Below are 112,074 nucleotides of genomic sequence, written 5' to 3'. Positions count from 1 at the left end.
ACAAGCTCGGCATCGGCCTGTACACCCAGTCGAAGATGCCGGGTGAGGTGGGCAACTTCTCGCTCGCCGGGCACCGCACGACGTGGGGAAAGCCGTTCAACAGGATCGACAAGCTCAAGCTGAACGACGCGATCGTCGTGGAGACCCCCGAGGGCTGGTACACCTACCGGTTCCGCACCCTCGAGTACGTCAAGCCCACCCAGGTCGACGTGCTGCTCGATGTGCCGCAGATGCCGGAGATGCGGACCGACGAGAGGTACATCACCCTCACCGCCTGCTCACCCCTGTATTCGCTGGCCGAGCGCATCGTCGCGTACGGGGTCTTCGAGGGGTTCCAGCCGAGGTCGGAAGGCCCTCCCGACTCCCTCGCCCCCGTCGACGTCGCCAGTCCCTCTCTCTAGGAGTCCCGCAATGTACGCAGCCCTGTGGCGTCTGCTGCCCGGCCCGTGGTGGGTGCGGGTGATCATCCTGCTCGCGCTCATCGCGGCGGTGCTGTACGCGCTGTTCTTCTACGTGTTCCCCTGGGTGAGCCCGCTCATCACGCCGGGCGAGGTCGACCTGGAATGAGCAGTCGCGTGCTCGTGGTCGACAACCACGACAGCTTCGTGCACACCCTGATCGCGTACCTGGACGAGCTCGGCGCCCGCGTGACGATGATCGAGGCGGATGCCATCGACGCGGCGTCCTTCGCCGAGGCGGCGTCGCACCACGATGCCGTGATGATCTCCCCCGGCCCCGGAGCCCCCGCCGACGCCGGAGCATCCGTCGCGGTCGTGAGGCTCGCGGCCCGACGACGGATGCCGCTGCTGGGCGTGTGCCTCGGTCACCAGGCGATCGGCGAGGCGTTCGGAGCGGTGGTCAGCACCGCGCCCGAGCTCATGCACGGCATGGTGTCACACGTGCAGCACGACGGCTCGGCGCTGTTCGACGGCATCCCCTCCCCCTTCGCGGCCGGCCGCTACCACTCGCTCGCGATCGACGATGCGACCGTTCCGTCGGAGCTGATCGTCACCGCGCGCGCCGAGCACGGCACGGTCATGGGCGTGGCGCATCGCGATCTGCCCATCCTCGGCGTGCAGTTCCACCCCGAGAGCGTGCTCACCGACAGCGGCCACCGTCTGCTGGCGAACTGGCTCGCCGGCGTGCGGCGTGCGGGCGCCGATCAGCCGGCGACGCAGTAGCGCAGCTCGACCGCCGAGCGGATCTTCACCTCGCCGGGTGCGACCGACATGGAGATCACCGCGTTGGGCACCTGACCCTCGGTGCAGGCTCCCAGCTCGACCGGCGTCGCCGTCAGCCCGAGATTCTCGAGCTCCTCTGTGGCGGCATCCAGCGCCCAGCCGTCCATGTTCCGCACAGTGACCCTGCCGTTCGCGACCACGAGGTTCACGACGGTCCCCGGTGCGACCTCGGTCTCGGCGTCCTCGCTGGCCTCGAGCACCGTCCCGGCCGCGGCGTCGGGATCGTTCTCCTGCCGCACGGTGCCCAGCTTGAGCCGGGCGTCTTCGATGGCCTTGGTCGCGGCATCCTGCGAGAGGCCCTCCAGCACGGGCACGCTGACCGTGTTCGCGCCGGTGGACACGTACACGATGACGGACTCGCCCTTCGAGACCTTGGCGCCGGTGCCCGGGGTCGAGCGGATCACGTGGTCCTCTGCGAAGTCGGCACTCGCCTCGTCGCGCAGGTCGACCGCGAGACCCAGGTCCTCGAGCTCTTCCTTGGCTGCGCTCTCCGTCATGTCCACCAGGTTGGGAACGGTGATCGACGTCGTGGGCGTGTCGGGCGGGCGCATCGCGATCGTCACCACCCAGAACAGCACCGAGACCAGCAGCACGGCGAGCAGGGCCACTCCCGCCCAGATCCACGCGACCGGCGGGCCGGACTGCGTGCGCGTCATCGTCGTGTCGGTGCTCAGCTGGCGCAGCGAGCGCGCGGTCTCCTGCGCGTGCCGCGGGTTCGGACCGTACAGCTCGCTGGTCAGCGCGCCGATCTGCTTCCTGCTGGGCGCGTGTCCGGCGGTCGCCCCGGTGAGCGCGCTGCGGAAGCTCGCCGCATCCGGGAAGCGCTGGTACGGGTCCTTCGCGAGTGCGCGCAGCACGATCGCGTCGAGGGAGCGGGGCAGCTGCTCCTCGACCTCCGTGGGCGGCACCGGCGTCTCGCTGACGTGCTGGTAGGCGACGGCCACGGGGGAGTCGCCGCGGAAGGGCGTGCGTCCGGTGAGCAGCTCGTACAGCACCACGCCGGTGGAGTACAGGTCGGTGCGCGCGTCGACGGACTCACCCTTCGCCTGCTCCGGCGAGAAGTACGCGGCCGTGCCGATGATCTGTGTCGTCTCGGCGACCGTCGATGACGAGTCCGACACCGCGCGCGCGATGCCGAAGTCCATCACCTTCACGGCGCCCTTCTCGGTGATCATCACGTTGCCGGGCTTGATGTCACGGTGCACGACGCCGGCGCGGTGCGAGTAGTCCAGCGCTTCGAGGATGCCGTCGGTGTAGCGCAGCGCGTCGTCGACCGGCACCGGGCCCTCGGCGATGATGTCCTTCAGAAGGGTGCCGTGCACGAGTTCCATGACGATGTACGGTTCGTCGCCCGCGCCGCTGGTGGATGCCGACGCGCCCGCGGCGGGGTCGCCCGCGTCGAAGACGCGCACGATCGAGGGATGCGACATGCGCGACGCCGCCTGCGCCTCGAGACGGAAACGCGTGCGGAACGTCGTGTCACGCGCGAGATCGGGATCGAGGATCTTGATCGCGACCTCGCGCCCGAGAGTCAGGTCGTAGCCGCGGTGCACCTTCGCCATGCCGCCCTGGCCGATGACCTCATCGACGCGGTACCGGCCCGCGAGAATGCGCGGCTCTGTCGACACGTTCTCTCCCCATGGATGCAGCTCAGTGATGGTCCTGCCAGGTTACCCGGCGGAACCTGACTACTCGCCGTCGGCGGGAGGCGGATCCACTCCTTCACCCGGGTCGGGAACGACCGCGGCCTCCTGGATCGTCGTCGAGGTGCCCGAGCCGGACATGCCGGATGCGCGCTCGCCGCAGAACGCACGGTAGGTCGCGGTCACGGTCTGACCGGCGGTGCCGTCCTTCACGGTGATGACGGCCGAGTTCTGGCCGGGTGAGAAGTTCATCTTCGTGGCTCCGTCGCTGAAGGTCGCGTTGGTCACGGTGACCTCGTAGGAGCTCAGCGAGTCGGCGCCCGACGGGCAGGTGTAGCCGTTCCAGTTGACGGTCGCCTCCTGGCCCTCCGTCACGGTGCCCGGGATGCCAGGGGCCGACTGAGGGGCGGGGATGGCGACCAGGTCGGCGTAGTAGACCACCTCGATGGTCGATCCGACGGTCTGATTGCCGGAGTTGGTCACCTGGTAGATCGTGCCCTGCTCGGCCTCGGTGCTCGCCGGGTCGCCCGCAACGCACTCCGCGGTGAGGCCTTCGGCGTCGAGAGCCGCGGTGGCCTCATCGCACGTCATACCGACGAGGTTGAGCGCATCGACGTTCACCGTCTCCGGCTCCTGCGGGGTGGGCGACTCGTCGGGGGTCTCGGGTGCGGTCTGCGCGGTGGTGCGCGTCTCCGTCGGCTCTCCGTCGCCGCCCTGATTGGCGAACATGGCCCAGAGCGTGCCGCCCAGCACGAGCAGCAGCAGCACGATGAGGGCGATCAGCGGCCACGTCCAGGGGCTGCGCTTCTTCTTCTGCGGTGCTTCCTCGGCGTCCGCCTCGGGGGCGGGAAGCTGGGCCGTGGTCGGCAGGATGCGCGTGCTGTCCTCGTTGCCGATGCCGGTCAGGATGCGGGTCGCGTCGTCGGCGTTCGCCACGCCCGCGCCGGCGATCGCGGGCACGGCGATGGCGGCGGAGTTCAGGTCGCCGCGGCGCAGCGCCTGCGCGGCTCGCGAGACGGTCGCCGCCGACGACGGCCGGTCGGCGGGCTTCTTGGCGATCATCGACATGACCAGGTTCTGCACCGGCACCGGAACGGTCGCGGGCAGCGGTGGCGGCTGCTCGTTGATCTGCGCCATGGCGATCGCCACCTGCGATTCGCCCGTGAAGGGGCGCTTGCCGGCGAGGCATTCGTACGCCACGATGCCGAGCGAGTACGTGTCGGTCGCCGGCGATGCCGAATGGCCTGAGGCCTGCTCGGGAGACAGGTACTGCACCGTGCCCATCACCTGGCCGGTCGCGGTGAGGGGCACCTGGTCGGCGATGCGCGCGATGCCGAAGTCGGTGATCTTCACCCGGCCGTCGGGCGTGATCAGCAGGTTGCCCGGCTTGATGTCCCGGTGCACCAGGCCCGCCGCGTGGGCGGCCTGCAGGGCCGACGCGGTCTGGGCGACGATGTCGAGCGTCTTGTCGGCGCTCAGGGCGCCGTCGCGTTCGAGGATGGTCGACAGCGCCTCACCGGGGACGAGCTCCATGACGAGGTAGGCCGAGCCGTTCTCCTCGCCGTAGTCGAACACGCTGGCGATGCCCTCGTGGTTGACGAGGGCGGCGTGGCGGGCCTCGGCGCGGAAGCGCTCCAGGAAGCCGGGGTCGCCCATGTACTCGTCCTTGAGGATCTTGATCGCGACGGTACGCCCGATGACGTGATCCGTCGCCTCCCACACCTCGCCCATGCCGCCGATCGCGATCCGCGACTGCAGCTCGTAGCGACCACCGAACGACACACCCTGCGTCGGCCTCATCTGCCCAGCACCGCCTCTATGACCTTCTTCGCAATCGGAGCGGCAATGCCATTGCCCGAACCCGATTGACCCTTTCCTCCGCCGTCTTCGACGACGACTGCCACTGCCACCTTCGGATCATCCGCGGGTGCGAAGCCTGTGAACCACAGCGTGTGCGGGCGGGACCCGTTCTGCGCGGTACCCGTCTTCCCGGCGACATCGACGCCGTCTATTCTTGCACCCGTCGCCGCTCCGGAATCGACGCCGGCGACGAGCGCCTCCGTGATGGCGGCCGCAGCATCCTCGTCGATCGCCTGATCGAACGCCTCGTCCTGGAACTCGTGGTGCACGGCGAAGTCGTCGCCGATCACCCGATCCACCATCCGGGGCTTCATCACCGCGCCCCCGTTGGCCACACCCGCCGCCACCATCGCCATCTGCAGAGGCGTCGAGGTCACCTGTCCCTGACCGAACCCTGTCAGCGCGGTCTGCGCGTCGTCGAGCGACGTCGGGTAGCTCGACGCGGTGCTCTTCAGCGGCATCTCGAACTCGCTGTTGAAACCGAACTTCTCCGCGGTCTCGCGGATCGCCTTGTCGCCGAGCTCGACCGCGAGCTCGGCCATCGGGATGTTGCAGCTGAGCTCGAGGGCCTGACCGATCGTGGTCGTCTCGCCGTCGCCACAGGTTCCGCCCCAGGCGTTCGAGATCTGCGTGGTCGAGCCGGGCAGCTTGTAGCGCGCCGGGTTGGGCAGCGTCGAATCGATCGTCCAATCTCCCGATGCGAGCGCGGCGGCCGCGACCACGACCTTGAACGTCGAGCCGGGCGGGTTCAGCCCGCCCGCGATGGCGCGATTGTAGAGCGGGTTCGCGGGGTCGTCGACGAGGCTGTCGTACTCGGCGTTCACCGCCGCGCTGTCGTGCTGGGCGAGCGTGTTGGTGTCGAAGCCGGGCGTCGAGACCATCGCGAGCACGCGGCCGGTCGCGGGCTCGATGGCGACCACCGCGCCCTGCAGACCCTTCATCGCCTCCCAGGCGGCGCGTTGCGCCTTCGCGTTCAGGGTGAGCTCGACGCTCAAGCCCTGCTGCGGCTGGCCAGACAGGATGCGCTCGATCTCGCCGAAGAACGCGTTCGAGCCGGTGCCGGACAGGTCGGCGTTCAAGGCCTTCTCGATGCCCGTCGCAGAGCCGAGCGCGGGGTTGTAGTACCCGGTCACGGGCGCCCACATGGCGGCATCCGTGTACACCCGCTGGTACTGGTAGCGGTCGTCGGTCGGCGTCGAGGTCGCGATGGCGCTGCCGTCGACGATGATCGAGCCGCGCTGGATCTCGTAGCTGTCCAGGCGGGTGCGGGTGTTCGCGGCGTTCTGCGCCAGCTCGTCGGCGCCGATCACCTGGATCCAGCTGGTCGCGACGAACAGCGACAAGAACATGGCGAGCACCACGAAGCTCAGCCGGCGCAGTTCCTTGGTCATGCGATCACCCCCCTGCTCGTTCGACGCCTCGTGCTCATCCGATCACGACCCTCGGCTGGCGGCGCACTCCGTCGCTGATGCGCAGCAGCAGCGCGACGATGAGCCAGTTCGCGACGAGGGACGAGCCGCCCGCCGCGAGGAACGGCGTGGTGAGGCCGGTGAGCGGGATGACCCGGGTCACGCCGCCGACCATGATGAACACCTGCAGCGCGATCGTGAACGACAGGCCGGTCGCGAACAGCTTCCCGAAGTCGTCCTGCCCGGCCATGCCGATGCGCAGGCCGCGGCTGATGAACACCATGTACAGGCAGAGGATCGCGAACAGTCCGACGATGCCCAGCTCCTCGCCGAGGCTCGGGATGATGTAGTCGCTGTGCGCGAGCGGCGTGATGTACGGACGCCCCTGGCCCCAGCCGGTGCCGATCATCCCGCCGTGGGCGAGCCCGAAGATGCCCTCGACGAGCTGATAGCTGCCGCCCTGCTTCTCGATGATGTCGGGGTTGAACGCGTCGAGCCAGTTCGTGAAGCGGCCGCGCACGTAGGCGAGGATGCGAGTGGCGAAGAAGGCGCCTGCGGCGACGCCGGCGAGGCCGATGAGCACCCAGCTGGTCTTGCCGGTGGCCACGTAGAGCATGGCGACGAACATGCCGAAGATGAGCACGCCGGTGCCCAGATCGCGCTGCGTGACGATGATCAGCAGCGACAGGATCCACACCACGAGCACCGGGCCGAGCTCGCGCATGCGCGGCCAGGTGATGCCGAGGAACTTCTTGCCCACCGAGCTCAGGCTCTCGCGGGTGCGCACCAGATAGCCGGCGAAGAAGATCGCGAGGCAGATCTTCGCCAGCTCACCCGGCTGGAACGAGAACAGCCCGGCGATCGACACCCAGACGTCGGCGTTGGAGCCTCTGGCCTTGAGGAAGGGGATGAACGGCAGGATCAGCAGCACGAGGCCGACCAGACCCGACAGGTAGGTGAATCGGTAGAGCACCCGGTAGTTGCGCAGTGCGATCACCAGGGCGATCGCGCCGGCCACCGAGATCGCCGTCCACGCGAGCTGCTTGGTCGAGAACGCCGCCCAGCCGGTGAGGTCCTTGGCGATGTCGATGCGGTAGATCATCGCGATGCCGAGGCCGGTGAGCAGGGTGGCGATCGGCAGCACGAAGGGATCGGCGTCGGATGCCACCACGCGCAACACTACGTGCAGCGCGAACACCAGTACGGCGAGCACTCCGCCGATCACGAGGATCATCGGGTCGATCGTGCCCAGCGCGCCCAGCTGCACCAGGGTGAGGGATGCGCCGGAGATCGCGCAGGCGAACAGAAGCAGCCAGAACTCCCGGTTGCGCTGCTTCTGCGGCGTCCGGATCTTCCTCAGCGCCTTCATGACGCTGGTGTCTGCGGTGACGGCGGTCATGGTGCGGGGGCTTCCGTCGTGGGCGCCGGGGTCGGCGTCTCGGAGGGGGTGGGCTCGGGATCGACGGGCGGCAGAACGCTGGCGCTCAGCCGCTCGGTGATCGCCTGGGCGTCGGCGAGAGAGCGGGCGTTGATCGTGCGCTCCACGGCGGAGCGCTGGTACGAGGGCAGGTCGGCCAGCAGGATGTCGGTGTCCTGCACCTCGGTCGACAGCGAGATCGGTCCAATGCTCTGCTGCACCCCGCGGTAGATCACCACGCTGTCCTCGTCCGCGCCGACGTAGTAGCGCGTCTGGGTCCAGTTGTAGGCCAGGACACCGCCGCCGGCGAGGGCGAGCAGCGCGATGACCAGCGCGGCCAGCCAGGTGACGCGGCGCCGCCGCGCGCGGCGGCGGTCCTCTTCGATGATCTCCTCGAAGTAGTCGGCATCCGGCTCGAAATGGGTCGGCTCGTTCGCGGCCTGGCGCACCGGATGCAGCCACCCGGTGAGCGACGGACGTGCGGTGGGCACGGGAAGGTCGGACGGGTTCGAGGCCGCGCCGACGATGGTCGCGGTGCCCGACGAGAGCGGATGCGCTCCGCCGACGTCGACCAGCACGACGGTGACGTTGTCGGGAGCGCCGCCGTCGAGCGCCTGCTTGAGCAGGTTGTCGGCCGTGCGCCCCGGGGCGAGGCCGAGCCGCATGGCGCGGGCGATGTGCAGTTCGTCGACCACGCCGGAGAGGCCGTCGGAGCACAGCAGCCAGCGGTCACCGGGCAGGGTGGGCATGACGAACATGTCCAGCTCGGGATCGATGTCCATGTCGCTGAGCACGCGCATGAGCACGGAGCGGCGCGGGTGGTACCGCGCCTCCTCGAGGGTGATCCGGCCGGAGTCCACCAGGCGCTGCACGAAGGTGTGATCCGCGGTGATCTGGGTGAGCGCGTCGTCGCGGAACAGATAGATGCGCGAGTCGCCGATGTGCCCGATGACGGCGTACTCGTCGACCATGACGATGGCGCTGAGCGTCGTGCCGAGGCCCGAGAGCTCGGGGCGCTCCTTCGACGCGCGCACGAGGTCGGATGCCGCAGTGGTGGCCGCCGCCTGCAGGGCGGCCTGCGCGTCGTCGGTGCTGGTGTACGGGTGATCGAGGGCCTGCATCCGATCGACCGCGAGCGTCGAGGCCACGTCTCCGCCGGCGTGCCCGCCCATGCCGTCCGCGACGACGAAGAGGTTCGCCCCGGCGTAGCCGGAGTCCTGGTTATTGGAGCGGACCTTCCCGGTGTGGGAGATCGCGGCGCTCGAGCCCTCGAAGACCATCTCGCGGCGACGCCCTTACGACCGGAGCTCGAACGTCGTGGCGCCGACCTTGATCGGAGTGCCGATGTGCACCTGCACCGGTTTCTCGCTGAGGCGCTCGCCGCCGAGGAACGTGCCGTTGGTCGAGCCGAGGTCTTGGATGAGCCACGTGTCGCCGCGCCTGCTGAGACGGGCGTGGTGGCTGGACGTGTAGTCGTCGCGGATCACGAGACCCGATTCGCTGGAGCGGCCGATGGACATCGGCTCGGCCCCCAGCGGCACCTCGAGACCGGTCTTCGGACCGGAGGTGATGACCAGACGTGTGGCGCCCTTGCCCGCACCGCCCGAGCCGGTGCCCGCCGACGGACGCGGTGCCTGCGGCGCCGGGGATGCGGCGGCTGCCGCCTCGGCGGACATCTTGCGCACGCGCACCCCGAACAGGTCGGCGCGCAGCGAGTACACGACGCCGAAGACGAAGAACCACAGCAGGATCAGGAAGCCGATCCGCAGCAGCAGAAGCACGAGTTCGCTCATCGGATGGACTCCTTGCCGCTGACCGGGATGACGCGGAACACCAGTTCCGTGCGTCCGATGGTGAAGGAGGTGTCGGGCGTCAGCGCCGCCTCGCGGACCTTCTGCCCGTCGACCTTGGTGCCGTTGGTGGAGCCCAGATCGCGCAGCATCCCGCGCTCGCCGTCCCAGAGGATCTCCGCGTGCCGGCGGCTGGAGCCGGCGTCGGAGATGGTGATGTCGGCGTCGCTGCCGCGGCCGATGACCGTGCGGGCGCTGGTGAGCGGATGCCGCCGGCCGTCGACCTCGATGACGCCCTGCCAGGAGACGCTGCTCTCCACCGAGCCGGAGCTGATGCGCACGACGCCGGTGGCGACGCGCTCGTCGGCCTCCATGGCGATGTGCAGCGGGCCCGAGAAGCTGTAGCCCTGCGTGCGGGCATGCGTGGTGAGCAGCGCGAACAGCTCTTCGTGCAGCGCGCGGCCGAGACCCTGCATCCGCTCGTGATCGTCGGGGCTGAGCCGAACCAGGTAGTCGCTGGGGGTGATGATGCGGTCGCGGCTGACGACAGCCGCCTTGGTGTCGGCCTCACGCCGCAGGGCGGAGGCGATCTCGACGGGCTGGATGCCGCTGCGGAAGGTCTTCGCGAACGCGCTGTTCACGGCGCGCTCGAGACCTTTCTCAAAGCTGTCAAGTAGTCCCACGAGGTTCCTCTGGCATGCCGACGGGTAGGGCCATCGTAGCCAGCCCGGCTGAATGTGCGCTTCTGCGGCCCTTCCCGGGTGTCGCGGACGGGGTCGTGGCGGCCCGAGAAACCACATTTCGCATCAGACTTCTGCGCGTGCATGATGTCTCATGCACGAAGGTACGTCTCGCGATTGCGGCCCCGTGACCGGTGCTCGCCGTGTTCGGAGCTCGCCTCATCCCGTGTTAGCCTTGGGAGGTTGAGTTCTTCGGAACGCGGCACTGCGCGAGTGGCGGAATAGGTAGACGCGCTGGCTTCAGGTGCCAGTGCCTGCAAGGGCGTGGGGGTTCAAGTCCCCCCTCGCGCACAGAATGTCGAAGGCCCCGGATCATCCGGGGCCTTCGACGTTTCCAGGCACGGCTCAGGCGCTCGTGCAGCATCCGTCCGTGCAGCCGTCGGGTTCGCGCTCCCCGGTGAGCTGCGACACCGGCGCGGCGCAGCACGCGTCGCCGCGCCACGCCTCGATGCCCTCGCGAACGGCGAAGCCCGCGATCACGAGCGCGGCCAGCGAGTCGGCCCAGGCCCAGCCGAGCAGGCTGTTCAGCACGAGCCCGACCAGCAGGGCGGCCGACAGGTAGCTGCAGATGAGCGTCTGCTTCGAGTCCGCGACAGCCGAGGCAGAACCGAGTTCACGCCCGGTGCGCCGCTCGAACCAGCTCAGGAACGGCATGACCAGCAGGCTCAGGGCGGCCAGCAGGATGCCGACGGGCGAGTGCTCGGGCTCCCGCAGACCGAGGAGCGACAGCACGGCGTCGACGGAGACATAGGCGGCCAGCGCGAAGAACGACAGCGCGATGACGCGCAGTGCCGTCCGCTCGCGGCGTTCGGGATCGGATGCCGAGAACTGCCAGGCTACCGCCGCGGCGGAGAGCACCTCGACGATCGAGTCGAGTCCGAAGCCGATCAGCGCCGCCGACGAGGCCGCCCCGCCCGCGGCGAGGGCCACGACCGCCTCGACGACGTTCCAGCTGATCGTGATGGCGACGACGATGCGGATGCGACGGCGCAGGATCGCGGTCCGCTCCGGTGAGCGCAGAGCGATGGTCATCGGGCGGCCTCCGCGTCGCAGCATCCGGCAACCGCACATGCGGGATCGATGCAGGGTTCGTCCGCGTCGACCGCGAGCGTGACGTCCAGCAGTGCGGTGAGGGCGGCGGCGAGATGCGGGTCGGCGATCTCGTACCGCGTCTGCCGACCCTCCGGCTCGGCGACGACGATGCCGCACCCGCGCAGGCAGGCGAGATGGTTCGACACGTTCGTGCGGGTGAGCCCGAGCTCCTGGGCGAGTCGGCCGGGGTATGCCGGACCCTCCAGCAGCGACAGCAGAATCCGGGAGCGCGTCGCGTCCGACATGGCACGGCCCAGCCGGTTCATCACGTCGACGCGGGTGGCAAGAGTCAGCATTCACTGACTATACAGCGACCGCTGACCTGTCTGAGCTGTGGTCGAGCGGCCACCACAAAGCAGGCCGGGCTTGCCCTCTGTACTACTGTCGTAATACAGTGAGACAACCCCGGATCGACCGGGCCGCGTTCAGAGAGGTTCCCGATGCGCATCGACGATTCCCGCCCGATCTGGGCGCAGCTGGTCGATGAGTTCCGGCGCCGGATCGCCGCCGGGGAATGGATGCCGGGATCGAAGGTCTCCTCGGTGCGCGACCTCGCACTCGAGATGGGCGTGAACCCCAACACCGTGCAGAAGGCCCTCGGCGAGGTCGACCGCCTGGGGCTCACCACCACCGAGCGCACCGCGGGACGCTTCGTCACCGAGGACAGCCGCGCCGTGGCCCGCGATCGCGCGGCGCTCGCCGAATCCACGGCGGACGGCTTCGTCGCCGCCGCCACCGGACTCGGCATGACGCTCGGGGAAGCACAGGACCTGCTCGCCCGGCGGTGGGCGGCACAGGACGCCGACACCACGACCACTCACAGCGAAAGAGAGGATGCCCGATGAGAACCCAGGCTCCGCCGGCCGTCGAGATCACCGGCCTGACCAAGGCCTATCGCGGACGCCCCGCCCTCGACGGACTCGACCTGAGTCTCGCCCCCGGCCAGATCGTCGGCCTGATGGGCGACAACGGATCGGGGAAGACCACGCTGCTGAAGATCCTCGCCGGACTGCTCGCCGACTGGTCGGGCACGGTGCGGGTCAACGGACGCGAACCAGGACCGGAGACGAAGGCGCAGGTGTCCTTCCTTCCCGACGCCTCCTTCCTTCCCGATGCTCACCGGCCCGCCGACTCCGTGGCGCTGTACGCCCGGTTCTTCGCCGACTTCGACGAGGCCAAGGCGCGACGGATGATCGACTTCTTCGGGCTTCCCTGGGACCGCACCCTGAAGGAGATGTCGAAGGGGATGCGCGAGAAGCTGCAGATCTCGCTCGCCATGTCGCGGCGCGCTCGGGTGTACCTGCTCGACGAGCCGATCTCGGGCGTGGATCCGGCATCGCGCGACGTCATCCTCCGCGGCATCCTGTCGAACTTCGAGGAGGACGCGCTCCTGCTCATCTCCACCCATCTCATCCAGGACGTGGAGCAGATCGTCGATTCCGTGCTGTTCCTGCGCGACGGCAGAGTCCTGCTGCACGGCGGCGCCGACGATCTTCGCGCCGAACACGGCGTCAGCCTCGACGCTCTCTTCAGAAAGGTCTACGCAGCATGATCGGCACACTGTTCGCGCAGGAGTATCGCGCGACCCGCAAGAACCTGTTCACCGGTGTCGGCATCGCACTGCTGGTCGCGGTGGGGTCCTTCGCGGTGGCCGCCCTGCGCGTGCCGGTGGTCGGCGACCTGGGGCTCGTCCTCGGCTTCGTCGTCACCGCCGCCATCACCCCGGCGGTACTCGGCATGCTCGTCGAGAACTACTGGCGCACGATGTACGGCCGCGAGGGCTACTTCACCATGACGATCCCGGTTCACGGGCGCACGCTGTTCACCGTCAAGGTGCTGTACGGAATCGTGGCGGCGCTCGTCGGCCTGGTGATCACCGGCCTCGGCCTACTGGGTGGCGTCGTCGCGTTCGCGCTCTCGCAGGGTCGTGCGCCCGGGCAGCTCCTGAGCGAGATCATGACGAGCGTGCAGCCGTGGATGGTGTGGTTCCTCGCCGCGGCCCTGGTGCTGCAGATCGCCTTCCTCGTGATCGTCGGAGCGGCGCTCCTGTCGATCGGTGCCGAGGCGCGCTTCAACCATCTCGGTTTCGGTGCGCCTGTGCTCGGCGCGATCCTCTTCTACGTCGTGATCCAGGTCGTCACTTTCGCGGCGATCCTGCTCATCCCCTTCGGCATCGTGTTCACCGGCCCCGACGCGGGACGCCTCGTTCTCGAGAGCATGCTCGCCGACTTCGTCGAGGCGCTCGGCGCCCCAGCGGGCACCTCCGCCCCGCATGTGCTCGGACTCGGATTCGTCTTCACGAGCATCGCGATCGCCGGACTCATGGCGTGGCGCGGCGGTCGCTCGGTGGAGCGGCACACCTCCCTGCGCTGAGTGAGCACCCCGGCGGATGCGCATCCGCCGGGGGCTCACCCCCCGGCGCGCATGAACTCCTCGGCCGCCCGCACCTGGTCGTCCGAAGGACGGATGCCGGTGTAGAGCACGAACTGCTCGAGCGCCTGCAGGGTCGCCACCTCGGCGCCGCTGATCACGGTCCGCCCCGCCGCGCGAGCGGCGGCGATCAGCGGCGTCTCGGCGGGCAGCGCGACGACGTCGAACACGACGGATGCCGCCTCGATCGCGGCGGCCGGGAAGGACAGCGCATGCTCCTCCGCTCCGCCGGCCATCCCGATCGGCGTCACGTTCACGATCACGTCGGCCGTCGCGTCGCCGAGCGACGCCCGCCAGCCGAAGTCGTACAGCTCGGCCAGCCCGCGTCCGGTCGCCTCGTTGCGCGCGACGAGCGTGACCTTGCGGAACCCCGCGTCGCGGAAGGCCGCGGCTGTCGCCTTCGCCATCCCGCCCGAGCCGCGCAGCAGCACGGTGCTCGCGGGATCGAGTGCGTTGCGCTCGATCAGCTGGGCGATCGCCGAGTAGTCGGTGTTGTACGCGGTCAGCACGCCGTCGTCGTTCACGATGGTGTTGACCGAGTCGATGGCGGATGCCGTGGCGTCCATGCGGTCGACGAGGGCGATGACGTCGTCTTTATAGGGCATCGAGACCGCGCACCCTCGGATGCCGAGACCCCGCACACCGGCGATCGCCTGGGCCAGGTCTCTCGGCGCGAACGCCTTGTAGATCCAGTTCAGCCCGAGTGCCTCGTAGAGGTGGTTGTGGAACCGCGTGCCGTTGTTGCTCGGCCGGGCCGACAGCGAGATGCACAGGGTCATGTCCTTGTTCAGCATGGTCACCGCATCAGGCTACCGAGGCGGCATGGCCGGGCTCACCAGTCGCGGAACAGTCCGGCCAGTGCCGGCACGCCTCCCGCGTCGTGGGCCCGCACCTGACGGTCGGCACCGGTTCCCTCGCTGCGCAGGCGGGCGAGCTGCTCATCGACGTATGCGGCGTCGCCGAGTTCGTCGAGCACCCCACGGATGCCGGCGAGCATCCGCTCCACCGCCCGCCATGCGGGCTCGGTGCTTCCGTCGGGGCGGAACAGGTGCGCCCGCATGCCGTGCCTGGCCGCGAGCCACATCGAGGCGTCGAGCTCCCCGTCCTGCGGGACGCTCTCCGGCAGGTCCGAGGCGCACACGATGGCGCGGGTCAGCGCGGTGATCAGCAGCGTGTCCTGCACTCGCAGTTGAGCGTCGGCGACACGGACCTCGACCGTCTCGTATCGCTCCGACAGTCGGACGGCCCACGACACCGAGGAGCGAGACGGAAGCAGTCCGATCCCCATCAGCCGATTGAGCGCGTCATGATAATCCTCGGCGTCGTGGAAGGCGGGTGGGCACCACGAGGCCGGAAGCCGGCGGATCATGATGCTGCGCCAGCTCGCGAACCCCGAGTGCCTGCCCTGGGCGAAGGGTGAGTTCACGCTGAGCGCCAGCAGCACGGGCAGCCATTCGCGCACCCGTCGCATCGCCCGGACGCGCTCCTCATCGCCCACGACGTGCACGTGGACGTGCAGTCCGTTCACGACGTGCTCCAGAGACAGCCGACCGAACAGCTCGGCGACCTCGTCGTAGTGCGGGGTCGCCATCACCTGCGCCGCGCCCGCGAGCGCGTACGGCGCGCCGGTTGAGGCGATGAGACCGCCCCCGGGTGCGCAGTCAGCCAGCATCCCGCGCATTCCGGAGAGCTGCTCTCCGGCTTCGGCGAGCGTTCCCAACGGCGCCGTGGCGCTCTCGATCTGACTGGTCAGGAACTCGGAGGTCAGCCGGCCACCGCCGGGGAACGCGCCGAGAACCTGCGAATGCAGTTCGGATGCCGAGACCGGGACGAGCGCGTGGGCGTCGACCAGCACGAACTCCTCTTCGATTCCGAAGCGCGTGGTGAGCGGCATCCGGGCTCCTTCCCGTCGCGCCGGCGGCGCGGGTGTCGCTGCTCTGACGAGAGCGCGCCGCCGGCCCGTGAAGGCCGGCGGCGTGCTCAGGGTGCGGCGAGATCATCCGTGGACGGTCAGCGCCGCGACGATCGTCACTTGTCGTCGTCGAAGGCGTCCTTCACGTCGTCGCCGAGCTTCTTGGTCTCGGCCTTGGCCTGGTCGAGCTTGCCCTCGGCCTGCAGGCTCTCGTTGTCGGTCGCATCGCCGACACCCTCTTTGGCCTTGCCGACCATCTTCTCGACGTTGTGCTTGGCGTCATCCATTGCGCCCATGTCACTCCCTTCGTCGGGGACGACCGCGGGGTCATCCGGGGAAGGCCAGCGTGGCATCCGCCGTGTTCGCGGGCCACGGGATTGACATCTCCGCCTGGAGCGCGCTAAGCCGTGGGAGGCGACCGTGGAGGGCTCAGCGCATTGCTCGCACCGGATACCACCGGCCGACAGCACGCGGTCGGAGGGGGACGTCGCCTCGCTGTGCTTTCGTCCCCGCTCCGACCTGCGTTTCCCCTGTGAACCTCTCCCCTGGAATCGCTGGTCCGTGGACTCGCTCATCCCCTCTTCTAGGGTGGAAGGTGCATGCATGGGGGATCGATCGTATGTGCTGACCCCCAGTCAGCGTGGGCCTCCCCAGTGGCCCGACGATCCACGCATGCGCATGGCCCTCTGTTTAGTTCAGTCCCCACTGCGTTTGACGAGAGGGCCGTTCTCATCATCGCACCGATTCGCCGATTTGTCCCCCAAATGGGGGACAAATTTTTCGAGACGCATGTATGCTGATCTCGACGCACCCTCCGGTCGTCTTCGGCCCTCACCGCTCCCCCCGCGGTGGGGGCCACCTTTTTGCCCGGCCGGCCGTGCCACGATCGGATGCGGAGCCGCAAGGCACTCATGCAACATTTGGGTCACCATCTGCACAGGCCTATTGCCCTCCGGCCGCTCTGGGATAGCGTTAGCGGCAGTCGGTGCGTCCTGCGTCGGCGTAGCAATCAGCAGAACGGCAGTAAATGAGCACCCAGGGCACGGTCAAGTGGTTCAACTCGGAGAAGGGCTTCGGCTTCATCTCCCCCGATGACGGAGGCGCCGACGTGTTCGCGCATTACTCCGCGATCCAGTCTTCCGGCTACCGCTCGCTCGACGAGAACCAGCGCGTCGAGTTCGATGTGGCGCAGGGCCCCAAGGGCCTGCAGGCTGAGAACATCCGCCCTCTCTGAGGCGGAAGGGAGAGCCCCGTCGGAGACTGCCAACGCAGAACCGGCGGGGTTCTCTGCACCCGGTCCGCGGCCGGCCTCGTGCCGGGCGCGCCCGGCGTGCGCCGTGCTGCCTGCAGAACGGCGGGACGGTGGAGCGGCACGACGGCGTGATCAGCCCAGCAGCAGCGATTGCAGCGCGGCGGCGTCGGCGGCCCGGAAGTCGGCTCCGGACGCTTCGTCCGGGTCGCCGAAACCCCACTCGGCGAAGATGACCGGGATGCCGTAGGCGGCGGCGCCGTCGATGTCGTGATGCCGGTCGCCGATCAGAACCGGCCGCGAGGTGTCGGCGCCGGCGGCGCCGAGGCGTTCGAGCGCGCGGCCGATGACGAACGCCTTGCCGTCGGTCATGCCGGCGGTTCCGGTGCGCGCCCCCGAGATGGCGGTGAAGCCGTCGATCAGACCGTAGTGCTCCAGGATCGCGCGCACCTGGTTCTCGGGTTTCGTGCTCGCCGTCGACTGCGGGATGCCGGCGGTCTGCACGGCGCGCAGCACCTCGGGCACGCCCGGGTAGATCGCGACGGAGGCGGCATAGCCGTCCGCGGCGGCGAGGGCGCGATAGCGGGCGACCGCATCCTCCGCCTGCGCGGCATCCATCCCCGCGCGCTGCTGGAACGACTCGAACATCGGCGGTCCGATCCACAGTGCGAGCTCTTCGGCATCCGGCTCGCCCAGACCGTACGACGCGAACACCTGACGCAACCGCGGAAGGATGCCGGCCGAGGCGTCGGCGATCGTGCCGTCGACGTCCCACAGGACGCACGTGTAGGGCGAGAGGGGCATGGGACCAGCCTAAGCGGCGACCGGTCGGCGGCCCGTTCGGCGACCGGTCAGAAGAGCCGGGGGATACCGGACTCGATGCCCTTCATGTGCTCGTAGTCGAGCACGAGGCACCGGATGCCGCGGTCCTCGGCGAGCACCCGCGCCTGCGGCTTGATCTCCTGCGCGGCGAACACTCCGCGCACGGGGGCGAGGTGCGGGTCGCGACCCAGCAGCTCGAGATAGCGGGTGAGCTGCTCGACGCCGTCGATGTCGCCGCGGCGCTTCACCTCGACGGCGATGGCGGCGCCGGCGGCATCCCGCACCATGAGGTCGACGGGGCCGATCGCGGTGGGGTACTCGCGGCGCACCAGGGTCGCGCCCTCGGTGATCAGGTCGACCTGCTCGGCGAGCAGACGCTGCAGGTCGGCCTCCACGCCGTCCTTCTGCAGGCCGGGGTCGGTGCCGAGTTCGTGGTTCGAGTCGTGGATGATCTCGAAGATCTGCACGCGCAGGGCGTCGCCGGTCTTCTTGTGCGTGACCCGCCACACCTCGACGACCCCGGCGCTGGACTCCTCCTCGCCCGGCGTCTCGCTGGCGAGCGAACACGGCGGACTCATCCAGTTCAGCGGCTTGTAGCTGCCGCCGTCGGAGTGCACGAGCAGGCTGCCGTCGCCCTTGTGCACCAGCAGGCGCGTGGCCAGGGGCAGGTGGGCGTTGAGGCGACCGGTGTAGTCGACGGAGCAGCGGGCGATGACGAGACGCACCCGACGAGCCTACTTCTTCGCGCCGCCGACCGGTTCCTCGATGCGCAGCGGGCGCGCGGCGCCGGAGAACAGGCCGGACGCGATCACGAGGGCGACGAGGATGAACAGCGTGTTCAGCAGTCCGATGTGGGTGCTGATCATGCCGAGCACCGGGGGGCCGCCGAGGAAGGCTACGTATCCGATCGTCGCGGCGGCGCTCACCCGAGCGGCGGCCTTCGCCGGGTCGTCCGCGGCGGCCGACATGCCGATCGGGAACCCGAGCGATGCACCGATGCCCCACAGGGCGGCGCCGATCAGCACCAGCGGAAGCGTCGGCGCGAGGATGAAGAGCAGGATGCCGGCCGCGGCCGCGACCGCGAGGACGCGAAGCACGAGCACGCGCCCGAACCGGTCGACGACCGGCCCGCCGAACAGCCGCACCACGGTCATGCCGACGGAGAACACGGCCAGCGCGACGGCACCCATGCCGGCCGGTGCGCCGTGTCCCTCCTCGGCGCCGAGGGCGATCCAATCGTTCGCGCCGCCCTCGGCGAACGACATGCCGAGCATGACCACGCCGAGCATGTAGGTGCGCGGTTCGCGCCAGGCCTCCAAGGCGACGTGCATCCGCTCGCGCCAGCGCGGCTTCTCGTGATCAGCCGGGTCGAGGGCGGCCTCCCGGACCGGCACCTGGAAGAAGCACGTCACCGCCATCACCGCGATCACCGCACCCATGATCGCGGTATGCGTTCCCACCGAGAGGCCGACACCGCCGGCGAGGGCGCCGATACCGGCGCCGATCACGGTGCCGAAGCTGAAGAACGCGTGGAACACCGGCAGGATCGTCTTACCCATCTGCTGCTCGATGGCGGTCGCCTCGACGTTCATCATCACGTCGACGCTGCCGTTGCCGAATCCGAACAGCACCATGCCGATCAGCACCACCGGAACGGAGCCGAGCACGCTCGAGCCGAGGCCGACCAGCGCGATGCCGGCCGCGAAAGCCAGCATCGTCATCAGCATCCCGCGGCGTGCGCCGGTGCGTGCCATCACCGCCGGGCCCGTGGAGATGCCGATGATCGAGGCGATGCCCATGCCGAGCAGGATCAGCCCGACCTGCGCATTGTCGAGCGCGAGGTCGTCCTTGATGCCCGGCACACGGGACGCCCAGGTCGAGATCGACAGACCGCTCGCGAGGAAGATGGCGAAGATCGCCGTGCGCCAGCGCACGAACTGCGAGCGGGTGAGGGCGGTGTCCATCCGGCAATGATATCGAATCGATTCGATTGCGCACAGCCGCAGCGGGTTATCCTCGGAGGATGAGCAGCAGCGCACGCCGGGCGACCATCGCCGACGTCGCTCGGGCGGCCGGAGTGTCGACGTCCACGGCGTCGGTCGTCTTCAGCGGCAAGGTGAACGTCGTGGATGCCACGCGACAGAAGGTGCTGGCCGCCGCCGCCGAGCTGGGCTACGCCGGCCCCGACCCGCGCGCCGCCTCTCTGCGTCTCGGTCGCAGCGGCATCGTCGGCGTCGTCCTCGGGGGAGAGCTGCGGCACGCGTTCCTCGACCCGGTGACGACCGTCATGATGGACGGACTCAGCGACGCGCTCGCCGAGGTGAGCACCGGCCTGCTGCTGCTGCGCGACGACCCGCGACCCGGCGAGGCGCCGGCCATCGCGGACGCCCCGGTCGACGCGGTGGTGCTCATCGGATGCACGCCGAGCGTGCGATCGTCGCTCGAGATCGTGCAGCGGCGCGGGCTTCCCGTCGTCGTGATCGAGGGCGACGCCGGCGAGGGCGTTCCCCAGATCACCCTGGACAACCGCGACGCGAGCGCGGCGATCGCCAGGCATCTGTCCCAGCTCGGGCATGTGCGGGTGGCGACGGTGACGCTGGCGCCCGACGTCGGGCGGGAGCGCGGTCCGCTGACACCGGCACGGCTGGCGACGGCCACGGTCGATGTGACGCTCGACCGACTCGCCGGGTTCCGCGAGGTGTATCCCGATGCTCCTGCCGTCGCCGCGGCGGGAAGCCTGATCGACGAAGGGATGATCGCCGCCCGGGCGCTGCTGACGGATGCCGACGGGGCGCTGCGCGCCGACCGGCCCACGGCGATCGTCGCGCAGAGCGACCTACTCGCGGTCGGCGCGATCCACGCGGCGGAGGAACTCGGCCTGCGTGTTCCCGAGGACCTCTCCGTCGTCGGTTTCGACGGCATCGCCGCGGACGGCCTCGGCTCGCAGCAGCTGACCACCATCGTGCAGCCCGCGGTCGAGAAGGGCCGGGCCGCGGGGGAGCAGGTCACCCGGATGCTGGCGGGGGAGACGGGGGAGTCGGTGCACTTCGAGTGCACGTTCCGGGAGGGCGAGACGACCGCCCCGCCGCGCTGACGACCGTTCGAGGACGACCGCCTCCGCTTGCGGCCGGTAGACTGAGGAGGAACCCGCCCGCCGCGCCGAAAGGCCACGACGAGCCAGAGGAGCCGCGTATGCTGTTGCTCCTCGCGGTGTTCCTGGGGGGATCCCTTCTGCTTCCCGTCCTGGTGCGATGGCTGGGCGCCCGGGCCTTCGCGATCGGCGCGCTGGTGCCCGCCGCCGCCTTCGTCCATGCGGTGATCCGCACTCCGCAGGTGCTCGATCCCGCGACCGTCCCGTTCCAGGACTACGAGTGGATCCCGCAGCTCGGCCTGCACCTGTCCATGCGCATGGACGTGCTCGGCTGGATCCTGACCCTGATCGTCACCGGCGTGGGCGCTCTGGTGCTGCTCTACTGCCGGTGGTACTTCCACGACGAAGGCAGGGAGGTCGGGCAGTTCGCCGGCGTGCTGCTCGGCTTCGCCGGCGCCATGTACGGGCTGGTGCTCACCGACGACCTCATCATGCTGGTGATGTTCTGGGAGCTGACGAGCATCCTCTCCTACCTGCTCATCGGGCACTACCGCCGGCGCGCGGCCAGCCGTCGTGCCGCCCTCCAGGCGCTGCTGGTGACCACCCTCGGCGGGCTCGTGATGTTCGTCGGCGTGGTGCTGCTGGTGGTGGATGCCGGCACGGCCAGCATCCGGGAGCTGCTCGAGGCGGCCCCCACCGGACCGATCGTCGACGCGGCAATCGTCATGCTGCTCATCGGCGCAGTGACGAAGTCCGCCCTGTTCCCGTTCCACTTCTGGCTTCCCGGCGCCATGGCGGCGCCGACGCCGGTGAGCGCGTACCTGCACGCGGCGGCGATGGTGAAGGCGGGCATCTATCTCATCGCGCGCTTCGCACCGATCTTCGCCTTCTCGGCCACCTGGCGCCCGGTCGTCATCACGCTCGGCGTGATCACGATGCTGCTGGGCGGCATCCAGGCGCTGCGCGAGACCGACCTCAAGCGCATCCTCGCGTTCGGCACGGTCAGCCAGCTGGGATTCTTCGCCGTCGTGCTCGGCTACGGCACGCAGGCCGCCGCGCTCGCCGGACTCGCCCTCGTGATCGGTCACGCGCTGTTCAAGTCGGCGCTCTTCCTCATCGTCGGCATCATCGACCGCCAGCTCTCCACGCGTGACATCCGCGAACTGTCCGGCGTGGGCCGGCAGGCACCGGTGATGGCCACCACGGCGTTCATCACCGTGGCGTCGATGGCCGGCATCGCGCCCACGATCGGATTCGCGGCGAAGGAGTCGACCATCACCGCGCTGCTCGACGATGCCCTCGCCGGCGCCGTGTGGGGCTGGGTCGCACTGCTCGGCGTCCTGCTCGGATCGGTGCTCACGGCCGCCTACGGCGTCCGGTTCCTCTGGGGTGCGTTCTGGCGCAAGAAGGATGCCGCCGGCGTCGCCATGCCGCAGACGACGTGGCCGGATCCGCCGGTGGGCTTCCTCTCCGTGCCGATCGTGCTGGCCGGCGCCACCATCGCGCTCGGCGTCGGAGCGAGCGCGGTCGACATCCCGCTGCAGCAGTACGCCGCGACCGCCGCGACCGGCCTGGACGGCGCGCACGCCGGTCACCTCGCCCTGTGGCACGGCCTCGAACCCGCATTGGGGCTCTCGGTCGTGGCGATCCTCGCCGGGGTCGGCCTGTTCCTGCTCACGATCCGCACCGGCTGGGATCGCCGCCCGAGGCTGCTTCCCGGCACCGCGTCCGACGCCTACTACCTGGTGATGCGCGGCGTCGACCGTCTCTCCGTGGTCACCACCGGCATCACCCAGCGCGGCTCGCTGCCGGTGTACGTCGGGACGATCTTCATCGTGCTGCTCGCCGCCGAGGCGACGGTGCTGCTCGCCGCCGCGCCCGATCGCCTGCAGCTCTCGGGCTGGCACACCCCCGCGCAGCTCGTGGTCGCCCCGGTGATGGCCGCCGCGGGCATCGTCGCCGTGCGCGCGCGGAAGCGCTACACCGGCGTGGTGCTCGTCTCGGTGACGGGACTCGGGATGGTCGTGCTGTTCGCCACGAGCGGCGCGCCCGACCTCGCGCTCACGCAGATCCTCGTCGAGACGGTCACCATGGTGACGTTCGCGCTGGTGCTGCGCCGGCTGCCGTCCCGCATGGGCGAGCACAACGCCTCGGTGGGACGGGTCCCCCGGGCGATCCTGGCCGTCGGCGTGGGCCTGACGATGGCGCTGATCGCGATCGTCGCCACCCAGGCGCGCATGTTCGACCCCATCTCGATCGACTTCACCGACCTGGCGTACGACCTCGGTCATGGCAAGAACGTGGTCAACGTGGCTCTCGTCGACCTGCGCGGCTGGGACACCATGGGAGAGCTCAGCGTGCTGGTGCTCGCCGCGACCGGCGTGGCGTCGCTCGTGTTCGTCACGCATCGCGCCGACCTGCTCTCCGCCACGCGCGATCTGCCCCAGACCATGCGGCGCGCCACCGCCCGCCGACCCATGGTCGAGACCACCGAGGGGCCGCGGTTCCAGACGGCGGAGAACAGGAACGCCCCTCGCGCCTGGCTCGTGGGCGGGCACCAGGTGCGAGCCGAGGACCGGTCGATCCTGCTGGAGGTCATCGTCCGGGTGCTGTTCCACACGATCATCGTCGTCTCGATCTACCTGCTGTTCGCCGGGCACAACAACCCCGGCGGAGGGTTCGCCGGCGGGCTCGTCGCCGGCATGGCGATGGTGATGCGCTACATCGCCGGGGGCCGATGGGAGCTGGGCGCCGCGGCGCCCACCGATGCCGGCCGGCTGCTCGGCTACGGGCTCGCCATCGCCGTCGGCACGGCGATGCTGCCGCTGTTCTTCGGCATGTCGCCGCTGCAGAGCACGGTGTGGGAGGCCGAGGTGCCGGTGCTCGGCCAGCTCGAACTCGTGTCGTCGACCCTCTTCGACATCGGCGTCTACCTCGTGGTGATCGGCCTGGTGCTCGACGTGCTGCGCAGTCTGGGCGCGGAGGTCGACCGCCAGGCCGCCACGATGCGCTCGAGGGGGGTGCGCGCCTGATGGACGTGTCGCTCACCCTGATCGTGATCATGGCCGTGCTGTTCGCCTGCGGCGTCTACGCCATGATGGAGCGCAGCCTGACGCGGGTGCTGATCGGATTCCTGCTGCTGGGCAACGCCACCAACCTGCTTCTGCTGATCGTGATGGGCGTGCCCGGCGACGCCCCGTTCTTCGGCGAAGAGGGCGAGGTCAGCGATCCGCTGCCGCAGGCGCTCACCCTCACCGCGATCGTGATCACCTTCGCCGTGTCGGCGTTCCTGCTCGCCCTGATCTACCGCTCCTGGCAGCTGGGTCAGGCCGACATCGTCGAGGACGACCCGGCCGATGTGGCGCTGCGCGCCCGCACGGATGCCGAGGAGGACGTCATCGACGACGAGGCCGCCGCCGACGACGCCGCCGCGACCACTGACTTCGTCGGGGTGCAGACCGCCCCGATCACGGTGCTGCACATGCGCGACAACGCCGCGATCCACGACGACGCCCCGGTCGACCGGCCGTATCGACCGGCCGACGGTGCCGCGCGCCTCCGAGACGACCGGCCGGGCAGCCCGGGCGACCGGGGAAGCACTCCCGAGGACCGGGGGACTAGGGACGACCGGGGAACCGCTCCTGAGCGAGGGCAGCAAGACGACGGGGAGGACCGCCCGTGAGCGCTCTCGTTCCCCTGATCGTCGGACTCCCGCTGCTCGGCGCGGCGGTCACGCTGGTGTTCGGCCGCAGTCCGCGGCTGCAGATGCTCGTCTCGGCGGCCACGCTCACCGCCGTCTCGATCATCGCGGCCGTGCTGCTGGTGGCCGTCGACGCGGACAGCAGCCCGATCGCCGTGTCGGTGGGCGGCTGGCCGGTGCCGTTCGGCATCGTGTTGTACGTCGACCGCTTCGCCGCACTGCTGGTGCTCGTCTCGAGCATCGTGCTGCTCGCGGTGCTGCTGTTCTCGATCGGCCAGGGTGCGGCCGACGGCGTGCAGGAGACCCCGATCTCCATCTTCAACCCGTCGTACCTGATCCTCGCGGCCGGCGTCTTCGACGCCTTCATCGCCGGTGACCTGTTCAATCTCTACGTCGGATTCGAGATCCTGCTGGTCGCCTCCTACGTGCTCATCACACTGGGCAGCACCGAATCCCGCATCCGCACCGGTGCGGTGTACATCGTCGTCTCCCTGGTGTCGTCGATCCTCTTCCTCGCCGCGATCGCGATGATCTACGGCGCGGTGGGCACCGTGAACATGGCCCAGCTGACCGAGCGCGTGGCACAGCTCCCGCAGGAGACGCAGCTCGTGCTGCACCTGCTGCTGGTCGTCGCCTTCGGCATCAAGGCGGCGGTCTTCCCGGTGTCGTTCTGGCTGCCCGACTCGTACCCGACCGCACCCGCCCCGGTGACCGCGGTGTTCGCCGGCCTGCTCACCAAGGTCGGCGTCTACGCGCTGATCCGCACCGAGACGCAGCTGTTCGCCGAGAACAGCATCGACACCCTGCTCATGATCGTGGCGCTCGCGACCATGGTGATCGGTGTCCTCGGCGCGGTCGCCCAGGCAGAGCTGAAGAGGATCCTGTCTTTCACGCTGGTCAGCCATGTCGGCTACATGATCTTCGGTCTCGCCATCGTCACCGAAGAGGCCATCGGCGCCACGGTGTACTACATCGTGCACCACATCGTCGTGCAGACCACGCTGTTCCTCGCGGTCGGGCTCATCGAGCGCAGGGCAGGCAGCACGTCGATCCTGCGCGTGCGCGGCCTCATGAAAGCCGCGCCGCTGCTGGCCGTGCTCTACTTCGTGCCGGCCATCAACCTGGGCGGCCTGCCGCCGTTCTCGGGTTTCATCGGCAAGTTCGGGCTGTTCTCGGCGGCGGCCGACGTCGGCACACCGCTGATGATCGTGCTGATCTTCGGCGGCATCCTCACCTCACTGCTCACGCTGTACGCGCTCATGCGCGCGTGGAACCTCGCCTTCTGGCGCGAGGACGACGCGGCCGACGACGTGGACGGCCGGGTCTCGTACCTCGGCAGCGCTCCCGCCGCCGATGAGCAGGGCCGCACCCGCCGCATTCCTGCGATCATGACCGTCGCCACCGGCGGGATGGTCGCGGTCACGCTGGTGCTCACCGTGTTCGCCGGGCCGCTGTACGCCATCTGCGACCGGATCGGCGTCGGACTGCTCCAGCCGGTGAGCCTCGTGCAGGTCGGTGAGGAGGTGGACGGATGAGCCCCGAATCGCCGCGCGGCATGCTGCGCGACATCGCGCTGCAGCTGCCCTTCATGCTCTGGCTGATCGTGCTGTGGATGCTCTTGTGGCACCAGTTCACCGTGCTCGCGGCGATCACCGGCCTGCTGGTCGCGATCTTCGTGACCAGGGTGTTCCGTCTGCCGACCGTCGAGCTGGTCGGCCGCGTCAACCTCTGGTACTCGCTCCTGTTCGTGGGCCAGTTCCTCACCGCCGTGGTCGCGGGCGCGGTCAGCGTCACCATGCAGGTGTTCGACGTCCGCCGCCAGCCGGGGTCCGCGATCGTGGAAGTGCCGCTGCGCTACGCGGACGACATCATCACCACGCACGTCGCGGTGACGTCGTCGCTCATCCCCGGATCGCTGGTGGTCGAGAGCGACCGCGATCGCCGCATCCTCTACCTGCATGTCATCGGCGTGCGCAACCGCGCCGAGGTCGACGCCTTCCGCGACGAGGTGCTGCGCTGGGAGCGCCGCATCATCCGCGCGGTGGGCACCCCCGCGCAGTATCGTGCACTGAAGGCCGCGGACGCGGCCGAGCGAGAGCGAAGCCGGCACACCCACGCGGACGGAGGCGCGCGATGAACCCCCTCATGATCCTCATCCTCGCGGTCTTCGGCCTCGCCGCGATCCTCTGCGTGGTGCGCATCGTGCGCGGGCCGTCGATCCTCGACCGCACGGTCGCCGCTGATGTGCTGCTGACAGAGGTGATGTGTGTGCTGGGAGCCGACATGGCCATCGGCGGTCACACCCGCAACGTCCCGGTGATGCTGATCATCGCCGCCGTCGGGGTCTTCGCCTCGATCTCGGTGGCGCGGTACGTCGCACGAAGGGACAACACGACCGCATGAACGCGACCGGCCTTCTCGAGCTGCGACTTCCCACTCCGGTCGCCGATGCGATCGTGCTCGTCCTCGTGCTGCTGGGAGCGCTGCTCTGCCTGTCGGCCGCGGTGGGACTGCTGCGCTTCGGCGACGTGCCCAGCCGGCTGCACGCCGCCACCAAGCCGCAGGTGCTCGGCCTGGTGCTGATCTGCCTGGCGATCGCGGTGGGTCAGCGCACGGTCGGCGGCATCCTGCTCGGGCTGGTGCTGGTCGCACCGGTGGTGCTCATGCAGTTCGCCACCGCTCCGCTCTCGGCGCACATGGTGGGCAGGCAGGCCTACCGCAACGGCGCGATCCCGCGGGGGACCCTCGTGGTCGACGAGTACGCCGAGTCGAAGCAGACGCCGCCCGCCGCCGGCTGACCGCGCGACCCGGGTCACTCGGGCGGGTCAGAGTCCTTCGACGAAGGCCCGGATCTTCTCGGCGGTGGCCCCCGAGTCGCTGATCAGCGTGCCGTGGCCGTGATCGGGGATCTCCTCGAAACGTGCGCCGGGGATGGCATCGACGATCTCGCGGCACCAGGTCATCGGCGCGACCGGGTCCCGCTGCCCGCGGACGACGAGCACAGGGATCCGCACACGGGCATACGCCTGCTGCGCCTCGTGCACGATCATCGCGCGCATCTTGCGGATGAGGTGAGGGCCGCCGCGCAGATACTCGCGCGCTCCGCGCCACAGCACGAGCGGCCGCTCGCCCATGATGTCGATGAGCAGATACCCGGCCTGCGCGCGGATGCTGCGCGCTGCCGTGTTGACGGTCGGGCCGGCGAGGACCAGCGCCGAGACCACATCCGGATGACGGGCGGCGAGCTCGGCGGCGATCTGGCATCCCATCGAGTGACCGAGCGCCACCGCATCCGTGATGCCGCGGTCGCGCAGGAAGGCGGCGACGAGGTCGGCGTGCCGCTCCATCGTGAGCGTGCGGCGCGGTTCCGGCGCCTCTCCGAAGCCCGGCAGGTCGAGACCGATGATCCGGCCGCTCAGGCGATCGGTGAGGTCGACGTACACGCTGCGGCCCATTCCGATGCCGTGCAGCAGCACGATCGGCTTCGCGCCGGTACCGAAGTCCTCGTACACGAGCGTCGCCCCGCCGTGCACGAACTCGCCGATGTCGGCGCGTCTCCCTTCGGGCGCGAGCAGTCTCTCCGGCATCCCTCCAAACTACCGGGACGCGCCGCCGACGCGTGCCGCCGAGGCGCAGCGCCGCCGTCGCGCTCGAGTGGCCGTCGCGCGTCGACGTCGGATCGAGACGACCGGTCAGGCCGCCGGTGTGAGGCGCAGGGTGTCGACGGTCGCCTTCGTCACGGCCTTCGCGGTGAACGGCCACGGCTTCTGAATGCCCTGCGCCCAGTCCTCGGTCTGATCCGTGTAGTGGGCGTGGAAGGGGTGGCCGCTGGCGCCGGTGAGCTGGTTCCACGTCGAGTCGTCGAAGTCGGCCAGGTCGACCACCATCCGCATGGAGGGGACGGTCGTCGTGGCGTACGACTCTCCGATCTGCCAGCCCGTCGCATTCACGACGGATGATCCGCCGCCGACCGGATACGGGCCGCGGTTGAACAGCATCTCGACGGGCGCGACACCCGAGGTGCCGAGGGTGGCGTGCGTGAGCGGCAGCGCGTGCAGCGAGCCCCAGTCCCAGCGGGTGACATCGCGACCCTGCAGGTCCTTGAGCTCCTCGTAGGCCTGTTCGGCGGAGAACGACAGCATCTCGTGCATGCCCTCGATGTCGAGCCGGTCGTTGGTCCATAACGGGTCGTCGGCGTCGTCGAGCATCGCCCCCATCACGGTGAACAGCCGCGCCTGGTCGCCCACCGGGAGCGGCACCTGCCGGTCGGCGAAGACGTTCTGCACCAGATTCGACCAGAGCACGTTCGCATAGGCGGCGGCGGGCGAGTCGGCACTGTTCTGCGCATCCCAGGTGCGCAGCAGATCGACGGCGGCGTTCGGGCCCTCGCCGTCGACCTTCACGGTGTCCATCGCCACGGCGAGCTGCTTGCCGATCCACATCTGCTCGTCCATCTGGATGTCACGCAGATCCTGCGCGACCAGCGGACCGGCGGCCGCCTTGCGTTCGATGAGGTGCGCGATGCGCGCGGCGCGGTAGCCGTAGTCCCAGTCGCGGGAGAGGAAGTACTCGTACTCGTCGTCGACGATCGCGTTGTTCGCCGTGACGATGTAGCCCTCCGGAGGGTTGAACGACACCGGCAGCTGCTCGAACGGGATGTACCCGGTCCAGTCGTAGCCGCTGTCCCAGCCTGGCTGGGGCAGCCAGCCGTCGCCGGCCCCGCGGATCGGAAGCCGGCCGGGAGTCTGGTACCCGATGTTGCCGTCGGTGTCGGCGTAGACGAGGTTCTGCGCGGGCACGTCGAAGAGCGACGCCGCCGCCCGGAAGCCGTCGAAGTCCTGTGCGGTGTTCAGGGCGAAGATCGCGCGGGCGGTGGTGCCCGGCTCGAGCGCCGTCCACCGCAGACTCACAGCGAACTCGCCGGGCGGAGTCTCGGGCGCGTCCTGCAGCGGCAACGCGACGCCGTCGGCCGCGGCGACGGGTTCGTCGGCGATCGCCGTGAAGTCGTCGGTGAGTCCCGAGATGATCGGCCCGTGCACGGTGCGGCGGATGGTGAGCGGCACGTCGTCGCCACCGGCGACCCTGATCACGTCCTGCTCGATCTCGAGCGGCTCGAGCGCGCCGTCTCGCCAGTACTCGTCGCCGTCGACCTTCTCGATGTACAGGTCGGTGACGTCGGTGGTGAGATTCGTGAAGCCCCAGGACACCTTGGCGTTGTGGCCGATGATGATGCCGGGCAGGCCCGAGAACGAGAATCCGCCGACGTCGAACGGGCAGCTCTCGCTCACCGTGTTGCACTTGAGCTGCATCTGGTACCACACCGACGGCAGCGACGACCCGAGGTGCGGGTCGTTGGCGAGCAGCGGCTTGCCGCTCTCGGTGAGATCGCCCGACACCACCCACGAGTTGGACCCGATGCCCTCGCCGACGCTTCCCACGAGCATGCTCGCCGCTTCGATCACGTTCGACGCCTGCTGCCACTCCACGGTGGCCAGGGCTGCCGCGGTGTCGGGTTCCGCGGCGGATGAGAAGGAGGCCGGCGCGGCATCCGTCTCGGTCGCCGGAAGCGGATCGGCGGGGGAGATCGTCGGAACGATCACGGGATGGTCATCGAAGGGATAGGCGGGGTAGAGCTTCTCGATGAGCGCCTGCACGTCGTCGCCGGGCGAGGCCCCGCCGACCGAGGCGCCGACACCCGCCGCGCCATCGGGGCCGGCGGCGTCGAGGCTCGCGGCCAGCCGCGCGCGGTCCGTCTCGGCGCCGAGGTTGGTGCGCAGGTCCCAGGCCATCGCCTTCAGCCAGGCGACGGAGTCGGCCGGCTCCCACGGCTCGGGGCTGTAGTCCGGCGCGAGCACGCCCAGGACGGCGTGCTCGAGCGAGAGGTCGGCGCCGGAGCGCGACGCGAGATAGGCGTTGACGCCGTCGGCGTAGGCGTCGTAATAGGCCCGCGTGGTCTCGTCGAGCGCCTCGACCTCCTGCTCGGCGACGGCGCGCCACCCCAGCGTGCGCAGGAACTTGTCGGTCGCGACCTGTGATTCCCCGAACATCTCGGCCACGCGGCCCGCGGTGACGTGCCGGCGGAAGTCCATCTCGAAGAAGCGGTCCTGCGCGTGGGTGAACCCCTGTGCGAAGAACAGGTCGTGTGCGGATGACGCGGTGATCGTCGGGATGCCGCGGTCATCGCGCTGCACCGTCACCGGCTTCTCGAGGCCCTTCAGCGCCACATCGCCGGCGGTCTGCGGGAACGAACGCTGGATCGTCCAGGTGAGGAAGAAGGCGGCGGCCACGGCGACGACCATGATCCCGGCGACGACGAGGTAGGCGATGCGGCCGATCCGGCGCAGGAGCGGTCGGCGCGATGCCGGGTTCTCTGACGTCATCAGCAAAAGACTCTCCGTGTGGGTGCGGGACTCCGTCTCACCGGGCCCGGGTGCGCGTCTCGGGAATGCGCACGCCCTGGCATCCTATCCACTCGGCCCGCGAACAGGGTTCACCCGATGAGGCTGGGCTGCAGGTCGCGCAGCGTGCGCCGGTGCGTCATGCGGGTCACGCCGACGCTGGCGACCGCGAGCGCGCCGACGAGCCACAGCGCGAGCACGGCGAGGTCCCCGAATGCGCGGCTGAGGTCGCCGCCGTACATCAGCTGGCGCAGGCCGTCGACGACGTAGCCCATCGGCAGCACATGGTGCAGGGCGGCGAGCGGACCGGGCAGCGTCTGCCAGGGGAAGGTGCCGCCGGCGGTGACGAGCTGCAGCACCATCAGCACCAGACCCATGAACTGCCCGACCGAGCCCAGCCACACGTTCAGCGCCAGGATGATCGCCGCGTACGTCGCCGAGGCCATCACCATCACGCCGAGCGAGCCCCACGGGTGTGCGAAGTCGAACCCGAGCGCGAGACGGAGCACACCGATCAGGCCGACCATCTGCAGCGCGCCCAGCGCCGCCGGAGTGAGCCAGCCGGCGAGGGTGATGCGAAGGGGGGAGTGCAGCGCGGTGACCGCCCGACGTGAGAGCGGCTTGACGATCAGGAACAGCGCGTAGATGCCGATCCATCCGGCCAGGGCGGCGAAGAAGGGGGCGAGTCCCTGCCCGTAGTCCTCGGCGGCGGCGACCTTGTCGCTGGTCACCTGCACCGGGTCGGCGATGGCGTCGGCCTGCGCTTCCCGCAGGTGGGGAGTGGATGCCGGGATCGCCTCGACGCCGCTGGACAGCCCGTCGCGCAGCGTGGCGATGCCGTCGCCGAGCGTGCCCAGGCCGTCGCGCAGCGTCGCGGCGCCGTCGCGGGCGGATGCGGCGCCCGCGGCGGCGGAGCTCGCGCCGTCGGCGAGCCGGGCCGCACCGTCGGCGACCGTGTTCGCGCCGGCGGCGAGCCGGTCGATGCTGTCGACGGCACCCTGGGCGGCCGTGTTCCCTTCGCGGACGCTGTCGGCGACGGGGTCGAGCTTCGCCAGCACGGTATCGATCTGCTCCGCTGCGAGACCCTGCTCGGCCATGGCCTGCGCGAGCTCGGCACGCGCCGTGGGCAGGGCGTCGGTGGCCTGCTGGAGGAGCGCGGCCGCACGGTCGGCGGTGCCGGCGAGCCGGTCGTTGCCGGCGCTCACCTGTGCCGCTCCGTCCGCGAGCGTGCGCGCACCGTCGGCCAGGGTCTTCGTGCCCGACGCGAGAGTGCGGAGCCCCGTGGTCAGGGCGGAGGAGCCGTCCTCCGCGGTTCCGGCGCCGTCGGCGAGCTGCGAGGCGCCGTCGGTCGCCTCGGCGAGCTGGTCGCGCACGACGCTGAGGCCGGTGAGCAGCCGGCCCGCGGCTTCGGACCCGACCATCTCGGCCACCGAGCGGCGGATGCGCTCGACGGTCTGTGAGCCGATCGTGGAGGCCAGATAGTTGTTGGCGTCGTTGGTCTCGAGCTCGAGACGTGCCTGATGCGGGTCGTCGCCAGCGGCGGAGGCGAGCGCCGCCGAGAAGTCGGTGGGGATCGTCACGGCGAAGTCGACGGTGCCCTCCTGCAGCGCCCGCTCCGCCTCGGCCGACGTCATCTCCCGCCAGGCGAAGGAGCCGTCGTCGCGGAGCTCGTCGGCGACATCATCGCCGTAGTTCTCGGTCTTCTCGCGGCTCGTGCCGTCGGCATCCGTCGTCGTGGTCGTGACCCCGGCGTCATCGACGACGAGCGCGACGGGCACCTCCGAGAACCTGCCGTACGGATCCTGGTTCGCCCACAGGTAGAGACCGCCGTAGAGGATCGGCACGCACATCAGCGCGAACAGCGCGATCACGGCCATCGGGCTCGCGGTCAGCCGCCGCAGCTCGGCGGCGACCATCGACGGCACCTTCATCGCTTCCCCTCCTCTTCTGCCCGTCCCTCGGCATCCGGCTCGTCGTCGACGCCCGTCCCGGGGAGTGTGTCGGCGGCGTCGGTCAGGTGATCGGCATCGAGGGTCTCCGGCATGCCGGCGATCACCGCGGCGGCCGCTCCGCCGACGATCACCAGCACCGCGTAGCCGCGCTCGGCGAACTCCGCCGCGATCCGCCACCAGCCGTCGGGTCGCCCTCCGTGCCGGTCGGGGGCGACGAGAACGAGCCCCTCGACACCCTCGCGCAGGACGGCCAGCTCGCAGAGGATTCGCACGCGGGCCGCGGGGTCGACGGTGCCGATGGGCCTCCCGGCGATGTCGGCGAAGCCCAGGTGGGCCAGCCAGCGCCGCGCATGAACGGGCGTGGAACCGAGGCCCGCGAACATCAGCTCCTCGCCGACGACGGCGGCGACCGTCACGCCGGGATGCGGATCACTCACCTCGGGGGCGTCGACGAGCGCGACGCGCCGGCGCAGCGCCGCGGCATCCGTCTCGGCATCGATCGTGACCCGGCCGGTGTCGGGCTTCATCCGTCCCGACGCGATCAGGCCGAGCACGGTGGGGCGCTGCTCGGTCTCAGCGCGCACGAAGCGGGCATGTCCGGTCTCGAAGCTCAGGGTCATCGCCGGCAGCGCCTGCCCGCGGCGGCCCTTCGAGACACCGTCGAGCACGACCTTCATCCGGCCTCCTCGGTGAGCACGTCGGGGTGGGTGCGCAGCAGGTCGTCGGTCTCGCGCCACGACAGTCCGGCGACGCTGAGCAGCGTGCGCACGGCGAGGTCGGCGGCCGAGGGCGAGGACGCGTCGACGCGCGCGACGACCGTGCGGGCGACCTCCTCGATCAGCCGTGCCAGCGTGGCGGCGGTGAGGTCGGTGCGGAAGCTGCCGTCGTGCTGGCCGCGCTCGACCAGCTGAGCGACGGCGCGTCGCAGCGGGGCGAGGGCCTCGGCGGTCTGCGCCACGTGCGCCTCGTCGAGGGCGAGGGCCGCCGCCACCTGCACGTGCGCAGCTTCGTGCCACAGCCGCGTCGCGAGGCGGGCGAGCGCCCGCCGGGCATCGGCATCGGCGACGGAGGCCGCGATGGCGTTGAACCGCTGCGCGCCCGCGACGATCAGTTCGCGGATCAGGGCATCCCGGTCGTCGAAGTGACCGTACAGGGTGCGGCGGCTGAGCCCGGCGCTGCGCGCGATCGCGTCGACCGAGGCGTGCGGGTCGCCGGCCAGGGCGAGGCGGGCGGCATCCAGGATGCCGGCGCGATTGGCGCGTGCGTCGGAGCGGGGTGCGCGGGTGGGGGTCATGCGTCCGATTATATTGCACACGACTGTGCAATGTAGCTGAGCAACCTCACAGCATGCCCGCGGTCGTCGTGCGTGGGCACGACGAAGCCCCGAGCCGGTTACGTTCGGCCCGGGCTTCTGCCGACGTCGTCAGTCGGTGCCGGAGTCGAAGGCGGCGCCCTCGGATGCCGCATCCACGGCGTCGGTGAGCGTCTCGTCGGTCTGCGAGACCGAACCCGCGACGAACTCGGTGATCTCGCCCGCCTCGCCGGCGGTCACCCGGCCGACGAGCTCGCCGGTGGCGCCGCCGACGAGGCCGAGGCCGGCGTACTGTTCCAGGCGCGAACGGGAGTCGGCGATGTCGAGGTTGCGCATGGTGAGCTGGCCGATGCGGTCGACCGGGCCGAAGGCGGCGTCGCCGACCCGCTCCATCGACAGCTTCTCGGGGCCGTACGACAGGTTGGGCGACACGGTGTCGAGAATCGTCCAGTCGTCGCCGCGGCGCAGCCGGATCGTGACCGAGCCCGAGATGGTCGACCCCACCCAGCGCTGGATCGATTCGCGCAGCATGAGCGACTGCGGCTCGAGCCAGCGTCCCTCGTACATCAGCCGGCCCAGGCGGCGGCCCTGCTCGTGGTACGTGGCGAGGGTGTCTTCGTTGAGGATGCCGTTGACCAGGCGCTCGTAGGCGATGAACAGCAGCGCCATGCCGGGGGCCTCGTAGATGCCACGCGACTTGGCCTCGATGATGCGGTTCTCGATCTGGTCGCTCATGCCGAGGCCGTGCCGCCCGCCGATCGCGTTGGCCTCCTGCACCAGCGCGACGGCGTCATACTCGGTGCCGTTGAGGGCGACGGGGCGGCCGCCCTCGAAGGTGACCGTGACGTCCTCGGTGTCGATCGCGACGGACGGATCCCAGTACTTCACGCCCATGATCGGGTCGACGGTCTCGAGCGAGACGTCGAGGTGCTCCAGAGTCTTCGCCTCGTGGGTGGCGCCCCAGATGTTGGCGTCGGTGGAGTAGGCCTTCTCGGCCGAGTCGCGGTACGGGAAGTCGTGGGCGACGAGCCAGTCGCTCATCTCCTTGCGGCCGCCGAGCTCGGTGACGAAGTCGGCGTCGAGCCAGGGCTTGTAGATGCGCAGTCGAGGGTTGGCCAGCAAGCCGTACCGGTAGAACCGCTCGATGTCGTTGCCCTTGTAGGTGGAGCCGTCGCCCCAGATGTCGACGCCGTCCTCGCGCATCGCGCGCACGAGCAGCGTGCCGGTCACGGCGCGGCCGAGGGGAGTGGTGTTGAAGTAGGTCCTGCCGCCCGAACGGATGTGGAACGCGCCGCACGACAGCGCGACGAAGCCCTCTTCGACGAGGGCCGTCTTGCAGTCGATCAGCCGTGACTTCTCGGCGCCGTACTCCAGCGCGCGGCCGGGGATCGAGTCGATGTCGTCCTCGTCGTACTGGCCGAGGTCGCCCGTGTAGGTGAAGGGCACGGCGCCCTTGTCGCGCATCCACGCGACGGCGACGGAGGTGTCGAGACCACCGGAGAAGGCGATGCCGACGCGCTCGCCGACGGGCAGGGACTGGAGGACCTTGGACATGGTGTCAAGTCTATCGGCGCGGCGTGGCGCGCCCTTCCGGGTGACGGCCGACGCGGGTAGGCCTCGGCGGCGCGACTTTCCCTTCGACGAGGAATACCAGTACATTGAACGAGCACCCGGCTACCCACCGGGTGGATCCGGCTACCCACCGGATCAGACCCGGCTACCCACCGGGTCGCCGACGCATCTCCCCCTCGAGCTGTCGGCAGTCATCACGGGAACGTGTCCATGTGGGATGGACGCGCGCCCAGACGCCACGACCTCAGGAGAGACATGCCCGTTTCGCGCGCACGCGCCCATCGCAGCCCCGATCGTCGGCGGCGCGGGGCCGTCACCAGACTCATCGCCTCGGCCGGCGCCGGCATGCTGGCCGTCATCGGCCTCGTCGCCGCGCCGAGCGCCGCCATCGCGGCGGCCAACCCGGACGTGTTGGTCACCGACATCCGGCTGCAGATCCCGGACGGGATGCCGGCGGAGGGTCCCGTCAAGCTCGGCGACAAGCTGCTGCTGACCGGCAGCTGGGACGCCACCGCGGCCGAGCCCGTCGCCGGTGACACCTTCACCATGGGCCTGCCGAAGGAACTCGGCTTCGCCGAGTCGGTGGTGTTCCCGCTGGCGGGCGAGGATGCGTCCGGCGCAGTGCAGAACTGGGCGCTGTGCGAGACCGATCCGGTCGCGGGCATCGCGACCTGCACCTTCACCGAGGCGGTGACCGCCAACCCCGAAGACGTCCGCGGCGAGTTCGGAGTGCAGATCGAGGCCGTCCTGGAGACGACCGAGAACGTCCTCGAGTTCGATCTGAACGGCCGCACCGGCACCGCCGTGCTGCCCGGAGGCGGCGGAATAGTCGATCCGACGCCGCTTCCGACCGACTGGACCAAGTCGGGCACGCTGAACGCCGACAAGTGGTCGATGACCTGGACCATCGAGGTGCCGGGAGCGCGGCTCGCGCAGGGAGACACCGCGACGATCCGCGAGAGGCTCAGTGCGAATCATGTGCTCTGCGACCCTTCGGGTCTCACGGTCGAGACGGTGCGCGGATCGACCGTCGTCGACGTGAGCTCCGTCGGTGCGATCACGGATGCCGTCGAGGCGGGCGATGACTTCGCCATCGCGCTCACCGCACCGGAGGCCGGCTTCGACGCGAACGTCACCTACCGGATCACGTACCGCACCTGCACCCCGGACGGCGAGATCGACCCGAAGGGCACCGAGTACGAGAACGAGGCGTTCCTCTGGGGCGAGACCTCCGGCGTGATCGGCGTGGGCCAGGACTGGGTGATCGGCGCGACGGCATCGAAGCACGGCAGCATCCTGGGCGGCGAGCACCGCAACGGCGTCATCGAATGGACCGTCACCGTGCCGGGCGAAAACCTGTTCGGCACCGACGGATTCACGCTGACCGATACGCTCAGCGGCCAGCACGCCGTGACCGCCGACACCGTCAGCGGCATCCGCGTCTTCGAGAGGTACGGTCCCGCCGGGGCGCTCACCGAGGTGACGAACGGCCTGACGGCGACAACCGTCGCCGTCGACGACGCATCGTTCGAGGTGCGCTTCGACATCGCCGACGGCTCCGACTTCGCGTTCCTGCCGTCGGATCACATGTACCTGATCCGCTACCGCACCACCGTGACCACCGACGGCCTTCCGGCAGCCGGCACGAAGTTCGACAACGCCGCCCGCATCGACGGCGAACTCGCCCCGGGCAGCGTGACCACGCCGAACCGCAGCCAGGGCAAGTCCGGAAGGATCAACACCAGCCGCGTGGAGCTCAACGGGGTCGAGCACCTGCCGCAGACCACGATCGGGTGGTCGGTGCGCATTCCGGGTGAGCGGATCGCGACGGTCGGAACGCCGCTGACACTCACCGACACGCTCACCTCGGCGCACGCGGTGTGCCTCGGTGACAGCGACGACATCGTCGACCGGCTGGGACTGCGGCTGCAGGCGCGCGACCAGATCTCCGGCGGCGGGCTGAAGACCGTCGACCTCACCGACCTCGTCACCGCGACGCTCGACGGCGACACGATCACGCTCGTCGTGGCGCCGCCCACCCTTCCCCTGCCGGACGACACGACAGCCACGAGTTTCAGCCGCGAGTACGAGTACGTGTTCGACTACACCACCTGCACCACGAGCGGCGGCATGGACGCGAAGGGGACGGAGTACGGCAACACCGTCGCTGGTCACGGCATCGAGTTCAGCCAGCGCGTCGTGCAGCAGAACAGCGGCTTCGGCACCGGGCAGGGGATGCCGCGAGGCACCGTCTCGATCTCGAAGATCCTCGCCGACACCGCAGGAGCGCCGTTCGTCCCGGATGGCACGGCGTTCACCGTGCACGTCAAGGAGATCGACCCGGCCGGCACCGTGCAGCACGAGTACGATCTCGCCGTTCCCGTGAACGGCGACCCGGTGAGCGGATTCAACTCGCGCGGCCGGGGGTGGACGATCGAGCTCTCCGAACCGCGCTTCCCCGAGGTCCCCGGCGTCACGTGGGGTGCACCGCTGTTCCAGGAGGCGCCGGGACTGACGCCGAGCGCCGACGGTACCACCGCCGTGGCCGCGCTCGCACCGAACACGAACATCGCGGTGAGCCTGGTCAACGAGGCGGAGCTCGGCGCGATCAGCGTCATCAAGACGCTGACCGGCCCCGACGCCGCGCGCGCCCTCGTGGATCCTGATCAGACCTATCGCATCACGGCGACGGTCGACGTCAGCGCCCTGGGCGGCGGTTTCCCGGCACAGCCCGCACGCGGACTCGACATCAGCGCCGGCGAAACCGTCACGCTGAACGATCTGCCGATCGGGGCGACGGTCACCTTCTCGGAGACGCGGCCTGCCGACAGTGACCTGCTCACGTGGGCCGCGCCTGTCATCAGCCCCCAGAGCGTGGTGGTGACCGCCGATCACGCCGGCGACCCGGCCGAGGTGACGGTCACCAATCATGTCGAGCGCACGGTCGGCACCTTCTCGATCGCGAAGTCCGTCACGGGCGCCGAGGCCGACAACCCGGCCGTGCCGGAGAGCGTCACCGTCACGGCGACGTGGACGCAGGACGGCATCGACGATCGGAAGACGCTCACCGTGCCGACCGACGGCACCCCCGTCGCGCTCGGCGAGAATCTCCTGATCGGCACGAAGGTGACGCTCACCGAGACACCGCTCGCCGACGGCTCAGGAATCGCCTGGGGCGCTCCGGTGTGGTCGGGAACCGGTGTCGCCGTCGACGGATCGTCGGCTGTGGTGACCGTCGGCCGCGACGCGAACGCGCGGGTGGACCTCGAGAACCACGCGGCGACGTCGGTCGCCGGGATCAGCCTGATCAAGGGCCTCGCGGGTGCGGCGGCCGGCGAGGTCGATCCGGACACGCGGTTCCCCGTCAGGGCGACCTGGGTCGACGCGAACGGCTCCGAGCAGTCGAAGGAGCTCCTGATCGGCACGGCCGAGCCGACGCCTCTCGGGGTCGAGCTGCCCGCCGGAACCGTCGTCACGGTGACCGAGGGCGAACGGCCGGCGTTCGACACCGTCGTCTGGGGATCGATCGCGATCAGCGGAGAGGACGTCGCCGACAACGGCGACGGCAGCGCCGAGATCGTGGTGTCCGACCAGCAGGGCGAGGTCACGATGGTGGCGGTCGTCAACGAGGCGACTTGGGCGCCGGGCACCTTCACTCTCTCGAAGAACGTGACCGGCGTCCTGCTCGACAACGCCGACGTGCCCGAGAACGTCACCGTGACGGCCTCGTGGCTCGAAGACGGCGAGCCGGTGTCGGCCGAGCTGACCCTTCCGACCGACGGCACGCCGGTGCCGTTCGGACGCGACCTGCCGCACGGCACCGAGGTCGTCCTCTCGGAGACCCCGCTCGATGACGGCGCGGCGTTCACCTGGAACCAGCCCGAATGGGCCGGCGACGCACTCGTCGCGCACGGAGACGGAACGGCCATTCTCACCGTCGGCGCCGCCACCGACGCGCGCGCCGAGGTGACCAACGGCGTGACGGCCCGGCTGGGCACCCTGGCCGTGTCGAAGACCCTCTCGGGTGACGGCGCGAGCCTGGCCGAGGGCACGGTGTTCCCGGTGACCGCGTCGTGGACCGACCTGCTCGGTGAGCCGCAGCAGGTGGAGATCGAGGTGCGCGCCGGCGAGCCGACGGTCATCGAGGGGCTCCCGCTGGGCACCGAGGTGACCCTGGCGGAGGGCTCCGCCGAGCTGCCGGGCAACGTGCGCTGGCTCGGCGCCACCTGGTCGTCGAACGACGAGCAGGTGGAGATCGGGAATGCAGAAGGCGAGACGGTCGTGATCACGGTGAGCGGTGAGACCGGCGCCGAGGCGAGCATCGCGCTCGACAACGCGTTCGAGAAGCTGCCCGACCTCGCGACGACGGGCGGCGCGCTGCTTCCCGCGGGCGTCGTCGTGGTCGCCGCTCTGCTGATCGGCGCCGGCATCCTGCTGGTTCTCCGTCGCCGCCGCGAAACGGCCTGATCGAGGTCTGCGGGCCGGGGCCGTGCGCCCCGGCCCGCATCCGCCCTCGTAGACCGGGCCCGCGGCTGTGCATCGCAGTGGTCGGCACGTAGCCTGTCCGCATGATCGAAGCCGTGCTGTGGGGTGTGGTCGCCGCGTCACCGCTGTTCGTCGGAGCGGTGCTGGCGCTGCTGCACTCGTGGCCCGCGAAGGCGCTCGGCATCGTTCTCGGGTTCGGGGCGGGCGCCCTGATGGCGTCGATCGCGTTCGAGCTGTGGGAGCAGGGCCTCGAGGTCGCCGGACCGGTACCCCTGGTGACGGGAGTCATCGCCGGCGCGCTGGCCTATTACGTCGCGGACCGGATCGTCGACGCACGGTCCGCGGGAAAGGAGGCCGCCGGTACGCCGCTGGCCGTCGGCGCGCTGCTCGACGGCATCCCGGAGCAGCTCGTGCTCGGCATCGCCCTCGCCTCCGGCGAGGGTGTGAGCGTCGCCCTCGTCGTCGCGATCGTCGTCTCCAACCTGCCCGAATCGATCGGCTCGGCAGCCGACCTGCGCAGGGCCGGCATGCCGCGGGCTCGGATACTGCTGCTCTGGGCGGCGGTGACCGTGCTCTGCGCGCTCGCGACGGTGGCAGGCTACGGACTCGCGGATGCCGTCCCGGCGGAGTTCCGCGCCGGGACCATGGGCTTCGCCGCCGGGGCGCTGCTGGTGATGCTGGTGGACTCGATGGTGCCCGAGGCGCAGTCGAAGGCGAAGGAGTCGACCGGGCTGGCGACCGTGCTCGGTTTCGCCGTCGCCGCCGGACTCGCCCTCGCCTCCTGAGCGGCGCTGCCCGACGGCGCGTCGAGAAGTCAAGGCCCCTTCGCCGGCGCCGGGACTTCGATGTACTGGTCGCGACCCCGCGAAGGAGACCCATCGTGACCTCTCTCTGGCTCGACGAGCAGCGCGAGCGCATCCCCAGTGACACGTTCGAAACCGGTGCCCGCTACGACGTCGTCGTCGCCGGCGCCGGCCTGACGGGGCTCACCACCGCGCTCCTGCTCGCGCGGGCGGGACTCACCGTCACCGTGCTCGAAGCCCGATTCGTCGGGGCGGTCACCACCGGTCACACCACGGCGAAGCTGAGCCTGCTGCAGGGCGGTGTGCTCTCCGGAATCCGCTCGCGAGGCTCGGATCACGTGCTGAAAGCGTATGTCGAGGGCAACCGCGAGGGGCAGGCGTGGATGCTGCGCTACCTCGACGAGCGCGGTGTCGACGTGCAGCGTCGCGACGCGTTCACCTATGCCGGAACCCCTGCGGGGATCGAGAGCCTGGATGCCGAGTACGAGGCGTGCCACGCGGCGGATCTCGATGTCGAGCGCCTCGACGACCCGGGCCTGCCGTTCGAGACGCACGGGGCGCTACGGCTGCGGGACCAGGCGCAGTTCGACCCGATGGACGTCCTGCGCGCGCTCGCCGCGGACCTGCGATCACGCGGCGGGACGATCGTCGAGGGCGCGCGGGTGAAGGACGTCGACACCGGTGAGCCGAGCCGCGTCGTCACCTCGCTCGGCGACGTCTTCGCCGGCACCGTGGTGCTCGCCACCGGCATCCCGATCCTCGATCGCGGCCTGTACTTCGCCAAGGTGAAGCCGTCGCGCTCGTACGCGCAGGCCTTCCGCGTTCCGGATGCCGCGCTGCCGCAGGGAATGTACCTCTCCATCGATTCGCCTGGTCGCTCGCTGCGCACCGCTCCGGTCGGCGGCGAGGAGCTGCTGGTCGTCGGCGGCAACGGGCACACCGTCGGCCGCGAGCCCGACACGCAGCAGCTCGTCGACGATCTCGAGAGCTGGACGACGCAGCGCTTCCCCGGGGCTGAGCGCACCCACGCCTGGTCGGCGCAGGACTACGAGTCGATGAATCTCGTGCCGTTCGTGGGATGGATGCCGCGCACCGGCAAGCACGTGGCCCTGGCCACCGGATACAACAAATGGGGCATGACCAACGCGGTCGCCGCCGCGCTCAGCATCTCGGCCGACGTGCTGGACGGCGACATCTCCTGGGCGAAGACGCTGCACCACCGCATCACCCTGCCCCAGGACGTCGCGCACAGCGCCGTCGCGAACGCCGAGGTCGCCAGGGACCTGGCGTCGGGCTGGGCGTCCGCCGAGCTGCACGCCCTGCCCGACGACGCGCCCGAGGAGGGTGATGGCGTGGTCGGAAGGGACGGCATCCGCCCGGTGGCCATGTCGACCGTCGACGGCACGGTGTGCCGCCTGTCGGCGGTGTGCACGCACCTCGGCGGCATCGTCTCCTGGAACAGCGCGGAGCAGTCCTGGGACTGCCCGCTGCACGGCTCTCGCTTCGATGCGCAGGGCCGGCTGATCGAGGGTCCTGCAGTCGAAGATCTGCGCGCCGTCGACGAGCCGGAGCTGCCCGGCGACGAGCATGAGCCGGTCGAGGACGTCGAGGAGGGGCCTCAGAACCCGGGGTAGTCCTGCAGGCGCGTCTCGTACTCGGCGCGATCCTTCTCGCTCAGCAGCTGGCGCGCGAACACCGTCAGCTGCAGGCCCTCCAGCGGCTCCCCGGTCTGGTCGCTGATCGCACGACGCTGCGTGCGGAACTCGCCGGAGGCATCCTTCGAGAGGTCGTAGAAGGCGGCGTAGAAGCGCAGCGGCTCGGGGTAGTTGTCGCTGTACCACTCCCAGGTGTGCTGGCGTTCGATGTCCGCCGAGCCGTACAGTTTGGCGAGCATGTCGTCGGAGATCCCCGACTGCGACCCGTTGAGCTCCCACAGCGCGTACATCCCGCGCTCGGCGAGCACCTGCTCGATGATCCGGCCGACGTCGCGCTTGCGGGCGTTGTCGTGGATCGGCTGCTCCGTCGTCCACGCCGTGGACGCGTAACTGCGCAGCATCGACTCGCCGCCGTAGCCGTTGCGCTCAGGACTGATGTCGCGCGAGCCGGACTCCACCCAGGTGTAGCCGTACTCCGCCGTGAGCCGTCGGCGCACCTCCGCCATCAGCTCATCGCCCTGGGACTGCACCTGCTCCAGCGACGACTGAGCGAGCACGTCATGATTCGGCACGCCCTTCATGCCCGGATACGCCGCCTCGTGCTGCTGCTCCTCGGACTTCGTGCCGTCGTAGTCGTGCGTCGCGGCGGATCTCAGCGCGCCCATCGCGCCCACCGTGGCGACGTTGAAGACCAGCGTCACGGCGAGGGCGATCGCGCCCAGCATCCGTCCCCGCGGTGTGAGCAGTGCCGCCACGATGACGCCGACGATCACGAACTGCAGCACGATCAGGCCGGCGCCGTACAGCGCATCGGTGCCGCCGGCGCCCATCATCAGCAGCAGCACCAGCACGAACAGCCCGGCGACGACGACGGCGACCAGGCCGATGGCGTTCGCGGGTCTTCTCGCCGACGCTTTCGGGTCGGTGTAGGTCACGTCGCCGAGGGCGGACGCGTCGCCGTCGGCGGAGGGCAGGCCGGCGGCGGCATCCAGCCCGGCGGCGACCCGTCGCGCACCGCGGTAGCCGCCGGGCGGAGGAACTGGCGGCGCCCCCTCGGAGCCGCCCAGATAGTTCGATCGCGGCTTCTCTACCATGGCCTGTCCGTCCCGCCGCCGCCCTGGTCGTCGCCGCCGTCGAGCTCGTCCTCGCGCTCCTGCTGACCCTGGTTGAGCTTGTCCTCGATCTCATCGAGGTCGTCCTGCGAGGGCTGCGGCTCCTCCGACTGCGGAGGCTGCTCCTGCTCGCCCTGCGCGTCGTCACGGTCCTGCTGCTGCTGACTCTGCTGCTGCTTCTCCTGCTGGCGCTGCTGATTCTGCTCGAGCGTCTCGCTCATGTCGCGGTTCGGGTCGGGCGAGGAGTTCTGCGCATCCTCGCTCTGGCACTCCTCGGGGGTCTCGACGGTGATCTGCAGCGCCTCGCCGTATCGCTCGGCGGCCTTCGCCGCCTCACCTTCGGACAGAGCGGCGTCGCCCAGGCGCTCCACGACCAACGACAGGTTGATCCGCACGTAGCAGACGTCCAGCCCCTGGGCGAGCGGCAGCGCCTCCTCGAGCTCCGTGCGCGCCTGACCCAGCTGCTCGGCGCCGGCGAGAGCCGTGCCGATGTCATAGGGCGCCTTGAACGGCTCGAACCAGTTCGCAACGTCCTGTCCTCGCGCCGCCTGCTCGGACTCGGCGTAGGCGCCGACCACGAACGCGCTGATCGACTGGTGCGCGAAGGCGTACATGCTCAGCAGCTTGCCCACGAAGAGCAGCGCGGCGAGGGTCAGGGGAAGCGTGCCGATCGCGATCCAGCGGCGGATGCGGCGGCGCCGCCGGTTCGCGGCCAGCAGGGCCGCTGCGGCGTCGGCCTGCGCAGAAGTCGTCATCGGTCGGCTCCCTCCGGTCGATGGAGCGCGGGCACCGGGTGCGCCGGCGCGGCCGCGAGGCCGCGCAGGCGGGTGACCTGCATGGCGGCGCGGGCCAGCTCGATCGCCACGAGGGCGAGCAGTGCCAGCGCGAGCACCCAGTACAGTTCGATGACGTTGCCGACCTCACCGGATGCGGAGTAGTCGGTCGTGCGCGTGGGTGCCTCGGGCAGCTCGATCTCCGCAACCGCCGACCGGCCCTGGTACGCGACGCCGAGCTCCTCGGAGATGACGCGCAGGTTCTCCTCGTCGATCACCGACATCGCGCGCTCGCCCTGGTACTCGATGTACTCGCCCGCGCCGCCGTCCCCGCGCCCGGTGGTCTTCTTCATCGCACCGCCCTCGGCGGTGCCGTAACCCAGCACCGCCCCGCCGTCGACGTATTTCGCGCTCGAGGTGAACGATTCGGGATCGTGTGAGGCGGTCTGCTCGCCGTCGCCCAGATAGAACACCATGCGACTGCGCTCGGGCGCGGCCTTCGCCGCGGACGAGAGGGTGTCGGCGAGCATCCGGTTCGCGATGCCGATCGAGCTGCCCCGCGACTGATCGGTCACCTCGGGGCGCATCACGGCGAGCGATGACATCAGGGCCGTCGTGTCGGTGGTCAGGGGCAGCCGCAGCTGGGCCGAGGCGTCGAAGCTGACGAGCGCGAACCGGGCGCCGGGATACTCGTCCGCTATCGACTGCACGTCGGCGCGCACACCGGCGAGGCGCGGCCGGTCGCCGTCCCAGTCCTCCGCGACGATGCTCGCCGTGGTGTCGACGACGATCACGACGTCGGTGTCGGTGGCGAGGGTCTGCGAGGTGCCGCCGGGGATGCCGGGGCGCAGCAGCATGGTGAACACCACGAGCAGCATCCCGACGCGCAGCACCCAGATCCACAGCGGGCTGCCGCCGCGCGCATCGCGTCTCAGCATCGCCCGCACGAGGAGGAACGCGACCGGTGCGCAGAGGAGCACGAGGAGCACGGGGTGCAGAGCGGGCTGGAAGATCACCGTCGCACCCTCTCTCCGCGCCCCTTCGGCGCATCGCTGCGTGCGGACCCGATCCTCCCGGGCGCGAGGGCGCCGGCCAGCAGCAGCAGGAAGCCGAGCACGGCGACCAGGGTGAGCGCGATCCACAGATCCGGGGAGTCGACCCGGATCACCTGCGCCTGTCCCTTCAGCGCGGTGGCCTCCTGCTTCTGGATCTCGGTGATGATGTCGCCGACCGTCGTCGTGTCACGCAGGGCGTAGGACTGTCCGCCCGTGCTCAGCGCCGCGTTCGAGAGCTCGGCGCTCACCTCGGCATCCTTCCCCTGCACGGGATTCAGCGCGTACACCCGCACGTCCTTCGACTTCGCGTACCCGGCGGCCTCGTCGAGAGTGAGGATCGAGGCGCCGGCCAGCTCGTTGTCGGTGGCGAGGATCACCGAGCGGCTGCGCTCGTCGTCGAGGTGGTCGAACCGCATCGTGCACGCGGCGAGACCGTCGCCGATGAGCGAGGCGCCGGGACCGTTCAGCGTGCCCACCCAGTGCTCCGGCGTCTCGTCGACGTAGTCGAAGCTGCGCCGCACGTTCTGCAGCTGCTGCTCGATGAACGGGTAGTCGTCGGTGAGGGGGAAGACCTGCACGGGTGAGCTGTTGAAGATGGTCAGGCCGATGCGCTCTCCCTCGAAGCCCTCGAGCAGGTCCAGGAACACCTCGAGCACCTCGACGTCGACGTCCGACATCGAGCCCGACACGTCGAGGCAGAGCATGATGTCGCGACTGGTGTTCACCGGCTGAATGGTCTTGGCCGACATGGGCCGCGCCGCCACGACCCCGCCGAGCAGCACGGCGACGGCCCCCAGAGCGAGGATGCCGGAGAGCAGAGCCATCCGCCGGTGCACCGAGGCGCGGAACGCGGGGAGGGCGCGCAGCCGCTCGGCGCGCGAGACCAGGGCGGCGGGGCGCGCATCCTCGCGGTCGCGGGCGCGCAGGCCCAGCAGCACTCCCACGACGAGGGCGGTGACGAGCACGCCGACGGCGACGAGGATGAGCCACCAGGTGTTCAGTGTCATGCCATCACCGCCTCAATGCCAGCTCTGCACGACGGCGCGGGCCGCCTCGGCGCCGTACGCCGGATCGATCGCGGGACCGCGCTGGAAGATGCTCGGGTAGTAGTGACGGCGGATGGCGTCGATGAGCGCGGGGTCGACGCCTCTGGCCACCAGATCGTCGAGGGCGAGCACCGGCGCCTCCAGGCCGGAGTACTCGTTGACGAACTCGCGGACGATGCGGCTCAGCTCGAGGTTCGCTCGACGGGGATCGATATTCCGCGAGCGGTATGCATCGTCGATGTGCTGGATCCGGGCGAGGTACTCGGTGCGCAGCTGCGACAGCACGTCGGCGGTGATCGGGGTGCGGATGACGGCACCGGGCAGTGTGATGCTGCGGCGTGGACGAGTGAGCACGAGCACCAGCCACACCGCGGCGGCGAGCAGCAGAAGGATGCCGATCGCCAGCAGAATCCAGCCCCAGCCGTACTGCACGGGAGGGTAGAGCTCGTCAGAGGCGGGCATGCGACCTCCGGTTCAGCATGGTCAGCAGCGTCGGCACAGCGGCATCCTGCCCGCCGAACTCCGCGTGCGTGATCTCGAGCCGGCGCAGCACCTGGTGCCGACGGGCGGTGTCCGCCGCCTCCTGTGCGGCGAGCTCGGCCATCACCTCGGGATCGCCGTGCACGAAGTCGGGCACGACCCAGCTGCTGTCGACGTCACGGCGATGGGCGCCGGCCCGGCCGACGACCGGATCGGCGTCGCGCAGGGTCAGCCACAGCAGGTCGTGCTGCACGCCGAGCCGGCGCAGCATCCGCTCCGTCTCGTCGGTGACGGGCGCCTCGTCGGTGACGATGACGACGATCATGCGGCGGGCGATGTTGCGCGCCACATAGCGCAGCAGGCCCTCGCGGTCGTTCGGCGCCGCGCTCTCGGCGATCGCGCGGTCCACGGCGCGAAGCCCGCGCTCGAGAGCGCCCTCACTGCCACCGGGCGCCAGCCGGCGCACGCCCGCCGCGTCGCCGTAGACGATCGAGAAGTCATCGCCGTGGCGCACGGTGAGGAAGCCGAGCGCGCCGGTGACCAGCACGGTCAGCTCGCGCTTCGTGCCCTCGTCCTCGGCGAGGGCGCGCATTCCCCGGCCGGTGTCGACGACGAACAGCACGGTGTGCATGCGGGTCGCCTTGGTGCGCTTGATCAGCGGGGACCCGTGTTTGGCGGTGGCCTTCCAGTCGATGTCGCGCACCTGGTCGCCGTACTCGTACGGGCGCAGATCCTCGAAGTCGAGGCTGCGCCCGCGCAGCAGCGACGCGTACGCGCCGTCGAGGGCGTGCATCGACTTCTGCGAGGAGCGGATGAAGAGTCGGCTCTTCACCTGTGTGACGAGGCTGGGCATGGCGTGGGTCTCTGCGCGTCCCCGTTACGGCGTGGGCACCGACGCGAAGATCTGGTCGATGATCTCCTCGCTGCGGATGCCCTCGGCGTCGGCTTCGAAGGTGAGCAGCACGCGGTGGCGCAGCACCAGGTGGCGCAGCGAGCGGACGTCCTCGGGCAGCAGGTGGGTGCGCCCGCTGAGCAGGGCGAGCGCGCGCGAGGCCTGCAGGAAGGCGATGCTCGCCCGGGGGCTCGCCCCGTACTTGATGAACCGGGCCCGTTCCTCGCCGATGTACGGCGCGGGGTTGCGGGTGACGTAGGCGAGCTGCACGATGTAGTTGCGGATGGCCGGGTCGACGTACACCCGCGCGGCGATGTCCTGCAGGTCCTGCACGTCGTCGAGGCTGATGGCGCCCGGCACGTGGCGGTCGGGGTTGAGCACGCCGGAGTCGATGCGGTTCAGGATCTCGAACTCCTCGGCGGGGCTCGGGTACTCCACGATCTCCTTGAGCAGGAACCGGTCCATCTGCGCCTCGGGCAGCTCGTAGGTGCCCTCCTGCTCGATCGGGTTCTGCGTGGCGATCACGAGGAACGGCTTGGGAAGGTGATGCACCTCACCGCCGATGGTGGTCTGCCGCTCCTGCATCGCCTCGAGCATGGCCGACTGCGTTTTCGCGCTCGAGCGGTTGATCTCGTCGAGCAGCACGAAGTTGGCGTGCACGGGCCCGAGCACGGTGCGGAACGTGCCCGACGACGCGTCGTAGATCTGGTTGCCGGTGATGTCGCTCGGCAGCAGGTCGGGCGTGCACTGGATGCGCTTGAAGCTCGCCTTGACGGTGTCGGCGAGGGTGGAGGCGGCGGTCGTCTTCGCCAGACCGGGCACGGATTCGAGCAGGATGTGGCCGCCGGCGATGAGCGATACCAGCAGGCTGGTGCGCAGCCGCTCCTGGCCGACCATCTTGGTGGAGTACGAGTCGGAGATGATCTGCAGGATGCGCTGCGCCTGGGCGAGCTCGTCGCGGGTGAGCGGAGCCTTCGCGTCCGCCGAGGGGGCCGCGGGCTGAGGGCGGGCGGATGCGGGCGCCACCGGAGCCGGAGGCGCCTGCAGCACGGGGGCGGGCGGCGGAGGCGGGGCCGACGGCGCGGAACCGGGAACCGGGAATTCGGACATCGCTCTCCTCCTACGTCGGGGATCGACGACGTCCGCGGATCCCCCGGTACAGGGTAACGGCCGCGGCCGACCCGCGGCCGAGGCCTCAGGCGAGCGAGGCGCCGTCGCCGCCGACGGCCGCGGTCGTCGGCTCCGCGGAGTCGCTCGACGCCGCGCGTCGGCGCCCGACCCATACGACGGCGGCCCCGACGGCGATGATCGCGATCGCGATGCCGATGATGTAGCCGGCCACGCCGAGGTACCCGCCGGGCGTCGTGTGCGGGTCGAGGAACGGGTACGGGTACCAGTACGGCGTGCCCCGGGCGGGGGAGACGACCACGTTCGCGCGGACGAGCGTGTACACCGCCCAGACGATCGGGAACGCCGCGACGACGAGCACGGTGCTCCAGGGCAGCGGCCTCCGTCTCGGCGCGAAGAGCACGTCCGCCAGCAGGAACAGCGGGATCACGACGTGCAGCACCTCGTTCGACCATCCCACCGTCGAACCCTGCGGCAGTTCGATGCCCCGCAGCAGCAGGTTGTAGACGATGCCGGTGACGATCATGTACGTCGCCACGCAGCAGAGCGTCACGGCGAGCCAGCGCGGCTCGCGCGCGGCATCCCGTCCCTTCGTCCACGCCCAGATCGCGCCGAGGGCGAGCGCGACGGCCGCGCCCAGGTTCGAGAGCACGGTGAAGAAGCTGAAGAAGTTCACCGCCACCGTCGGCAGATGCCCACCCCAGGGGGTCGTCGCGTGCACCGCGACCTCGAGCGTGCGCACGAGTTGGGCGATGATCGCGGCGAATCCCAGGACGGCTGCTGCGAGCCGGGCGTAGGGCCACCAGATGTCCATGCTGCCTCCGGTGGTCACACTAGCGGCGGGTCTCCGCCTTTCGCAGGATCACCGGCGGTCTGCGCGGATCTCCGTTCGATCCGCCTCAGCGGACGGCGTCGCGCGTCACCCGGCGATCGCCTCGCTCACTTCGGTGGGATCTCCGTACTCGCGATCCGGGAGCGCCTCGAGCGCCTGAAGCACGGCGTCGTCCGCCCCGGATGCCTTGGCGGCCTCCACGATCTCGGTCCTGCCCGCCGGATAGTCGACGCCGCCCAGATGCTTCTGGACCTCGATGAACATCGGGTTGTCGCTCATGACTGCCTCTCTTCCTTCTCCGGGTCCTGCCCGGTCGCCCGGGGCGGTCCCGGACGGGTCATGGATGGTCCCCCGCGCCCTGTCATCGCGCGGTCCACAGCGGCATGGCTGCGCTGTCCGCGGTCTCCGCGAGCACGATGTCCCAATCGGCGAGGAACCGCCCGAGCCCGAAGTGCTCCTGCGCGAAGGCGCGGGCGATGCTTCCGCGGCGGCGTGCCTCATCGGGATCGTGCATCAGCACACGTGCGGCGGCACGCAGCTGCTCGGGATCGGCGGAGAGCGCACCGGCATCCGGCGGCACCGCCCGGGGCGCCTCGGTGGTCGCAAGCGCCAGCACGGGCATGCCGAGTGACATGGCCTCGAGCAGTGACAGGCCCAGAGATGTCCATCGGGTCAGGTGCAGGTAGGCCCTGCGGCGCGCGAGCTCCGCGTGCATCTGCGGCAGGGGGAGATCGCCGATGACCTGAAGGCGGTCGGGGCTCAGCGAGAGAGCGTCGGGCATGAGGTCGGTGTCGATGCCGAACGCGTGCAGGGGAGCGGTGCGGGCGAAGACGGGCATCAGGTCCGTGCCGGTCATGCGCCCGCGGCGCACCGGCTCGTTGACGACGACGCCGAGGGCGGGCACCTCTCCCGTGTAGAGATGACCCGGATCGGGGATGCCGTGCTCGATCACGACCGTGCGGGCGTTTCCGCTGTCCCACATCAGCCGGTTGAAGTGCGTGACGTGCACGATCGGGATGCGGTCCTGATCGGCGAGCGGGTGGCGCTGATCGGCGGGACGCGCCGGTGTGTTGTGCTCTACGAACACGGCGGGGACGTCGTACCCGGGCCGGCACCCCAGGATCCGCTCGACCATCTCGAACTCCTCGAGGCGCTGCAGCACCACCACGTCGATGTCGTCGCGGTCGAGCGCGGCCGGTTCGACGCTCCGGGCGGCGAACGGCAGCCCCTCGGGTGTGGACTCCGGTGACGGCAGCAGGTACTCGTGCGCCCCGCGCGCGAAGGCGTTCATCCAGCCACCGTGCATCGGCCAGACCATGATCCTCATGCGTCGACGCAATCACCGTCTTCGTGGGACGAGAAGGAGGTTGCCAGTGGTGGGAGGAGAAGAGTAAAGGGCCCGCGGACGACGCTTCGATAGGATGGTCACGCCCGATCGGGCCAGCTCATCGGCCGGTGCAAACCCGGCGAACAGCGGCAGTACCAGGGGGTTCACCCATGCCAGGAATCGTGATCGTCGGCGTCCAGTGGGGCGATGAGGGCAAGGGCAAGGCGACAGACCTGCTCGGCGAGCGCACCGACTGGGTCGTCAAGTTCAACGGCGGCAACAACGCCGGGCACACCGTCGTCGTCGGCGACGAGAAGTACGCCCTGCACCTGTTGCCCTCCGGCATCCTCACCCCGGGGGTGACGCCGGTCATCGGCAACGGCGTCGTCATCGACCTCGAGGTGCTCTTCGACGAGCTCGAGGCGCTCTCCGCCCGCGGTGTCGACGTCTCCAAGCTCAAGGTGAGCGCCAACGCGCACATCATCACGCAGTACCACCGCACGCTCGACAAGGTCACCGAGCGCTTTCTGGGCAAGCGCAACATCGGCACGACCGGCCGGGGCATCGGCCCCGCGTACGCCGACAAGATCAACCGCGTCGGCATCCGCGTGCAGGATCTCTTCGACGAGAACATCCTGCGTCAGAAGGTCGACGGCGCCCTCGACCAGAAGAACCATCTTCTGGTGAAGGTGTTCAACCGCCGTGCGATCACCTGCGATGAGATCGTCGAGGAGCTGCTGTCGTACGCCGAGCGGCTGCGTCCGATGGTCGCCGACACCGGACATCTGCTCGACGAGGCGCTGCAGCGCGGCGAGGTCGTCGTGTTCGAGGGCGGCCAGGCCACCATGCTCGACGTCGACCACGGCACCTACCCGTTCGTGACGTCGTCGTCGGCGACGGCCGGCGGAGCGGCCACCGGTTCGGGCGTCGGCCCCGGCCGCCTCGACCGCATCGTCGGCATCGTGAAGGCGTACACCACCCGCGTCGGCTCGGGGCCGTTCCCGACCGAGCTGCTCGACGAGCAGGGCGAGTGGCTGCGCAAGACCGGCTTCGAGTACGGCACCACGACCGGCCGCGTGCGCCGCACGGGCTGGTACGACGCCCCGATCACCCGCTATGCGACCCGCGTGAACGGCATCACCGATCTGGTGCTCACCAAGCTCGACATCCTCACCGGGCTCGATCGGATCCCCGTCTGCGTGGCGTACGACGTCGACGGCGAGCGCTTCGACGAGGTGCCGGTGAACCAGACCGACTTCCATCACGCGAAGCCGATCTACGAGTACTTCCCCGGCTGGTCGGAAGACATCTCCACCGCCCGCAGCTTCGACGACCTGCCGCAGAACGCGCAGGACTACGTGCTCGCACTGGAGGAGATGTCGGGCACCCGCCTCTCGGTGATCGGCGTCGGGCCCGAGCGCGACGAGGTCATCGTCCGCCACGGCCTGCTCGACTGACGCACGGGGAACCGCCGAAAGCACCACTTACCGCCGAATGCACCGGATACCGGCGTCGGCAACGGGTGCATCGGACGGCAAGTGGTGCACTCGGGCGCCGGACGCGAGAGGATTCAGCATGACGAGATTCTGGGTCGGCGGCTACGGACCCGACATGGAGGGGGAAGCCGAGGGCATCGGCTTCCTCTCCGCCGACGAGGGGCGCGGACCGTCGACCCTCGCGCATCGCCGCCTCGCCGCCCGCGCCGCCTCGCCGTCGTGGCTCGCACACCACCCGACCCTCGACGTCGTCTACGCCGCACTCGAAGGGGACGGCGCCGTGCAGGCGTTCGCACGCTCCGGCGAGCAGACCCTGCGTCCGCTCGCGCCGCCGATCCCTGCCGGTGACTCGGTCTGCCATCTGGCCGGCTCACCCGACGGGCGGATGCTGATCGCCAGCTGCTACGGCGACGGCAGGGTCGTGCGCTTCGGCCTCGATGACGCCGGAAGGATCGTGGCACCCGCCGCCGACAGGGCCGCCGCGTTGCGGCAGGCGCTGTTCGGCGGCGCGGATGAGCAGTCGGATGCCGCCGGTGCGGCCGACCCGCATGCGGCATCCGACCCGTACCCGACACCGGCGGGGGAGGAACCGCGCGCATCGCACGCGCACGCCGCGCTCTTCCTTCCTGACGGGCGCATCGCGACGACGGACCTGGGCTTCGACCTGGTGCGGATCCGGCGCCGTGATCTGACCCCCGACCACGACGTGGTGCTGCCCCGGGGCACGGGGCCCCGTCACATGGTGCTGCACCCCAGCGGTCACCTGCACGTCGTGACCGAGTACTCCTGCGAGGTGTTCACCCTCGCCTCGGGGCCGGACGGCCGCTGGGGGCTCGTCGCCGGCACCGGTGTCGGTGCGATGACGGAGGCGGATGCCGCCGCCGAGCTCGCGGTCTCCCGCGACGGGCAGACGCTCTACACCGCGCTGCGCGGCAGCAACACGATCGCCGCCCTGCGCGTGCGCGGAGCAGGCGACGTTGTCGAGCCGCTGGCGCTCGCCGATTCCGGTGTGGACTGGCCGCGCCATCACCTCGTGCATGAGGGGGTGCTGCTGGTCGCCGGCCAGAAGTCGAGCACGATCAGCGCGATCGATCTCGACGAGCGCACCGGCGCCCCGCGCGGCGTCCGGCACCGCACCGCCGCGCCGAGCCCCACCGTGATCGTGCCCGCACGCTGACCGCCGGGCGACGTTTCCCTCCGCGTCATCGGCGGCGCTCCCGACGCGTCGTCGCAGGCCGGGCGTAGGCTCGGCGGCATGACCGACGAATACGACCTCATCGTGCTGGGCGGCGGAGCGGTCGGCGAGAACGTGGCCGACCGTGCGGTGCAGGGCGGGCTGACCGCCGTGATCGTGGAGAGCGAGCTGGTCGGCGGTGAATGCTCCTACTGGGCGTGCATGCCGTCCAAGGCGCTGCTGCGGCCGCCGCAGGCGCTGCGCGCCGCGCAGGCGGTGCAGGGCGTCACCGGCGGTGAGCTGGATGCCGCCGCGGTGTTCGCCCGCCGCGATGACTTCGTCGCGGACTGGTCGGATTCCGGGCAGGTCGACTGGCTGCGCAGCGCGGGCATCGACCTCGTGCGCGGGCACGGCCGGCTGACCGCCGAGCGCGAGGTGACCGTCGCGACCGACGACGGCGAGCGCGTGCTCCGGGCTCGGTACGCGGTGGCGATCAGCACGGGCTCGGATGCGGCGATGCCGCCCATCCCCGGTCTCGCGGACGCCGCACCGTGGACGAGCCACGAGGCCACATCGGCGCAGCAGGTGCCGGAGTCGCTGGCGATCATCGGCGGCGGCGTGGTCGCCGTCGAGATGGCCACCGCCTATGCCGGGCTGGGCTCCACGGTCACCGTGCTCGCGCGGAGCGGCCTGCTGGGCGGCATGGAGCCCTTCGCAGGTGAGCGCGTGGCCGACGGCCTGCGCGGACTCGGCGTCGACGTGCGGCTGAACACGGGCACCCGGGCGGTGCAGCGTGACGACGCCGGCGTGCACGTCACCACGGACGACGGCGAGCGCATCACCGTTGCGGAGGTGCTCGTCGCGACGGGGCGCCGGCCGCGCAGCGGCGACATCGGCATCGAGGTCGCCGGCCTCGAGCCGGGCAGGCCGATCACCGTCGACGACACGCTTCGCGTGCCAGGGGTCGACTGGCTGTACGCGGTGGGTGACGTCAACGGCCGGGTGCTGCTCACCCATCAGGGCAAGTACCAGGCGCGCGCCGCCGGCGATGTGATCGCGGCCCGCTCGCGCGGTGAGGTGGTCGCCGACCAGCCATGGGGTCGGCACGTCGCGACCGCCGACCACGCCGCGGTTCCGCAGGTCGTGTTCGCCGAGCCCGAGGTCGCGTCGGTGGGGTACACCGCGGATGCGGCCCGCGCCGACGGCCGCACGATCGAGGTCGTCGACTACGACCTCGGCGCCGTGGCGGGCTCGGGGCTGCACCGCGACGGTTACCGGGGTCAGGCGCGGATGATCGTGGACACAGAGCGCGAGGTGCTGCTGGGTGCGACCTTCGTCGGCCCGGATGTGGCCGAGATGCTGCACAGCGCCACCGTCGCGGTGACCGGCGAAGTGCCGATCAGCCGGCTCTGGCACGCGGTGCCCTCGTATCCCACCATGAGCGAGGTGTGGCTGCGACTGCTCGAGGAGTACGGCCGGCAGTCGACCTGATCGACGCGTCCGTGCCCCGCAGTGCGATCCAGGGAAATCGCTGCGATTCGATCCCATTGTCGGATCCGTCCCCTACGCTCGAAAGGACTCCGGGAGGGACACGCCATGAGAGCTGTACTGGAAGGAACCGTGATCGCCGAGGCCGACGACGCCGAGACGATCCTCATCGAGGGCAATCACTACTTCCCGCCCTCCGCGGTGCGGGAGGGCGTGCTGACCGAGAGCCCGACGCCGTACACCTGCCCCTGGAAGGGCGTCTGCCAGTACTACTCGGTGGTGCTCGACGGCGAATCGCATGCGGACTTCGCCTGGGCGTACCCCGAGCCGAAGCCTTCGGCGATCGACCGGGTCGGTCGCGATTTCTCCGGATACGTGGCGTTCGACCCTCGCGTGCGGGTCGGCGCGTGATCCGCACGGCGCGATGATCGAGTTCTCCTCCGTCTCCAAGCGCTTCCCCGACGGCACCGTCGCTGTCGAGAACTTCAGCCTCGTGCTCCCGTCTCGTAAGACCACGGTGCTCGTCGGCTCGTCCGGATCGGGCAAGACCACGCTGCTGCGCATGATCAACCGGATGGTCGAGCCGTCCGCGGGCGACGTGACGATCGACGGCGAGAGCGTGCGCGGGCGCGACCCCGTCGCCCTGCGCCGCAGCATCGGTTACGTGATGCAGAACTCGGGCCTGATGCCGCATTTCACCGTCATCGACAACGTGGCCACCGTGCTGCGACTGGACGGTGTCGGCCGTCGCGAGGCGCACGGACGGGCGCGCGAGCTGCTCGACACCGTCGGTCTCGACCGCGCGCTCGCCGACCGCTATCCCAGCCAGCTCTCCGGCGGCCAGCAGCAGCGCGTCGGTGTGGCGCGCGGACTCGCCGCCGACCCGAACATCCTGCTCATGGACGAGCCGTTCGGCGCGGTGGATCCGATCGTGCGCGCCGACCTGCAGCAGGAGCTCATCCGGCTGCAGGCCGAACTCGACAAGACCGTGGTGTTCGTCACGCACGACATCGATGAGGCGTTCCTTCTCGGCGACCAGGTCGTCATCCTCGACAAGAGCGCCAGGACCGTGCAGGTCGGCACGCCGAGCGAGATCATCGAGAACCCGGCGGATGACTTCGTGTCGGCGTTCATCGGCGCCGAGCGAGGGCGACGCGCGCTCCGTCTGAAGCGCACGCCGCGCGGCACGGTCGTGGTCGATTCCGAGGGCCGCACGCAGGGCGTGCTCTCCGGTGCGGATGCCGAGGTCGAGGAACTGACGTGACCTGGGTCGCTGAGAATCTCGACCTCATCCTCGAGCTGACGCTCGTGCACCTGCGCCAGAGCGCGACGCCGATCGTGCTCGGCCTGGTGCTGTCGATCCCGCTGGGCTGGGTCGCCTGGCGCTACAGGCTGGTGCGCGGACCGGTGATCGTGCTCACCGGACTGCTGTACACGATCCCCTCCCTCGCGCTGCTGATCCTGCTTCCGGCGGCGCTCGGATACCGGGCCACGACCGAGCCCAATCTGGTGGTGGCGCTCACGATCTACACGGTCGCGATCCTGGTGCGGGCCGTGGCCGACGGGCTCGACTCCGTCGATCAGGACGTGCGGCAGGCCGCGACCGCCGTCGGCTACGCCGCGCCGCGCCGGTTCTTCACCGTCGAGCTGCCGCTGGCGGGCCCCGTGATCCTCGCCGGACTGCGGGTCGCCGCCGTGAGCACCATCTCGCTCGCGACCGTCGGCATCCTCATCGGCGTGGAGAATCTGGGCTATCTGTTCACGAACGGCCTGCAGCGCCGCATCATCGCCGAGGTGCTCGCCGGAGTCGTCGCGGTGGTCGTGATCGCGCTGATCGTCGACGGCCTCCTCGTGCTGGCGGGGCGGATGCTGATGCCGTGGACGCGAGCGGCCGGCCGCGCACCGGGGCGGGCGCAGAAGGGCCGCGAGCAGACCGCACCGGTGGTGAGGGCGGCCGCATGAACCTCTTCTTCGACGCCCTCGCCTGGCTGTTCTCGCCGGAACGACTGCAGGGTGCCTACGCGCTCCAGACCCTGCTGAGTCAGCACCTGCTGTACACCGCGATCTCGGTGGTGATCGCGGCAGCCGTCGCTCTGCCCGCCGGCTGGCTCATCGGGCACACCGGGCGCGGACGCGAGATCGCGGTGGCGATCTCCGGCGCCGCGCGCGCCGTGCCGTCGTTCGGGCTGCTCGTGCTGCTCGTGCTCGTGCTCGGCGTGGTGCGCACTCCGCTCGCGGCGGTGATCACGTTCGTGCTGCTGGCCATCCCCTCACTGCTCGCCGGCGCGTACACCGGGCTCGAGGCGATCGACCGCCGGGTGATCGACGCCGCGCGCTCGATGGGCATGACCGAATGGCAGATCTTCGTGAAGGTCGAACTGCCGCTCGGGCTGCCGCTTCTCATCGGCGGCATCCGATCGGCGCTGCTCCAGGTGATCGCGACGGTGACGATCGGCGCCTACGTCAACCTGGGCGGTCTCGGCTGGCCCATCATCCAGGGCATCCCGCTCGGACGCTTCGACCAGGTGCTCGCGGGGGCGATGCTCGTCGCCGTGCTCGCCCTCATCGTCGACCTGCTGCTCGCACTCGCCCAGCGTGCCGCCGTGCCCCTCGGCGTGCGATCACAGGCGCACCCGCCCTCGGCCGGTGCGCGGGCCGGCCGACGCGCCGCGGCAGCCCACGCCTGACCCCCATCCCTCCCCACCAGAGATCCGATCCACAGAGAGGCCCCCACATGATCAACCCACGGAAGCACCGGATCGCCCTGACCGCCGGAGTCGCGCTCACCGCGGTCATCGCGCTGGCCGGATGCAGCAGCTCCAACCCGCTCGAGGAACCGGGCGGAGACGGCGGCGAACAGGGCGGCGACACGATCGTCGTCGGCTCGCAGGCCTACTACTCGAACGAGATCATCGCCGAGATCTACGCACAGGCGCTCGAGAACGCCGGATTCACGGTCGAGAAGAAGTTCAACATCGGGCAGCGCGACGCGTACATGCCCGAGGTGGAATCCGGCGCGATCGACCTGTTCCCCGAGTACACCGGCAACCTGCTGGAGTATCTCGACAAGGACGCGACCGCGACCAGCCCCGACGACGTGTACACGGCGCTGCAGGACGCGCTGCCCGAGGGGCTCACCGCGCTGGACTACGCCGAGGCGAGCGATCAGGACACGTACACGGTGCTGAAGTCCTTCGCCGAGGAGAACGACCTCACGTCCATCGCCGACCTCGCGGCACTGGCGGAGCCGGCCACCCTCGGAGGCGCGCCCGAGCTCGAGCAGCGGCCGTACGGACCGGGCGGCGCCAAGGACATCTACGGCGTCGACCTCGGCTTCTCGGCGACAGCGCAGAGCACGCTCGAGTCGCTGCTGGCAGGAGAGGTGCAGGTCGCCGACATCTACACGGCCGACCCGGCGTTCCAGACCGAGGACATCGTCGCGCTCGAGGACCCGAAGAACATGATCCTCGCCTCGAACGTGGTGCCGATCGCCTCCAGCGACGTCGCCGAGGACATCGCCGACGTCATCAACGCCGTCAGCGCAGCACTGGGCGCCGACGACCTGGTCGCCATGAACGTGCAGAGCACGGTCGACCAGACGTCGGCCGATGACATCGCCGCGCAGTGGCTGAAGGACAACGACCTGCTCTGATGCGGTCGCACCCCGCCGGGACGCTCACACCCGCGCGTCCTGGCGGGGCAGCCACACCTTGTTGATGATGATGAGGATCGACGCGGTGGCGGGCACCGCGACGAGCGCGCCGAGCAGCCCGAGCAGCGTGCCGCCCGCCAGGGCGCCGATCACGACCAGCAGACCGGGCACGGAGACCGTCCTGTTCATCACCCGTGGCGTGAGCACGTACGCCTCGATCTGGATGTAGATCAGATACACCGCGCCGAAGATCAGCGCGTGCAGCGGGTTCGCGAGCAGGGCGGTCACCGTGCCGATCGCCAGGAACAGCAGCGGGCCGACGAGCGGGATCAGCGTCACGAGGAACGCGACCACCGCCATCAGCGGCGGGAACGGCAGCCCGAGCAGCAGGTAGAGGATCAGGGCGACGACGGCGTTCGTGAAGGCGAGCACCACCATTCCCTGTACGTACCCGCCCACGGACTCGGTGATCTGATCGACGATGTCGCGGGCTCCCTCGCGGTGGCGTGCGGGCGCGAGACGCAGCAGAGACGTCTTGATGCCGGGAAGGCCGACGACGAAGTACAGCGTGAGCACGAACACGATGACGAAGGCGGAGACACCGGCGGCGATCGACGTGCCCACCTTCAGTGCGCCGCCGCCGAGAGCGGTCAGCGTCTTGCCGTCGGTGAGGAGCTTCTCGCCGTCGGCGAGCAGCGTGTTGATCTGGTCGCCGAACTGCCGGTTCAGCAGCGCATAGAGGTCGGTGTGCATGAAGTCGTCGATCACCTTCGGCACCGACTTCACGAACGAAGCGACCTGCTCGACGACCACCGGCACGATCATGACGACCACCAGCCCGACGACGATCGCCAGCGCGACGATGACGATGGCGACGCTGACGCCACGGGACAGGCCTCGTCGCTCGAGCAGGCGCACCACTGGATTCAGCCCGAGTGCGGCGAACAGCGCGAACGCGACGTAGATCAGCACCGTCGACAGGCTCGTGAGCGCCAGGGCCAGCAGGAACGCCGAGAGGCCGCCGAGGGTGAGCAGGAAGCCGAGACGGAACGGCCGATCGACCCGGGCCCACATCGAACGCCGCGGTCTCGGCGCATCCGCGGGTGTCGGCGCGGCGGTTCCTTCGGGGATCTCGACCGGGGACGCGGCCGTGTCAGCCGTGGCCGATGCGGCCGCACGCTCTGTGGGATCGTCTGCGCTCATGCCGAACACTCTAGGGCCGCACGGGACCGCGACCTTGGCTATCGTGTAAACGCCGAACGACAGGAGGACCATGTCCGACGATGCCCGTGTCCCGCAGGGTCGCACCGACGATGCAGCCCACGCCGAGCTGCTGCGCCTGCGCGCCAGCATCGACAACATCGACGCCGCACTGATCTACCTGCTGGCCGAGCGCTTCCGCGCCACCCAGCAGGTCGGCCACCTGAAGGCCGACCACCGCATGCCGGCATCGGATCCCGGCCGCGAGGAGCAGCAGGTCGCCCGGCTGCGCGCGCTCGCCGAGGAGGCGCACCTCGACCCGGAGTTCGCGGAGAAGTGGTTCAACTTCGTCGTCGCCGAGGTGATCCGCCACCACACCGAGGCCGCGGAGGGGCGCTGACCCCAACCGGATGCGGAGTCGTGCAGATCGGCGAGGTCGTGCGTCCGCCGACTCGACAAGCGATGTGCTGACTGCAATAATTTGAGTGTTCTTGCCAGAGAACGCTCAAAACAAAGCATCCGAGGAGCCTGACATGACCGAAGCCGCCGGCGCGCACATGCGCGAGGAGCTGCACTCCCAGCCGCAGACCTGGGCCAGGGCAGCCGAGATGCGCGCCGAGCAGGCGCTGCTCCCGGCCTCCGGTGCGCGCGTCGCGGTCGTCGGATGCGGAACGTCGTGGTTCATGGCACAGTCGTACGCCAGTCTTCGCGAAGGCTCCGGCCACGGCGAGACCGACGCCTTCACGGCATCCGAGTTCCCGCTGGGCCGGGAGTACGACGCCATCGTCGCGCTGACCCGCTCTGGCACCACGACTGAGGTGCTCGAGCTGACCGAGCGCGTCACGGGCAGGATCCCGGTCGTCGCGGTTCTCGGTGACGACACCTCTCCGCTGGTCGATCTGGCCGACCAGGTCATCGCGATGCCGTTCGCCGACGAGAAGTCCGTCGTGCAGACCCGCTTCGCCACCACCGCGGTCGCGCTGTTCCGCGCCTCGCTGGGCGAGGACCTCACGAAAGCCATCGCCGACGCGCAGGCCGTGCTCGACAGCGCGGACGATCCCGCGCTGCGGGATGCCGAGCAGTACAGCTTCCTCGGCATGGGCTGGACGTTCGGTCTCGCCCACGAGGCCGCCCTCAAGATGCGCGAGTCGTCGCAGTCGTGGACCGAGTCGTACAGCTCGATGGAGTACCGCCACGGACCCATCGCGATCGCCGCGCCGGGCCGCATCACCTGGCAGTTCGGTGCCGCCCCCGATGGACTCAGGGCGCAGGTCGAGGCCACCGGTGCGCGGTTCGTGCAGCACGACATCGACCCGCTCGCCGATCTGGTGCGCCTGCACCGCGTCGCCCTCGACCGTGCGGTGGCCAAGGGTCTCGACCCCGACCAGCCGCGCAACCTGACCCGCTCGGTCATCCTCGACGACTGACGACATGGCGGAGCACGGCGGGATCCCCGACGTCGTCACCGACGCATCCGGTGAACGGCTCGCTCGCGCTGCCACGATCGGCGCCGGCGCGCCGGTGCTCGCCTTCGACGTGGGCGGGACCGACATCAAGTCGGCCCTGTTCGGTGCCGACGGCGCCGCCCGAGGTCTGCGACGCACGCCCACGCCGGCCGGCGGTGCGGACAGCCCCGCGCGGCTGATCGAGCGCCTCGCGCAGCTGGCCGACGAGCTGCGCGCGCAGCACCCTCAGGTCGTGCCCGAGGCCGTCGGTCTCGTGGTGCCGGGCATCGTCGACGCCGAGAACGGCATCGGCGTGTTCAGCAGCAACCTGGGCTGGCGGCAGGCGCCGATGCGCGATCTGGCCGCGCAGCGCTTCGGCCTGCCCGTCGCCTTCGATCACGACGTGCGCTCGGCCAGCTGGGCCGAGCACGTGCTGGGCGGCGCGCGCTCGTACGACAACGCCGTCGTGCTGATCATCGGCACCGGCATCGCCGGCGCCCTGCTCGTGGACGGCCGTCCGTACACCGCCGGCGGCTACGCGGGCGAGATCGGTCACTCGCCGATCGGCGAATGGCCCTGCCCGTGCGGCGCCCGCGGATGCCTCGAGGCGATCGCCTCGGCCGGTGCCATCGCGCGGCGCTACGCGGAGGCGACCGGCATCGAGGTCGACGGGGCCCGCGAGGTGATCGCCCTGGCCGCCGACGGCGACGCACACGCATCGCGCGTCTGGGATGAGGCTCTCGACGCCCTCACCCTGTCGATCGCGCAGCTGACGGCCGTGATCGCGCCCGAGGCGGTCGTCATCGGCGGAGGGCTGTCTCGCGCCGGGGGTGCGCTGTTCGACGAACTGCGCGCGCGGCTGACCGCACGCTTGAGCTTCCATCGCATCCCCGCCCTCGTGCCCGCCGAGCTGTCCGGCAATGCCGGCATCCTCGGGTCGGCCCTGCACGCGCGGGAGGCGGCGCGCGCCGCAGCATCCGGAGCGAACGCATGATCGTCACCGTCACCCCCAACCCGGCGCTCGATCTGACCTGGCACGTCGAGGAGATCGTGCCCGGTGGCGTGCACCGCGCGGATGCCGGCACGGCGCGCGCCGGCGGCAAGGGCCTCAACGTCGCGCGCGTCGCACACGACCAGGGAGCGCAGGCGGTCGCGATCGCGACCGTCGGCGGGGCCACCGGCGAGGAGTTCGCCGCAGAGCTGCGGGCGTCCGGTGTGCCGCATGTGCTCGTGCCGGTCGCGGCACCTACCCGCCGCAGCATCGCCCTCGTCGACGAGAGCCTCGGCGACACCACGATCGTGAACGAGCGCGGCGTCGCGCCGACGGCGGCGGAGTGGCGCGCCCTGCGGGATGCTGTCGCCCGCGCGCTCGGGTCGAGCGCCGCATCCGCCGCCCCTGCCGATTCCGGGTCGGATGCGCCGGACAGCGACGACGTCCTCGTCATCTCCGGGAGTCTCCCGCCCGGCACGCCGGACGACATCCTCCCCGCACTCATCTCGCTCGGACGCCGGGCCGGAGCGGCGGTCATCGTCGACACCTCGGGGCCTTCCCTGCTCGCGGCGGCCGATGCCGGAGCATCCGTGCTCAAGCCCAACGCCGCCGAGCTCGCAGAGGCGACCGGTCTCGACGACCCCCTCGCCGGCGCGCGCGAGCTGCTGCGTCGCGGCGCCGAACTCGTGCTGCTCTCCCGCGGAGCAGACGGGATGCTGGCGATCACCGGGGCCACGGATCCGGCCGCACCGCCTGCGACCTCCGATTCGGAACCGGCGCTTTCCGTGTTGACCGCCCGCCTGCCCGCTCCCCTCGCCGGGAACCCGACCGGGGCGGGTGACGCCGCCGTCGCGGCGTGCGCGGTGCTGCGGGATGCCGGCATCCGCGATACCGAGACCGTCCTGCGCCGCGCCACCGCCTGGTCGGCGGCGGCGGTGCTCATGCCGCTCGCCGGCGACATCCACCCCACGTGGATCGAGCTGGAAGACTCCGTGACCGTCCAGAAAGAGGACCTTCGATGACCCTCGCCTCCGCACGTGACCTGATGCGCTCCGCGGCCGCCGCCGGCACCGGCGTCGGCGCCTTCAATGTGATCCACCTCGAGACCGCCGAAGCACTGGTCGCCGCCTCCGAGCGCGCCGAACTGCCGGTGATCCTGCAGATCTCGCAGAACTGCGCCGACTACCACGGGGGCCTCGAGCCGATCGGCTGGGCGACCCTCGCCGTCGCCCGACGCGCCACGACGCCGGTCGCCGTGCACCTCGACCACGCCGAGCGGCCCGAGCTCGTCGACGAGGCGATCGAGCTCGGCTTCGGCTCGGTGATGTTCGACGGCGGCACACTCGACTACGACGAGAACGTCGAGATCACGGCCGACGTCGCGCGCCGTGCTCGCGCCGCCGGCGTGTACATCGAGGCCGAGCTCGGCGAGGTGGGCGGCAAGGACGGCGCGCATGCGCCGGGCGTGCGCACCGACCCCGACGAGGCGCGCGCGTTCGTCGAGGCCACCGGCGTCGACTCGCTGGCCGTGGCCGTCGGCTCCTCGCACGCGATGCTGGATCGCTCGGCCTCCCTCGACATCGAGCTGATCGGGCGGCTGCGCGCCGCCCTGCGCGGCACCGGCCGCAACGGCGGCGATGTGCCGCTCGTGCTGCACGGCTCATCCGGGGTGTCCGACGAGGTGATCGCGCAGGCCGTGCGCGCCGGCATGACGAAGATCAACGTCTCCACCCACCTGAACGGCTTCTTCACCCGCGCGATCCGCGAGTCGCTCGCCGCCGATGACAGACTCGTCGATTCCCGCAAGTACCTCAGCCCGGCGCGCGAAGCGGTGGCAGAAGAGGCGGCCAGGATGCTGCGCCTGTTCGCCGTCACCCCGGGCCAGGAGTGATCTCGTGAACCGCGCCGCCCGTCTCACCGCGATCCTCGACCTGCTCGCTGAGCAGGGCGAGGTCAGCGTCGAGCAGCTCGTCGACCGGTTCGGAGCATCCGCCGCGACCACCCGGCGCGACCTCGACAGCCTCGCCGAGCGACGCCTGCTCACGCGCACGCACGGCGGCGCGGTGGCCCAGTCGGTCGCGTACGAGCTGCCCATCCGGTACAAGAGTCACCACGCGACCGGCGCGAAGGAGCGCATCGCCGCGGCGGCGGCCGCGCTGGTGGCCCCCGGGCAGGTCGTGGGGCTCTCGGGGGGAACGACAACGAACGCCATCGCCACCGCGCTCGCCGCCCGCGATGATCTGACCGGCGCCGGGCTGACCGTGGTGACCAACGCGGTGAACATCGCCGCGCAGCTGGCGATGCGCCCCGAGTTCAAGGTCGTCGTCACCGGAGGAGTCATCCACTCACGCAGCTTCGAGCTGGTGGGGCCGTTCGTGGAGCAGCTGCTCGGCGGCGTCCGGCTCGACATCGCCTTCATCGGCGTCAACGGGATGGATGCCGCCTCGGGGGCGACAACGCACGACGAGGCCGAAGCGGCCGTGAACCGCATGATGGCCGAGCGCGCCGAGCGTGCGGTCGTGGTCGCCGACGCATCGAAGCTCGGTCGCGCCGCGTTCGCGCACGTCGGCGGCCCCGAACTCTTCCCCGTCGTGCTGACCGACGCCGGCGCGGATGCCGCGCAGCGCGCCGCCCTGGCCGAGGCGGGCTACGAGGTGCGCGCCGCGGACTGAGTTCCCGGTAGGCGGTGCGCCGCCCGCCCGTCTCGCGACGCCCGTACTCTCGGCCCGGCCATCGGCGTCGGATCGTTGTCTCGCGACGCCGAGGGAGCGTGTGGTAACGTTGCCACAATCCCCGCAGAGACCCGACGCACGAAGGAGTGCACGCGTGACTGACCCCATCGGTATCGGAGTCGCCGGATTCTGGCACGTACACGCCGACGACTACGCCCGGGATGCGACCGAGCATCCCGCCACGCGCGTCGTCGCCGGCTGGGATCCCGACCCGGTGCGCCGCAGGGAGGGCGCGGAACGGCTCGGGGTGCCGGCCGTCGACGATCTGGACGCCCTGCTCGCCCACCCGGACGTCGACGCGATCACCGTCACGACGGCGACCGACGAGCACACCGACGTGATCGGGCGCGCGCTCGCCGCGGGCGTGCCGGTGTTCACCGAGAAGCTGCTCGCCCCCACCGTCGCCGAATGCGAGGCGCTGATCGAGTCGTCCCGCGCGCAGGCGGCACCGCTGGTGGTCTCGCTGCCGCGCCTGACCGAGCCGCTCACCGTCACGATCACACAGCTGATCGACGACGGGGCCCTCGGCGACGTCACGTACGCGCGCGTGCGGATGGCGCACGACGGATGGCTGGGCGGCTGGCTGCCCGAGCGCTTCGCCGACCCGGTCGCGGCCATCGGCGGTGCGTTCGCCGACCTGGGCTGTCACCCCGCGTACCTCGTGCAGCGGATGCTGGGCGCCGCCCCCGAAGCGATCACCGCGGCCTACGGTCACGTCACCGGACGCGCCGTCGAGGACAACGCCGTCGTCACGGCGCGCTACGCGAACGGCGCGGTCGGCGTCGCCGAGGCGAGCTTCACGACGACGCCGGGCGCGTTCGCCGTCGAGGTGCGCGGCACCGAGGCGTCGCTGCTGTACGGATACGGACGCGAGGAGCTGATCGCCAAGGGCGGTGGATTCGGCGCGGAGTGGACGCCCGTGCCGCTCGCCCCTGCGCAGCCGACGCCGTTCGAGCTGTGGGTCGACGCCGTGCGCGGCGTCGCCGATGCCGCAGACACCGCCGCCAACCTGCAGGCGGCCATCGATCTCACCGGGTTCGTCGTCGCGGCGAACCGAGCCGCCGCCGAGGGGGCGACGGTCACCATCGACACGGGAGGAACAGCATGACCTCGCAGAATCAGCCGGTGCGCATCGGACTCATCGGCGCCGGCGGGATCGCCGGCGCACACGTGTCCGGCTACCGTCTCAACCCGGAATCGGTCGTCTTCGCGGCGATCGCCGATCCGGTGCGCGAGAACGCCGAGAAGCGTCGTGGAGACGACGCCGATGTGCGCATCTACGACGACTACCGCGACATGATCGCGGCCGGCGGCCTCGACGCCGTGGATATCTGCCTGCCCCATCACCTGCACGCCGACGCGGTGATCGCAGCGGCCGACGCCGGGCTGCACGTGCTGTGCGAGAAGCCGCTCTGCCTCACCGTCGACGAAGCCGCCGCGATCACCGCGGCCGTCGACCGCAGCGGCGTCACGGTGATGTGCGCGCACAACCAGATCTTCCAGCCCGCGGTGGCCGCGGCGAAGGAGATGGTCGAGAGCGGCGTGCTCGGGCGGGTCTACGAGGTGCGCACGACCGACAGCTTCTACAACGACTTCACCCCCGAGAGCATGGGCTGGCGCGCGGCGGCCGCGACCTCGGGCGGCGGCGAGCTCATCGACACCGGCTACCACCCGCTGTACCTGCTGCAGCACCTCGCGGGCGGCACGCCGATGTCGGTGACGGCGATGCTCTCGCGGCACCGCCTGGAGTTCATGGAGGGCGAGGATTCCGCGCAGGTGCTGGTGCGCTACGACAACGGCGTGGTCGGGCACGTGACGACGAGCTGGGCCTATCAGCCGGCGGTGGGCACCGAGAAGTTCTCGCTCGTCGGCGAGAAGGGCTCGCTGAGCTCCGACGGCACGACCCTCGTCTCGCAGATCCGCGGCGACGAGCCGGTGAGCGTGACCTTCGAGCCGGTGCACGAGTTCGCCGCGGAGGTCGCGCACTTCGCCGACAGCATCCGCCGCGGGACCCGCCCGATCCAGACGCACGAGGAGGGGATCGACGTGCTCGGCGTCATCCTCGCCGCCTACGAGTCCGAGCGGTCCGGCAGGATCGTGGACGTCGCTCGCGTCACGGTGACGGATGTGACCGAAGCGGTGCCCGAGACGGTGCCGGCCCGCTGAACGACCCGCCCGCGGTCAGGCGCGCGATCGGGCGGGCGTGATCAGGCGGGCGTGATCTGTGCGGACGGCAGGGGCAGCGCGTCGAGCAGCAGCTGGGCGAGCGCCGCGCCCTGCTCGATCTGCGGCCAGCGGCCGGCCGGGAGGTCGACCAGCGTCACGTCATCGACGCGCACCAGCTCGCGAGCCGGGTCCTCGTCGTCGTCCATCCAGCGGCGCACATCGGCGGCCGTGTACTCGGTCGCGACGACCGTGACCGGCACCCGGAAGCGCCGATCGTCGGTCAGGCGCTGCAGTGTGTCGATGCCGCGCGTGCGGCCGTCGGCCTGGCGCTCCCGCAGCGATGCCAGCGCGTGATCCGCAGCGCACCGCTCGGCCAGCGCCGGCGGCGTCTCGTGGGCGGTGGCGCGGAATCCCGTCATCACGTGCGTGCCGTCGGCACTGGGCAGGCCACCCACGTGGAAGGCGCGGGCGACGCGCTCGGGACGCCGATTCACCGCGGCGTGCACGATGCCGCAGGCCTCCGCATGGCCGACCAGCGCGACCGGGCCGCCCATCTGATCGATGGTCCCGGCGATGAGGGCGACGTGATCGGCGAGCATCACGCCGGAGCGGTCGGCCGTGCGCGCCGTCAGTCCGCGCAGCGTGAGCGGATGCGGAACGTGGCCGGCCGCGCGCAGTCTCGCCGCCACGTCCTGCCATGACGAGCCGTCCAGCCACAGCCCGGGCACCAGGATGACGTCCATCCCACCTCCTCGCGTACCCGCCCATCCTCGGGACGACGGCCACCGAGGGCGAGGGGCTTGCCACTTCTCCGCACCTGTGCCATCCCGCCCGGTGCAATCGCCGGATCCCCGTGGCCGTCCGGCCGTCGCTCAGTCGGAGATGCCTGCTGCGATCGCATCCTCGCAGCCCAGCAGCAGCACGCCCGCGCTCCACGCGTGCGACAGGGTGAGCAGCATCCCCTTCGGCTGGAAGCACTCCGTCTGGTAGTAGCGCTCGGTGACCATGCCGCGGTAGGCGTTGAAGTCGCCGTCGAAGCGGGCGACGAACTGCCGGAAGCAGGCGAGGGCCTCGAGCGCGCGCTCGCGGTAGTGCTCGTCGCCGAGCGCGTCGGCGAGCTGCAGCATCTCCCGGGTCATGACGAGCCCGTAGGCGTGCAGGTGCTGGTTCGAGGGCGAGGCCTGATCGGCGCCGCGGGTGCCGAAGTCGTAGACACCCAGCAGCGAGGTCGCAGGGAACGAGACGTCGTAGCAGTAGCGGAAGCTGAGCGCGAAGTCGGCCGCCCGCCGGGCGAGGTCGAGCCAGGCGCCGTCGCCGGTGGCCCGATACAGGGCCATGTACGCCATGACGGCGACGTAGCCGTCCTCGCTGGTGGGCGCGAGGTCGACATCCTCCGGCGCGCCGTGCAGGTGCTCGGCGCGCACGGCGTCGGCGTAGTGCCGGCCCGCACGCTCGGCGGCCGGAAGGTAGCGGGCATCCCATTCCGCGGCCTCGGCGAGCGCCGCCACCCAGGCGAGCGCCGAGGTGCCCTGCCACGAGAGCACCTCGCCGGTCTCGGCGTGATGGATGCTGCCGAGCGCCCCGTCGTCGCGCTGCCGGTGCACGACGGCGTCGAGGTTCGAGACGGCCGCGCGTCGCCAAGCGGGGTCGCCGGTGAGGGCCACGGATCGGACGAGGAACTGGGTGGCCTCGCCGAGCGTGCGGCTGTGCAGGCCGCGACGGTGCGCTGTCCAGCTCTGGGTCCAGCCCTTCTCGCGGTACCAGACGCCCCAGAACGTGCCGCTGGGTGAGAGCGCCTCGGTGCAGAAGCCGATCACCCGCTCGGCCGCCGCCCGCAGGATGTCGTCGCCGGTGCGCATCGCGTGACGCAGCATCGCGTACGCCCACGGGATGCCCGACACCCAGCCGACGTGCATCGCCTGACGGTCGACCGGCCGGCCGTCGCCTCCCGACACCTCGCGGTCGAAGCCGACCGTCTCGAGCAGCACGCCGGGATCGGGGTCGTAGTGCCACCGCAGCAGACCTTCGGCGGCCAGCGCGGCCGCCGCCGGCACGTCGACCCACGGCCGCAGCGGGGCGCTGGGCGCCCACTCGGCGTGCAGCTGCCGCAGCACCCGCGCGTAGTCGTGGCGATCCGCGGTCAGGTCGATCGCGCGCACCGGCAGCTCGGCGACGTCTCCGGGTGAGAAGCTGTGGGTCAGCGTTTCGGCGGGACGCGGCTCGGCGTCGCCGTAGTAGGTGACCGGGAACTCCCGGGCGGGGAACGTCGCCGAGAGCACCGCCCGATCGCCCTGCAGTGCGAAGCCGAACCCGGTGAGGCCGAGCGTCGTCTCGGGCGGGGCGGACAACGCCGCCCCGGGCAGTCCCGGCACCGGCCACACCATGACCACGGGGGCCGCGGCCCGGTCGGAGCGGAAGTGCCACGCGTCACTCACGAAGGCGTCACGCGGTCCGTCCGCATCGTCGGCCGCGGCGAACCGCGGAAAAAGCCGATCGTTCTGCGCCGGGCGGTTCTCGCCGTAGAACACACCGGGGATCAGCCACCACGGTGCGGAGGCCGCCGGCACCTCGATCGACACGCGCACCGCGGCGTCGACCGGCGCCGCGCCGTCGAAGCGGACGCGCACGAGGTGCGTGCCGTCGTCGCGTGCGTCCACCTCGATCGTGAACGCGGCCGCGTCGGCGTCGAGCACGTCGACGGCCGGAGCGGAGGTCGGCGACGGATGCGGCGTCACCGCATCGGCTGCGGTCACGCCGGACCGCCGTCCAGCGGCCACTCCAGCAGGTCGACCTCGACGATGTCGGCATCCGCCGCGAGCGGCACCCGGAAGGTGCGCACCTGGTGCGGCCGGAAGTCGGCCTGCAGCATCCGGTCAGCGATCGGGATCCGGATCTTCGCGGATGCCGCCTGCCCGCGGGTCTCGACCGCGCGGACGATGAGGTCCGCAGGGCCGCCGTCCGGAACGTCCTCGCTGCCCTTCACCGCCGTGACCATGACCGCCCCTGACCCGTCGTCGACGAAGCCGTCGCGCGCCGGCAGATCGCCGTCGTGGAAGGACTCCTGCTGGGCGCGCACCGGCGCCTCGAGCACGGCCGCGCGGCGGGTCGGCTGCGCCTCGCGCCAGTCGCCCGCGTGCGGAACCAGTTCGAGGGCGAAGCGCTGCACGCCCTGATCCTGGAAGGAGTACACGCCCTCGGGGTCGAGCAGGCGGGGGTCGTGCCAGGAGTACACCGGGCTGCGCACCGCCGTGATGCCGATGCTCGGCACCTCACCGGATGCCGCGCCGGCCGGCGACGCGTCCCAGCCGTGCTTGGCGGTGCAGATGACGGTGAGTCCGGCGGGGGCGCCGTCGAGGGTGCCGGTGAGGTCGACCCAGGACTGGGCCGGTTCCTCCGCGCCGTCGACCGGGCGCGCGAGGGTGCCGTACGGGATCTCATACGTCGCCCGCGCATCGTCGAGACCCACCGGGAAGCGCAGCTTCAGCAGATGCGCCTTCTCGCGCCAGTCGAGCGTGACGTCGACGCGCACGGCGCGGCCGTCGTGCGCGAGCAGGTACTCCTCGACGAGCCTGCTGGCACCCCAGGACCGCTCCACGCGCACGCGCGAGCGCAACGGCCCGGTCTCCCGGACGACGATGCGGTCGAGCGTCATCGCGGCACAGGGCCACGCGTAGGAGATCACGCGGTGACCCCACGTGTCGGTCGGGTCATCGCACACCGCGGTGCGCGGTGCGCCGCGCGTGCCCCGCAGCGGGTCGACGCCGGTCGCCTTGTCGCGCAGCGAGACGAGGTCGCCGGTCGCCGGGTCGAGCTCCACGCGCAGGTGCGCGTTCTCGATCACCGTGCCGTCGTCCGAGACCCTCAGCGACGACTCCGCGGGCAGTGCGGGGCCGGGCAGCAGGCGGTAGAGCGCGTACCCGAGCGCCGGGACCTCGGCGCGGAAGGTGACCGCACCGCGACTGCGGTCACCGGTCGTCGCGGTCGACTGCGTGGCCTGCGACAGCACCACCGCACCGGTGCGGTCGACGACGCGCACGCCGTGCGGCTGCGCGCCGTACTGCATGTCGACGTCGACCGAGACGGACCACGGATGCGGGTTGAAGACGACCACCGGCTGCGTGGCCTCGTCCATCGGGATGGCGATGCGGCGCGCGATGCGATTGTGCGCCCGGGTGATGATGCGCTTCGAGATCGCGATCGCCTCGCCGAGCTGATCGCGCGCGTCGTCGTACGACGGCTCGATGGCGGAGCCGGGCAGGATGTCGTGGAACTGGTTGAACAGCACCTGCTTCCAGGCGCGCTCGAGATCCTCGCGCGGGTAGTCGTCGGCCCCGAGGGCGACGTCGATCGCCGCCCAACGTTCCGCGGACAGCACGGCGTGCTGCGCTCGCCGCTGCCACGCCTTGATGCCGGAGTGCGCGGAGTAGCAGCCAGGGGCATGGTGCTGCAGGTCGTCTCGGCGCACCGCGAGGCGATCGAGGAAGGCATCCCCGCGGGCGAGCATCTCGTCGAAATAGGCGCGCGGTGACGACATCGTCATCCTCCCGAAGGTCCCCATCCGGTCGTACCGATGGATCGAGTCGATGTTGGCCTTCGTGGGCCCGCCACCGTGGTTGCCGACGCCGTAGAACACCATCATCTCGCCGAGCGAGCGATCCAGCTGGCCGAGCGACTTCTCGGTCTGCCCCGACACGTCGCCGGGCGGGCTGCAGTACTCGAACGGGATGCGGTACGCCAGCACGCGCGATCCGTCGGCGGACTCCCATTGGAACAGCGTCTCGTCGAGGTCGCCCTCGTGCGGGCCGGGGCGCAGGAAGCAGTACGAGTCCATCCGCTGGCCGCGCAGGATCTGCGGCAGGGCTGCGCTGTGCCCGAACGGGTCGACATTCATCCCCACGGTCGCGATCCGCCCGAAGCGCGACTGCAGGAAGCGCTGCCCGTACAGGCCCTGACGGGCGAACGACTCGCCCATGGGCATGTTGCAGTCCGGCTCGACCCACCAGCCGCCGACGTTCACCCAGCGGCCCTCGGCGACGCGCTCCGCGATGCGGGCGAACATCTCCGGATCCTGCTCCTCGACCCAGGAGAGCAGCACGATCTGATCGCAGGTGAAGACGAAATCGGGGTACTCGTCCATCCGGTCGAGCGCGCTCGCGAAGGTCGCCCTCGCCTCCTGATAGCCCTCCTGCCACGGCCACAGCCACACCGGATCGAGATGCGCGTTGCCGATCATGTGCAGGGTGCGGTCGGGAGTGGCCGCGGGGCGCGGCGCCGGTGCCATGTCGACGGGCTGCGCGCCGGATGGCGCGTTCGCGATCGGTGCGCGGTCGTCGCGGCTCACGGCAGCTCCTCTCCGGCGGCCCAGGCGTCCAGCATCTCGGACAGCGCGTGCAGAAGGAAGGTGTGCAGCTCCTGGATGCGGGGCGTCTCGGTGCTCGGCGCGAGCAGCGCGTGGTCGGCGAGCGGCAGGGACGGGCCGCCGTCCCCGCCCGCGAACAGCAGGGTGGTGGCGCCGTTGGCGCGTGCCGCGGTCAGTCCGTTCACGATGTTCGCCGAGCGGCCCGACGTGGTGAAGGCCGCCACCACGTCGCCCTCACGCGCGAGCGCCTCGACCTGCCGGGAGAAGACGTCCTCGAACGCGTAGTCGTTGGCGATGCAGCTCACCACCGTCGCATCGGTGGTGAGCGTGACGGCGGGCAGCGGGCGGCGATCACGCCGGTAGTGGCCGATGAGCTCGCCCGTGAAGTGCTGCGCGTCTGCGGCGCTGCCCCCGTTGCCGAAGGTGTACAGGGTGCCGCCGCGCTCGAAGGCGGCGATGAGCATGGCGCCGACGGCGCGCACGTCGTCGAGCAGCGCGGTCGCGTTCTCGGCGGTGCGGATGTGCGCGTGCAGCTGCGCGGCGAGCAGATCAGACAACAGGGGCCTCCTTGGCCAGGTCGAGGGCGAGTGCGCCCGCGCCGATCACGCAGACCGCGTCGCCGAGTTCGGCGAGGGTGACGCCGGCGCGTGCGGCGGGCGGCATGGCGGTGTCGCGCACGATGTCGCGGACGGGGTCGAGCAGCATGGCGCCGGAGCGGGTGACGCCGCCGCCGAGGATGACGACGTGCGGTTCGAAGACGTTGACGAGATCGGTCACCGCCTGGCCCAGCAGGGCGGTCGTCTCGTCCCAGACCGCGGCCGCGAGCGGATCGCCGGCGGATGCCGCGCGAGACACGTGCTCGGCGCGCACGTCGGGCACGTCGCGCAGCACCGACGGCTGGTCGCTGCCGGCGAGGAGCTCCTTCGCGCGCGCGGCGATGTTCGTTCCCGAGGCGTACGCCTCGAGGCAGCCGCGTCGGCCGCACTCGCACAGCCGTCCGCCCGGGCGCACCATGACATGACCGAACTCGCCGCCGTTGCCGGCGGCTCCCCGGTGCAGCCTGCCGTCGATCACCGATCCGCCTCCGACACCGGTGGAGAGGGTGAGGTACAGGGCGATGCCCACTCCGCGTGCGGCGCCGAAGCGGTGCTCGCCGAGCACGGCGGCGGTGGCGTCGTTCTCGAGCACCGCGGGCACGCCGAACGCCTCGCTCGCCATCGCCGCGATCGGCACGTCGATCCAGCCGGGCAGGTGCAGCGGGTTGGTGAGCACTCCCGCTTCCGCGTCGAGCGGCCCGCCGCAGCTGATCCCCACGGCCCCCGGCGCGCCGAGTGCGGCGGCGGCGATGCTCCGGTGCCCCATGTCGAACAGGTGCGCGATCACGGCGTCCGGACCGCGGTGCTTGTCGGTCGGCTCGGTGAGCAGGCCGTGGCTGCGCCCGTCGGCGGTGACGACCGCGACGGCGAGCTTCGTGCCGCCGATGTCCAGCGCGAGCACAGGCTGCTGCGTTGCCATTCTCTCCTCCGGCCTGCACGCGGTGCGCGCATGTGTGACATCGTTCCCACATCATAGCAACGCAATCCGTCGCCGCAAGCAGTTTCGTGCGGTCGCCGAACCTAGCCGTGCGGCCAGTCGCGCAGCGTGGCGGTCAGCTGCGCGAGGTACTCGGGCGGGCCCGCCTCGGCGAACCACAGCCACAGCTCCGCGGCATGGATCGGCGCCCACGCCCACGCCGCCTCCCGATCCGCGCCGTACCCGTCGACGAGGGCGTCGAACGAGCGCGGGTCCTTGAGAGACGCTCCCCACGCCGCGCGCGAGAGCTCTCGCAGCGGGTCTCCGACGTGCGCGGCCTCCCAGTCCACGATCCCGGTGACCACGCCCGCCGTCGCCAGCACGTTCCCGTCCGTCCAGTCGCCGTGGCAGAACGACGGCCGCTGCGGCGGCGGAACCGTCAGCGGCAGCGGTGGGCCCGCCGAGTCGCGGTACCGGCGGATGATCAGCGCGTCGTCGGGGCCGGGGGGAAGCCCGGACGGCGGTGTCAGCTCGTGCAGCCGGCGCATCAGCGGAGCCGACGCGCGCAGCAGGTCGATCCGCTCGTCGGCGTTTCCGGCATCCAGACGGTCGCCCGGCAGACGGGTCATCAGAATCGTACCGGCCTCGTCCGCCACCAGCTGCGGAATCGGCAGCCCGGAATTCGCCAGAGCGCGCAGGGCGCGCACCTCCGCGTCGTGACGGCGCGGATCCGGCATCCGCTTCTCGACGAGCGTGCGTCCGGCGTGCTCGACGAGACGCACGGCACCGACGGCGCCCTGCAGGATGCGCCTCGGCTTCTCCGCAGGCATCGGGCGGCGCCGCTCAGGCGGGCGGAGCCGCGATGGACCCGCGATCGAGGAAGCGCGTGGGCAGCACCATGGTGCGCACGGGGGCATCGGGCTCGTCGATGCGCTCGAGCAGCGCGCGCAGCGCGGTGGCGCCCAGCGATCCGGCATCCTGCACCCTGGAGGAGACGCCGGGGCGGACCATGCTCATCCACGGCGCATCGTCGAAGCCGGCGACGCTGACATCCTCCGGAACGCGCAGGCCCAGTTCGGCGGCGGCGCGCCAGGTGCCCTCGGTGAGCACGTTGTTCGCCGCGAAGACGGCCGTGGGGCGGTCGGGCAGAGAGAGGACGCGACGCGCGGCTGCGGCGGCCTCCTCGGCATCCCATCCGGCCTGGACGATCAGCGCCTCGTCCGGACGCACCCGGTGCGCTGCCAGCGCATCGAGATAGCCCCGCTGGCGCTCCTCGCCGGTCGTCCATTCGGTCTCATCGATCAGCAGCGCGATGCGGCGGTGGCCGGCCGACAGCAGCCGTTCCGTGGTGTCGCGCGCGGCGACACGGTTGTCGACGACCACGGCATCCGTCGCGTCGGCGTCGAAGCGCCTGTCGACCTCGATCAGGGGCACGCCGACGCGGCTCAGGTAGGCGCTGAGCTGCGCGGAGACCGGGGTGGCGATCACGCCCGAGACCCGCGAGGCGACCAGCACCTCGGCGGCGTCGAGCTCGCGGTCGCCGTCGCCGTGCAGGTCGACGAGCACCAGCGTCCGGCCGTGCCTTCTCGCCTCCTCGCCGATGCCGGAGGCGAGCTCGGCGTAGAACACGTTGCGCAGGTCGGACACCAGCACGCCGACCGATCGGCTGGTGCGCTGCTTGAGGCTGCGTGCGGTCGCGTCGACCACGTAGCCGATCTCCTTCGCCACGGCGCGCACGCGCTCGCGCACCTCCGGCGCCGCGTATCCGTTGCCGGAGAGCGCCCGCGATGCGGTGGAGCGCGAGACGCCGGCGGCGTCCGCGACCTCCCGGATCGTGGGTCGAGGGACCGGCTGCCGGCGCTGCTCGCTCATGCGCTGTGCCCCGCGAGGAGTTCCGAGGAGTCGACGTCCCGTACGTCCAGGAGAGCCTCGGCGTGCTGGCCGAGACGCAGCTCGCCCACCGTCACATCGACGGCGATGCGATGCCGGCGACCGGCGGAGGCGGGGGTGACCGTCAGCGGCACGGAGGTCTCCTCTCGGGTGTCGAGGTCGAGGACGATCTCGGGCTGGGACGAGCGCCAGCCTATCGGCAAGACCGGGGCCAGCCGGACGGAGGCGGGTGTCGGCAGCGGGTTGCGCACGCGCACGATGTAGTCGAGTTCCTCGTCGACGACGGCTCGACGACGGTACGGCAGCAGGCGCGCTGTCTGCCCGTCGGGTGCGATCGCGAGCTCGTCGAGGGGCAGCAGCCGCTCGTGCAGCTCGTCGACGAGACGGGCGGATCGGGTGAGGTGGTCGAGGTACTCGTCGTCGACCCAGCGCGGCTCCCAGTGCCCGCTGGCCATCAGTCCCGGTGCGACCCGCCGGTAGAGGGCGGCGCTCTGCGCGTAGTCGCCCACCCGGAACAGGTTGCGGTACTGGTAGTTCATGATGTCGCGCCGGCCGTCCCTGCCGCCGAGCCCCTCCTGCTGGTCGCCCGTGAACATCACCGTCGTCCCGTCGACCTCGAGCGAGTAGGCGACCGCGTAGAGCGTGTGGCCCGGCTGCGCGTGCGCCGTGAACGTGTACTCGTTCCACGTGAACGGCTCATCCAGGGGCAGCACCCGGTCGGCCACGATGGGGTCGTACCACTGGCAGGGAAGGTCCTCCCACCACGGATCGGCCATCGTGGGGGCGACGTTCTCGGGTATCCAGATCTCGGTGCCCTCGACATCCCGCAGCAGCGGCATGCCCGCGATGTGGTCGTCGTGGTAGTGCGTGGGCAGCGCGACCGAGATCCGTGTCACACCGTGATCGCGGCGCAGCGCCGGCAGTGACGCGAGCCAGGGGCGTCGCGCTGCGCGCTCCTGACCGGGCACCAGGCCGGTGGTCATGTCGTAGCCGTAGTCGATGATCAGCGCCTCGCCGGTCTGCGACAGCAGCACGTACGAGCACGACATCGACGTGCGGTTGAGCAGCAGATGCGGTGTGAGCGCGAGGAAGGGGTCGTCGAGCCTGGCGAGCAGATCCCAGGGGTAGGAGCGACGGGAGTCGACATACTCCTGCATGACCACGGCCAGCGCCTCGAGGGCACCTTGCGCATCGTCCATGACGTCGCCGTGCGAGGGGGCGAGCCGGTCCACGCCCTCGCGGGCCAGCATCCGAGCGCTGAGCACCGTCATCGCCGGCCCCTCGGTCTGCGTGTACGACCACTGCGTCGCCGCGAGCGACCACACCTTGCCCGGCGCGTAGATCAGATCGCCCGAGAAGGCCAGCGTCTCGCCGTCGCGCTCGAGCAGATATGACACCGAGCCGATCGTATGGCCGGGGGTCGGCAGCACGCGCAGCTGCACGCCCGCGACCGTCAGCACGCGGTACTCGGGCACGGTCGCGTGCACCGGCACCGAGTCGAGCAGTGAGAACCGGTCCTGGCGCAGGTTGTAGTCGTTGTCGAGCTGCCGTGCGGTCCACATCTCCTCGACCCGGTCGAACAGCTCGCGCTCCACCGGTGGCACGTGGATGCGGGCGCCGTGCGCCGCGGCGAGCGGAAGCCCCTGGGCCTGGTCGCGGTGGTGGTGCGTCATGACCACGTCGGTGATGCGACGGATGCCGAGCTCGGCCAGGTGCTGCAGCGCCAGGCCCGAGCCGAAGTCGACGGCCACGGCATCCCGCTCGCCCTCCGGCGCGCCCGGATCGACGAGCAGGTAGACGTGACAGGTGTCGGCGATGCGCCACACCCCGCGGGCGATTTCGGCGATGCTCACGATCGGCTCGCTCGGTACGCGTCCCAGGTGCGTGCGATCTCGGCGAGGTGCTCGACGTCGATCGGCTCCTCGCCGTGCATCTGCTCCACGTAGTACAGCGCCGGCACGCCGAGCTTCGCCTGGGTGCGGGCGTAGTCCAGCCACTCCTCACGGTTCGGCATCGGCCACTGGTCGGTGTCGACCGGATGCTCCGGCAGCACCGCCGCGATGATCTCGTGCCTCGCACGCAGCTGCGCGGCGACCGACACCGCCTCGCCGTCGCGGTCGTGCTCGAGCACGTCGTTGGTGCGGATCATGTCGGCGATGTCGCCGAACGACGGATGCACGGTATGGGTGATGACGAGGGCGTCGGGCTTGATCCGGGTGGCGGCGGCGTGGAGCCTGGCCACCAGACGGTGCAGTGCGGCGATGCCCCACACGCCGTCGCTGTCCGGCGCCGGGCGGAGTGTGGCGCCGCTGGGCGTGCGCTGCGTGAAGTCCAGCTTGAATCCGTCGGCGTCGAGTCCGCCTGCGGAGAGCAGCCGGTCCACCATCCGGTCGAGACGTGCGAGGTACGCGGGGCTCCCGGGATCCGCGGCCACGGGCCGCCCCGCGGCATCCGTGATGCACTCCTCGGCGGGCAGGCCCGCCGGGTCCCATGCCTTCCACCACAGCAGCACGCGCCGGCCCTCCGCGTGCCGGTCGGCGATCCATCCGCTCAGGTCGGGCCAGGCGTCCTGGTCCGGTTCCGCGGTGCCGTACTCGGCCTGCCAGCGGTCGTCGACGACGATCGTTCCCGGGTCGAGCGAGACCTCGGCCAGCCGCGCGAGGAACTCGTCGTAGATCTCCTGTCGGCACAGGTCGGGTGCCGGTGCGCCTCCGCGCGCGACCTGCGCACCCCACCCGCAGAAGATCGGCTCGAGCCACCAGGGCCGCACGGTCTTGCTCGCCGACGGCGCGTGGCCGGCGCGCTGCAGGTCGTCGCGGTACTCGGTCAGCGCGGCGGCGGGCGATGCCGTCGGGCGCAGCACCAGTACCGGCGATCGCCAGCGGCCGTCGACCCGCGTGTGCCCCTCGTGGGCGAGTCGCACCAGGGCGCCGTCGTCCACGGGGTCGTAGCGCATCGTCGTGAAGCGCAGCGTCTCGACGGGACCGCGCAGCCAGGCGGCGAGCCAGGCCCCCTCGCCCGGCGTGAACGCATCGGTCACCGGCGCACGACCGAAGGCGAGGGCGAGCGGTGGAGGGGAGAAGATGCCGTTCAGGCGTCCCGGATCGGCGTCGCCGACGACTCCGAGCGAGGCCGCCGACCAGATCGGGCGCACGAAGGCGACCGGCTCGGTGGGGCTGGGCACATAGAGCGAGTGGGCGTCGAAGCCCGAACGGAACGTGCCGGCGGCGCCCGTGGTGAGGATGCCGTCGCCGCCGAGCAGGGTGACATCCGTGATGTCGCCCTCTCCCTCGGCGTCGAGCACGATCTCGACGGCATCGGAGGTGCAGCGCAGCTCGAGCGTGCGCTCTCGCCAGGCCGTCGATTCGGTGCGCACGGTCACGACGATCGCGTCGCCGTCGGCCCGCACCTCGGGCTCGGCATGCCGCATGCTCTCGTCGCGGTTCTGGCGGGTGTGGATGCTCGACAGCGCGCACAGCCGCATCCAGCGGGCGCCGTCGGCGTCCGCCAGCTCGAAGTACGGGGAGCGGGCGATGCCGGAGGGTCCGGTTGTCCATGACAGCGAGTAGCTCGCTGCGCGGATGGTGCTCCGTTGCGGGTCTCTCGTCACTGAGGGCGCGGCGCTCATGACGTCCATCCTATGTGATAACGTTCCCACGTGCGCGAAGACGACACCGTTTCTGCTGCTCCCCTGCTTCCGCATCCGCGCCGGATCGAGTTCGGGGCGGGGCGGCATCCGCTCGCGGATGTGCTCGCCTCCCTCGCCGAGGTGCACGACCCCGCGGTGCCCGCTGAGGGGTACCGCCTGCGGGTGCACGGCGGGCGGGGCGAGGTGCGCGCCTCGGGCGCGCGGGGGTTCCGGCATGCGCGGACGACCCTCGCCGACGTGGCCGCCGTCCACGGCGCTGTGCCCGACGTGACCGTCGACGACGCCCCGATGCTCGCCAGGCGGGGCATCATCGAGGGGTTCTACGGCGAGCCGTGGTCGCACGACGAACGCCGGTCCGCCCTGCGCCTGGCCGGACGGCTGAAGCTCAACTCCTACGTCTATGCGCCCAAGGACGATCCGTACCATCGGGTGCGCTGGCGCGAGCCGTACCCCGATGACGAGCTGGCGCTGCTCGCGGATCTCGCCCGAGAGGGCGCCGATCACGGCGTCGACGTCGTCGTCGCCCTGCATCCGGCGGGATCGATGGTGTTCTCGGACGAGGCCGAGCACGACCTGCTCGCCGCGAAGGCGCGGCAGCTGCTCGACGCGGGCGTGCCGGACGTCGCCCTGCTCTTCGACGATGTGCCGCCGACGCCGGTGCACGCGCAGGACACGGAGCGGTTCGGCGACGACGGGCGCGCGCTCGGCGAGGCGCATGCGCTCACCGTTCGCCGGTTCGGCGAGGCGCTGACCGGCCGGCGCGCGGGATCCGAGCTGCTCGTGGTGCCGATGGACTACGCCGGGGTGGCCGGCTCGGACTACCGCGCCGCGTTCGCCGCCGGCCTGCCGGACGAAGCGCTGGTGTGGTGGACGGGCAGCGACATCGTGGTCGGCGCGATCACCAGGGATGACATCGACGATGCGGCGGCGGTCTTCGGCGAGCGGCTGCTGCTGTGGGACAACTTCCCCGTCAACGACTTCGATCGGGGCCGGGCGTTCCTCGGCCCGCTGCTCGGCCGCACGGCAGGCGTCGAGGGATCGGCGCTGCGCGGGGCGTGGTCGAACCCGATGGTGGAGTACGCCCCCGGCGGATTCGGGATCGCGGCGTTCGCCGACTGGGCATGGAACCCCGCGGACTACGAGCCGGCACGCGCGGCGCGGGCCGCGCTGCGCATCATCGCCGGTGACCAGGCGCAGGCGCTGGCGCCGCTGGTGCGGACGCTGTCGTCGTGGCCGCCGTCCGCGCCGATGGATGCCGAGCTCGAGCGTCTCGCCGACGACAGCCTCGCCGGATCGGATGCGGCCGCCGCGGACCTTCGGACCCGGCTCGAGGAACTGCACGCGCTGGGCCTCGTGACGACCGAGCAGGAGCCCGCCCGCTCGCTGGCGCCATGGCTGCGCGCGGCGGCCGACATGGCCGCGGCAGGGCTCGTGGCCCTGGATCTGCGAGATGCGCGTGCCGGCGCGACCGTCGCGATGGTCGAGGCGGCGCTGACGCGGGCCGAAACCCATCACGCGAAGGTGGCCGTCGACGTCGTTCCGCGGTTCGCCCGCACGGTCGCCGGTCTTCAGGAGCGCGCGGTGGAGCCGGCCGACGCCTGACCGTCCGAGGCGACGTCAGGGCAGTTGCGCGACGAACGCGTCGGCGCCAGACTCCGGTGAGGCCATCGCCCGCGGATCGTCGCCGGCTCCGGCCGCCATCGACGCCTGCGCCAGCACGATCGCATCGACGTCTGCGGCGTCGGCCACCGCCGCGGCGATGAGCGCGTCATGCCGGGCGAGGTCGCCCGCGGCCCGGGCGGAGGCCGCCCCGGCCACGACGTGCGACGAGACGTCGATCGCCGACCCGGCCCGCGCGGCGGCAGCCTGCACGAGACGCGTCGTCGGCCCGAGGGTCGCGTCGAGGGTGGCGAGAACGAGCACCCTCCCTGTGCCGGATGCCGCGCGCCGCACCGCTGCGGCGGCCATCGCCTCGTCGACGCGGCGCAGCGGCACGCCGACGGCCTGGGCCGCCTCGACGGCTGCCTCGCCGATCGACGAGCAGGTGACGAGCACCGCGCTCGCCCCGGCGTCGCGCAGCGCCGAAAGGTGACCGCGCAGCGCCGCGCGGACGTCGTCGGTCACCCCGCCCGCGACCGCACGGGAGAGCAGAGAGGCGTCGGCGACGTGCACCACGTCGAGGTCGTCGCGACGGGCCAGCAGCAACTCGTGGAACACCGGGACGAGGGCGGGCACGGTGTGCAGCACGCCGACGCGCACGGTCATGCCGAGCCTCCGTCGCCGCCGGCGGAGCCGGGCCCGGATGCCGCCTCCCGCCAGGGTCGCGCGTGTGCGTCGACCACGTCGGCGAGCGCCCGCAGCCGGTCCACCGATCGGCGCCGCAGCTCCTCGCGAAGGTCCTGCTCGCCGACGACGTCACTCCACAGCGCGCGTCCGGCGAGGAACCCGCTGGCGCCCTCCTGGCAGGCCGCCCGCACGGCATCCGCGAACCGGTCGCGCTCCACGCCCTGCGACAGCACCACCCAGGGGCCCGTCATACAGGCATCGAGCGCTGCGCTGGCGCGGCGCTGCTCGCCCTCATCGCCGGTGCCGGCGAGGGGGACCTGCGCCTTGTAGAGATCGGGTCGCAGGGCGGACAGCTCCCGTGCCGCCTCGCGGATGGCGGCATCCGCGTCGAAGTCCTGCTCACCCGGGGCCGCACGCACGACCGGCTCCAGCACCGAGAGCACGCCGCGGCTGCGGGCCTCGTCGATGAACCGCGCCGCCAGGCGCACCCGGTCGTCGCGACGGGCGTCGCGCCGCCAGATCAGCAGCAGCTTCAAGGCGTCGACCTGATCGGGGATGTCGGCGAGCGCCTCGTCGTCGAGGTCGGTGTCCTCCACCGGGCCGCCGTCGGCCTGATCGAGCGCATCGACGGCGAGGATGAGGCCGGTCTCCTCCGGGACGGCCGCGCGCACCGCGTCGAACCCGTACCGGCGGTCGGCGAGGAAGGCCGAGGCGTGCGGGGCGAGTGTCTCGGCGACGGCGACCTTGAAGTCGATGAGCACGTCGTCGTCGGGTCTGCCGAGTCCGGCGAGGTCGAACATGTGCCGCAGGCTCTCGCGCTGGTCCATGGCGACCATGGCGAAGGCACCGGTCGGGCGGGCGAGGGCGTCGAGGGTTGTCATCGTTCTCCTTCTTCGGGGCGGTGCGGTGCGCCGCCGCCGGTGCTGTCGCGCACGGCGGCGAGGAACCGGCGGTGCGCGTCGTCCAGGCCGGGCGCGACGGCGGGGGCGACCGGCTGCGCGCCGAGCGTCGCATCCTCGGACACGGCGTTCTCGCGCACCGCCGCGAGCAGTGCCGCGCCGGCGGCGACCGGTTCGCGGGCGTGGGTGAGCCGGGTGGGCACGCCGGCCGCCGCGGCGAGCGCGGGCCAGGCGCGGAGGCGGTGAGCGAGTGAGCCGAGGAGCACGAGGGACGTGCTCGGCGAGCCGGCGAGCCGGTCGGCGGTCTCCCTCATCCATCGGGCGTGCGAGACCAGCGACTGCAGCAGCGCACGGGCGCGGGCGTCGTGGTCGCCGTCGCCGAGGGTGTGGAGCACCGCCGCGGGGTCGGGATCCGGGCACTGCCGCCCCTCGGGGTAGGGGAGCACGGTCAGCTCGCTGGTGCGCCAGCGGCCGGGATCCTCGTCGGCGAGCAGCGCGATCGTTCCGGTGTTCTCGGCCTCCCAGCGGGCGAGCAGCGACCCGCAGGAGCGACTGCCGCCGAGCACGGTGCGGGCTGCGCCGTCGACCGTGCGCGACACGGCGAAGCCGGCGGTCACGGCATCCGCCCGGTCGATGTGCTCAGCCACCCGCACGACCGCCTCGGCGGTGCCGAGCGAGTCGGCCGCGTCTCCGGGCTGGCGGGCTCCGCCCGCCCAGGCGCCGACCGCGTGGTCGTGACCGGCGACGTGCACGGCGATGCCGCGGGGCAGCCCGAAGGCCGCAGCGCCGTCGTCGGTGAGGCCGGCCGGCTCGCCGGGAGCGCGCAGCGCGGGCAGCGTCTGCGACGCGATGCCGAGGGCGTCGAGCAGTTCCGCATCCCAGGCGTCGCCGTCGGCACCGGCCAGCATGGTGCGCACGGCGAGCGTGTGATCGAGCACGCGCTCACCGGTGAGCGCGTGAGCGACCATGTCCGCTGCCCCGGCCCAGTGCCGCATCGCGCGGAACAGCGCGGGCTGCTCGGCGCGCAGTGCGATCAGTCCGACCGCGGCGGGCTTCGTGGTCGCGGGCACGCCTGTGGTCTCGGGCAGCCCCGGGCGCAGCGCGAGCAGGTGGTCGAGGTGCGCGCGCTCGACGGCGCGATCCCAGCGCAGCAGGTCGGTGAGCGGCGCGCCGTCCGCATCCAGAACCGCACCGCTCTCGGCCATCGAGGCGATGCCGACGGCCGCGATCGGCGAGGAGGCGCGCAGGGCGCAGCAGCGTGCGGCGTCGGCCGCGACGGCGACCAGCGCGCGCGGATCGGAGGGCGTCGGGCGGTGCTCGAGGTGCAGCACGCGCACCCCGGCGTGCACGTCGACGAGGGCGGCCTTCGTCGACGTGCTTCCGATGTCCAGTCCCAGGACGAGCGTCACGTCGCCAAGTTTGTTACATTTTGAACAGAAAGTGCAAGTGTGTCAGATCTCACACATTCGGAGGACCCATGCGGTACACGGATGCGCCGGAGCGTCGCGCGCAGCTGGAACGCCAGATCTCGGCCGAGGGCTACCTCGCGTCCGCCGTGGCCGCCGCACGCCTGGGCGTGTCGGAGATGACCGTGCGCCGCGATCTGCGACTGCTCGAGGAGCAGGGCCTGGTGCGCCGCGTCGCGGGCGGTGCGGCACCGGCATCCGGCGGCGTCCCGTTCGAGAACCGCGACGCCGTCGGCACGGCGCAGAAGCGGGCGATCGCCGCGCTCGCCGCCGAAGAGGCGGCGGCGGCGAGCATCATCGCCCTCGACGCCGGCACCACCGTCGCCGCCACCGTGCCGCTGCTGCCCGAGGCGACCATCGTGACGCACTCGCAGCCCGTGATCGACGAGCTGGCGCGTGCGGCCTGCCCCCGGCTGATCGCCGTCGGCGGGCACTACCAGCCCGATACGCGCAGCTTCGCCGGCCCGCTCACCGAGCAGATGCTGCGCGGGGTGCGCTGCGATCTGGCGCTCCTCTCGGCGACGGCCGCCGACCGCGACGGGCTCTGGGGGGCGAACGTGCTCGATGCGGCGATCAAGCGCGTGCTGGCGGCCCAGTCGGCTCGCGTCGTGCTGCTCGCCGACGCCGGCAAACTGGCGACCTCGACGTCGGCGCCGGTGCGCATCGCCGGACTCGACGCCATCGACGTGCTCATCACCGACGACCGCGCCGACTCCGCCGCGCTCGCTCCCTTCCGGGCGGCGGGCATCGAGGTCAGGATCGCCCGATGACCCCGGGGCTCGGCGTCGTCGCCGACGACCTCACCGGGGCCTGTGACGTCGCCGCCGGACTCAGCGCTCTCGGCCTGCACGCGCAGATCAGCCTCGGCATCCCGGATGCGGCCGACCGACCCGACGCCGACGTCGCGGTCGTCGCGCTGAAGGCGCGCACCGCGCCGGCGGCGAGCGCCGTGGCCGACAGCATCGCGGCGGCGCGGATGCTGCGGGGCTGGGGAGCGACGCTGATCTACCAGAAGTACTGCTCGACCTTCGACTCCACGGATGCGGGCAACATCGGACCCGTCGCCGACGGCCTGCTCGACGAGATGACGGCCGATGCGATCTCGGTCGGCACGCCGGCCACGCCGTCCGTCGGGCGCACCCTGCACCACGGGCACCTCTTCGTCGGCGACCGGCTGCTCTCCGAGTCGTCGCTCGCGCAGCATCCGCTCACCCCGATGCACGATCCCGACCTGGTGCGCGTGCTGGCGCGGCAGACCCCGCACGCCGTCGGGCTGGTGCCCATCGAGGAGGTGCGCCGCGGCGCCTCGGCGGTCGCCGCGGCGATCCGCCGGCTGCGCGCACGCGGGGTGCGCCACCTTCTCGTCGACGCCGTACTGGACGACGATCTGGATGCGGTGGCGGCCGCGCTCGCCGAGACGCCCGACGTGCTCGCCGGTGGTGCGGCGGGGCTGATCACCGCCATCGCCCGGTCTCTCGCCCCCGGCCGGCCGCAACCGCCGCCGCCGGCCCCCGAAGGAAAGCCGCTGATCCTGTCGGGCAGCGGGTCGGAGCGCACGCGCGCCCAGGTCGCGGCGCACGGCGGGCCCCGATTCGACCTCGACCCGGATGCGGTTGCGGCGGATGCCCAGGCCGCGGTCGACGACGCCCTGGCGTTTCTCCGCGACACCGGGGAGGGGGTGCCGCTGATCACCGCGACGGCGGAACCCGACGAGGTCGCGCGCACACAGCAGCGCTGGGGCCGCGAAAGATCGGCGCAGCTGATCGAGAACGCCCTGGGCCGCATCGCGAGCGCCGCCGTGGCCGAGCACGGCGTGCGCAGGATCCTCGTCGCCGGTGGCGAGACGTCCGGTGCGGTCGCCGCGGCGCTGGGCGTCAGGACGCTCCGGGTGCGCCGGGTCGTGGCGCCCGGTGTCGCGTGGACCACGGCCGCCGACCGTGCCGGGCGGATGCTGGATCTGTGCCTGAAGTCCGGCAACTTCGGCGGCGTCGACCTCCTCGCCGCCGCCTGGGAGGAGGCGCCGTGAGCGCAGACGCACTGATCGCGGCCTGCCGCGCGCTCGCCGAGGCGGGGCTGTCGCCGGGCAGCTCCGGCAATGCCAGCATCCGCGACGGGGACCGCATCCTCATCACTCCGACCGGATCATCGCTGCGTCGGGTGACCGCCGACGACCTCGCCGTGCTCGACGCCGCCGGTGCGCACCTCTCCGGACCGGCGCCCACCAAGGAGTGGGCGATGCACGTGGCCGCGTACCGGGCGCGCCCCGACGCCGGCGCCGTCGTGCACCTGCATTCGCGGGCCGCGACCGCGATCTCGTGCCTGACCCCTCCCGCGGGAGACGATCCGCTGCCGGCGTACACCCCGTACCGGGTGCGGATGCTGGGTCGCGTGGAGCTCGTCGCCTACGCGTCGCCGGGCTCGCCCGCTCTCGCCGAGGGGGTGGGCGCGGCAGCGGCGCGCAGCGCCTGCCTGCTGCTCGCCCACCACGGAAGCGTCGTCTGCGCGCCGGACATCGTGCGTGCGGTCGATCTCAGCGAAGAGCTCGAGGCGGCCGCCGAGCTGACGCTCACCCTGCACGGGCGCGATGCGCGCACGCTCGACCCGGCGACGGCCTGGGGCTGAACCGGCTCACACCGCGAGCACCGCGCCGGCATCGCGCAGCCGCTCCTGCAACTGTGCGACGTCGACGTCCTGCACCACTCCGTCGTCCCGCGCCGCCATCGCCGCGGCCGTGCCGGCCGCATGGCCGAGCATCTGGTACTGCGGCTCCATCCGGATCGACGAGAACGCGACGTGCGACGCCGACACGCAGACCGCCGCCAGCACGTTCTCGCACTCCGCGCGCCGCGGCGTCAGCGCGCGGTATCCGATGCCATAGACGGGCACGCGCACCGACAGGTATCCCTCGGTGACCACCATGGCGATCGGGTCGGGATGCTCGTACACCCATTGCCAGCTGCGCTGCACCTCCCGGACGTCGAGGTGATACGACCCGAGCGCGATCACGTCCTGCGGCACGCGGCCGGCGCGCAGGTCGTGCTCCGTGAGCACCGTGCCGGCGACCATGCGGCGCGCCTCGCGGACGTAGAGCTGATGCGGCAGGTGCCCGGTGTCGGCGAACTCGTCGGCCGGCAGGCCCCAGCGCTGCATCTCGTGACGGATGCTCGCCGGCACCGCGGGGTCATTGGCCAGGAACCACAGCAGATCCTCGGCGTGGTGCCGGTGGTGCCGGCGGATCCGCTCGCGTCCGGCGGGATCGGCGAGGGGATAGTCCCAGGCGCTGCCGTCGAGCACGCTCAGCGAGAACGGGCCGAGCGAGTTGCCGTCGGCCTTGCCGCCCGGCAGGTTGGGCTCGAGGCCGATGTAGCGACCCGCCGGGTGCACATCGCCGCGGCGTGCCGCATCAGCGAAGAGGCGACGGCCCAGCTCCCAGTGCGCATCGTCGTACCCGCCGCGGCGACGGAACGGGATGCGATCGGGTGCCTGCGACAGGCACACCCGGTAGCCGTAGGACATCACCCCGCCGTCGCCCGCGCCGACCTCGGCGAGGGGGCCCGGCTTGATCTGCGGCAGCAGCGGGCCAGGAGTCGTCCCGCGCGGGTCGTCGCGGAACGGCGAGATCCACGGCGGCGTCGCGTGCCTGCCAGGGGCGATCTCGCGCCGGCCGGCGAACTGCTCGCCGTGCAGCGAGCGCGACTCACGCCCGACGACGCACGAGATCCCCGCGGCCGCGAGCAGATCGCCCTCGTATCCGGCATCCACGAAGACCGCGGCATCGACGTGCGTGCCGTCGCCCAGGGCGAGCGCGCTGACGCGCCCGCCCTGCGACTCCACCCGGTCGAGCGCGGCGCCGAAGAGCACGTCCACGCCGGCGCGCTCGAGCCAGCCGCGCATGATCTGCTCGGCGGCATGCGGCTCAGGACCCGCGTAGCGTCCCACGGCGACGCCGTAGTGCTCGGCCACGGCGGCGCGGAACTCGGCGGCCATGCCGCCCAGCGCCCGCACATCTCCGATGTCGGTGTAGCCGAGACCGCCGCTGGTCATGCCCCCGACGTGCCGGCCCGGCTCGATGAGCACGGTGCGCGCGCCCGCCCTTGCCGCGGCGACGGCGGCGCACACGCCGGCCGAGGTGGCGCCGTACACCACGACATCCGCCGAGATCATCGCCTCACCTCCCGCGCCTGCCGGTGTCGGCCATGCACACGACGCGCTTCCCGCGCAAGATCTGTTCCGAAGCGCTCGACCTGTCTAGGCTCGCCGCATGGAGATGAGGTCCGGCGCCCGCGCGCTGCGCGGACGGTTGCATCAGGGGGAACTCGCCCCGTATAGTCGCACCCATGTGGTAACGATGCCACACTTCGACGGGAGCTGCGTGATGAGACACACGAACCGCCTGGTCCCCTGCACGTCAGGGGCGCTGCGATGACCGTCGCGTCCTCGCCCGAGGCGCTCGCCCCGGTGCAGGAGGAGGTCGCGAAGACGAGTCGATGGCGCCGCAAGGGTCCGCGGCCCGCCCGGGACCGCTACAACAAGCGCGAGGCTATCGCCGGATACCTGTTCATCGCCCCGTGGATCGTCGGCTTCCTCATCTTCACGGCCGGCGCGATGATCTACAGCCTCTACATCTCGTTCAGCAACTACAACCTCGCCACGAACACCGCGCGGCCGGTCGGCATCGATAACTACGCGCGCCTCTTCGAGGACCCGCGGGTGATGGTCGCGCTGGGCAACACGCTCTTCTACGTCGTGATGGCGGTGCCGTTCGAGATCATCTTCGCCCTGTTCCTCGCCATGCTGCTCAACCGCGTGGGTCGCGGAGCCGGCGTCTTCCGCACGCTGTACTACCTGCCGAAGATGACGCCCGCCGTGGCGACGGCCGCGGTGTTCTTCATGCTGCTCAACGGCAACACCGGCGTCATCAACGAGTTCCTGCGGCTTTTCGGCATCCCCGGCCCGCAATGGCTCGTCGATCCGGCATGGGTCAAGCCCAGCATCGTCATCATGACGCTGTGGACGGTCGCGGGCACGATGGTCATCTTCCTCGCCGCGCTGAAGAACGTGCCCGTCGAGCTCTATGAGGTCGCCTCCCTCGACGGCGCAGGGGCGGTGCGGAAGTTCTTCTCGATCACCCTGCCGATGATCTCGGGGGCGATGTTCTTCAACGTCATCGTGCTGTCGATCGCGGCGTTCCAGATCTTCGACCAGGCGTACCTGCTGTTCTGGCGAGATCAGAGCAACTCCTCGCCAGAGGCGTCTCTGTTCTACGCCATCTATCTGTTCCAGCAGGCGTTCCGTCAGTTCAACTTCGGATTCGCCGCCGCGATGGCCTGGCTGCTGTTCGTCATCATCATGATCATCACGGTGATCCAGGTGAAGTTCGGAAACCGCTTCGTCTACTACGAAGGAGACCGCTGATGTCGGCATCGCTGCAGCAGGTACCGCCCCCGCAACGACCGGCCCGCGAGCTCGAGACCGAGCTGGTCACGGTGCCGAAGCGCTCCCGCTGGCGGCGCAACATGGCGCAGCCGCGCAGCTTCGCGTCGCGCATCGTGCTCACCATCGTGCTGATCGCGTTCGGGCTGCTGTTCCTGTACCCGTTCGTGTGGCTGATCGCGGCGAGCCTCAAGCCGCGCGGCGAGGTGTTCGACAACGCGCTCTTCCCGAAGACGGTCGTCTTCGAGAACTACGTCGAGGTCTGGAACCAGCTGCCGCTGATGAGCTGGCTGTGGAACAGCGTCGCCATCGCGGTCATCGCGGCGACCGCCGTGGCGGTGTCGAGCTCGATCGTGGCCTTCGGGTTCGCGTACTTCAAGTTCCCCGGACGAGGGCTGCTGTTCGGGCTGGTGCTGGCGACCATGATGCTCCCCGGCGCCGTGACGATGATCCCGATCTACCTCATCTGGAAGGAGACCGGGCTGCTCGGCACATGGGTGCCGCTGTGGGGCATGAACCTGTTCGGCTCGGCGTTCTACATCTTCCTGCAACGACAGTTCTTCCTGGGCCTGCCGCGCGAGCTCTTCGAGGCCGCCCGCCTGGACGGGGCGAGCTACTGGGGGCTGTTCTGGCGCATCGCGATGCCGCTGTCGATCCCGTCGTTCGTGATCGTCTTCCTCTTCGAGTTCCAGGCCAGCTGGAACAACCTGTATGCCGCGCTGATCTACCTCAACGCGGGCTCGATCGACGACTTCACCGCGCCACTGGGCATCGCCTACGCCATGACCAAGTACAGCCCGACGGCCGGAGGCCACGGCGACTACCAGTACGTCATGGTGGCGTCGCTCATCGTCACGCTGCCGATGCTCATCCTGTTCGCCTTCGGGCAGCGCTACTTCATCGAGGGCGTCGCCACGCAGGGGCGCAAGGGATGACCCGCTCTCTGGCATCGATTCCACAAGAGAACATCACGAAGCAGTAAAGACGCGGCAGAGTCATTGCCCCCTCTGGCCGGAACGCTTACCTTTATGTGGGAAGGTTCCCACATCGGGAGTTCCGCCCGGCGGAGGCGATGGCGCCGCCCAATCGAAAGGGAAAGACATGCGCAAGCGCATTCTGGGAATCGCCGCAGTGGTCGCGGCATCCGCTGTCGTGCTGACCGGTTGCGGCGGCGGAGGGGAAGAGGATCCCGCCGCCGACGTAGACTTCGGCGGCGAGGTCACCGGCACCCTCAACGCATGGGGCTTCGAGAACGCCGACGACGTCGGCCAGTCGCGGCTCGACTACGCGGCCGAGCAGCTCGGCGATCTCGAGATCGAACTCGACGCGACGGCCTTCGATGCGCAGAAGTTCACGACCCGCATCGCCAGCGGCGATGTGCCCGACGTCGTGCAGATGGACCGCCGCTACGCCACCACCTATGCCGCGCAGGGGCTCGTCATGCCGCTCGACCAGTGCTTCGAGGAGCAGGGCGTCTCGCCGCGCGATCACTGGTATCCGTTCGTGGTCGACGACGTCACCTACGACGACCAGATCTGGGCGGTGCCGCAGTTCTACCAGCCGCCGGCGATCCTGGTGAACAAGAAGGTGCTCGCCGAGGCCGGTGTGACCGCCGACCAGATCGACACCTCCAAGCCCGAGGTGCTGCTCGAGGCGATCGGCAAGATGTACCAGGAGTCCGGCGGCGTGCCCACGCGCCTGGGCTTCGATCCGGTCGCCACCGGTCAGAGCGGTCTGTGGATCCTCGGCATGGGCGGACAGCTCAACGACGAGGACGGCACGCCGACCCTGGACGATCCGAGCAACGTCGCCGGCATCGAGATGCTCAAGCAGATCAACGACGCCCAGGGCGGGTTCGCCAAGGTGAAGAGCTTCACCGACGCGTTCGACACCTTCGGCGAGAACAACCAGTTCGTCGCCGAGCAGGTCGGCGCCCAGGTGAACGCCCAGTGGTACCCCAACGTCCTCGCGCCGTACATGGATCAGATCGAGCTCGAGGCGGTGCCGTTCCGCGGCGCTGACGGCGAGCCCTTCTCGGTGGCATCCGGAACCGCCTTCGTCATCCCGGTGGGTGCGAAGAACCCCGCGGCTGCGTGCGCCTGGATGGTCAACCTCACCTCAGACGACGCCTGGATGGCTGCCGGTGAGGCCCGCGCCGCGACCCGCGAGGCCGACGGCGGCGTGAACACCGGCCTGTTCACCGGCTCTCCCGCCGCTGACAAGGCGATCCGCGACAAGTGGGTCGTCGAGAGCGGCAACGCCGGGTTCGATCAGGTCATCTCGACCTACTACGACGTGGTCGACTACGGTCAGTCGTTCGGCTCCTCGCCCGCCGGCCAGGAGATCCAGAACGAGCTGAACAACGCCATCACGGCAGCGCTGCTCGGTGACAAGACGCCCGAGGAAGCCCTGGCGGACGCACAGCAGGCGGCGATGCGAGCCTACGAGAACATCACCGCGGGCTGACCGCACCAGAGGGCGGGCCGGTGGGGGACCGGTTCGCCCTCTTCTTTTCTCACCCCCGTCACCTTCCTTTCTGCCCCTGTTCATCGCCGACCTTCGAAACGGATGCTGATCCGCGATGCCGATCCGCCAGATCCTTCTTCTCGGCCACACTCATCACGACGTCGGATACACGAACAGTCCCCGGCTGATCGATCGGATGCACGCCCGCACCGTCGATCGCGTGCTCGAACTCGCGGAGCAGCATCCGCCCGCCGGGCCGCACGCCTTCCGGTGGACCTTCGAGGTCGCCCGCCCGGTGCTCGAGTTCCTGCGCTCCGCGACCGCGGAGCAGAAGGCCCGGCTCGCCGATCTCGCACAGGGGGGAGGGCTCTCCGTCACCGGTGGGTACCTCAACATGACGCAGCTGCCGAGCGTCTTCGAATTCGATGCCGCGTACGAGATGCTCGACCGCATCCGCGAACTCGGCATCCCGATCCGCACCCAGCAGCACGGCGACGTGAACGGGCTCTCCTGGGGTGTGGTGGACCAGATGGCGGATGCCGGCATCAGCCGGCTGCTGATGGCGCTGAACCCCGATCACGGCAGGCCCCCCTTCCGTCAGCCCAGCGGGTTCCGGTGGGAGGGGCCGTCGGGGCGCGGCGTGTTCGTCTGGCTTTCCACGCACTACGGGTTCGGTGAGGAGTGGGGCATCGTCGACGGCGACACCGCCCTCGCCGAGGAGCGCATCGCCGCGTTCGTGCGCGAGCTCGACGGCCGCGACGACTACCCCTGGGGCACGGCCATCGTGCACGCCGGCAACGACAACCGCTGGCCGACCGCGCTCTTCCTCGACGTCGTGAGGGCATGGAACGCACGGCATCCGGAGCTGCCGATGCGCACCGCGACCGTCGACGAGGCGCTCGACGAGATCGAGGCCGAGGGCGCCGAGGTGCCGGTGGTGAGGGGAGAATGGGCCGACTGGTGGTCGCACGGGCACGGCTCGACTGCTCGTGAGGTCGCCGTGTACCGCGAGGCGCGCAGTTTCGCCCGCGCCGCGCAGACCTCGCTGTCGCTGTCGCTGCTCTCCGGCGACGGCGCGCAGACCGGTTTCGACGTGCTCGGCTACCGGAGGGGCCCGGTGCGCCACCGCTCGGCCGCCGAGATCGACGAGGTGCTCGGGCACATCGACGAGCAGCTGCTGCTGTACGGCGAGCACACCTGGGGCAGCTGGGAGACGTACTCCAAGCCGCACTCGACGTTCAGTCATTCCCATCACAACGCCACGTCCGGCTACGCCTACGACGCCTATGACCACGCCCGCGATCTCGCCATCGAGGGCTGGTTCCGGTACGTGCACACCACGGGCGGCGAGGCGGCGGACGACGAGGGCATCGTGGTCGTCAACCCGACCGAGGGCCGGCGCCGCGAGACGGTCGACGTCGAGGTCGCCGGCATTCGCCGGGCGCGTGCCGTCGTCGAGGTCGACGGATTCGGCGTCGTCGTGCTGCCCGTCCCGCCGCAGGGTGAGGAGACCATCGCCGACGGCCCGATCCGCGCCGGCCGCTACCGGATCGACGTCGACCCGGCGCGTGGCGGCGTCGTCTCCCTGATCGACACGACCGACGGCCGCGAACTGGTCGACGGCGATGCGGGCATCCCGCTCGGGGCCGTCGTCGACGAGCAGGTCGAGCCCGGCTCGCGGCATCCGATGGTCACGGTCTCGCCCAAGCTCTTCCACCCCGACCATCCCGGTCCTGCCTTCCGCCGGCGGATCGCCACGGGCGATGGACCGGTGCGGGTGCGCACCGCGGGCGGAGTGACCGAGATCCGATGGCAGAGCGCCGCCCCCGGCATCCCGCACATCGAGACCACCCTCGTCGTGACCGACGACACCGCCGACGTCTACCTCGACGTGCGGCTGAGCAAACCGGAGCGCTTCGAGCCGGAGAGCGTGTTCGTGTCATTCCCGTTCCGGGTCGGCGATCCGGACTTCCTCGTCGAGACCGCCGGGGCGGTGTTCGCGGCCGGGCGCCAGCAGCTGCCGGACACGAGCCGCGACTGGTACTCGATCCAGCACGCCGTCGGTGTGTCGGGCGACGGAGGGGGCGTCCTGTGGGGGTCGTTCGACGCGCCCCTCGTGCAGCTGGGCGGGTTCCACACCGGCGCATGGGCGCGTGAGCTCGAGGCCGGCGCCGGCCACGTGCACAGCTGGCTCGCGAACAACCTGCACTTCACGAACTTCCAGGCCAGGCAGGAGATCACCCGGCGATTCCGGTACCGGTTCCGGCCGGTCGCGGCCGTCTCGCCCGCGGAGGTGCGCCGGTTCGGGCGCGACCTGCTGGAGCCGCTGCAGGCCCGTCACGTCACGGCGATCCCGACGGTCGCGAGCGTGCCGCCGGTGACGGTCGCCCCGGCCGATGCCCTGCTGGCCGAGCTGCGCCCGACGGCGGAGGGCGTGCGGGTGCGGCTGCGGAACATCACCGACGATTCGGTCGAAGCGCAGGTGTCGGGCCCCGGGCTGCCCGCGCACAGCGTCATCGTGCCGGCCCAGCGCGTGGCCGACCTGCACCTGTCACCATCATGAGATCGCACGATGCGGCGGACGGCCCGTCCTCGCGCGGCGAGGCGGGGGCGTCGGCATGAGCATCCCGCGGCCGCCGACCGGGTCGCCGTGGCGCCTGCTGCTGTGGCAGGCCGCACGGCAGCCCGCGACGCTGATCGGCGGCGTGGTGTTCGGGGTGCTCTGGATGCTGTGCCAGGTGGTGTGGCCGTACCTGCTGGGCCGGGCGGTCGACGGCGGTCTCGACGCGGGGCTGCGCGGTGTCGCACCCTGGTGCGCCGGACTGCTCGTCGTCGCCCTCGCGCAGGCGCTGTTCGCCGTGCTGCGCCACCGCATGGCGGTGTCGAACTGGCTGCGGTCGTCGCTGGGCGTCTCGCGGCTGGTCGGCTATCACAGCGCCGAGACCGGAACGGCGATCGCCACCGAGACGTCCGCCGGCGAGGTCGCATCGACGGTCGCGAACGACGCGCTGCGGGTGGGCGAGATGTTCGATGTGACCGCACGTTTCTCGGGAGGAGTCGTCGCCTACGCGGCGGTCGGGGTGGTGACGATGCTCACGTCGCCCGCGCTCGGGTTGTTCGTGCTCGTCGGCATGCCGGTGCTCGTCGCGGTGCTGACGCTCTTCGTGCGCCCGCTCGCCCGGCGGCAGGCGGCATGGCGGGCCGAGCAGGGGGCGCTCACCGAGCTCGCCGCCGACACCGTCGTCGGACTGCGGGTGCTGCGCGGCGTCGGCGGCGAGGAGCAGTTCGTCCGGCGCTACGCCAAGCGCTCGTCGGCGCTGCGCGGCAGGGCGATCGAGGTCGCCCGGCTCGGCTCGTGGCTCGACGGGCTGCAGATCCTGCTGCCAGGGCTCTTCGTGGCCGTCGTCGTCTGGTTCGGCGCGCGGCTCGTGCTCGCCGGCGAGATCACCCCTGGCCAGCTGGTCACCTTCTACGGCTACTCGGTGTTCCTCATCGTTCCGCTGCGCACGACGGTCGAGGCGAGCCAGGCGTTCGCGCGAGGATTCGTCGCCACGTCCCGCGTGCTCGACGTGCTGCGCGTCCAGCGCGCGGTGAGCGACCCCGAGCATCCGGAAGCCGCCCCCGGCCAGGGCGCCGACCTCGTCGACGTCGCCTCCGGCGTCGTCGTGGAGCCCGGTCGGCTCACCGCCCTCGTCGGCGAGGATGCCGATGAGACCGCGCGCATCGCCACCCGTCTCGGCCGTTTCGACGATCGCGTGCAGTCCCCGGTGCTGTGGGGCGGCATCGATCTGCGGCGCATCCCGGTGCGCGAGCTGCGCAGGCGGATCGTGGTCAGCGACGCCACACCGCACATCTTCACCGGCCGGCTGCGCGACAGTCTGTACACGCCCGGCATCCGCGGACCGGAGCGCTCCGCCTCGCCGGCCGCGCGGCGCTCGCGCATCGACCACGCGCTCGGGGTGGCCGCCGCCGGCGACGCCGTCGACGCCCTGCCCGCCGGACTCGAGCAGCACGTGCCCGAGCGGGCCTCGGTGCTCTCCGGTGGGCAGCGGCAGCGGCTCAGCCTGGCACGTGCGCTGCTCACGGATGCCGAGGTGCTCGTGCTCATCGAGCCGACCAGCGCCCTCGACGCGAACACCGAGGCGATCATCGCCGCGCGCCTCGCCCGTGCCCGCGAGCGCCGCACGACCGTCGTGGTGTCGGCGAGCCCGCTGCTGCTGGATCACGCCGATGTGGTGCACGTGCTGCACGACGGCGAGGTGATCGGCTCGGGCACGCACGAGGAGCTGCTGCGCCGCACGGATGTCGTGGGTGCGCGCTACCGGCGCGTCGTCGCGCGCACCACCAGCACGGCGGAGCCCGGTGCCGGCGAGGATCTCGAGGCGGCCTGGACCGGATCGATCGAGACGCTGTGGACGCAGGCGACCGAGACCGGCGCGATCCGGGTGATCCAGCAGGAGGACGACGATGTCTGAGGCGGGGCTGCCGATCGCAGACGGCGCCGGCGTGCGCAGGGTCGGGGTCGAGCTCGTGCGCGCGCATCGCGGCGAACTGGCCCTCGTGGTGGGCCTGCACGCGATCGCGGCCATGTCGGGCCTGATCGCCCCCTGGGTGATCGGGCGCATGATCGAGGGGCTGTCGTCGGGCACGCTCGAGGTCAGCGGCGTCGACCTGCTGCTGATTCTGCTGGCCGCCGCCGTCGCCGTGCAGGCCACGGCCACCCGGTTCGCGCAGTTCGCCTCGCTGCGGCTGGGTGAGTCGGTGTTCGCGCGGCTGCGCGAGAACTTCCTCGCCACGGTGACCGCCCTGCCGCTGTCGATCGTCGAGCGCGCGGGCACCGGCGACCTGCTCTCGCGCACCACGAGCGACATCGACGCCGTGGCGCAGACCGTGCGCTTCGGCGTGCCGAGGCTCCTGGTGACCGGGATGACGATCCTGCTCACCCTCGGCGCCGCCTTCCTGATGAATCCGCTGGTCGCCGTCGGCGTGCTGGCCGCGGTGCCGCTGATCGTGCTGAGCAGCCGCTGGTATCTGCGGCGATCGGGCCCCGGGTACCGCCGCCAGCTCGCGTCGTACGGGCGGATGGTGGGCGTGGTCAACGAGACCGTCGAGGGTGCCCGCACGATCGATGCGCTGGCGCTGGCACCGGTGCAGCGGCTCAAAATCGACCGCGCGCTGGCCGAGCGCGATGCCGCGGAGCGCTACACGCTGGGCCTGCGCAGCGTCTGGTACCCGCTGACCACGCTCGGATTCCTGCTGCCGGTCATCGTCGTGCTGCTCTGGGGCGGTTTCCTGCTCGACGGCGGTCTTGCCACCGTGGGCGCGGTGACGACGATCGCGCTGTACGCCATGCAGCTGACCGGCCCGGTGGAAGAGCTCGTCAACTGGATGGACCGGCTGCAGGTGGGCACCACGGCCCTCGCGCGCATCGTCGGCGTCGATCTCGTCCCCTCAGACCGCCCCGGGGCGGACGGGCGCCCGCAGGGCGATCAGCTGGCCGCGCGCGGCATCCGCTTCGGCTATCGCGACGGCGTCGATGTGCTGCGCGGCGTCGATCTCGTCCCCGAGGTGGGTGAACGCATCGCGATCGTCGGGCCCTCCGGGTCGGGCAAGTCGACCCTCGCGCGACTGCTCACGGGCGTCAACGCCCCTCGAGAGGGAACGGTGGAGCTCGGCGGGGTCGATGTGATGAGCATCCCGCTCTCCGACCTGCGCAGGCACGTGGCGCTGGTGACACAGGAGCACCACGTGTTCGTCGGCACGCTCGCCGACAACCTGCGCCTGGCGGCGCCCGACGCGCGCGACGGCGAGCTCGAGGAGGCGCTCTCGGTGGTGGGTGCGCTGCGCTGGGTCCGGGCGATGCCGCACGGCGTGGAGACCGTCGTCGGATCCGGCGGAGTGGTTCTCACGCCCGCTCAGGCTCAGCAGCTGGCGCTGGCGCGACTGGTGCTGCTCGATCCGCACACCCTGGTGCTCGACGAGGCCACGTCGCTGCTCGATCCGCGCGCGGCGAGAGGGCTGGAGCAGTCGCTCGACCGCGTGCTCGCCGGCCGCACGGTGATCGCCATCGCGCACCGGCTGCACACCGCCCGCGATGCCGATCGCATCATCGTCATGCGCGACGGCGAGATCGTGGAGTCCGGCTCGCACGACGAGCTGGTCAGCCTCGACGGCGAGTATGCGGCGCTGTGGCGCTCGTGGCAGGCGGAGCCGGAGGGCGAGGACTGATCCCCCGATCAGGCGAGGACTGATCGCCGGATCCGGCGAGGGCTGACTTTTCGGCTCAGCCGAACGCGCCGAGGCTGTCCACGAGGGGGGTCTGTGCGTCGCCGGGGCGCCGGTCGTCGCCCGGCAGCCCTCCCGCCCGCACGATCTCGGCATAGTGCCGCGCGCTGTCCTTCACGATGCGCTCACCGGTGCGGAAGTCGACGTAGACCAGGCCGAAGCGGGGCCGGTAGCCGAGCGCCCATTCGAAGTTGTCGAGCAGGGACCAGTGCGTGTAGCCGACGAGCGGCACCCCCGACTCGAGCGCCTCGGCCATCGCCACCACGTGTGCGCGCAGGTAGCGCGTGCGGCGCACGTCGTGGACGCGCCCGTCGTGGGTGGGCGAATCGCCGTAGATCGCCCCGTTCTCGGTGACCATCAACGGCACGCCGGGGTGGTCGCGGTGCAGTCGCAGCAGCAGATCACGCAGGGCGTCCGGCACGATCTCGGTGCCCTCGTCGGTGCGCTCCACCTCTCCCGTGGAGCCGACGACCTGCCACGGGAACGGCCGGTCGGGGCCGGGCTCGGCGGCCGCCATCACGCGGTGCGTGTAGAAGTTCACGGCGAGGAAGTCGCTGCGGTCGCCGATGGCCTTCTCGTCGCCGTCCCGGATGATGTCGTCGAGCGATGCCCCGATCGCGCGCTCCCAGTGGGCGCGCATGTCATCGGGGTAGCCGGTGGACAGCAGCGGGTCGAGGAACCATCGGTTGACGTATCCGTCCGAGCCGTGCGCCGCCGCCGCATCCTCGGGGCTGTCGCTGGCCGGCACGCACGGAAGCAGGTTGAGAGCGGCGCCGATGCGTCCGTTCGTCGTGGAGCGCATCGCGTCGACGGCGGCTCCATGGCCGAGCAGCACATGGTGCCCCGCCGCCACGGCCGCGCGCAGGTCGCTGACGCCGGGCGCGTGCAGCCCCAGCTGGTAGCCGAGCAGCTGGATGATCCAGGGCTCGTTCTGGGTGATCCACCATCCGACCCGGTCGCCGAGCCGGTCCGATGCGGCGGCAGCGTACTCCGCGAACGCATCCACGCTCTCACGGCCGGCCCAGCCGCCGTGCGCCATCAGCGCCTCCGGCATGTCCCAGTGATTCAGCGTGACGATCGGCTCGATGTCCTTCTCGCGCAGCGTGTCGACGATGCGCTCGTAATGGTCGAGCCCGCGAGCGTTGGGCGTGCCGCGGCCGTCGGGCATGATGCGCGACCAGGCCAGCGAGAACCGGTACGCCCGCATCCCGAGATCAGAGAGGATGTCGACGTCCTCCCGCCAGCGGCGGTAGGAGTCGCAGGCGATGCGGGCGTCTCCGCCGCCCTCGATCGCGCCCGGCCGCTCGGCGAACGCGTCCCAGACGGAGCGCCCCCGTCCGTCGGCGTCGAGGGATCCCTCGATCTGGTAGGCGCTGGTCGCTGCTCCCCAGAGGAAGTCGGCGGGGAAGGGTGTCGTGGTCACGACACGAGTCTGCCGCAAATGTGGGATCGTTGCCACATTCGAACGCCGTTGTCGTGGGCGGGCGACCTTGTATGCGGGATCAAAAACGCATCGGAGAGTGGCGTCTCGGATGCGTTTCTGATCCGGCAAGCGCGCCCGCTGTGCCTGGTCGAGTATCGTCCGGCGACGGCGGCCCGAGCCGCAGGGCCCGGGCCGCCGATGCGGTGCGGATGCTCAGCCGAGCACGATCCGCTTCGAGTGGCCGTGACCGTCGAGCGCGAACTCCAGGGTGAGCGGCGATGCCGAGACGACGCGCACCCCGGCATCCGCCTCGACCACCGACGCGCCGACGGCGTCGGCCAGCGTGACGCGGGCGACCGACTGGGTGCGGCTCGGGTCGGAGACCGCGACGGTGGTGCGCCCGGCATCCGTCCGCACCGCGACCGAGCAGGGCCCGCTCGCCGTGACGCCGTGAGCCTCCGCCGCGGCGAAGAAGTTCGCCAGGACCAGGCCCTCGCCTGCCACCCGGATCATCTGCGCCCGGTCGTTGTTGGCGACCACCTCGACGGTGGGCGCGTCCGACTCGGTGAACGTCACCGAGTGCTTCACGTTCGGCAGGACCATGTACGCGTAGCCGCCACCCGCGGGGTCCGTGCCGTGGTGGTGCGTGACCGTGACGTAGTCGCGCGTCTTCGGCTCGTCCGTGCCGCCGGTGTCGGAGCCGGAGTTGATCGTCTTCCAGTCGCCGGTGCGGCGCACGACACGCACGTCGATTTCGCCGCTGACGTTCTCGCCCTTCAGGAACACGTACCCGCCGTGGCCCATGATGTGCACGTTGCGGCGGACCGTCACCGCCTCCCCGTCGGGGGCCATCCGGCGATTGCGGTTGTCGGTGCGCACGTTCGGCACGTCGCCGACCGCGAAGGAGCGGTTGTCGATGGTGGTGAAGACCTCGTGGCCGGATGCCGAGGCGATCGCCGCGCCGAGGCACACCACCTTGTCGTCGAGGAAGAACCACGACTTGCGCGCGCTCAGCGTCCTGTTGTGGTTGAGGTGATCCATGCCCTGGATGCCCCAGCGATCGTCGAGGGCGAGTCCGCCGCCGAACGCCTGGAACGCCCGGGGGATGCCGGTGCCGTCGGTGGCTCCGTTCGCGCGCGGCTCGGCGGTCACGGTCGTGCCGGGCAGGCGGTACGGGTCGACCGTCGGCCAGAAGTCGGCGCTGAACTGGCCCGGGTCGGTCGGGCTGTAGAAGAAGGTCAGGCCGTCGCCCTGGTACCAGCCGACGTTGTTCTCGCGGTTGCCCCACTCGTACCGGCCGATGCGCTTCGACGAGATGTTCACCACCGCGCTGAAGTCCGGGCGGTGGTGCACGAGGCGGTCCTGGTCGCCGAACGCCTTGGTGTACACCGGCGCGGGCGCGGGCTCGACCGCGTCGTCACCGAGGATCGACGTCACCAGCAGCGACTTCGCGACGGTCTGCGAGGGCAGCCCGTACTGCTTCTCGCTGCTGCGCTGCAGCCAGCCCTTGACGAGCGACAGATAGCGGCTGCGGTACGGCTCGCCGGCACCCTGAGCGAGGAGCAGGATGGCGGTCATCGCCCCGGCGCCGTCGACGTAGTCGGGTGCCGCCTGGCGCGACACGGCACGGCCGCGCACGGTGTCCATCATGCGGCCGTTCCAGATGAACGGAGCGTACGCGCCTTCGACGGCATCCAGGATCACCGACTTGTTCGGGTCGACGACGTCCCACTCGCTGCCACCCAGCAGCCCGAGGATCTCGGCGATGCCGCCGAGCGTGACCACGCCGTAGGTGCCGACGTAGGGCAGGTAACCGTGCTGCACGAAGGAGCCGTCGGTGTAGAATCCGTCACCGCTCGTGACGTAGCCGAAGACGCTGTTGCGTCCGCCCCGCACGGTGTCGCTGAGCGCGTCGCGGGCGAGCGCGATCTCGTCGGGGCGGTCGTCGAGGATGCCGCGCAGCGCGCACGACAGCGACTTGTCGGTGCGGTTCGCACCCGTCTCGGCGAAGCTCGTGCCACGCCCGCGCCAGTTCGGGTTCGGGGTGAAGTACCGAGCGGCCGCCAGCAGCGCGGTGCGCACTTCGGCGGGCACGACGTCGTGCAGCAGGACGAGGATGTCGGCCGCCTTGCGGGGCACGCCGATCTCCCAGAACCACCAGTTGCCGACGGCCGAGCGGCCGGCCCGGTAGATGTCGGTGCTGAGGTAGCGGAGCGCGTCGGCGAGGTCGGAGGCCAGTGCGCTGTCGCCGTGCTGTGTGCAGCCGGCCGTCGAGTAGGCCAGGGCGTTGTCGAAAATGCGGTTGAAGGTGACGCCCATGTTGCCGGAGAGCGTCGTGCCGCTCACCCCGGCGAGGGGGAGGTCCGGCCAGATGCCGGGGGATGCCGCGGGGCGCACCATCGCCTGCCAGCTGGCGGCCGCCTTCGCGCTCATGTCTTCGAGCACACCGGCGAGCTCGGGGACGGATGCGGCGCTGCCGTCGCCGGCGAGCATGATGCGGCGCCGTGCGATGAGGGCGCCGAGCGGGTCGTCGGCGGCGGCGCCGAAGACGGTCGTGCTGCGCGTGCCGGCGGCGGCGGATTCTGCGGTAAGCGTCACCAGGGTGCCGGCGCCCAGCAGGGCGAGGAACGAGCGGCGATTGACTTCGAGGGGGGACATCATCGGCCTCCTGAGGGGTTGAGGGGTGTGGAGGCCACGGTATACGCTTTCCATCCCGAATAGTAGAGGGGATGAACAAATAGACCGCGGGCACTCGCGGCGGGGCGGGCGGGCCGAGAGGCAGCGGGTCAGCGCCGAATCTCAGCCGTGGATGTCGTTCGCCTCGAGCTGCACCGGCTCGGTGCTGTCCGTGAGATTGCCCTGTGCGTAGCTCGAGAAGACGGTCTGGCCTTCGTACGTGACGGTCGTCCTGAAGTCGTAGCCCGTGCGGCCGAACGGCCCCGGGTACGCGATGGCCGTCGGCGTGAGCTTCCACGCGATCGGGAGCATGTTGTCGCCGGACCGGAGGGTGTTCGCCGGAATGAGGAACCGGGACGTGACCGGGAGTGAACGGATCGTGCGATCGCCCTCGAGCCACTCGACCCGGGGATGGGGGCCCAGATTCCACACTCCGACGCCGCTGGCGAACTCACCCAGATGGTTGGTGTGTCCCGAAGCGGAGGCCCCGGTGACGAACTCGACGGTCAGGTCGGACGCGTTGGGCTCGGACGCGACGACGAGAAGCGCCGAGTACGCCAGCGAGTTGCCCATCCGCTCGACCGGGACGAAGGTGTCGTCGTCGTACCGCAGCGTGGAGAACGGCGTCACCGGACCCCACGAGATGGTGAACGGCGAGGCGACCGAGGCGCTCGCCTGCGGCATCGTGACCGCGGAGGCGACCACCGGAACCGACCAGGCCGCTCCCTGTACGAAGGATCGCCGGGAGATTCCGGACGTGAGCTCGGTCGTGGCATCCCCCTGGTGCATGGCGTCAACGTAGCACAGGCCGCACAGGCCGCACAGGCGCCCGCGGGTCAGCGCAGCGGCGCCGGCGCCTCTGCCACCTCGAACTGCCGGGCGTGCGCGGCCCAGCCCGCCTCGGCGGGCAGCGAGCGCAGCGGCCGGTTGATCACGGCCAGCAGCACGGCGACCAGACACAGGGCGCCGCAGAACAGGATCGTCGGCGTGCGGCCGGCGAGCGACAGCCCGAATCCCGCGATCAGCGGCGCCAGCGGCATCGCCCCCATGCCCAGCACTCCCGCCGCGCTGTTCGCCCGCCCCAGCAGGTGCGTCGGCGTCGCCACCATGAAGTAGCCCATCATGCCCGCATTGAGTGCGGGCAGCAGGAAGACCGCCGCGCCGAAGACCAGCGCGATGGCCCACGGCTCGTGCACCGCCGACAGGGCGATCACTCCGGCGGCCGCGACGCAGAGTCCCGTGATGGTGAGCACACCAGCGCCGACCCGCGTCACGATGCGGGGTGCGAACATCGCGCCGACGAGCATGACGGCCCCGATCGCCGCCGCGATCAGCCCGATCGTGAACTCGGAGTGGCCGTTCTGCTGCAGCGCGTAGATGACGGTCGTGCTGCCGGCGTTGAAGCCAAGGTTGATCACCGTGACGATCGCGAGCACCCCGCCGAGATCCGGCCGCGCGAACAGCCAGGTGAAGCCCTCGCGCATCTCCCGAAGCGCGCTCGGCCTGCGTGCGGATGCGGGAGGCGCGGATGCCGGAGGTGCGGCCGTGGCCGACGTGTCCGTCGCGGCCGGCTCCGCAACGTCGCCACCGCGACCGGGAATCGGGCCCGCGCCGGCCTCGCGGGACATCCGGCCGCGCAGCATCCATGCCATGATCGCCGCCGCGGCGTACGCCACGGTCATCACCACACCGACCAGCCACGCTCCCGCGGCGAGCAGCAGGCCCCCCAGCGGACCGCCGGCGAGCTGCAGCGCCGCATCCCGACCCTGATTCGCCGCCTGAGCACGGCCCATCATCTCGTCGGGCACGATCTCTTTGATCGCGCTCTCGCTCGCCGGCTCGAACGCACCCGACCGCGCGGCCAGCAGCACCTCGACCAGCAGCAGCGTGGCGAACGTGAGCGCATCGGCCGAGGCGAGCACCGTGAACCCGAGAGACAGTGCCGTCGCGATGCTTGCACCCAGCAGCATCATCGCGATGCGGCTGTGGCGGTCGGCGAGCACCCCGCCGAACAGGGTCGTCACCAGCCGCACGGCCATGCCGACGCCGCCGATGATGCCGGCCTGGGCCGGGGAGTCGGTCACGAACAGGGCGACCAACGGGATGGCGAAGGCGAACAGACTGGTGCCGAGGCCTTTCGCCGTGTCACTGATCAGCCAGAGCACGTACCGCGCGTTGCTCCAGATCCCGGGCGTCGATGTGGTCATGGCGATCACGCTATATCCGCGAATTCAATTGCGCAACTATAGTCGCGCAACGTTTCCTGGGTAGTATTCAGGCATGGCAGACGAGCGAGCCAGGCCCGGCGGCACGAACGTGATGACCTCCGCGATGCTGAAGGCCATCGCGAACCCGCTGCGCCGCCGGCTCATCAACGCGCTCGTCCGCGAAGGGCACGCCAGGGCCGCTGACCTCGCATCCGCCCTCGACGTCGCCGCCAACACCCTCAGCTTCCACCTTCGCGTTCTCGCGGATGCCGGGCTGATCGAGGAGTCGCCGGAACATGCCCGTGACCGGCGCGACCGGGTGTGGAAGCCCGCCGAGATCCACTCCCTGGAGTTGGGCACGCCCGAGCATCCCATGGAGGACCCGGCCGCCGGCGTCGCGTTCATGGGACTCATCGCCGAGGAGCACAGTGAGCTGATGCGTCGCGTCGTGCGCTGGGCGCCGGACTACACTCAGGCGCGCGACCCCGTCATGCGCGGAACGTTCCAGCAGCGGCACGTGCGGCTGACGAGGGCGGAGTTCGCGCAGGTCATGGAGCGAGTCGCCCAGGCGTTCATCGACGTCGAGAAGACGCACGACGACGACGCTCCCGACTCGCACTACTGGCAGGTCGACCTGGTCGCCGCCGACGACACGATCTGACGTTGCGCGCGCTCGACGGCGTCGAAGGATGCCCTCGAAAGTTCAGAAATGCCGGTTATGCGCGTGCATAACCGGCATTTCTGACTTCTCGGCGTGCAGGCCGCGCAGGGGCGCGGAAGCGTGACCGCTCAGCGGGCTACGGGGTGGTGCGGCGGAACGCGAGGAACGAGATGCCGGCGAGCACGACGACGCCGACGAGCCCCCACAGTGCGAGACCGACGGCGCCGAGGTTCATGATCACGGTCGACACCTGCCCCCACAGTTCCAGGCGGGTGACCAGGAAGACCAGGCCGACCAGCACGAGCGCGATGGCGAGGCTCGCGACGGTGATCACCACCGCGCCCCAGCGCTTGTAGACGGTCGCGCCGGTGAACCCGACGATGAAGAAGAACAGCGCCAGCGTGAAGTAGACGACGAAGGCGCCGAGCGGCCCGGCTTCCCACAGCCACGGCAGGTAGAACATCCACCCGTTCACGCCGTAGCCGCCGGTCAGCACCTCGATGCCGGCGCCGATCAGGAACAGCACGCCCATGAAGGCGCTGCCGAGCATCGCCGACAGCATGGTGCCGACGAAGAACTCCCGGCGGGTGATGCTGATCGCCTGCGAGAACGGGAAGGTGAGCGTCATCGCCGACATGCCGACGGCGAAGAAGACCCAGAGCGGCGCCTGCCCGCCGCCGCCGTACTTCGGCTCGTCGACGGGGATCATGGCGTAGATCAGCGCCGACACCAGGGTGGCGCTGGCGAGCACGATGAGCGGCACCCAGATGAAGGTGGCGCGGTTGATCAGCTGGAGCCTGACCACGTTCAGTGTGCGTCGCATCAGCGGACCTCCTCGGCGGGCGTGGTGGCGGATTCGGCGGATGCCGCCTGCGCCGCGTTCTGCGTCAGGCGGACGATGAGCTGCTGCAGCGACACCGACGCGAGGTCGAGATCCGCAGCGGCGACGGAGGCCCTGTCGGCCTCGGAGAGGTGCCCGAGGACGGTGACGGATGCCACGCGGCCGAGCGCCTCGCGATGGATGATCTCGCGGCCCGCAGCCCAGGCTTCGACCTTGGCCGCGTCGCCGACGATCGTCGACGCACGGCCGCGGACGGCATCCGTGTCCTCATCGAGCAGGATCCGGCCCTGATCGATGACGATGACCTTCTCGATGAGGTTCGCGACCTCGTCGATCAGGTGGGACGACAGGATGATCGTGCGCGGATGCTCGGCGTAGTCCTCGAGCAGGCGGTCGTAGAAGATCTGCCGTGCCACGGCGTCGAGGCCCAGGTACGGCTCGTCGAAGAAGGTGATCTCGGCGCGGGATGCGAGGCCGATGATCACCCCGACCGCCGACAGCTGACCGCGGGAGAGCTTCTTGATCGTCGTCTTCAGCGGCAGCTGGAAGTCGTCGATCAGGCGCTCGGCGAGCTGCTGATCCCAGTTGTCGAAGAAGAGCCGGGCGGCTCGGAAGGCGTGCGTCGGCGTGGCGTCGTCGGGGTACTTCTGGCTCTCGCGCACGAAGCAGATGCGGCTGAGCACCTTCGCGTTCTCGTACGGCGCCTCGCCGAAGACGCGCGCCTCGCCCGAGGTGGCGAAGTTCTGCGCGGTGAGGATGGACATCAGCGTGGTCTTGCCCGCGCCGTTGCGGCCGAGCAGTCCGTAGATGGTGTCCTTCTCGATCGACAGCGAGACGTCGTCGAGGGCGAGCTTGTCTTTGTAGCGCTTGGTGAGGTTCCGAACCTCGATGACGGAGGTCATGCGGGGCTCCCTTCTGTGGATGCGGTGCGTTCCGCGAGCTGCGTGCGCTCGTGCAGCAGCGCGGTGAGGTCTTCGGCGCCGAGGCCCAGCGTGCGGGCTTCGGCGAGAAGCGGGTCGATGAATCGTTCGGCGAAGGCCGTGCGACGTTCGCCGAGCAGGACGTCGCGTGCGCCGGGGGCGACGAACATGCCGATGCCCCGGCGTTTGACGAGCACGTTCTTGTCGACGAGCATGGCGACGCCCTTCGCTGCGGTGGCCGGATTGATGCGGTGGAACGCGGCGAGTTCGTTGGTCGAAGGAGCCTGCGCATCCTCGGCGAGACTGCCGTCGAGGATGGATTCCTCGATCGCCTCGGCGATCTGGAGGAACAGGGGCCTGCCGTCGTCGATCACATCGCCTCCGGTTCGGTGGTTAGTTACTCAACTAGGTAACCACTGAACCGACTGCACGTCAAGCGCTGGTTCTCAACTCATCGAGAAGTCGTACCACTCCGGTACCGGGCGGTCGGGAAAGGCCTGTCGCCAGAGGTCGGACATGCTGAGCTCCCCCTCGCGGATGTCGGGCACCTCGAAGCGCTCCTCGAGAAGGCGGCCGGCGGCGTTGCGGTCACCGGCGTCGAGGGCGGCACGGATGGCGAGCATCCGCACGCGTCCGACGTCCTTCACCTCCTGGGGCAGTGACCCGATCAGACCGCGGGCGTCTTCGGCGCGGCCGGCGCGCAGCAGCTCGGCGCCCAGCTCGAGCGCCAGTGGCACGCAGTCCGGCTCGGTCGAGAGCGCATCGGTCAGGTGCGCGATCCCGGCATCCGTGTCGCCCTCGGCGATCCGCACCAGTCCGAGGCCGCGCAGTGCCCACGGCGAACGGCGCTGTCGCAGCGACGCCTCGTAGCGTGAGCCTGCCACGGCGAGATCGCCGCGGGCGTGGGCGATGACCGCACGGTGCAGATGCGTCAGCCAGGTGGCGGGCGCCTCGGCGAGCAGCCGCTCCCAGCGTTCGCCCGCGACGTACGACGGCGGCGCGGCGAGCTCCGCGTCCTCTCCCGTGCGGCGGTCGAGCAGCGCCGTCCAGTAGTCGCCTGCGCCGGGGGCATTCCGGTCGAAGCGCACGCCCGGCAGCGGGTCGAACGAGGCGTCGCAGCGCGCGGCGAGCTCGGCCTCGAGCGCTCCCCAGGGTGATCCGCTGTGCAGCATCCGCGTCGGCTCGGCATCCTTCAGGGCATCGAGGCGCGCGCCCGCCCGTGCGGCATCCGCGGCCTCCCGTACCGCGTCACCGACGGCGGCGACCGCCTCGGCCCACTCCGCGTCGCCCGCGACGTCGTCGATCTGCAGCGGAAGGAACGTCTCGCGCCACTCCCAGGTCGCCCGGCCGGGCATGCGGAGGTGCTCGTACTGCGTGGTCGCGAGCCCGGCCTGGATCTCGAAGTACGCGCCGTTCTTTCCGCCCAGCCAGTCGCACCAGTGCCGCCCGCCCGTCGTGTCGCCCCAGACGAACAGCTTGCGCCCGACGAGCGGAGGCGTCGAGACGTGCGCGAGGCCCGAGCCGTCGGACTCGAGAGCCGCGATCCACGGGCGCACTGGCTCGCCCTCCGCCTTCGCCGCCGCAGGCAGATCGTAGAACCAGTCGGCCGCGGCGGGTGCGGATGCCGGGCGGCTGACATCGGGATCGGCGACGTCGACATGCTGCAGCGCCCCGTCGTAGCCGGTGCGATAGGCGTGCGTCGCCGGCGCGTACACCCGCGAGTCCGGCGTCTGCGCGACGGCGATGTTCGTCCACCAGTACATGCCCGTCTCGTGCGGATGCGGGTTGCGCACCCGCACCCGCACGTGCAGCGCGGCGACCCGGTCGTCGAGGGCGGCATCGATCTGCACGATCAGCCCGCGCACGCGCTCGTACTCCCACATGCGCAGCACCGGTTCGCCGTCTGGTCCGGTCACCTCGGCGGCATAGAGTGGGTCGCAGGTGAGCGGCCAGTGCCCGCGCATGCCGATGTTCCATTCCACGCCGCCCGAGAACCAGGCGTTTCGCAGTGCGAGGTTGGCCGGCTGGAAGATCGCGTTGCGGTACACCAGATCGCGCCCGGTCGCCTTCTCGAGCAGCCGGACGAGCCGCCCGCCGAGATCGAGCGCGAACTCGGCGCGCAGGTGCTCGTTCTCGAGCACGGCGACGCGCATGGCGGCGTCGGTGCGCTCGCGTGAGTAGCCGTCCTGCAGCAGGTAGGGATGGATCGACGTGACCTGCCCGTACCGCAGGTTGGCCGCGATCTCGTCGGGCAGCCCGTCGGTGTCGGCCTCGTAGGGCGCCTGCGGCATCGCCGCGACGGCGGGGAGCGGATTCGACGCGCCGACCGGAGCGGTGGGCAGGGACTGCTGGGCGATCGTCAGTGAAGCGGCCATGATGATGCCCACAGTAGCGAGTGGCTCGCCCTGCGCGTGGGAGTGTCGAAGACCGAGTCAGCCCCGCAGGTCGCGGCGGGACAGAGCCAGGGCGGATGCAGCCGCGAGAACGATCGCGATGCCCCACACCAGCAGCAGGCCGCCCACGTCGACGCCGTCGCGCAGCGGCGGCTGGTGGTACACCCAGGCGTAGGGAGACAGGGCGTTCAGCCACTCGACATCATCGGACTGCTTCGCCACGGCCTGGAACACGTAGCCGAGCACGGCGACGGCGGCCGCCACACCGGTCGCCCATGCCCGACGCCCGGTCAGCGCACCGGCGAACAGTCCGGCCGCGGCGCTGAGGAAGGCGAGGCCGGTGAGAGCGAGGGCGGCGCCGACGATGTGCGGTGGATGGATGTCGAGCTGCGCCGGGTCGTTGAGCGCGAGCACAAGCGCTCCCGAGAACGCGCCCAGCCACAGCAGCCGGACCAGCACCGACAGTGCGGACTCGAGGGCGTACTGCATCCGACCGATGCCGTGCGCGAGGTCCAGCTCGAGCCGCCCCGACTCCTCGGCCCCGGCGATCGCCGCCGAGCCCCACAGCACCGCGGCGATGGTGAGCAGCAGAAAGCCCATCAGACCGTAGAAGGTGCTCTGCGCGTAGCCCGCCCCCGACGCGATCTGGTCGTACCCGAGGGTCTCGACGAGCTCGGTGGGCAGCGATTGAATGATGTCCTCGAGCTGTCCGCTGGCACCGAAGCTGGGGTACAGCGGCAGGTAGAGGAACAGCACGGCGGCGATGCCGAGGCTCCAGCCGATGAGGCTGCGCCATGACTCGCGGATGCTGCGCCGGAACACCGGCAGGATGCGGTTCATCGGGCATCTCCCTCGTCTTCGTGCGAACGCGTCGTCGTGGCCGGGCCGTACAGCCGCAGCACGCTCTCTTCGAGGTCCGGCTCTTCGATCGTGAGGTCCTGCACGGTGAACCGGGCGAGGGCCTTCACGAACGGATCGATCCCGCCCTCGACGGTCGCGCTCAGCCGCAGGGCGCCGTCGGATGCGGCGAACTCGAGTCCCTCCACGCCGGGGATGCTCTCGAAGACGGCGCGCGCCTGCGCGGCATCCGTCTGCGCGATCCCCGCGCGCACTCGGCGCACCGATCCGAGGCGAAGCGACGCCACGTCGCCGTCGGCGACGATGCGCCCCTGGGCCAGCACCGCCACCTCGTCGGCGGTCTGCTGGATCTCGCTGAGCACGTGCGAGCTGAGCAGCACGGTCTGCCCGGCATCGCGCGCCTCGCGCACCATCGCCAGGAACTCGCGCTGCACGAGCGGGTCGAGGCCGCTGGTCGGCTCGTCGAGGATGAGCAGTTCGGGGCGATGCATGAACGCCTGGATCAGGCCCACCTTCTGCTTGTTGCCCTTCGAGAGGCTGCGAACGGGGCGCGAGAGGTCGACGCCGAGGCGCTCGGCGAGCTCAGCGGCGTATCCGCGGGCGACCGGGCCCGAGACCCCGGCGTAGAACGACAGCATGCGGTGCCCCGTGATGCGGCCCTCGACGCGCAGCTCTCCCGGGACGTACCCGATGCGCCGGCGCAGCCGCGCGCCGCCGTGCCGCGGGTCTTCGCCGAGCACCCGGACGGTGCCCGCCGTCGGGCGGATGATGTCGACGAGCGTGCGCAGCGTGGTGGTCTTGCCGGCGCCGTTGGGGCCGATCAGCCCGTAGACCGTGCCCGGCTTCACGTGCATGTCGAGACCGTGCACCGCCGTGCGGCGCCCGTATCTCTTCTGCAGACCGGTGATGTCGATGACGGAACTCATGCCGCCCCTCCTTCGGTGGTTTCGTCCTGCGGGGAACTGATCGCCTGCCGCGCGCCGTCGAGGAACACGGAGGTGGCGTAGATGCCTTGGGTGAGCAGCTCCAGCGTCGGCAGAGTGCTGCGCAGCAACCCGGCGGTGCTGAGCTGGTCTTGGCCGAGCGATCGGCTCACCTGGGTGCGCATCATCACGGGCGCGAGCCCGAGCATCACCATGAGCATCACCGTCATCTCGGGGTCGCTCATGTCGACGAGCAGGCCGGCCTCGCGCTGTTCTTCGAGCACGTCGCGGGTGACCTGCACGATCGAGTCGAACAGCCGGTCGGCGGCCGGCGAGCTCTCGGCCAGCATGCGCCCGAGGTAGTC

At 70.9% G+C, this 112,074-nt stretch carries 100 protein-coding genes and 1 tRNA gene (2 of these 101 only partly in view); 45 read left to right on the top strand and 56 right to left on the bottom strand.

The genetic code is table 11. The annotated features are described in order from the left end of the window. The 3 genes in view from ACFWH5_RS05530 to ACFWH5_RS05520 are tightly spaced (at most 10 nt apart) and all read left to right on the top strand, a layout consistent with a single transcriptional unit that may run on beyond the window. On the top strand, window positions 1-401 hold the 3' portion of the coding sequence (locus ACFWH5_RS05530; RefSeq protein ID WP_378832665.1) for a class E sortase. Its footprint begins 388 nt before the window's first position; the window shows 401 of its 789 coding nt (coding positions 389-789); the start codon falls outside the window, past its left edge; it ends in the stop codon at window positions 399-401. 10 nt (window positions 402-411) lie between these two features. Beyond that, window positions 412-567, top strand: a complete 156-nt coding sequence (locus ACFWH5_RS05525; protein WP_378832662.1) for a hypothetical protein — start codon at window positions 412-414, stop codon at window positions 565-567. Further along, window positions 564-1,181 carry an anthranilate synthase component II gene (locus tag ACFWH5_RS05520; protein WP_378832660.1) on the top strand — a complete coding sequence of 206 codons (618 nt, stop codon included), beginning with the start codon at window positions 564-566 and terminating at the stop codon, window positions 1,179-1,181. Before ACFWH5_RS05525 ends, ACFWH5_RS05520 begins: the two co-directional genes overlap by 4 nt. Here ACFWH5_RS05520 and pknB read toward each other — a convergent pair. From pknB to ACFWH5_RS05485, 7 genes are read right to left on the bottom strand one after another with little or no spacing between them, the layout of a single operon-like run. Then, window positions 1,163-2,869, bottom strand: coding sequence for a Stk1 family PASTA domain-containing Ser/Thr kinase (gene pknB, locus ACFWH5_RS05515; RefSeq protein ID WP_378832658.1), 1,707 nt, complete (start codon window positions 2,867-2,869; stop codon window positions 1,163-1,165). The genes ACFWH5_RS05520 and pknB overlap by 19 nt on opposite strands. Window positions 2,870-2,929: 60 nt before the next feature. Further along, entirely contained in the window at window positions 2,930-4,684 is a 1,755-nt protein-coding gene (locus ACFWH5_RS05510; RefSeq protein WP_378832656.1) for a protein kinase, read from the bottom strand. Further along, the gene (locus ACFWH5_RS05505) at window positions 4,681-6,135 is read right to left on the bottom strand and encodes a peptidoglycan D,D-transpeptidase FtsI family protein (protein WP_378832654.1); all 1,455 of its coding nucleotides are present in this window, start codon (window positions 6,133-6,135) and stop codon (window positions 4,681-4,683) included. The genes ACFWH5_RS05510 and ACFWH5_RS05505 overlap by 4 nt, the downstream gene beginning before the upstream one ends. A 34-nt stretch (window positions 6,136-6,169) precedes the next feature. Then, window positions 6,170-7,552, bottom strand: coding sequence for an FtsW/RodA/SpoVE family cell cycle protein (locus ACFWH5_RS05500; protein ID WP_378832652.1), 1,383 nt, complete (start codon window positions 7,550-7,552; stop codon window positions 6,170-6,172). Beyond that, window positions 7,549-8,850, bottom strand: coding sequence for a PP2C family protein-serine/threonine phosphatase (locus ACFWH5_RS05495; RefSeq protein ID WP_378832651.1), 1,302 nt, complete (start codon window positions 8,848-8,850; stop codon window positions 7,549-7,551). The genes ACFWH5_RS05500 and ACFWH5_RS05495 overlap by 4 nt, the downstream gene beginning before the upstream one ends. Before the next feature lie 15 nt (window positions 8,851-8,865). Beyond that, entirely contained in the window at window positions 8,866-9,363 is a 498-nt protein-coding gene (locus tag ACFWH5_RS05490) for an FHA domain-containing protein (protein WP_378832648.1), read from the bottom strand. Continuing rightward, a complete protein-coding gene (locus ACFWH5_RS05485; RefSeq protein ID WP_378832647.1) occupies window positions 9,360-10,043 on the bottom strand; it encodes an FhaA domain-containing protein in 684 nt (227 codons plus the stop codon). The genes ACFWH5_RS05490 and ACFWH5_RS05485 overlap by 4 nt, the downstream gene beginning before the upstream one ends. Before the next feature lie 264 nt (window positions 10,044-10,307). Here ACFWH5_RS05485 and ACFWH5_RS05480 point away from each other — a divergent pair. Continuing rightward, window positions 10,308-10,391, top strand: a tRNA-Leu gene (locus ACFWH5_RS05480). 54 nt (window positions 10,392-10,445) lie between these two features. On the opposite strand, the gene ACFWH5_RS05475 is transcribed toward ACFWH5_RS05480, so the two are convergent. Both ACFWH5_RS05475 and ACFWH5_RS05470 read right to left on the bottom strand, forming a co-directional pair. Beyond that, window positions 10,446-11,132 carry a cation diffusion facilitator family transporter gene (locus ACFWH5_RS05475; RefSeq protein ID WP_378832645.1) on the bottom strand — a complete coding sequence of 229 codons (687 nt, stop codon included), beginning with the start codon at window positions 11,130-11,132 and terminating at the stop codon, window positions 10,446-10,448. Continuing rightward, window positions 11,129-11,488: an ArsR/SmtB family transcription factor gene (locus ACFWH5_RS05470; RefSeq protein WP_378832643.1), complete on the bottom strand. Its 360-nt coding sequence runs from the start codon at window positions 11,486-11,488 to the stop codon at window positions 11,129-11,131. The genes ACFWH5_RS05475 and ACFWH5_RS05470 overlap by 4 nt, the downstream gene beginning before the upstream one ends. A gap of 144 nt (window positions 11,489-11,632) precedes the next feature. On the opposite strand from ACFWH5_RS05470, the gene ACFWH5_RS05465 reads away from it, so the two are divergent. The 3 genes from ACFWH5_RS05465 to ACFWH5_RS05455 are packed head-to-tail and all read left to right on the top strand — an operon-like array spanning window position 11,633 to window position 13,565. Further along, window positions 11,633-12,037, top strand: a complete 405-nt coding sequence (locus ACFWH5_RS05465) for a GntR family transcriptional regulator (RefSeq protein ID WP_378832640.1) — start codon at window positions 11,633-11,635, stop codon at window positions 12,035-12,037. Next, window positions 12,034-12,744: an ABC transporter ATP-binding protein gene (locus tag ACFWH5_RS05460; protein WP_378832638.1), complete on the top strand. Its 711-nt coding sequence runs from the start codon at window positions 12,034-12,036 to the stop codon at window positions 12,742-12,744. Before ACFWH5_RS05465 ends, ACFWH5_RS05460 begins: the two co-directional genes overlap by 4 nt. Next, entirely contained in the window at window positions 12,741-13,565 is an 825-nt protein-coding gene (locus ACFWH5_RS05455; RefSeq protein WP_378832637.1) for a hypothetical protein, read from the top strand. Before ACFWH5_RS05460 ends, ACFWH5_RS05455 begins: the two co-directional genes overlap by 4 nt. Window positions 13,566-13,600: 35 nt before the next feature. Here the strand turns inward: ACFWH5_RS05455 and ACFWH5_RS05450 are convergent, their stop codons facing one another. From ACFWH5_RS05450 to ACFWH5_RS05440, 3 genes are all read right to left on the bottom strand, one after another. After that, window positions 13,601-14,422, bottom strand: a complete 822-nt coding sequence (locus tag ACFWH5_RS05450) for a shikimate 5-dehydrogenase (RefSeq protein ID WP_378832635.1) — start codon at window positions 14,420-14,422, stop codon at window positions 13,601-13,603. 32 nt (window positions 14,423-14,454) lie between these two features. Then, window positions 14,455-15,516, bottom strand: coding sequence for a YbdK family carboxylate-amine ligase (locus tag ACFWH5_RS05445; protein WP_378832634.1), 1,062 nt, complete (start codon window positions 15,514-15,516; stop codon window positions 14,455-14,457). Between the two features lie 134 nt (window positions 15,517-15,650). Then, window positions 15,651-15,830 (bottom strand): CsbD family protein, encoded by a 180-nt coding sequence (locus ACFWH5_RS05440; RefSeq protein WP_378832632.1) that lies wholly within the window; start codon window positions 15,828-15,830, stop codon window positions 15,651-15,653. Between the two features lie 731 nt (window positions 15,831-16,561). Between ACFWH5_RS05440 and ACFWH5_RS05435 the strand changes: the two genes are divergently transcribed. Next, window positions 16,562-16,768 (top strand): cold-shock protein, encoded by a 207-nt coding sequence (locus ACFWH5_RS05435; protein WP_136034351.1) that lies wholly within the window; start codon window positions 16,562-16,564, stop codon window positions 16,766-16,768. Window positions 16,769-16,918: 150 nt separating this feature from the next. On the opposite strand, the gene ACFWH5_RS05430 is transcribed toward ACFWH5_RS05435, so the two are convergent. From ACFWH5_RS05430 to ACFWH5_RS05420, 3 genes are read right to left on the bottom strand one after another with little or no spacing between them, the layout of a single operon-like run. Next, window positions 16,919-17,587 (bottom strand): HAD hydrolase-like protein, encoded by a 669-nt coding sequence (locus ACFWH5_RS05430; RefSeq protein WP_378832629.1) that lies wholly within the window; start codon window positions 17,585-17,587, stop codon window positions 16,919-16,921. 47 nt (window positions 17,588-17,634) lie between these two features. Further along, window positions 17,635-18,330 carry an endonuclease NucS gene (gene nucS / locus ACFWH5_RS05425; RefSeq protein WP_378832627.1) on the bottom strand — a complete coding sequence of 232 codons (696 nt, stop codon included), beginning with the start codon at window positions 18,328-18,330 and terminating at the stop codon, window positions 17,635-17,637. Window positions 18,331-18,339: 9 nt separating this feature from the next. Next, window positions 18,340-19,569, bottom strand: a complete 1,230-nt coding sequence (locus ACFWH5_RS05420) for an MFS transporter (protein WP_378832625.1) — start codon at window positions 19,567-19,569, stop codon at window positions 18,340-18,342. Between the two features lie 59 nt (window positions 19,570-19,628). Here ACFWH5_RS05420 and ACFWH5_RS05415 point away from each other — a divergent pair, with 59 nt between their 5' ends. The 7 genes from ACFWH5_RS05415 (at window position 19,629) to mnhG (ending at window position 27,194) form a co-directional block, all read left to right on the top strand. Next, window positions 19,629-20,699, top strand: coding sequence for a LacI family DNA-binding transcriptional regulator (locus tag ACFWH5_RS05415; RefSeq protein WP_378832624.1), 1,071 nt, complete (start codon window positions 19,629-19,631; stop codon window positions 20,697-20,699). Between the two features lie 98 nt (window positions 20,700-20,797). After that, window positions 20,798-23,728 carry a Na+/H+ antiporter subunit A gene (locus ACFWH5_RS05410; protein ID WP_378832621.1) on the top strand — a complete coding sequence of 977 codons (2,931 nt, stop codon included), beginning with the start codon at window positions 20,798-20,800 and terminating at the stop codon, window positions 23,726-23,728. Further along, window positions 23,728-24,378: a Na(+)/H(+) antiporter subunit C gene (locus tag ACFWH5_RS05405; protein WP_378832619.1), complete on the top strand. Its 651-nt coding sequence runs from the start codon at window positions 23,728-23,730 to the stop codon at window positions 24,376-24,378. Before ACFWH5_RS05410 ends, ACFWH5_RS05405 begins: the two co-directional genes overlap by 1 nt. After that, the gene (locus tag ACFWH5_RS05400) at window positions 24,375-25,931 is read left to right on the top strand and encodes a Na+/H+ antiporter subunit D (RefSeq protein ID WP_378832617.1); all 1,557 of its coding nucleotides are present in this window, start codon (window positions 24,375-24,377) and stop codon (window positions 25,929-25,931) included. Before ACFWH5_RS05405 ends, ACFWH5_RS05400 begins: the two co-directional genes overlap by 4 nt. Then, window positions 25,928-26,533 (top strand): Na+/H+ antiporter subunit E, encoded by a 606-nt coding sequence (locus ACFWH5_RS05395; protein ID WP_378832615.1) that lies wholly within the window; start codon window positions 25,928-25,930, stop codon window positions 26,531-26,533. The genes ACFWH5_RS05400 and ACFWH5_RS05395 overlap by 4 nt, the downstream gene beginning before the upstream one ends. Further along, complete coding sequence (locus ACFWH5_RS05390; RefSeq protein ID WP_378832613.1) at window positions 26,530-26,799, top strand: monovalent cation/H+ antiporter complex subunit F; 270 nt, start codon at window positions 26,530-26,532, stop codon at window positions 26,797-26,799. The genes ACFWH5_RS05395 and ACFWH5_RS05390 overlap by 4 nt, the downstream gene beginning before the upstream one ends. Next, on the top strand, window positions 26,796-27,194 hold the full coding sequence (mnhG, locus tag ACFWH5_RS05385) for a monovalent cation/H(+) antiporter subunit G (protein WP_378832610.1): 399 nt from the start codon (window positions 26,796-26,798) through the stop codon (window positions 27,192-27,194). The genes ACFWH5_RS05390 and mnhG overlap by 4 nt, the downstream gene beginning before the upstream one ends. A 27-nt stretch (window positions 27,195-27,221) precedes the next feature. On the opposite strand, the gene ACFWH5_RS05380 is transcribed toward mnhG, so the two are convergent. From ACFWH5_RS05380 to argG, 6 genes are all read right to left on the bottom strand, one after another. Then, the gene (locus tag ACFWH5_RS05380) at window positions 27,222-27,983 is read right to left on the bottom strand and encodes an alpha/beta fold hydrolase (protein WP_378832608.1); all 762 of its coding nucleotides are present in this window, start codon (window positions 27,981-27,983) and stop codon (window positions 27,222-27,224) included. A gap of 105 nt (window positions 27,984-28,088) precedes the next feature. Next, entirely contained in the window at window positions 28,089-30,776 is a 2,688-nt protein-coding gene (locus ACFWH5_RS05375; RefSeq protein WP_378832606.1) for a penicillin acylase family protein, read from the bottom strand. 110 nt (window positions 30,777-30,886) lie between these two features. Then, complete coding sequence (locus ACFWH5_RS05370) at window positions 30,887-32,725, bottom strand: YhgE/Pip family protein (RefSeq protein WP_378832604.1); 1,839 nt, start codon at window positions 32,723-32,725, stop codon at window positions 30,887-30,889. Next, a complete protein-coding gene (locus ACFWH5_RS05365) occupies window positions 32,722-33,423 on the bottom strand; it encodes a hypothetical protein (protein ID WP_378832603.1) in 702 nt (233 codons plus the stop codon). Before ACFWH5_RS05365 ends, ACFWH5_RS05370 begins: the two co-directional genes overlap by 4 nt. After that, window positions 33,420-34,040: a TetR/AcrR family transcriptional regulator gene (locus ACFWH5_RS05360; RefSeq protein ID WP_378832601.1), complete on the bottom strand. Its 621-nt coding sequence runs from the start codon at window positions 34,038-34,040 to the stop codon at window positions 33,420-33,422. Before ACFWH5_RS05360 ends, ACFWH5_RS05365 begins: the two co-directional genes overlap by 4 nt. A 129-nt stretch (window positions 34,041-34,169) precedes the next feature. After that, the gene (gene argG / locus ACFWH5_RS05355; protein WP_378832599.1) at window positions 34,170-35,612 is read right to left on the bottom strand and encodes an argininosuccinate synthase; all 1,443 of its coding nucleotides are present in this window, start codon (window positions 35,610-35,612) and stop codon (window positions 34,170-34,172) included. Between the two features lie 273 nt (window positions 35,613-35,885). Here argG and ACFWH5_RS05350 point away from each other — a divergent pair, with 273 nt between their 5' ends. The 3 genes from ACFWH5_RS05350 (at window position 35,886) to ACFWH5_RS05340 (ending at window position 42,552) form a co-directional block, all read left to right on the top strand. After that, the gene (locus ACFWH5_RS05350) at window positions 35,886-40,097 is read left to right on the top strand and encodes a DUF5979 domain-containing protein (RefSeq protein ID WP_378832597.1); all 4,212 of its coding nucleotides are present in this window, start codon (window positions 35,886-35,888) and stop codon (window positions 40,095-40,097) included. A gap of 101 nt (window positions 40,098-40,198) precedes the next feature. Next, window positions 40,199-40,900 carry a ZIP family metal transporter gene (locus ACFWH5_RS05345; RefSeq protein ID WP_378832595.1) on the top strand — a complete coding sequence of 234 codons (702 nt, stop codon included), beginning with the start codon at window positions 40,199-40,201 and terminating at the stop codon, window positions 40,898-40,900. A gap of 95 nt (window positions 40,901-40,995) precedes the next feature. After that, window positions 40,996-42,552, top strand: a complete 1,557-nt coding sequence (locus ACFWH5_RS05340) for an FAD-dependent oxidoreductase (RefSeq protein WP_378832592.1) — start codon at window positions 40,996-40,998, stop codon at window positions 42,550-42,552. Here the strand turns inward: ACFWH5_RS05340 and ACFWH5_RS05335 are convergent. The 10 genes from ACFWH5_RS05335 to ACFWH5_RS05290 form a co-directional block, all read right to left on the bottom strand. Beyond that, the gene (locus ACFWH5_RS05335) at window positions 42,537-43,667 is read right to left on the bottom strand and encodes a hypothetical protein (RefSeq protein ID WP_378832590.1); all 1,131 of its coding nucleotides are present in this window, start codon (window positions 43,665-43,667) and stop codon (window positions 42,537-42,539) included. The genes ACFWH5_RS05340 and ACFWH5_RS05335 overlap by 16 nt on opposite strands. Continuing rightward, window positions 43,661-44,440 (bottom strand): hypothetical protein, encoded by a 780-nt coding sequence (locus tag ACFWH5_RS05330; protein WP_378832587.1) that lies wholly within the window; start codon window positions 44,438-44,440, stop codon window positions 43,661-43,663. The genes ACFWH5_RS05335 and ACFWH5_RS05330 overlap by 7 nt, the downstream gene beginning before the upstream one ends. Next, window positions 44,437-45,474, bottom strand: coding sequence for a VWA domain-containing protein (locus tag ACFWH5_RS05325; protein WP_378832585.1), 1,038 nt, complete (start codon window positions 45,472-45,474; stop codon window positions 44,437-44,439). Before ACFWH5_RS05325 ends, ACFWH5_RS05330 begins: the two co-directional genes overlap by 4 nt. Next, entirely contained in the window at window positions 45,471-46,520 is a 1,050-nt protein-coding gene (locus ACFWH5_RS05320) for a VWA domain-containing protein (RefSeq protein ID WP_378832584.1), read from the bottom strand. The genes ACFWH5_RS05325 and ACFWH5_RS05320 overlap by 4 nt, the downstream gene beginning before the upstream one ends. A 12-nt stretch (window positions 46,521-46,532) precedes the next feature. Continuing rightward, window positions 46,533-47,021 (bottom strand): hypothetical protein, encoded by a 489-nt coding sequence (locus ACFWH5_RS05315; RefSeq protein WP_378832582.1) that lies wholly within the window; start codon window positions 47,019-47,021, stop codon window positions 46,533-46,535. Continuing rightward, window positions 47,008-47,892 carry a DUF58 domain-containing protein gene (locus tag ACFWH5_RS05310; RefSeq protein ID WP_378832579.1) on the bottom strand — a complete coding sequence of 295 codons (885 nt, stop codon included), beginning with the start codon at window positions 47,890-47,892 and terminating at the stop codon, window positions 47,008-47,010. Before ACFWH5_RS05310 ends, ACFWH5_RS05315 begins: the two co-directional genes overlap by 14 nt. Window positions 47,893-47,916: 24 nt before the next feature. Then, on the bottom strand, window positions 47,917-49,041 hold the full coding sequence (locus ACFWH5_RS05305; protein WP_378832577.1) for an AAA family ATPase: 1,125 nt from the start codon (window positions 49,039-49,041) through the stop codon (window positions 47,917-47,919). A gap of 85 nt (window positions 49,042-49,126) precedes the next feature. Further along, window positions 49,127-49,873 (bottom strand): Pr6Pr family membrane protein, encoded by a 747-nt coding sequence (locus ACFWH5_RS05300; protein ID WP_378832575.1) that lies wholly within the window; start codon window positions 49,871-49,873, stop codon window positions 49,127-49,129. A 105-nt stretch (window positions 49,874-49,978) separates the two neighbouring features. Next, the gene (locus tag ACFWH5_RS05295) at window positions 49,979-50,170 is read right to left on the bottom strand and encodes a DUF2795 domain-containing protein (protein WP_378832573.1); all 192 of its coding nucleotides are present in this window, start codon (window positions 50,168-50,170) and stop codon (window positions 49,979-49,981) included. 82 nt (window positions 50,171-50,252) lie between these two features. Then, complete coding sequence (locus ACFWH5_RS05290) at window positions 50,253-51,218, bottom strand: glycosyltransferase (RefSeq protein WP_378832571.1); 966 nt, start codon at window positions 51,216-51,218, stop codon at window positions 50,253-50,255. Window positions 51,219-51,388: 170 nt separating this feature from the next. On the opposite strand from ACFWH5_RS05290, the gene ACFWH5_RS05285 reads away from it, so the two are divergent. The 8 genes from ACFWH5_RS05285 to ACFWH5_RS05250 all read left to right on the top strand — a co-directional run bounded on the left by ACFWH5_RS05285 (window position 51,389) and on the right by ACFWH5_RS05250 (window position 59,028). Continuing rightward, window positions 51,389-52,675, top strand: a complete 1,287-nt coding sequence (locus tag ACFWH5_RS05285; RefSeq protein ID WP_378832568.1) for an adenylosuccinate synthase — start codon at window positions 51,389-51,391, stop codon at window positions 52,673-52,675. Window positions 52,676-52,793: 118 nt separating this feature from the next. Next, window positions 52,794-53,891, top strand: a complete 1,098-nt coding sequence (locus tag ACFWH5_RS05280; RefSeq protein WP_378832566.1) for a lactonase family protein — start codon at window positions 52,794-52,796, stop codon at window positions 53,889-53,891. Between the two features lie 78 nt (window positions 53,892-53,969). Next, window positions 53,970-55,379 (top strand): dihydrolipoyl dehydrogenase family protein, encoded by a 1,410-nt coding sequence (locus ACFWH5_RS05275; RefSeq protein WP_378832563.1) that lies wholly within the window; start codon window positions 53,970-53,972, stop codon window positions 55,377-55,379. 105 nt (window positions 55,380-55,484) lie between these two features. Then, a complete protein-coding gene (locus ACFWH5_RS05270) occupies window positions 55,485-55,787 on the top strand; it encodes a DUF427 domain-containing protein (protein WP_378832561.1) in 303 nt (100 codons plus the stop codon). Window positions 55,788-55,800: 13 nt separating this feature from the next. Then, entirely contained in the window at window positions 55,801-56,640 is an 840-nt protein-coding gene (locus tag ACFWH5_RS05265; protein WP_378832559.1) for an ABC transporter ATP-binding protein, read from the top strand. Continuing rightward, entirely contained in the window at window positions 56,637-57,338 is a 702-nt protein-coding gene (locus tag ACFWH5_RS05260) for an ABC transporter permease (RefSeq protein ID WP_378832556.1), read from the top strand. The genes ACFWH5_RS05265 and ACFWH5_RS05260 overlap by 4 nt, the downstream gene beginning before the upstream one ends. Then, window positions 57,335-58,063 carry an ABC transporter permease gene (locus ACFWH5_RS05255; protein WP_378832553.1) on the top strand — a complete coding sequence of 243 codons (729 nt, stop codon included), beginning with the start codon at window positions 57,335-57,337 and terminating at the stop codon, window positions 58,061-58,063. Before ACFWH5_RS05260 ends, ACFWH5_RS05255 begins: the two co-directional genes overlap by 4 nt. Window positions 58,064-58,110: 47 nt before the next feature. After that, window positions 58,111-59,028, top strand: coding sequence for an ABC transporter substrate-binding protein (locus ACFWH5_RS05250; RefSeq protein ID WP_378832551.1), 918 nt, complete (start codon window positions 58,111-58,113; stop codon window positions 59,026-59,028). A 24-nt stretch (window positions 59,029-59,052) separates the two neighbouring features. Here the strand turns inward: ACFWH5_RS05250 and ACFWH5_RS05245 are convergent, their stop codons facing one another. Continuing rightward, window positions 59,053-60,231 carry an AI-2E family transporter gene (locus ACFWH5_RS05245; RefSeq protein WP_378832549.1) on the bottom strand — a complete coding sequence of 393 codons (1,179 nt, stop codon included), beginning with the start codon at window positions 60,229-60,231 and terminating at the stop codon, window positions 59,053-59,055. Between the two features lie 70 nt (window positions 60,232-60,301). Here ACFWH5_RS05245 and ACFWH5_RS05240 point away from each other — a divergent pair, with 70 nt between their 5' ends. From ACFWH5_RS05240 to ACFWH5_RS05205, 8 genes are all read left to right on the top strand, one after another. Beyond that, window positions 60,302-60,628 (top strand): chorismate mutase, encoded by a 327-nt coding sequence (locus ACFWH5_RS05240; RefSeq protein WP_378832546.1) that lies wholly within the window; start codon window positions 60,302-60,304, stop codon window positions 60,626-60,628. A 133-nt stretch (window positions 60,629-60,761) separates the two neighbouring features. Beyond that, entirely contained in the window at window positions 60,762-61,655 is an 894-nt protein-coding gene (locus tag ACFWH5_RS05235; protein ID WP_378832544.1) for an SIS domain-containing protein, read from the top strand. A gap of 4 nt (window positions 61,656-61,659) precedes the next feature. Next, window positions 61,660-62,667: an ROK family protein gene (locus tag ACFWH5_RS05230; protein WP_378832542.1), complete on the top strand. Its 1,008-nt coding sequence runs from the start codon at window positions 61,660-61,662 to the stop codon at window positions 62,665-62,667. Beyond that, complete coding sequence (locus tag ACFWH5_RS05225; protein WP_378832539.1) at window positions 62,664-63,686, top strand: 1-phosphofructokinase family hexose kinase; 1,023 nt, start codon at window positions 62,664-62,666, stop codon at window positions 63,684-63,686. Before ACFWH5_RS05230 ends, ACFWH5_RS05225 begins: the two co-directional genes overlap by 4 nt. After that, entirely contained in the window at window positions 63,683-64,555 is an 873-nt protein-coding gene (locus tag ACFWH5_RS05220) for a ketose-bisphosphate aldolase (protein WP_378832537.1), read from the top strand. Before ACFWH5_RS05225 ends, ACFWH5_RS05220 begins: the two co-directional genes overlap by 4 nt. Before the next feature lie 4 nt (window positions 64,556-64,559). Continuing rightward, window positions 64,560-65,336: a DeoR/GlpR family DNA-binding transcription regulator gene (locus tag ACFWH5_RS05215; RefSeq protein ID WP_378832536.1), complete on the top strand. Its 777-nt coding sequence runs from the start codon at window positions 64,560-64,562 to the stop codon at window positions 65,334-65,336. Window positions 65,337-65,490: 154 nt separating this feature from the next. Then, entirely contained in the window at window positions 65,491-66,504 is a 1,014-nt protein-coding gene (locus ACFWH5_RS05210) for a Gfo/Idh/MocA family protein (protein WP_378832533.1), read from the top strand. Beyond that, window positions 66,501-67,562 carry a Gfo/Idh/MocA family protein gene (locus ACFWH5_RS05205; protein ID WP_378832531.1) on the top strand — a complete coding sequence of 354 codons (1,062 nt, stop codon included), beginning with the start codon at window positions 66,501-66,503 and terminating at the stop codon, window positions 67,560-67,562. The genes ACFWH5_RS05210 and ACFWH5_RS05205 overlap by 4 nt, the downstream gene beginning before the upstream one ends. Before the next feature lie 41 nt (window positions 67,563-67,603). On the opposite strand, the gene ACFWH5_RS05200 is transcribed toward ACFWH5_RS05205, so the two are convergent. From ACFWH5_RS05200 to ACFWH5_RS05160, 9 genes are all read right to left on the bottom strand, one after another. After that, window positions 67,604-68,305 (bottom strand): alpha/beta fold hydrolase, encoded by a 702-nt coding sequence (locus tag ACFWH5_RS05200; RefSeq protein ID WP_378832529.1) that lies wholly within the window; start codon window positions 68,303-68,305, stop codon window positions 67,604-67,606. Window positions 68,306-68,434: 129 nt separating this feature from the next. Beyond that, a complete protein-coding gene (locus tag ACFWH5_RS05195; RefSeq protein WP_378832526.1) occupies window positions 68,435-70,315 on the bottom strand; it encodes a hypothetical protein in 1,881 nt (626 codons plus the stop codon). Next, complete coding sequence (locus ACFWH5_RS05190; RefSeq protein WP_378832524.1) at window positions 70,312-72,903, bottom strand: alpha-mannosidase; 2,592 nt, start codon at window positions 72,901-72,903, stop codon at window positions 70,312-70,314. Before ACFWH5_RS05190 ends, ACFWH5_RS05195 begins: the two co-directional genes overlap by 4 nt. Then, a complete protein-coding gene (locus tag ACFWH5_RS05185; protein ID WP_378832522.1) occupies window positions 72,900-73,478 on the bottom strand; it encodes an SIS domain-containing protein in 579 nt (192 codons plus the stop codon). Before ACFWH5_RS05185 ends, ACFWH5_RS05190 begins: the two co-directional genes overlap by 4 nt. Then, window positions 73,471-74,436 carry an ROK family protein gene (locus ACFWH5_RS05180; protein ID WP_378832520.1) on the bottom strand — a complete coding sequence of 322 codons (966 nt, stop codon included), beginning with the start codon at window positions 74,434-74,436 and terminating at the stop codon, window positions 73,471-73,473. Before ACFWH5_RS05180 ends, ACFWH5_RS05185 begins: the two co-directional genes overlap by 8 nt. Before the next feature lie 101 nt (window positions 74,437-74,537). After that, window positions 74,538-75,263 carry a phosphotransferase family protein gene (locus ACFWH5_RS05175; RefSeq protein WP_378832517.1) on the bottom strand — a complete coding sequence of 242 codons (726 nt, stop codon included), beginning with the start codon at window positions 75,261-75,263 and terminating at the stop codon, window positions 74,538-74,540. Window positions 75,264-75,276: 13 nt separating this feature from the next. Beyond that, window positions 75,277-76,305: a LacI family DNA-binding transcriptional regulator gene (locus ACFWH5_RS05170; protein ID WP_378832514.1), complete on the bottom strand. Its 1,029-nt coding sequence runs from the start codon at window positions 76,303-76,305 to the stop codon at window positions 75,277-75,279. Next, window positions 76,302-78,176, bottom strand: coding sequence for an MBL fold metallo-hydrolase (locus ACFWH5_RS05165; protein WP_378832512.1), 1,875 nt, complete (start codon window positions 78,174-78,176; stop codon window positions 76,302-76,304). Before ACFWH5_RS05165 ends, ACFWH5_RS05170 begins: the two co-directional genes overlap by 4 nt. After that, window positions 78,173-79,951 carry a hypothetical protein gene (locus ACFWH5_RS05160; RefSeq protein WP_378832510.1) on the bottom strand — a complete coding sequence of 593 codons (1,779 nt, stop codon included), beginning with the start codon at window positions 79,949-79,951 and terminating at the stop codon, window positions 78,173-78,175. Before ACFWH5_RS05160 ends, ACFWH5_RS05165 begins: the two co-directional genes overlap by 4 nt. 30 nt (window positions 79,952-79,981) lie before the next feature. Between ACFWH5_RS05160 and ACFWH5_RS05155 the strand changes: the two genes are divergently transcribed. Further along, window positions 79,982-81,574, top strand: coding sequence for a beta-N-acetylglucosaminidase domain-containing protein (locus ACFWH5_RS05155; protein WP_378832507.1), 1,593 nt, complete (start codon window positions 79,982-79,984; stop codon window positions 81,572-81,574). A 15-nt stretch (window positions 81,575-81,589) separates the two neighbouring features. Here the strand turns inward: ACFWH5_RS05155 and ACFWH5_RS05150 are convergent, their stop codons facing one another. Genes ACFWH5_RS05150 through ACFWH5_RS05140 form a run of 3 tightly spaced genes read right to left on the bottom strand, consistent with a single transcriptional unit; the run spans window position 81,590 to window position 84,566 of the window. Beyond that, on the bottom strand, window positions 81,590-82,237 hold the full coding sequence (locus ACFWH5_RS05150; RefSeq protein ID WP_378832505.1) for an aspartate/glutamate racemase family protein: 648 nt from the start codon (window positions 82,235-82,237) through the stop codon (window positions 81,590-81,592). Then, window positions 82,234-83,139 carry a hypothetical protein gene (locus ACFWH5_RS05145; RefSeq protein WP_378832502.1) on the bottom strand — a complete coding sequence of 302 codons (906 nt, stop codon included), beginning with the start codon at window positions 83,137-83,139 and terminating at the stop codon, window positions 82,234-82,236. The genes ACFWH5_RS05150 and ACFWH5_RS05145 overlap by 4 nt, the downstream gene beginning before the upstream one ends. Then, window positions 83,136-84,566, bottom strand: coding sequence for an FGGY family carbohydrate kinase (locus ACFWH5_RS05140; RefSeq protein ID WP_378832500.1), 1,431 nt, complete (start codon window positions 84,564-84,566; stop codon window positions 83,136-83,138). The genes ACFWH5_RS05145 and ACFWH5_RS05140 overlap by 4 nt, the downstream gene beginning before the upstream one ends. A 68-nt stretch (window positions 84,567-84,634) precedes the next feature. On the opposite strand from ACFWH5_RS05140, the gene ACFWH5_RS05135 reads away from it, so the two are divergent. Genes ACFWH5_RS05135 through ACFWH5_RS05125 form a run of 3 tightly spaced genes read left to right on the top strand, consistent with a single transcriptional unit; the run spans window position 84,635 to window position 87,245 of the window. Further along, window positions 84,635-85,393, top strand: a complete 759-nt coding sequence (locus ACFWH5_RS05135; protein ID WP_378832498.1) for a DeoR/GlpR family DNA-binding transcription regulator — start codon at window positions 84,635-84,637, stop codon at window positions 85,391-85,393. Then, window positions 85,390-86,649 carry a 3-oxo-tetronate kinase gene (otnK, locus tag ACFWH5_RS05130; RefSeq protein WP_378832497.1) on the top strand — a complete coding sequence of 420 codons (1,260 nt, stop codon included), beginning with the start codon at window positions 85,390-85,392 and terminating at the stop codon, window positions 86,647-86,649. The genes ACFWH5_RS05135 and otnK overlap by 4 nt, the downstream gene beginning before the upstream one ends. Further along, window positions 86,646-87,245 (top strand): class II aldolase/adducin family protein, encoded by a 600-nt coding sequence (locus ACFWH5_RS05125; protein ID WP_378832496.1) that lies wholly within the window; start codon window positions 86,646-86,648, stop codon window positions 87,243-87,245. Before otnK ends, ACFWH5_RS05125 begins: the two co-directional genes overlap by 4 nt. 6 nt (window positions 87,246-87,251) lie before the next feature. Here ACFWH5_RS05125 and ACFWH5_RS05120 read toward each other — a convergent pair whose 3' ends face one another. Beyond that, complete coding sequence (locus tag ACFWH5_RS05120) at window positions 87,252-88,787, bottom strand: FAD-dependent oxidoreductase (RefSeq protein ID WP_378832494.1); 1,536 nt, start codon at window positions 88,785-88,787, stop codon at window positions 87,252-87,254. 258 nt (window positions 88,788-89,045) lie between these two features. Here ACFWH5_RS05120 and ACFWH5_RS05115 point away from each other — a divergent pair, with 258 nt between their 5' ends. The 6 genes from ACFWH5_RS05115 (at window position 89,046) to ACFWH5_RS05090 (ending at window position 98,750) form a co-directional block, all read left to right on the top strand. Continuing rightward, window positions 89,046-90,038: a carbohydrate ABC transporter permease gene (locus ACFWH5_RS05115; RefSeq protein ID WP_378832493.1), complete on the top strand. Its 993-nt coding sequence runs from the start codon at window positions 89,046-89,048 to the stop codon at window positions 90,036-90,038. Then, complete coding sequence (locus ACFWH5_RS05110) at window positions 90,038-90,991, top strand: carbohydrate ABC transporter permease (protein WP_378832491.1); 954 nt, start codon at window positions 90,038-90,040, stop codon at window positions 90,989-90,991. The genes ACFWH5_RS05115 and ACFWH5_RS05110 overlap by 1 nt, the downstream gene beginning before the upstream one ends. Before the next feature lie 166 nt (window positions 90,992-91,157). Further along, window positions 91,158-92,522 (top strand): extracellular solute-binding protein, encoded by a 1,365-nt coding sequence (locus ACFWH5_RS05105; RefSeq protein ID WP_378832488.1) that lies wholly within the window; start codon window positions 91,158-91,160, stop codon window positions 92,520-92,522. A 115-nt stretch (window positions 92,523-92,637) separates the two neighbouring features. Continuing rightward, window positions 92,638-95,085 carry a hypothetical protein gene (locus ACFWH5_RS05100; RefSeq protein WP_378832486.1) on the top strand — a complete coding sequence of 816 codons (2,448 nt, stop codon included), beginning with the start codon at window positions 92,638-92,640 and terminating at the stop codon, window positions 95,083-95,085. Between the two features lie 55 nt (window positions 95,086-95,140). Continuing rightward, window positions 95,141-96,997 (top strand): ABC transporter ATP-binding protein, encoded by a 1,857-nt coding sequence (locus tag ACFWH5_RS05095; RefSeq protein WP_378832483.1) that lies wholly within the window; start codon window positions 95,141-95,143, stop codon window positions 96,995-96,997. Beyond that, window positions 96,990-98,750, top strand: coding sequence for an ABC transporter ATP-binding protein (locus ACFWH5_RS05090; protein ID WP_378832481.1), 1,761 nt, complete (start codon window positions 96,990-96,992; stop codon window positions 98,748-98,750). The genes ACFWH5_RS05095 and ACFWH5_RS05090 overlap by 8 nt, the downstream gene beginning before the upstream one ends. Before the next feature lie 55 nt (window positions 98,751-98,805). Here ACFWH5_RS05090 and ACFWH5_RS05085 read toward each other — a convergent pair whose 3' ends face one another. The 4 genes from ACFWH5_RS05085 to ACFWH5_RS05070 form a co-directional block, all read right to left on the bottom strand. Next, on the bottom strand, window positions 98,806-100,230 hold the full coding sequence (locus ACFWH5_RS05085) for a GH1 family beta-glucosidase (protein WP_378832479.1): 1,425 nt from the start codon (window positions 100,228-100,230) through the stop codon (window positions 98,806-98,808). 213 nt (window positions 100,231-100,443) lie between these two features. Further along, on the bottom strand, window positions 100,444-102,888 hold the full coding sequence (locus ACFWH5_RS05080; protein WP_378832476.1) for a polysaccharide lyase 8 family protein: 2,445 nt from the start codon (window positions 102,886-102,888) through the stop codon (window positions 100,444-100,446). Between the two features lie 141 nt (window positions 102,889-103,029). Beyond that, complete coding sequence (locus tag ACFWH5_RS05075; protein ID WP_378832474.1) at window positions 103,030-103,695, bottom strand: hypothetical protein; 666 nt, start codon at window positions 103,693-103,695, stop codon at window positions 103,030-103,032. 47 nt (window positions 103,696-103,742) lie between these two features. Next, entirely contained in the window at window positions 103,743-105,113 is a 1,371-nt protein-coding gene (locus ACFWH5_RS05070) for an MFS transporter (protein WP_378832471.1), read from the bottom strand. Between the two features lie 73 nt (window positions 105,114-105,186). On the opposite strand from ACFWH5_RS05070, the gene ACFWH5_RS05065 reads away from it, so the two are divergent. After that, window positions 105,187-105,774, top strand: a complete 588-nt coding sequence (locus tag ACFWH5_RS05065; RefSeq protein ID WP_378832470.1) for an ArsR/SmtB family transcription factor — start codon at window positions 105,187-105,189, stop codon at window positions 105,772-105,774. Between the two features lie 136 nt (window positions 105,775-105,910). Here ACFWH5_RS05065 and ACFWH5_RS05060 read toward each other — a convergent pair whose 3' ends face one another. The 7 genes from ACFWH5_RS05060 to ACFWH5_RS05030 form a co-directional block, all read right to left on the bottom strand. Further along, entirely contained in the window at window positions 105,911-106,597 is a 687-nt protein-coding gene (locus tag ACFWH5_RS05060) for a hypothetical protein (protein WP_378832467.1), read from the bottom strand. Continuing rightward, window positions 106,597-107,517, bottom strand: a complete 921-nt coding sequence (locus ACFWH5_RS05055; protein WP_378832466.1) for an ABC transporter ATP-binding protein — start codon at window positions 107,515-107,517, stop codon at window positions 106,597-106,599. Before ACFWH5_RS05055 ends, ACFWH5_RS05060 begins: the two co-directional genes overlap by 1 nt. Continuing rightward, complete coding sequence (locus ACFWH5_RS05050; RefSeq protein ID WP_378832463.1) at window positions 107,514-107,909, bottom strand: GntR family transcriptional regulator; 396 nt, start codon at window positions 107,907-107,909, stop codon at window positions 107,514-107,516. Before ACFWH5_RS05050 ends, ACFWH5_RS05055 begins: the two co-directional genes overlap by 4 nt. Before the next feature lie 72 nt (window positions 107,910-107,981). Beyond that, window positions 107,982-109,910: a DUF5107 domain-containing protein gene (locus ACFWH5_RS05045; RefSeq protein ID WP_378832462.1), complete on the bottom strand. Its 1,929-nt coding sequence runs from the start codon at window positions 109,908-109,910 to the stop codon at window positions 107,982-107,984. Between the two features lie 57 nt (window positions 109,911-109,967). Further along, window positions 109,968-110,768 (bottom strand): ABC transporter permease subunit, encoded by an 801-nt coding sequence (locus ACFWH5_RS05040; RefSeq protein WP_378832460.1) that lies wholly within the window; start codon window positions 110,766-110,768, stop codon window positions 109,968-109,970. After that, window positions 110,765-111,712, bottom strand: a complete 948-nt coding sequence (locus ACFWH5_RS05035; protein ID WP_378832458.1) for an ABC transporter ATP-binding protein — start codon at window positions 111,710-111,712, stop codon at window positions 110,765-110,767. Before ACFWH5_RS05035 ends, ACFWH5_RS05040 begins: the two co-directional genes overlap by 4 nt. Next, window positions 111,709-112,074, bottom strand: partial view of a TetR/AcrR family transcriptional regulator gene (locus ACFWH5_RS05030; protein ID WP_378832456.1) — the 3' portion only. The gene runs 294 nt beyond the window's last position; the window shows 366 of its 660 coding nt (coding positions 295-660); its start codon lies off the right edge, out of view; the stop codon is at window positions 111,709-111,711. Before ACFWH5_RS05030 ends, ACFWH5_RS05035 begins: the two co-directional genes overlap by 4 nt.

Origin of the sequence: Microbacterium sp. NPDC058345, from assembly GCF_042723855.1 — a bacterium.
Classification (GTDB): Bacteria; Actinomycetota; Actinomycetes; order Actinomycetales; family Microbacteriaceae; genus Microbacterium.
This window is presented reverse-complemented; position numbering and strand designations above follow the sequence as displayed.

What these genes read in the sequence shown, in the direction of transcription:
- ACFWH5_RS05525 (WP_378832662.1), top strand. Translation starts at nt 412, where the DNA reads ATGTACGCAGCCCTGTGGCGTCTGCTGCCCGGCCCGTGGTGGGTGCGG.
- ACFWH5_RS05520 (WP_378832660.1), top strand. Translation starts at nt 564, where the DNA reads ATGAGCAGTCGCGTGCTCGTGGTCGACAACCACGACAGCTTCGTGCAC.
- ACFWH5_RS05510 (WP_378832656.1), bottom strand. Translation starts at nt 4,684, where the DNA reads ATGAGGCCGACGCAGGGTGTGTCGTTCGGTGGTCGCTACGAGCTGCAG.
- ACFWH5_RS05505 (WP_378832654.1), bottom strand. Translation starts at nt 6,135, where the DNA reads ATGACCAAGGAACTGCGCCGGCTGAGCTTCGTGGTGCTCGCCATGTTC.
- ACFWH5_RS05500 (WP_378832652.1), bottom strand. Translation starts at nt 7,552, where the DNA reads ATGACCGCCGTCACCGCAGACACCAGCGTCATGAAGGCGCTGAGGAAG.
- ACFWH5_RS05495 (WP_378832651.1), bottom strand. Translation starts at nt 8,850, where the DNA reads ATGGTCTTCGAGGGCTCGAGCGCCGCGATCTCCCACACCGGGAAGGTC.
- ACFWH5_RS05490 (WP_378832648.1), bottom strand. Translation starts at nt 9,363, where the DNA reads ATGAGCGAACTCGTGCTTCTGCTGCTGCGGATCGGCTTCCTGATCCTG.
- ACFWH5_RS05475 (WP_378832645.1), bottom strand. Translation starts at nt 11,132, where the DNA reads ATGACCATCGCTCTGCGCTCACCGGAGCGGACCGCGATCCTGCGCCGT.
- ACFWH5_RS05470 (WP_378832643.1), bottom strand. Translation starts at nt 11,488, where the DNA reads ATGCTGACTCTTGCCACCCGCGTCGACGTGATGAACCGGCTGGGCCGT.
- ACFWH5_RS05465 (WP_378832640.1), top strand. Translation starts at nt 11,633, where the DNA reads ATGCGCATCGACGATTCCCGCCCGATCTGGGCGCAGCTGGTCGATGAG.
- ACFWH5_RS05460 (WP_378832638.1), top strand. Translation starts at nt 12,034, where the DNA reads ATGAGAACCCAGGCTCCGCCGGCCGTCGAGATCACCGGCCTGACCAAG.
- ACFWH5_RS05455 (WP_378832637.1), top strand. Translation starts at nt 12,741, where the DNA reads ATGATCGGCACACTGTTCGCGCAGGAGTATCGCGCGACCCGCAAGAAC.
- ACFWH5_RS05445 (WP_378832634.1), bottom strand. Translation starts at nt 15,516, where the DNA reads ATGCCGCTCACCACGCGCTTCGGAATCGAAGAGGAGTTCGTGCTGGTC.
- ACFWH5_RS05440 (WP_378832632.1), bottom strand. Translation starts at nt 15,830, where the DNA reads ATGGGCGCAATGGATGACGCCAAGCACAACGTCGAGAAGATGGTCGGC.
- ACFWH5_RS05435 (WP_136034351.1), top strand. Translation starts at nt 16,562, where the DNA reads ATGAGCACCCAGGGCACGGTCAAGTGGTTCAACTCGGAGAAGGGCTTC.
- ACFWH5_RS05430 (WP_378832629.1), bottom strand. Translation starts at nt 17,587, where the DNA reads ATGCCCCTCTCGCCCTACACGTGCGTCCTGTGGGACGTCGACGGCACG.
- ACFWH5_RS05420 (WP_378832625.1), bottom strand. Translation starts at nt 19,569, where the DNA reads ATGGACACCGCCCTCACCCGCTCGCAGTTCGTGCGCTGGCGCACGGCG.
- ACFWH5_RS05415 (WP_378832624.1), top strand. Translation starts at nt 19,629, where the DNA reads ATGAGCAGCAGCGCACGCCGGGCGACCATCGCCGACGTCGCTCGGGCG.
- ACFWH5_RS05410 (WP_378832621.1), top strand. Translation starts at nt 20,798, where the DNA reads ATGCTGTTGCTCCTCGCGGTGTTCCTGGGGGGATCCCTTCTGCTTCCC.
- ACFWH5_RS05405 (WP_378832619.1), top strand. Translation starts at nt 23,728, where the DNA reads ATGGACGTGTCGCTCACCCTGATCGTGATCATGGCCGTGCTGTTCGCC.
- ACFWH5_RS05395 (WP_378832615.1), top strand. Translation starts at nt 25,928, where the DNA reads ATGAGCCCCGAATCGCCGCGCGGCATGCTGCGCGACATCGCGCTGCAG.
- ACFWH5_RS05390 (WP_378832613.1), top strand. Translation starts at nt 26,530, where the DNA reads ATGAACCCCCTCATGATCCTCATCCTCGCGGTCTTCGGCCTCGCCGCG.
- mnhG (WP_378832610.1), top strand. Translation starts at nt 26,796, where the DNA reads ATGAACGCGACCGGCCTTCTCGAGCTGCGACTTCCCACTCCGGTCGCC.
- ACFWH5_RS05380 (WP_378832608.1), bottom strand. Translation starts at nt 27,983, where the DNA reads ATGCCGGAGAGACTGCTCGCGCCCGAAGGGAGACGCGCCGACATCGGC.
- ACFWH5_RS05375 (WP_378832606.1), bottom strand. Translation starts at nt 30,776, where the DNA reads ATGACGTCAGAGAACCCGGCATCGCGCCGACCGCTCCTGCGCCGGATC.
- ACFWH5_RS05370 (WP_378832604.1), bottom strand. Translation starts at nt 32,725, where the DNA reads ATGAAGGTGCCGTCGATGGTCGCCGCCGAGCTGCGGCGGCTGACCGCG.
- ACFWH5_RS05365 (WP_378832603.1), bottom strand. Translation starts at nt 33,423, where the DNA reads ATGAAGGTCGTGCTCGACGGTGTCTCGAAGGGCCGCCGCGGGCAGGCG.
- ACFWH5_RS05360 (WP_378832601.1), bottom strand. Translation starts at nt 34,040, where the DNA reads ATGACCCCCACCCGCGCACCCCGCTCCGACGCACGCGCCAATCGCGCC.
- argG (WP_378832599.1), bottom strand. Translation starts at nt 35,612, where the DNA reads ATGTCCAAGGTCCTCCAGTCCCTGCCCGTCGGCGAGCGCGTCGGCATC.
- ACFWH5_RS05350 (WP_378832597.1), top strand. Translation starts at nt 35,886, where the DNA reads ATGCCCGTTTCGCGCGCACGCGCCCATCGCAGCCCCGATCGTCGGCGG.
- ACFWH5_RS05345 (WP_378832595.1), top strand. Translation starts at nt 40,199, where the DNA reads ATGATCGAAGCCGTGCTGTGGGGTGTGGTCGCCGCGTCACCGCTGTTC.
- ACFWH5_RS05335 (WP_378832590.1), bottom strand. Translation starts at nt 43,667, where the DNA reads ATGGTAGAGAAGCCGCGATCGAACTATCTGGGCGGCTCCGAGGGGGCG.
- ACFWH5_RS05330 (WP_378832587.1), bottom strand. Translation starts at nt 44,440, where the DNA reads ATGACGACTTCTGCGCAGGCCGACGCCGCAGCGGCCCTGCTGGCCGCG.
- ACFWH5_RS05320 (WP_378832584.1), bottom strand. Translation starts at nt 46,520, where the DNA reads ATGACACTGAACACCTGGTGGCTCATCCTCGTCGCCGTCGGCGTGCTC.
- ACFWH5_RS05315 (WP_378832582.1), bottom strand. Translation starts at nt 47,021, where the DNA reads ATGCCCGCCTCTGACGAGCTCTACCCTCCCGTGCAGTACGGCTGGGGC.
- ACFWH5_RS05310 (WP_378832579.1), bottom strand. Translation starts at nt 47,892, where the DNA reads ATGCCCAGCCTCGTCACACAGGTGAAGAGCCGACTCTTCATCCGCTCC.
- ACFWH5_RS05305 (WP_378832577.1), bottom strand. Translation starts at nt 49,041, where the DNA reads ATGTCCGAATTCCCGGTTCCCGGTTCCGCGCCGTCGGCCCCGCCTCCG.
- ACFWH5_RS05300 (WP_378832575.1), bottom strand. Translation starts at nt 49,873, where the DNA reads ATGGACATCTGGTGGCCCTACGCCCGGCTCGCAGCAGCCGTCCTGGGA.
- ACFWH5_RS05295 (WP_378832573.1), bottom strand. Translation starts at nt 50,170, where the DNA reads ATGAGCGACAACCCGATGTTCATCGAGGTCCAGAAGCATCTGGGCGGC.
- ACFWH5_RS05290 (WP_378832571.1), bottom strand. Translation starts at nt 51,218, where the DNA reads ATGAGGATCATGGTCTGGCCGATGCACGGTGGCTGGATGAACGCCTTC.
- ACFWH5_RS05285 (WP_378832568.1), top strand. Translation starts at nt 51,389, where the DNA reads ATGCCAGGAATCGTGATCGTCGGCGTCCAGTGGGGCGATGAGGGCAAG.
- ACFWH5_RS05280 (WP_378832566.1), top strand. Translation starts at nt 52,794, where the DNA reads ATGACGAGATTCTGGGTCGGCGGCTACGGACCCGACATGGAGGGGGAA.
- ACFWH5_RS05275 (WP_378832563.1), top strand. Translation starts at nt 53,970, where the DNA reads ATGACCGACGAATACGACCTCATCGTGCTGGGCGGCGGAGCGGTCGGC.
- ACFWH5_RS05270 (WP_378832561.1), top strand. Translation starts at nt 55,485, where the DNA reads ATGAGAGCTGTACTGGAAGGAACCGTGATCGCCGAGGCCGACGACGCC.
- ACFWH5_RS05265 (WP_378832559.1), top strand. Translation starts at nt 55,801, where the DNA reads ATGATCGAGTTCTCCTCCGTCTCCAAGCGCTTCCCCGACGGCACCGTC.
- ACFWH5_RS05255 (WP_378832553.1), top strand. Translation starts at nt 57,335, where the DNA reads ATGAACCTCTTCTTCGACGCCCTCGCCTGGCTGTTCTCGCCGGAACGA.
- ACFWH5_RS05250 (WP_378832551.1), top strand. Translation starts at nt 58,111, where the DNA reads ATGATCAACCCACGGAAGCACCGGATCGCCCTGACCGCCGGAGTCGCG.
- ACFWH5_RS05245 (WP_378832549.1), bottom strand. Translation starts at nt 60,231, where the DNA reads ATGAGCGCAGACGATCCCACAGAGCGTGCGGCCGCATCGGCCACGGCT.
- ACFWH5_RS05240 (WP_378832546.1), top strand. Translation starts at nt 60,302, where the DNA reads ATGTCCGACGATGCCCGTGTCCCGCAGGGTCGCACCGACGATGCAGCC.
- ACFWH5_RS05235 (WP_378832544.1), top strand. Translation starts at nt 60,762, where the DNA reads ATGACCGAAGCCGCCGGCGCGCACATGCGCGAGGAGCTGCACTCCCAG.
- ACFWH5_RS05230 (WP_378832542.1), top strand. Translation starts at nt 61,660, where the DNA reads ATGGCGGAGCACGGCGGGATCCCCGACGTCGTCACCGACGCATCCGGT.
- ACFWH5_RS05225 (WP_378832539.1), top strand. Translation starts at nt 62,664, where the DNA reads ATGATCGTCACCGTCACCCCCAACCCGGCGCTCGATCTGACCTGGCAC.
- ACFWH5_RS05220 (WP_378832537.1), top strand. Translation starts at nt 63,683, where the DNA reads ATGACCCTCGCCTCCGCACGTGACCTGATGCGCTCCGCGGCCGCCGCC.
- ACFWH5_RS05205 (WP_378832531.1), top strand. Translation starts at nt 66,501, where the DNA reads ATGACCTCGCAGAATCAGCCGGTGCGCATCGGACTCATCGGCGCCGGC.
- ACFWH5_RS05200 (WP_378832529.1), bottom strand. Translation starts at nt 68,305, where the DNA reads ATGGACGTCATCCTGGTGCCCGGGCTGTGGCTGGACGGCTCGTCATGG.
- ACFWH5_RS05180 (WP_378832520.1), bottom strand. Translation starts at nt 74,436, where the DNA reads ATGGCAACGCAGCAGCCTGTGCTCGCGCTGGACATCGGCGGCACGAAG.
- ACFWH5_RS05175 (WP_378832517.1), bottom strand. Translation starts at nt 75,263, where the DNA reads ATGCCTGCGGAGAAGCCGAGGCGCATCCTGCAGGGCGCCGTCGGTGCC.
- ACFWH5_RS05170 (WP_378832514.1), bottom strand. Translation starts at nt 76,305, where the DNA reads ATGAGCGAGCAGCGCCGGCAGCCGGTCCCTCGACCCACGATCCGGGAG.
- ACFWH5_RS05160 (WP_378832510.1), bottom strand. Translation starts at nt 79,951, where the DNA reads ATGAGCGCCGCGCCCTCAGTGACGAGAGACCCGCAACGGAGCACCATC.
- ACFWH5_RS05150 (WP_378832505.1), bottom strand. Translation starts at nt 82,237, where the DNA reads ATGACCGTGCGCGTCGGCGTGCTGCACACCGTGCCCGCCCTCGTCCCG.
- ACFWH5_RS05145 (WP_378832502.1), bottom strand. Translation starts at nt 83,139, where the DNA reads ATGACAACCCTCGACGCCCTCGCCCGCCCGACCGGTGCCTTCGCCATG.
- ACFWH5_RS05135 (WP_378832498.1), top strand. Translation starts at nt 84,635, where the DNA reads ATGCGGTACACGGATGCGCCGGAGCGTCGCGCGCAGCTGGAACGCCAG.
- otnK (WP_378832497.1), top strand. Translation starts at nt 85,390, where the DNA reads ATGACCCCGGGGCTCGGCGTCGTCGCCGACGACCTCACCGGGGCCTGT.
- ACFWH5_RS05120 (WP_378832494.1), bottom strand. Translation starts at nt 88,787, where the DNA reads ATGATCTCGGCGGATGTCGTGGTGTACGGCGCCACCTCGGCCGGCGTG.
- ACFWH5_RS05115 (WP_378832493.1), top strand. Translation starts at nt 89,046, where the DNA reads ATGACCGTCGCGTCCTCGCCCGAGGCGCTCGCCCCGGTGCAGGAGGAG.
- ACFWH5_RS05110 (WP_378832491.1), top strand. Translation starts at nt 90,038, where the DNA reads ATGTCGGCATCGCTGCAGCAGGTACCGCCCCCGCAACGACCGGCCCGC.
- ACFWH5_RS05105 (WP_378832488.1), top strand. Translation starts at nt 91,158, where the DNA reads ATGCGCAAGCGCATTCTGGGAATCGCCGCAGTGGTCGCGGCATCCGCT.
- ACFWH5_RS05100 (WP_378832486.1), top strand. Translation starts at nt 92,638, where the DNA reads ATGCCGATCCGCCAGATCCTTCTTCTCGGCCACACTCATCACGACGTC.
- ACFWH5_RS05095 (WP_378832483.1), top strand. Translation starts at nt 95,141, where the DNA reads ATGAGCATCCCGCGGCCGCCGACCGGGTCGCCGTGGCGCCTGCTGCTG.
- ACFWH5_RS05090 (WP_378832481.1), top strand. Translation starts at nt 96,990, where the DNA reads ATGTCTGAGGCGGGGCTGCCGATCGCAGACGGCGCCGGCGTGCGCAGG.
- ACFWH5_RS05080 (WP_378832476.1), bottom strand. Translation starts at nt 102,888, where the DNA reads ATGTCCCCCCTCGAAGTCAATCGCCGCTCGTTCCTCGCCCTGCTGGGC.
- ACFWH5_RS05075 (WP_378832474.1), bottom strand. Translation starts at nt 103,695, where the DNA reads ATGCACCAGGGGGATGCCACGACCGAGCTCACGTCCGGAATCTCCCGG.
- ACFWH5_RS05070 (WP_378832471.1), bottom strand. Translation starts at nt 105,113, where the DNA reads ATGACCACATCGACGCCCGGGATCTGGAGCAACGCGCGGTACGTGCTC.
- ACFWH5_RS05065 (WP_378832470.1), top strand. Translation starts at nt 105,187, where the DNA reads ATGGCAGACGAGCGAGCCAGGCCCGGCGGCACGAACGTGATGACCTCC.
- ACFWH5_RS05060 (WP_378832467.1), bottom strand. Translation starts at nt 106,597, where the DNA reads ATGCGACGCACACTGAACGTGGTCAGGCTCCAGCTGATCAACCGCGCC.
- ACFWH5_RS05055 (WP_378832466.1), bottom strand. Translation starts at nt 107,517, where the DNA reads ATGACCTCCGTCATCGAGGTTCGGAACCTCACCAAGCGCTACAAAGAC.
- ACFWH5_RS05045 (WP_378832462.1), bottom strand. Translation starts at nt 109,910, where the DNA reads ATGGCCGCTTCACTGACGATCGCCCAGCAGTCCCTGCCCACCGCTCCG.
- ACFWH5_RS05040 (WP_378832460.1), bottom strand. Translation starts at nt 110,768, where the DNA reads ATGAACCGCATCCTGCCGGTGTTCCGGCGCAGCATCCGCGAGTCATGG.
- ACFWH5_RS05035 (WP_378832458.1), bottom strand. Translation starts at nt 111,712, where the DNA reads ATGAGTTCCGTCATCGACATCACCGGTCTGCAGAAGAGATACGGGCGC.